The organism is Zunongwangia profunda SM-A87 (assembly GCF_000023465.1).
Taxonomy (GTDB): Bacteria; Bacteroidota; Bacteroidia; order Flavobacteriales; family Flavobacteriaceae; genus Zunongwangia; species Zunongwangia profunda.
Window position 1 is genome coordinate 57672 of record NC_014041.1, and the last position, 115343, is coordinate 173014.

Below are 115343 nucleotides of genomic sequence, written 5' to 3' on the forward strand. Positions count from 1 at the left end.
CATTCTATAATATTTTACCAGTTTTAATTTATGTGCCTTTTGCTGTGGTGGTAGCCGTAAAATCTAATCATAGCGTAATTTCCATGATTGCCTGGGCGTGTAGTGTATTGTTCTTTAGTTTTTCAGTCAATTATTTTAATTTCCTAATCAAAAAGAAGTTTGCAGAAGATTTAAAATCATTCTTACCAGCGATAATTTTTATTTTGGCTTTAGCAGGCTTAGAATATTTTAATGTTTTTCCGGTAAGTGAAAAATTTGGTATCTTCTTAAATTATGTGTTGGAAATGCCGTATTTGGCTGTTTTGCCACTAATTCTTGTAGTAATGTTTTTTGTTTGGGTACGAAATACTTTAAAAAAGAAATTTTATTTAGATACGGGATTAAAAACAAAACAAAGAGAGGTTAAATCCCAGGATTTTGAGTGGTTAAAAAGATTTGGTGATGTAGCGACTTTTCTACAGTTGGATATGAAGCTTATCTGGCGTAATAAACGACCCAAAACAACGGTGTATCTTTCATTTTTCTTTTTACTGTATGGCTTATTGTTTTTTACCAATTCAGTTTACGAAGGAATGCCTGTAATGTTTGTTTTTGCAGGTATTTTTATCACCGGAATATTTATGATCAATTTTGGCCAATTTGTACCCAGTTGGGATGCTTCTTATTATCAAATGATAATGTCGCAAAATATCCCAATGCGTAAATATCTGGCTTCTAAAGCTGCGTTGATAAGTTTTAGTATTATAATACTAAGTATTTTAAGTACGCCTTATGTTTATTTTGGCTGGAATATTTTACTCATCATTTTTGTTTGTGCATTGTATAATCTTGGAGTAAATGTGCCTTTATTAATGTTTACAGGTTCATTTAATAAAAAACGTATTGATTTAGAAAAAAGTCCGTTTATGAATTACCAGGGAACAGGCGCAGCACAATGGTTGGTGGCCATACCTTTATTGGCAGTTCCGCTGGGTATTTTCTACTTATTTTATAAAGTATTCAGTTTTAATATAGGTCTTTTAGCGATAGGAGTGTTAGGTATTATAGGTATCGTTCTTAGAAATTACCTAATGGACAGAATAACCATACAATATAAAAAGAATAAATATGCCATGATTCATGGTTATAAACAAACCGGGGATTAATCTCTAAGGGCCTGCCCAGATGTGCTTGATTCTATCCAGTAACCAAAAAAGACTAAAGCTTAAAATTCAATTCTAATTATTAAAATCTCGAATACCCCAATAAATAGCATATTATGATCACAGCAACCAATCTATCTAAAGTATATAATGGCACCAAGGTTTTAGATATCGACCATTTAGAAATTCCTCAGGGTCAAAATTTCGGACTCGTGGGAAATAACGGTGCCGGAAAAACAACCTTTTTCAGTTTATTATTAGATTTGATAAGACCTACCACAGGTAATATATTTAATCAGGATATCACCGTAAACGAGAGTGAAGACTGGAAAACATTTACCGCGTCTTTTATCGACGAGAGTTTTTTGATTGGATATCTTACGGCCGAAGAATATTTTTATTTTGTAGGCGAACTGCGTAATCAAAATCGTGCCGATATTGACAGTTTTTTGAAGCAATTTGAAGAATTTTTTAATGGCGAAATTATTGGACGGAAAAAATACCTTCGAGATTTATCGAAAGGTAATCAGAAAAAAGTGGGTATTGTTGCTGCGTTAATAGGCGAGCCCAAAGTGGTAATTTTAGATGAGCCATTTGCTAATCTGGATCCTACAACACAAATTAGGCTGAAGAAAATTATCAAAGATCTTTCTGAAATTTCGGGAACTACTGTTTTGGTTTCCAGTCATGATCTTATTCATGTTACTGAAGTTTGTGAGCGCATCGTAGTGTTGGATAAGGGGAATATTGTACGGGATATAAAAACTTCTGAAGCCACTTTAAAAGAACTGGAAACCTATTTTTCTGGAGAGCAAATTCCTGAAGAAATCAAATTATCTGCGGAAGAAGAAACAGGAGAAGCTAGAACTAATAATCCTGACTAATCACCATCTGATTTTTCTTATTTAAAGCGCAAACCTTTGTATTTGTAAAAAGAAACTTATTTTTACATACTAAATCCTGCGTAACTGAGTTATGATGGTAATAAGAAAGGGTTGATTTTGAGGAGATTTACACAAGCTTTTTTCATTTTCATCCTTCTGGGGGCAATAATTTCATGCTCCAGAAAGAAGGATACTTTTATTAGTCGAAGCTGGCATTCGGTTACTGCTGAATATAACACGCTTTATAACGGAAATCTTGCCCTGGAAACTGGACGTGAAGAACTAAACCAAAATTATCGGGATAATTATTGGGATGTATTGCCTATAGAGCGTATGCAAATCGATGAAGAAATCTTACTTCCCGATAGCATACGCAATCAAAATTTTGGTGTAGCCGAACAAAAAGCGGTAAAAGCAATACAACGACATTCGATGTTAATTGCCGGGGAAGAAAAAAATCCGCAAATCGATGAAGCTTATATGCTTTTAGGAAAAGCAAGATATTTTGATCAGCGTTTTATCCCGGCTTTAGAGGCTTTCAATTATATTTTACAAAGATATCCCGCCAGCAATAGTATTCGAAATGCGCAGATTTGGCGAGAGAAAACCAATATCAGGTTAGAGAATAACAGGGTTGCGATTAAAAATCTAAAAAGGATTATCGAAAATTCGCAATTCGAAGATCAGGAATATGCCGATGCAAAAGCAGCCATAGCACAAGCATATATTAATTTAAAGTATCCCGATAGTGCACTGGCACCCTTAACCACAGCGGCTAACTTCACTAAGAAAAACGAGGAGAAAGGACGTTACTTTTTTATTTTAGGCCAGTTGTATAACCAACTCAATCAACCTAAAAATGCCAATTTAGCTTTTGATGAGGTGATTGATTTAAACCGCAAATCACCGCGCATTTATATGATTAATGCGTATATCCAAAAGGCTAGAAATTTTAATGCCGAAGAAAACGACGATCAGCAATTAAAACAAATGCTTACTGATCTTGAAGAGGATCGTGAAAACCGCCCGTTCTTAGATAAAATTTATTTTCAAATTGGTGAATATTATTATCAGCGTGATTCTATAGATACCGCTATTGTTTATTATAATAAATCGCTTAGGAGCAGAGCTAACAGTGATCCTTATCTGCGATCTATAAATTACGAGATCCTGGCAAATATTAATTTTGACCAATCAGAATATCAAACTGCCGCAAAATATTTTGATAGTACGCTTTTTGAAATGCCCTCTAATTTAAGGGAATATCGTACTATAGAAAAGAAGCGTAAAAATTTAGATGATGTGATTTTCTATCAGGCTATCGCCGATAAAAACGATAGTATCTTAGATTTAGTAAAATTACCACGTGAAGAACAAATCGCTTTTTACACTGCTTATACCGATAAATTAAAAGAAGGCTACCAGAAGGAAATTGAAGCGGGGGAAGCCCAGGCAGCTTTAGCTTTAAACACAGCAGGTCCCGGCGTTCCCAATATAGGAGTACCAGTAGAAGAAAATGCAAGTAAGTTTTATTTTTATAGTGAAAACCGCATCAATAGGGGAGAACGCGAATTTTTAAGGATTTGGGGAAATCGGGAACTCGCGGATAATTGGCGATGGATGGCTACCGGAAATACCGGCATCAACACACAAGATGAAGATAGTATAGCCGAATTTGATTTTTCCAGCGATCCAAGGTTTGACCCTTTAACCTATGTAGAAAAGCTCCCTACAGATAATAAAGTTATCGATAGTTTGTATGAGGATCGTAACTATGCGTATTATCAATTAGGTTTAATCTACAATGAGAAATTTGGTGAATACCAGTTAGCTGTAGATCGTTTAGAACAAGTGCTGGCCAGTAATCCTGAAGATCGATTAATTCTACCTTCAAAATATAATCTTTATAAAGCCTACGGAAGATTAAACATGCTGAATCAACAGGACCGGATGAAAAACGATATTATTTCTAATTATCCCAATTCTCAGTATGCGGTTTTTATTCAGAATCCACAAAGCTTAGCCGATGGGGAAAGTCTGCCTAAAATGAGTTACGAAAAGACTTTCGAACTTTACGAAAATCAGCAATTTGTAGAGGTGATTTCTGAAAGCGATAAGTTTATAACCCGGTATACTGGAGAAGAAATCGTCCCGAAGTTTGAATTATTAAAAGCTATGGCTATAGGGCGTTTAAGAGGTTTGGCGGAATATCGAAAAGCCCTTGGGTATGTTTCTTTAACCTATCCGCAATCCCAAGAAGGACAAAAGGCCAAGGAAATGATTAGCCGTACGCTGCCCAGATTAAGCAGGCTCCAACTGAAGGAAGATAGTCTGGCAACTAATTATAAACTCATCTACGAATTTGAAGCTTCTAAAACAGAAGAAGCCCGGGAACTTCAGCAAAAAATAGATTCGGCTTTAGTAACATTGGGTTATTCGGGTCTTTCAACCTCTATAGATCCCTATACAGATGATCGCATCTTTGTAGTTGTACATGGTTTAGAAGATCGTCCCAGAGCTTTAGGCTTTGGTGAATTATTGCGTGAAAATGATGATTATAAGGTTAAAAATGATTTTCTTGCAATCTCAACAGACAATTATCGGGTAGTTCTTTTAAAAAAGAACCTAGATATTTATAAAACAGATTATTAACACTCACTCTTAATACGATGTTTTCAGAAAAAAAGAAAGGAATGTCCGGCAAAGAAATGTTTAACGAACAAAATAAAATTGCTGCAGGAACACAGATTACCGGAGATATAACAGCAAAAGGTGCTTTTAGAATTGAAGGCTTTTTAAAAGGATCTTTAATGACCACTGGGAAAGTGGTCATTAGCAAAAATGGAAGCATAGAAGGGACATTAGAATGTGAAAATGCCGATATTGAAGGTAATTTTAATGGGAAACTAACAGTAAGTGGGGTATTGAGTTTAAAATCATCTGCAATTGTAGATGGAGAAGTGGTTGCTGGTAAACTCGCTGTTGAACCTGGTGCAAATTTTAATGCTACTTGCCAAATGCGCGGCACAATGAAGTCGGTTAAGAATGAAAAACAATCAGCGTAATAAATATCTTGTATTTGTAAATGTAGGTTTCCAGATGGCAATTATCATTGCCGGTGCAGTCTTTTTGGGGATTTGGTTAGACAAAAAATTTCCTAATAAATTTTCTGCATACACAATTTCAGTATCACTATTAGGTGTTTTTATTGCTTTATTCCAGGTAATAAGAAGTGTTAAAAATATAAGTAAAGACGACGAATAGATGGGAAAACCATTATTAAATTTCCTTAAGGTATTCTTACCTTTTTCTTTAATATTATTTATAATTCAATTTCTGGTTATTTCAAATTTCATAGAAGCAAGCCTATATTACAGTACGCTTGCTAATTATGCCTTTCATATTTTCGCCACATTGCTTATTTATACCCTCTTGCTATATATAAACCTTAATTTTTCAGATAAAACGGGTTTTGCTTTTATGGGGTTGGGTTTGTTAAAAATGGTTTCGGCGGTTTTGTTTTTGTTGCCGGCATTGCTTGATGATGAGGTTTCAATTTTTGCTCAGGTTATCGCTTTTTTTGTGCCTTATTTTATTTTTTTGATTTTCGAAACCACTTTTGCCGTAAAATTGATTAATCATAATAAATGATTGAATATCAATAATTTTTAAGATTAATTGAAATCTAAATAAAAAATTAAAATGTGGACTTTCACATAAAAAATAAAAGTATACCTTTGCACCGAAATTTAGAGCCCATAATTTTATAAGTAGACCAGGTATTATGATAGCACAGAAATCGTTAAAGATTATAGTGACATTTGCACTAGCCTTACTTCCGGTTTTTTCTTTTGCATCAAAAGAGGACTCTTTAGTAGAAGCTGAAAAAGAATTTAATGCTACAGATATGATTCTTCACCATATTGGTGATGCACATGGCTGGCATTTTTATGGAGAAGGAGAGAATTCTTTCACACTACCACTTCCGGTGATTTTATATACCGATAATGGTCTTGTAACTTTTATGTCTAGTGAATTTCACCATGATACCGAAGGGCATCATGTAGTCGAAAAAAACGGAATGAGTTTCGTTAATCTTCACGAAAAGATTTATCAATTAGAAGAAGGTGCTCATGAGGTTGAGTTTGATAAGGAACACCATCCTTTAAATGCAGAGCGTCCTATCGATTTATCGATCACTAAAAACGTAGCGGCTATGTTTATCACCGTTATCATTATGTTGATCATTTTTAGTCGTTTAGCCTCCTTCCACAAAAAGAATAAACACGCTCCAAAGGGCTTTAACAACTTACTGGAGACTTTCGTTTTATTTGTAAGAGACGAAATTGCGAAGCCGCAAATAGGAGAGAAAAAATACATGAAGTTTATGCCATTTTTATTAACGGTATTTTTCTTCATATGGATTACAAACTTGATTGGCTTATTGCCAGGTGCAGCCAATGTTACCGGTAATATTGCCGTAACAGTATCCCTTGGGTTATTCACGTTGGTATTAATTGTAATTAACGGGAACAAAGATTTTTGGAAGCATACCTTATGGATGCCAGGAATCCCAACTTTTGTAAAACCTATTTTAACGATAGTAGAAGTTGTTGGATTGATTGTAAAACCTGTGGCCCTGATGATTCGTTTATTTGCAAATATTACGGCAGGGCATATTATCATATTGAGTTTAATCGGACTGATCTTTATATTAGAAAGTGCTGGCGTAGCTGGTATTTCAGTGCCTTTTGCATTGTTTATTTCAGTTCTGGAATTGCTTGTAGCATTTTTGCAGGCATTTATTTTTACTATGCTGTCGGCCTTATTTATAGGGATGGCAGTACAAGAACATGAGCATCATTAATTTTAATTTTAATTTTTTACTATGGAGTATTTACACATTGGACTTGCAGCTTTAGGTGCTGGTCTTGCAGTTATTGGAGCAGCGATTGGTGTTGGTAAAATCGGTGGTTCTGCTATGGACGCTATTGCCCGTCAGCCAGAAGCTTCCGGAAAAATCCAAACAGCTATGATTATTGCTGCCGCTCTTGTTGAAGGTGTTGCCCTTTTTGGAGTTGTTGCTGCATTACTAGGGGTACTTACCGTACCAGCATAGTCTAGGAAAATTAGAAATCGGTTTGTAACGGTTGGTTACAAACCGATTTTAAACCCATTAAAAATTGAAAGTTTTAATTTAAAAATATTATGGATTTAATCACTCCTGAAATTGGTTTACTTTTTTGGCAGACAATAGTTTTTCTTGTACTTATTTTAATTTTAGCAAAATTTGCATGGAGACCTATTCTTGGAGCTGTTAAAGAACGAGAAGACTCGATTAATAATGCGTTATCTTCAGCTGAAGAAGCTAGAAAAGAGATGCAAAATCTTAAGGCGGATAACGAGCAGTTAAGAAAAGAAGCCCGTGCTGAAAGAGATGCTATTCTTAAAGAAGCCCGTGAGTTAAAAGAAAAGGTATTGGCTAGTGCTACAGAAGAAGCACAAACCAAAGCAGATATGATTGTAGCACAGGCTAAGGAAAGTATAGAGATGGAGAAAAAGGCAGCTATGGCAGAAATCAAATCTCAGGTTGCTAATTTATCTATAGAAATTGCAGAAAAAGTAATTCGTAAGGAATTATCAAGTAAAGAAAAGCAACACCAGATGATCAACGAGATGCTAGGTGATGTTACTTTAAATTAATACTTTGTGATGAAGGGAACCAGAGCAGCACAGCGTTACGCAAAAGCCATTCTTGAATTAGCAAACGATAAGAAAGTAGCTAAAGATGTTAAGGAAGATATGCTTAGTATTTCTAAAACAATCGAGAATAGTGAAGATTTAAGGAGTACTTTAGCAAGTCCTGTAATAAAGCCCAGTCTTAAGAATCAAATTTTAAAAGCGATCTTTAAAGATGTAAATGGGTTAACTACAGGAGTTTTTAATTTGCTGGTAGAGAATAATCGTATCAATATCTTAGATGTTGTTGCTAAACAATATTTATCCTTATTTGATACTTCTATTTTGGTACAAAATGCTGTGGTAACTACTGTAGTTCCTTTAACAAAAGAGCTTGAGGTTAAAATTCAGGCCAAAATAAAAGAGCTTACCGGTAGGGAAGCAACGATCGAGAATAAGATTGATGAAATTTGAAACTGACTAATATTCTTTCCTTTCAGCGATTGGTCTCTTTTTCTGTTGGGCTACAACTTAAACAACTTAAAGACAGAATTTAAAACAGGCAACAACGCATACGTTTCTAAAATTTAATAAAAACCGCCCGTATTTAACGAGGCATTTTATCTTAAATAATTATGGCAGAAGTAAATCCTGCTGAAGTATCAGCAATATTAAAGCAACAACTTTCCGGATTCGAGGCAAAGGCTTCTTTAGACGAGGTTGGTACCGTACTTACAGTTGGTGACGGTATTGCAAACGTTTATGGGCTTTCTAATGCGCAGTACGGAGAATTAGTTCAATTTGACAGTGGTCTGGAAGGAATGGTACTTAACCTTGAAGAAGATAATGTTGGGGTAGTACTTTTGGGACCTTCAAAAGAAGTTAAAGAAGGTTCTACCGTAAAAAGAACACAACGAATTGCTTCGATCAATGTTGGTGAAGGTATTGTTGGAAGAGTAGTAAATACTTTAGGAGAACCAATCGATGGTAAGGGTACTATTGAAGGTGAAACTTTTGAAATGCCTTTAGAGCGTAAGGCGCCTGGTGTGGTTTTTCGTGAGCCAGTAACAGAGCCTATGCAAACTGGTATTAAGTCTATTGATGCCATGGTGCCGGTAGGAAGAGGCCAGCGTGAGCTGGTAATTGGTGACCGTCAAACAGGAAAAACAACTGTTTGTATCGATACCATTCTTAACCAGAAAGAATTTTATGATGCCGGTAAACCGGTATACTGTATATATGTAGCTGTAGGACAAAAGGCGTCTACAGTTGCTGGAATTGCTAAAGTTTTAGAAGATAAAGGAGCCTTAGCTTATACCACTATTGTAGCTGCAAATGCATCAGACCCTGCGCCTATGCAGGTTTATGCTCCGTTTGCCGGTGCTGCAATTGGTGAGTATTTTAGAGATACAGGACGTCCTGCATTAATAGTGTATGATGACCTTTCTAAGCAGGCAGTAGCCTATCGTGAGGTTTCTCTTTTATTACGTCGTCCACCAGGACGTGAAGCTTATCCAGGGGATGTTTTCTTCCTTCACTCAAGATTATTAGAGCGTGCTGCAAAAGTGATCAATGATGATGATATTGCAAAGACCATGAATGATCTTCCTGATTCGCTTAAAGACAAAGTAAAAGGAGGAGGTTCTTTAACAGCACTTCCAATTATCGAAACGCAGGCCGGTGACGTATCAGCATACATCCCAACTAACGTAATTTCGATTACTGATGGTCAGATTTTCTTAACATCAGATTTATTTAACTCGGGTGTACGTCCTGCAATTAACGTTGGTATTTCGGTATCTCGTGTAGGTGGTTCTGCTCAGATTAAATCGATGAAAAAAGTAGCGGGTACGCTTAAATTAGACCAGGCACAGTTCCGTGAACTTGAAGCTTTTGCTAAGTTTGGTTCAGACCTTGATGCAGCTACTATGAGTGTGATCGAAAAAGGTAAGCGTAACGTAGAGATTCTTAAGCAGGGACAAAATGATCCTTATCCGGTAGAAGATCAAATCGCGATTATCTTTGCAGGTTCTAAAAACTTACTTAGAGAAGTTCCTGTAGAAAAAGTAAGAGAATTTGAAAGAGATTATATCGAATTCTTAAATGCTAAGCATAGAGATGTTATGGATACGCTTAAAGCCGGTAAACTTACCGATGAAGTTACAGATACATTAGCTTCTGTAGCAAAAGAGCTATCTGAAAAATATAAAGGATAAAAGTTTATAAGCGAAGAGTGCAAAATAGCATTGCACTCTTTGTTCTATTTAGTATTTAGGCTAGTCCAATTTTAAAAATATGGCAAACTTAAAAGAATTACGTAGCAGAATTACCTCGGTTTCTTCAACCATGCAGATCACCAGTGCCATGAAAATGGTATCTGCGGCAAAGTTGAGTAAAGCGCAGGATGCTATCGAGTCTATGCGCCCTTATTCACAAAAGCTATCCCAGCTTTTACAGGATCTTAGCGCTACCTTAGATGATGATACTAGCAGTAAATATGCAGAGCAGCGTGAGGTTCAAAAAGTACTGGTAGTTGCGATTTCTTCTAACAGGGGTTTAGCAGGTGCTTTTAATGCCAATATCATTAAAGGCGTAAAAAATGCTGTGGCTAAAGAATATTCAAATAAGGATGTTCATTTATACAGTATTGGTAAAAAAGCCAACGATATATTAAAACGAAGCTTTAAGGTATATAAGACAAATACCGAGATCTTTGAAGATCTAAGTTTTGAGAACGTATCTGTTATTGCTGAGGATTTAATGGAGCAGTTCTTAGAAGGAAATTACGATAAGATTGTACTGGTGTACAACCACTTTAAGAATGCTGCTACACAGGCTGTTTTAACTGAACAGTTTTTACCTATTCCTAAGTTTGAAACTGAAGAAGAAAAACAACTTGATTATATTTTTGAGCCTTCTAAACTCGAAATCGTAAAAGATTTGATCCCAAAGTCGCTTAAAATGCAGTTGTATAAGGCCTTAAGGGATTCGTTTGCATCAGAGCATGGTGCCCGTATGACGGCTATGCATAAAGCAACTGAGAATGCCACAGAACTTAGAGATTCACTTAAATTATCTTATAATAAGGCTAGACAGGCTTCGATTACCAACGAAATTCTTGAGATTGTTGGTGGTGCGGAAGCGCTTAATAACTAATAAGTTTATTTTATATATTTAAAAGCCCGGTTTTTCCGGGCTTTTTTGTTGTAAAAATCTATGAGCCTTATTGGCTATTTTTTAAGCATATTCTTCTTTGGCACTCGTTTTGATTTTAGTAAGTAAACAATCAAACCATTACGATTATGAAACATACTTATGTTATGCTTAGCCTTTTTTTCTTTACGCTTTTTACGAATTGCGGAACAAACAAAAACCTGCAGGAAGAAGCACCTGCGGAATTTCAGCAGGCATTCTATACCACAGTTGATGGGCAGATGACCTTTTATCTTCCGGTGACTGCGATCCAAAAAAATCGTATAGAATTAAAAAACATTTATTTTAAGGGATTAAAATCCCCAATTGTTTATAACGAAGATGGGCAAAATCGATACACTGCTAGCTTCGGTATTCGCCAGTCTGATTATGTAATGAGCTCAGATCCTCGTGAGGAGTACGGGAATAAAATGCCGCAAAAACCAGAAAAAAGTCCGGTTAGTATCGCAAAAGATCAGGCCTTATTAGAATTTCAGGAAAATGGTGAAACCAAATATTATGTAATTAGTGATATCGAGGAACGCAAATAGGTATTGTTCTCCTAATTATTAGGATATTTGCAGGAAACCCAGAGCCTGTTGAGTACTTTAAAACGATTTTTTCAGGATACAATTATTTACGGTATTGCTACTGTAGTACCAAGGTTACTAAATTTTATTTTAGTGCCCTTACATACCGATGTACTGGATACTAAAGATTATTCTGTAAATACAACATTCTATATTTGGGCTGCCTTGTTCAATGTATTGCTCACTTACGGTATGGAGACTTCGTTTTTTCGTTTTTTTAGTAGAGCAGAGGATAAAAACAAAGTGTATTCAACATCTTTTATTGCCTTAACCATAACAACATTATTATTTTTTGGTTTAGGAATGCTCTTTCAGGATTCGTTTATAAGAGTAGTAGATTTAGATCCTTTCTTTTTTAATATCTTTTTTTCAGTCATAATTTTAGATACGCTGGTAGTCATTCCTTTTGCCTATCTACGAGCGACCAATAGGCCGGTTAGATTTGCCTTAGTTAAGCTGTTAAATGTATTTATCGTGTTTGCGATTAATATCTATTTTTTATGGCTCGTACCAAAGTTTCCGGCTTTTGCCCCTCAATATGTCTTAAATCATTTTACTCAAAAAGATATTTTAGGCTATATATTTATGGCCAACCTTGTCGCCAGTGGGATTACGTTTTTAATTTTGCTACCCTATTTCTTTAAGACAAAAATTCAGTTTAGTTTCTCACTTATAAAGCAAATGTGGAAGTACGGCTGGCCAATTATGCTAGCGGGAATATCATTTATCATTAACGAAAATCTTGATAAACTGCTGCTTAAAGATATTCTTTCCGAAGAAATTATGGGAGCTTATTCGGGGTGTTATAAACTGGCGGTTTTTATGATGATTTTTATCCAGGCCTTTAGAATGGGAGCCGAGCCTTTCTTTTTTAATCATGCTAAAGAGAAAAATGCGAAAATAACCTATGCCCGAATTTTAGAGTACTTTGTAATATGCGGGGGCATAATACTCTTGGTTTTGGTATGTTTTATAGATATTTTTAAACAGTTTATGATCCCTAACCAGGAATATTGGAAGGCGATGGCTATCGTACCCATTATCCTTTTGGCTAATTTATTTTTAGGAATTTATCATAATCTTTCTGTTTGGTATAAGCTTACCGATAAAACAAGAATGGGGATGTATATTTCTCTTTTTGGTGCTTTAGTCACCGTTATTTTAAATATTACCTTAATAGGCAAATTTGGATTTATGGTAGCTGCCTGGGCGACATTGGCCGCTTATGGGAGTATGATGTTGATTTCATATTTCTACGGAAGAAAATACTACCTGGTGCCTTATAACGTTAAGAAAATAGGATTGTATTTACTGCTTTCTGTGGGACTATCGGCCATTAGTTTTATATACTTCAGGCAAAATTATATAGTTGCAACCTTATTTGTTCTCATATTTGTGGGAATTACGTATTTTAAAGAACAAGAAGACATAAAGAAAATATTAAAGCGATCATGACGATTAAAATCATTAACAAAAGTTCACACGATTTACCAGGTTATGCTACAGAAGCTTCTGCAGGAATGGATCTAAGAGCCGAATTATCAGAGCCGGTTACTTTAAAACCATTAGAAAGAGCAATCGTAAAAACAGGCTTGTTTATAGAGCTACCAGTAGGGTACGAAGCACAGGTACGACCAAGAAGTGGTTTAGCCGCAAAAAAAGGAATTACCGTTTTAAATGCTCCCGGAACAATTGATGCTGATTATCGCGGCGAAATAGGGGTGATTTTGGTGAACTTATCGAATGACAACTTTATCATCGAAAATGGCGAGAGGATTGCGCAATTAGTAATCGCCAAACATGAACATATTAAATGGGAAGAAGTTGAAGTACTTACAGATAGCGTACGCGGAGCTGGCGGGTTTGGCAGTACGGGAACAAAGTAATTTCAATTTTTTCGAAAAACTATTCTAAAATCAAACAAACAAATGAAGATTATTGTACCCATGGCGGGAAGAGGTTCGCGCCTTAGGCCACATACACTTACCACTCCAAAACCATTAATTCCTATTGCCGGTAAACCTATTGTACACAGATTGGTACAGGATATAGCAAAAGTGTTGGACGAAGATATCGATGAAGTTGCTTTTGTAATAGGGGAAGATTTTGGAGAGAAAATAGAAAACGACCTTAAGGACATCGCTGAAAGTTTAGGAGCCAAAGCAAGCATTTATTATCAAGATAAACCATTGGGAACCGGCCACGCCATTATGTGCGCCAAAGAGTCTTTAGAAGGCCCTGCGGTAATTGCTTATGCCGATACCTTGTTTAAAGCCGATTTTACTTTAGATAAAGATGCCGATAGTGTTATTTGGGTAAAGCAGGTAGACAATCCTTCAGCTTATGGAGTAGTGAAACTTAACGATAGCAAACAAATAACCGAGCTTGTTGAAAAACCAGCTGAATTTGTTTCAGATCTGGCGGTGATCGGGATTTATTATTTTAAAGAGGTGGCTGTTTTAAAAGAAGAGCTTCAAAAGGTATTAGATAATAATATCGTTCATGGCGGCGAATATCAGATTAATGATGGGATTAAAGCCATGCAGGCCAATGGACTAAAATTCGTTCCGGGTAAAGTAGAGGAGTGGATGGACTGCGGAAACAAAAATGTAACCGTAGAAACCAATGGGCGTATGCTTAAATTTTTACACCAGGATGGTGAGAAACTCATCGCCGATAGTGTGAAAATAAAAGATGCTGAAATTACCGAACCTTGTTTTATCGGTGAAAATGTAGAACTGATCAATGCGAAGATCGGCCCAAATGTTTCTATTGGCAACGGAACAAAAATCGAGAATACCACTATAAGAAACAGTCTTATTCAATCTTTTGCTGAAGTGAAAAATGCAAACTTGAATAACGCTATGATTGGTAATTTTGCTAAATTCAATGGAGAGTTTACCGAAATCAGTATTGGTGATTATTCTGTATTGGAATAGTTATTGAACCCCAAATCTCAAAAACTTTGCTGAAACAGATCTTAATATTGGCCTTTTTTGGACACCTATATTTGGTGCCGGGAAAGGCCTTTGCTATAATTCAGCAACCCGAAGATAAAAATAGTGCCACTGTAAATAGTGATCTTGGAGAAGTAAACGATGATTTTCAAGAGTATTTTTTTGAAGCTTTAAAGCAACGCGGTATTGAAAATTACGAAAAAGCAAACGAAGCTTTGCAAAAATGCCTTGCTATAAACGACCAGAGCCCGGTGATATATTACGAAATCGCCAAAAATCATTATTCCTTAGAGGAATTTGAGCAGGCAAAAGCCTATTTTCAAAAAGCACTAGATTTAAAACCGAACGATGAAAACATTCTTAGGGAGTATTATGAGAACGAAATTGCTTCGGTAGATTATGAAAGTGCTATACAAATACTTCAGAAATTAATTAAAATCGATACTAAATACCGCGAAGACCTTGCTGATTTATATATCCTAAGTGATCGCTATGACAATGCTTTATCCCTTATTGATAGTTTAGATATCCAATATGGCGAAAATGAGTATCGCACCCATTTACGTCGCCAAATTTATGCCCGTACCAATAATACAGATGCCCAGATAGCCAATTTAGAGAAAGCCATTAAAGATGATCCTAAAGAAGAGGAAAACTATCTTAACCTTATTTATGTGCTTAGTGATGAGGGTATGGAAGAGGAAGCTTTTAAAACGGCTCAACAGCTCTTACAAGTTAGTCCCGGTTCGAGTCTGGCCCATTTGGCGCTGTATAAGTTTTATCTTAACAAAGATCAGCCAGAAGAGGCCATGCAGTCGATGCAGATGGTTTTTAAAAGCGAAGAGATCGATGCGGCTTCAAAATATAAGGTTTTAAATGATTTTTTATTATTTGTAAACCAAAATCCTCAATGGGAAAATGAGCTTATGGAAGTGAGTCAAATGCTTTCTAAGCAGGAAAACGAGCCCTCATTATATCGAAAATTGGGCGAATATTATCTTAAATCAAATAATAAAGCAGATGCCCTTCGTTATTTTGAAATGGGATTAAAAGAAGATCCGGCAAACTTCGAAATGATTAAAAACACGCTGATCCTCAGGATCGATTTAGAGCATTTTGAGAATGCGGAAAAATTAGCTTCAGAAGCTCGTGATATTTTCCCGGCACAGCCTATTTTTTATCTTTTAAATGGGGTTGCCTTAAATAAACTTAAAAATTATTCTGAAGCAGTCGAAATTCTTACTTTTGGATTGGATTTTTTAATTGAAAACCCACGGATGGAAGCCGATTTTTATCAGCAGATTTCGGTGTCTTACGCCGGGCTGGAAGATAAAGAGCGAGCGAATGAGTATAAAGCGAAAGCTATTAAAACCTTAAAAGAAGCAACTAAATGATCAAAAGAATAATATTTGCCCTTCTGTTAACGCTTAGTATTGCGGCCTGCGGAACCAAAAAAGCAGCATCTGGTTTCGAAAGAAGCAATGCAAAAGCAGCAGGTGTTATAAAGAATCATTACGATAAAGCCATACAGTTTAATACTTTGTCTGGAAAATTAAGAGCCACCTATCAGGATGCTGATAGGACCCAATCGGTAAATCTTAGTTTTAGAATGGAAAAAGACAAGGCCATTTGGATGAGTGCCAGTATTTTGGGATTCCCCATGGCCAAAGCCTATATCACTCCGCAAAAAGTGAGCTATTATGAAAAGGTAGGAAAAACCTATTTTGATGGCGATTTTAGTTTAGTAAGTCAGTGGTTAGGAACTCCTTTGGATTTTGAAAAACTTCAGAATTTGTTATTGGGTCAGGCTATTTATGATCTGCGAGAAGATGTGTATACTTTAAGTGAATCTCCAAGAGGTTTTCAATTACTTCCTAAGAAATCATCTGATGTAAAAAAGATGTTTATGTTAGATTCTGAAACCTTTAAAGCCAAAGCACAACAGTTAGCTCAGGATTCAAAAAATAGAAGTGTTACGGTAACTTACGGCGATTATCAGCGCGTTGCGGGCAGGCTTTTTCCTGAAACGATTACAATCATTGCAAATGAAGGTGGGGAAAGTACCAATATTACCCTGCAGTATCGTTCAATAGAGTTTGATGGAGAGGTAAGTTTTCCATTTAGTATTCCCTCCGGTTACGATGAAATTTCGGTAGAATGATATTAGGCTTTTTTAAATATATTTTTTGTATCGCTACTTTTTTAGTGGTGACCAGTTCTTTTGCTCAAAACACCCGGGAAGCTTTAGAGAAAAAAAGAATTGAACTTCGTAATGAAATCCGTCGAATTTCAGAATTAAGAACGAGTAACAAAAAGAAGGAAAAGTCGATTTTAAACGAAGTTCAGGATTTAAATCAACAAATAAAAAGTACAGAGAATTTAATAAAAGTCACTAATCAGCAGGCAAATCTTCTCACAAAGGAGATGAATGAAAATGAAGCTAAAATTGCCAAATTCAGAAAAGAGCTGGAAGAATTAAAAGCCGATTATGCCGAGATGATCAAAAAATCGTATCGTAGCAAATCGCAGCAAAGCCGAATAATGTTCTTACTTTCCTCTGAAAGCTTTTTACAGGCTTATAAACGGCTTCAATATTTAAAACAATACGCAGACTACCGTAAAGAGCAAGGTGAGCAAATAAAGACCCGTACGATGGATTTACAGCGTTTAAATAAGCGGCTTGCTTATCAAAAAGAAGAAAAGAATAAATTAATTGCCGAAAACAGGGCGACCAGGGCGCGACTGGAAGAAAATAAAAAGTCGCAACAGGAATTAATGAAAACCATTACGGCAAAAGAAAGCCAGTTCGCATCACAAATTAGAAAGACGCAACAAGAAATTGATGAAATAGAGCGTAAAATCGATGCCATGATTAAAGCTTCGATTGCAGAAACCAATAAAAAATCGGGTTCTTCCAAACGTGATGTATTCGAACTTACTCCTGAAGCAAAAGCCTTGGCGAAAGACTTTGCCAGTAATAAAGGAAAACTCCCCTGGCCAGTAGCGACGGGTACAGTAAGTATGAAGTTTGGTAAACAGCCCCATCCGGTAGTAAGTAATATTACTATAAACAATAGTGGAGTAAATATCGATACCGATAAAGGCGGAAAAGCCAGAGCCGTTTTTGAGGGGACCGTTAGTGAGGTACAGATTTTAAAAGGAGCTAACAAAGCCGTTATGCTTAGGCATGGTGATTATATCACCATTTACGATAATCTTGAAGAAGTTTATGTGCGTAAAGGTGACTATGTGAGTACAGGCCAGGATTTGGGAGTGGTGGCTACCAGTAAAAGTTCCGGAAAAACAACGCTTCATTTTTTAATCTTCCAAAATACCAAAAAGTATAATCCAGAAAGTTGGATTTTAAAACGCTAGTTTTTAGTTGTTAACGCAACCTTTTTAGTAAATTGCATCTTACTGTTGTAATTCATAGTTATGAAAAAGAAATACTCGGTAATCGCGATTAAATGCACCGAGGCTTGCCTTAAGGTCGTTTATTTTTTTGCGACGATTGCTTTTATTCATCTTTTTGGTTCGTGCAATAGCGACGATGTATTGGTTACCGAAAATAAACGAATGGCTGTTTTTGCCACTGTTTTAGATTCTAAGAATGTAGCTTTACCAGATATTCCAGTAAATGTTACGACCAATGCTTTTGAAGATTATAATATACTGGGAGCATCCCGCAGTAAAGCAGGCGGTAGCGTAGATTTTGTTTCTTTGGTTTCTTATAACCGGGGTGTAGCTATTAATTTTAATCCGGTTTCTTCAGCAGTTTATAATCCTAATTTTACCAACGTGAGTTATATCGATCCCAGAGAAATTGTGGATAGGGAACAACGTATTGATCTGGATGTGGTAAAGCTAAGTAGGGTACAGGATGTAAATGTTTCTATCAGCCTTTTATCACAGACCAGTAATCTAGTTGTAAAAATTCAATATTATAAAAGTATACAGTCTTTTGCCTTAAATCAAAACATCGATCCTTTACTAATTCCTGAAAATATCACTAGTAATTACCTAAAATTGGATGAAGAAAACCCAACTTTTGAAAATTCATGGAAATTACCGGTTGGTTCGCCCATCAAATTTTTTTATAAAAAAGAAGATGAGATTCAAAAAGATACTACAATAACAGTAAATGCCACAACCAATAGTATTGACTTAGAATTTTAAATCGAAGAGCTTATTTTTTATTGATTTCCATCATAAATTTTTCAGATGAAAAACATATTGCTTTTAGCCATAATATTAAGTTTCTCTTTAGCAAACGCACAGCAGGATCTGTATTTACCAAACCCGCATCGAAACTGGTACGAGCCTGAAGATCCCGAAACCGTATTTTTTGGATTATCAACTTATTTTCCTATTGGCTTAAGCCATTCTAGTTTAAGTAATGATTATGAATTAAATGCCGGGATTCAACTTGAAGTTAATGTTTTTATCACCCCTCAATTTGTAGCCGGAGTGTATGGAAAATGGCATGAAGGAGAAGTAAGTAATATTGAAAAAATTGGAAATATAAGTGAAACCAATTTTAGCGAATATGGGGTAAGCCTGGGATATTATCAGGCCATAAATCGAGAATTTAACTACCTTATTACAGCAAATATTGGAGGTGTTTCCCAAAGGAATAGTGTTCCCTTTTCTTCCGGTTCCTTTCGTGAAAACGGAACCAGTTATAAATTAGGAGGAGAATTAGGGTATAGGTTTAATCAAACTATAGCAGTTTTTGCTAGAGTTTCCCCATATTATTTAAATCTTGATATTAATAATGCAGCTTATATGGATTATTTAAATAAGCACTTTTTAGTAGATGTTGGTTTTGGCTTACGGGTTCACTTACATAATCCAAACGGATAATTTTAAATAGCGAAGCCTTACTTGGTAAATAAAGCTTTAAGTTCGGTAGCATCGTTGGGTTGCATTTTACCGGCAAGAACAAGGCTAAGTTGTTTTCTTCTTAAGGCAGCTGCATACCGTTCTTTTTCCAGGTCGGTTTCCGGTTCTAATGGAGGGACGGGAACCGGAGCTCCGGTTTCGTCTACGGCAACAAACGTGTATATTGCTTCATTTGCTTTACTTCTAAGCCCGCTTTCTCGATCTTCTACCCATACATCTATAAAAATTTCCATAGACGATTTAAATGCCCTTGAAACGACTGCTTCAACTGTCACTACACTTCCTAAAGGGATCGCTTTATTAAAAGCTACATGATTAACAGAAGCGGTCACTACAATACGTCGGCTATGTCTTCTGGCGGCGATACTGGCAGCACGATCCATACGAGCTAACAATTCCCCTCCAAATAAATTGTTTAAGGGATTAGTCTCGCTTGGTAAAACAAGATCGGTTAATGTAGTTCTAGAATCTTTTGGGTATTTAGAATTCATATTTGCCAATTTTTGGCAATAATAGTGAGCTTTTAGATAAATATCACTAAAAAAAGATTAAAGTTCCTCTACCAGTAACCAGGCGGCCTGGTTTTCTCGTTTTAATTTATTTAATGCGTTTACCGCATCGCGCCTTGTTTGATGACTGGAAAAAACCACTTGATGAAGTCCGTATTTATTGGCGCCTATAAGTCGGGCTTTATAACCTTCTTCTTTAAGCTCTTCTACTTTTTTCTCTGCATTCTCTTCCACTCTAAAGGCTCCCGCAACCAGGTGAAAATTACCAGGTTGTTTTTCAACCTTAAATGTGATAGCGGGTAACGGATTATCGATTACAAAAGTAGCTTCGTGAATTTGTTGCTGTAACTTATCTTCAGCTTCCTGTTGTTCAGCAATATTATGCTCGGCAACCTGATTGCTGTAGATATTTAAACCTGCAATACCCGATAAACCTAAAGCAAGAATTCCTACCGCAGCATATTTAAGAAATGCAGCTTTACGGTTTCTTCGTTCAGGAGTAAAGTGAATTGGTGCTTTCTCTTCGATTTTCTGAACCTGAGATTTGTAGACTTCACGCTGAATTTTTGTGGAATGAACCACATCCAGGCCAAAAGAATCGGCCAGGTAATTTACTTTGTTAAAAGGTTCAAACTGAAGGGTATAATCTTCAGAAACAGTAAAAGCACCAATATTGGCAATCTCGGCTTTTTGCTGCTCTTTCAAAGCATTCTCCAACTGATGTACAAAATCTGCAATTTTATTGAGCGCTGTAGTGTAGTTAATACTTTCAGCATCTGCGATATAATTAGCCAACAATCCGTCGTTTTTTACTAATTGACGGTTAAAGGATACAGTCTTCTTTGGCGGATAAAGATTATTAGTTGCTGCATCGATAAAAGCAGACTCTCTTTGAGATAGAAATGCACCAAATCCCGGTACGATAACACACTCGTAGCGGTAAAGTAAATCCTGTATGTAGTTAGCTATTTTCATAATTGCAAAAATAATACGAATGTGAAGTATATAAAAATAGCCAAACAATTTTTATTAACAAATCTTTTTTTGCGTAATTTTAGTTGAAAGTTTTGGCATGGATATTAACGATTTAAGATATGTGCTGGCATTGCAAAGAGCACCAAATCTGGGAGATAGGAGTGCAAAAAAACTTATTGCGAGACTGGGCAGTGCAGAGGCAATTTTTAAAGAAAAGAGACAAAGTTTATTGAAAATTGAAGGGATAGGCGAGCTTAAACTCCAGGCGTTGTTTGATCCGGCAAACTTTGAAGCGGCAGAGAAGGAAATTGAATTTATCAAAAATGAGCATTTAGAAACCCATTATTTCTTAGATGAGAACTATCCTGAAAAATTAAAACATTGCCATGATTCTCCTATTATATTGTTCTCCCGAGGAAATATTCAGCTTAATAATCGCCGAATTGTAAGTGTTGTTGGAACGCGAAAGATCACAAGTGCCGGGAAAACATTTGTGACGCAATTTATTGAGGAATTGAGTCCGCTTAATCCTATAATTGTTTCGGGGTTTGCTTATGGAGTGGATATTGCTGCGCATCGGGCAGCCATCGATTGTAACTTGCAAACCATAGGTTGTTTAGCACATGGTTTAGACCAGATTTATCCGAAACTACATGCTAAGTATGTAGATGATGTTTTGAAAAACGGTGGCTTTTTTAGTGATTTTTGGAGTAGTGATAAATTTGATCGGAATAACTTTTTAAAACGAAACCGAATTATCGCAGGTTTAAGTGAGGCTACCGTAGTTATTGAAAGCGCTGAAAAAGGCGGTAGTCTGGTCACTGCGGATATTGCAAATTCATATAACAGGGAAGTTTTTGCTGTGCCGGGTAGACCAGGTGATAAATATAGCAAAGGCTGTAATGAACTTATTAAATTGAATAAAGCTCATTTACTGAGTAGCGCAGCCGATTTGGTATATATGCTAGATTGGAAATTACATGAAGATGTTAAACCGGTACAGCAGCAATTATTTGTAGAATTGGATGAAGAAGAGCAGCAAATATATGACCTGCTAAAAGAAAAAGGCAAATCACAGTTAGACGCGATAGCACTTTATTGTGATTTTCCAACTTTTAAAACCGCTTCAATTTTATTAAATATGGAACTTAAAGGGGTGATTAGGCCTTTACCAGGTAAATTATTTGAAGCCATTTAGGATGTTTTCCCGATAATCGAGATGAAATTTTCCGATCCCATCGCGATGGGATCGGAAAATAATATTCTAAAAAGTACCTCATGAGCTTGCCCAGAGGTGTTTACTAATATCCTAATTTTTCGCGAACACGTTTTAAAACATCTTTAGCCACAGTTGTTGCTTTTTCTTTACCAATAGCTAAGGCTTTATCTACCTCTTCAAGATTATTGATATAGTATTCGTATTTTTCCCGTGGCTCAGCAAAAGTTTCTTTTACCAGTTCAAATAAGGCCTGCTTCGCGTGTCCGTAGCCAAAACCACCGGCTTCATATTTTTGGCGTAGTTCTGCTGTTTGCGCTTCAGATCCTAATAATTTATAAATGTTGAATACATTACAGGTATCCGGGTTTTTTGGTTCTTCAAGCGGCGTACTATCGGTTTGGATACCCATAATTTGCTTTCTGAGTTTTTTATCGGTCTGAAAGATATTAACGGTATTATCTTTTGATTTACTCATTTTAGAGCCATCAGTACCAGGGACATACAAAATATTCTCTTCTACTTTAGCTTCGGGTATTACAAAGGTTTCTCCCATTTTAGCGTGAAAACGAGAGGCTACATCTCTGGTAATTTCTAAGTGTTGCAACTGGTCTTTTCCCACCGGAACAATTTCAGCATCATATAAAAGAATATCAGCTGCCATAAGCATAGGATACGTGAAAAGTCCAGCATTAACGTCCTCTAAACGATCGGCCTTATCTTTAAATGAATGGGCTAACGTAAGGCGTTGATAAGGAAAAAAACAGCTTAAATACCAAGAAAGTTCACTGGCTTGCGGGATATCACTTTGTCTGTAGAAAACGGTTTTTTCGATATCAATACCGCAGGCAAGCCATGTTGCCGCCACAGAGTAGGTGTTGTTCCTTAACGTCTCAGCATCTTTAATTTGTGTTAGAGAATGCATATCCGCAATGAAAATGAATGAATCATTCTCTGGGCTGTTCGCCATTTTGATAGCAGGCATAATTGCCCCCAGTAAATTTCCTAAATGAGGAGTTCCTGTACTTTGTACTCCCGTTAGTATTCTAGACATGTACTTATTAAATTTTTATACAAAGGTACTTTTTTTGTGGAATTCACTTGATTGTATTTACTACTTTTGAAACCTATGCGATTTTTTAAAAATATTGCTATTGCGTTATGGAGAATATGGTTCTATGTATTACTCGTGGTACCTATTATCCTTATGCTTCCTATTCTAATTGTTTTTACCTCCTCAGAGCGATTTTATCCTCAGTTTTTCTTTTGTGCCAGGATGTGGGCAAAATTCATCATTTTTGGTATGGGTTTTTACCGGCGTACTCAGGGTAGCCACAAATTGGATAAAAATGGCAGTTATATGTTCGTAGCCAATCATTATTCGATGTTGGATATCATGTTAATGTTGGCCACCGTTAACCATCCTTTTGTATTCGTAGGTAAGAAAGAGCTGGCAAAAATTCCTATTTTCGGATTTTTCTACCGTAAAACTTGCATTTTGGTAGATCGTAAAAGTCAGCAAAGCCGCCAGGCGGTTTTTAACGAGGCCCAACGACGCTTAAAACAGGGGAATAGCATTTGTATTTTTCCTGAAGGTGGTGTACCCGACGATGAAAATATCATTTTAGATGAATTTAAAGAAGGGGCTTTTAAACTGGCTATCGATCATCAAATTCCTGTCGCACCGTTAACGTTTCATGATACCAAGAAGCGCTTTTCGTATACTTTCTTATCGGGTAGTCCCGGTAAATTACGTGTTACTATCCATGATTTTATTCCTACAAAAGGAAAAACTCAGCAGGATCGTAAAGAACTTAAAGATAAAACCCATGAGATTATTTATGAAGAGCTAAAAAGTCCTAGTCTATAATACCTAGTTTAAGCATTTAGTTGGCTTGAATTTTTCTCATTCAAATTCATTTCATAAAAGAGATTTTAAACCTTGATTATTGAGTTAAAATTCAAAACTAAAACCGGTATAAACTCCAAAGAAATAGGGATTAACTCCATTTGTATTGCTAAAACTGTTTAACTGGTATTTAAAAGTAGGTTCTAAATTCAGTCTAAATTTATCATTTAGCTGATAATCTATACCCATCCCGATATTAGTGGTGAAACTAAGGCTTTCCAAATTGTTGGATTCTCCAAGTTCTATAGTACCATTTTGGCCGTTAACGCTAACCGAGTTTTCATCTAAAAACAAGCTACTGGCACCCCCGATTAATTTTAAGCCAATTTTTTTATCGATTAGGTTGTATTCTATTTCTACCGGAACTTCAATATACCCAAAATTCTGACTCAAAGAACCGTTTTCTCTAGGCATATTTAAGCTGGGAACAAATCCATTTTCTTGACCGTCAAAAACTGGACTCGCAGGGGAGTTTTTAGAATTACTTGCAATTCTTATGTTCTCGCTTCCGGTATCGTAGTTAATGTTCGCCAGACTGCTGGAAGCTATAGCGTAATTATAAGCGATATCACGGGTTTGATAATTCATGCTTACCTTATTGATCCCAGATCGAATTTTTATTTTTTCTGACACTGCATAGGCCACCTTAACACCGTATGCCATGGTTACTTCGCTACTGGTCTGATTAGATGCAAAAGAAGGATCTATAGGGTTTCCACTTCCTAAATTATCGTAATAAACCGGCGCTGCAAAGGGAGAAATACTTACTTTACCTTTTTTAGAAGCTGTTTTTACTTCTTCTGAAGTTGCTTCCTGGTTTTTCTCTTTTTCGAAAAGCGCCACGGCATTTTCATAGTCCTCATCGGCTTTTGTTTTGACAGAATCAATAGCGGTAATCTGATCTTCCCCGGTTTTATTTACCAAGGAGATAACGTCAGTTGATTTACTTTGATTTTCGGTAGCTTTATCTTCATTTTTCTGATCAAGATGAGCTAAATCCTGTTCGTTTTTTGACTGATGAGAAGTGATATTCGATGACTTTATGTTCGTTTTTTCTGAAGCTGAATTATTAGAGGGTGTATCGCTACCAGAAATAGTTTTTGATGTCTGGTTGGCCACAGCACCTGAAGGTATTAAGGCATCCTGCCTCTGTTCAGCTTTTTTAGTTGTTTTACTAGAATTTTTAGACGTTTCAGTGATTTTTTCTAATGTTTTATTAGCCGTATTTAAAATAGAATCCGAAGGTGTTTTAATACTGGGGAGTTGGGATTCTTCGATATCAAATGTGATTTGGGGTTCAGTAAAATTTGCGGGACTGTTTTGTAAAAAATATACACCGGCCAGAATAATGGCCAAAACAGCTGCAACACCACCCAGTTTGTACCAGAGTGGTAGGATTACAGGTTTTTTCTCTTGTTTTTCCTGTAATTTTTCTGCGATATTTTTCCAGACGTCCTCTTTGGGAGTGTGTTCAAAATCTTTGAACTTCTCCTGAAAAAGTCGGTCTATATTCTTTTTCTCTTTCATAGGGTTTTTGCAGAAGAATTATGTTGATTACTTTCTATGCTTTCTTTTAATAAACTACGCGCTCTCGATAAATTTGATTTAGAAGTTCCTTCAGATATTTGTAGTATTCCGGCAATTTCTTTGTGGGAATAACCGTCTAAAACATACATATTAAAAACTTCGCGATAACGCTGTGGTAACTGTTGTACTATGCTAAGCAGAAAATCCAGCGGTAGTGAAGATTCTTCGTACTCTACCGTTGTTTCTTCTATTTGATCTTCGTTTGATATGCTATATAATTTTTCTTTTCTGTATTTCTGTAAAGTAGTATTTATCATTATGCGTTTCATCCAACCTTCAAAAGAACCCTGATGTTTGTATTGACCAATTTTATCAAAAATGGTCAAAAAGCCATCTTGCAGGTTATCTTCGGCCTGTGCATAGCTATCAGAATACTTTAGGCACAGGCCAAACATTTTACCGGCATATAAGCGGTACAGTTCTTCCTGTGCCTTAATATCATTTTGCTTACATCTTTTTATGAGCTTTTCTAGCGACAAAAAGTTATGTTTGGTTTAGTTGGTTTTACTCGATAATCGAGGTTAAGTGCTTCGATGCTTCAAAATTAAAAGCAATGTTTTAACGCAAGCCTTATGGTAATCTCTTATTAGACTCTATTCCTGTGTTGGTTCTTCGTTTTCTTCAGGTTTTCCAACAGGAACGGTGATATCCAGATACTTTGCTTCTTCGTTTTCTTCTCCGATCCAAAAATGAAAAATATATTCGGTATTCTCATTTCCGGTAATCACAATATCTTTTAATGTTCTTTCCTGCTCGGTGGCCTCATCACAATCTGTCCTGTCCAGGTATCTTGCGGTAACCGCAAAAACATAAATATCCCGTACATTACCATTAATCTCTCTATTTATGTCAAAGCCATAAAATTGCTCACATCCGTTTGCCGGCATGTAATTAATGGGGAAATTATAAATTTCACCGGTCTCAAAATAATCCGGCAATTGGGCATCTGTAATTTCAGCTAAGCTAAGTGATAGCGATGAACCATCATCATCTATCGAGCATCCGCTTAGGGTACAGATACATGCTAAAATTAATACTATTCTTTTCATTAAGCTAAACAATTATTTTTTAGTGTTTTGTACTATCTAGATACATTAGGATTTAAAAGGTTGCGTACCCTAAATAAAAAAAGCTGAAATTTTAAAACTTCAGCTTTTAATAAAAAAACTACTATTGTATTTCCATTAGCTTACTCTGTAGTTTCTTCGGGGGTGTCCTCTGGTTCACCAACTAATATATCTCTTGTTAAATATTTAGCAGTATGATCTGTATTTGTTCCACTCAAAAAGTTAAACCGAATCACCTCGTATTGATCAGAATTTAATTTAAAATTTTCTGTCCAATTGGTAGTTTTGATAAGTCCGGTGTCTGTACAATTTGCCACATTATTAGGATCGTAGGAAACGATGGCATTTACATAAAATTCGAATATAGAATCGTGCTCCTGGTGTGGTCTTCCATTATATTCAAAGCTGCTAAAAGTATTGCAATCGCTACCGATATCGTAAGTGATATCAATTTCGTATTCTTCATCAACGATAAAATATGCCGGTAATGTCGCATCCAGGATTTCAACATAGGTGTACGAAATACCTGGGCCATCATCATCGATATTACAGGCAGCAAAGCTAAAAGCTATGCTTAGGAATAGTATAATTTTCTTCATTTTAATTAAGGCTTTTATTATAGATGGTTATTTTTAAAAAGGTTGCGTGTTTAAAACAAAAAAGCTGAAATTTTTTAAAATTCCAGCTTTTTATAACTATTATTGGTTCTATTAATTTACTCTGCAGGTTCTTCAGGTGTTGCTTCTGGTTCTCCTACGGGTACATCTACCGTTAAAAATTCATATTTATTAGTTGCAGAATTAATTCCGTTTACAAAGCGAAATCTAACGCTCTTATAGCGATCCTCATTTGACGTAATTTTACTTAAGTTAAAATCATTCTGAAGAATGGATTTTGTTTGAGTTAAATCTCCTTCTTCGTTACATTCTGTAACATTAGGATCGTATGAAGTTAAGGCCACTATATCAACAACTAATGTGTCTTCAGCATCTTCCATTTCGTAAAATTGCCCATTAAAATCTACAAATTTATGGCAGGCATCTGGTAATTCAAAAGTAGCTTTTAAGTCGTAAGTTTCAGAATATTCAATAAAAGCCGGCAAATTATGTCCTGTGATTTTAGCATATTGATAAGCTATGCTTGGCCCATCATCATCATTACAACTAATTAAACTTACTGCAAGAGCCAGAAATAAAATTAAACTGGTTTTTTTCATTTTGTTTTTGGGTTTTGTTTTTTTGTAGATGAATCATTCTGTTAAAGGTTGCGTAGAAAATGCATAAAAAAATCCCCAGGTAGGGGATTTTTTATAACAAAATGGTTTATAATAACTTAAGCTTCTTCCTTGGCCACTTTAATGGCGTCTTTTATTTTAACTTCTAACTCATCCATTAAATCTGGATTGTCTTTTAAAATAGTTTTTACCGCATCACGACCCTGCCCAAGTTTAGTGTCTTCGTAGCTAAACCATGATCCACTTTTCTTAATGATTTCATAGTCTACGCCTATATCGATAATTTCACCAATTTTAGAAACTCCTTCCCCATACATAATATCGAACTCAGCGGTCTTAAACGGTGGAGCTACTTTATTCTTAACCACTTTAACTCTGGTTTTATTACCCATTACTTCACTACTGCTATTTTTAATTTGCGTAGAACGTCTAATATCTAAACGTACAGAAGCATAGAATTTTAGCGCATTACCACCTGTAGTCGTTTCTGGGTTTCCAAACATTACCCCAATTTTCTCACGAAGCTGGTTAATGAAGATAACGGTACAGTTGGTTTTACTGATCGTTGAGGTTAATTTTCTAAGTGCCTGAGACATTAAACGGGCATGAAGGCCCATTTTTGAATCGCCCATTTCTCCTTCGATCTCACTTTTTGGTGTTAATGCCGCGACCGAGTCGATTACAATAATATCAATAGCTCCAGATCTAATCAAATTATCTGTAATTTCTAAAGCCTGTTCTCCATTATCTGGCTGAGAAATAATTAAGTTTTCAATATCAATACCTAGTTTTTCAGCATAAAAACGATCAAAAGCATGTTCGGCATCAATAAAAGCGGCGATCCCGCCACTCTTTTGTGCTTCAGCAATAGCATGTAACGTAAGTGTAGTCTTACCAGAAGATTCTGGTCCGTAAATTTCAATAATTCGCCCTCTTGGATAACCACCTACGCCTAAAGCAAGGTCCAAACCTAAAGAACCGGTAGAAATCGAAGGGATATTTTCAATTGCCTGATCTCCCATTTTCATTACCGTTCCTTTCCCATAGGTTTTATCCATTTTATCAAGGGTAAGTTTCAGTGCTTTTAGTTTTGCGTCTTTTTCTTTATCGTTACTCATTTTTATTCTCCTTTTTTTGCAAGTTGCTAAATTACTATAAGTTTTACTAGGTCACAATTTTAAATGCTCAGGATTATCCACTCTGCGATTTTTCTTCAAAAAGACTTAAATAATTTATCGATTTTGAAGGCTAAACTTCGAAAGTTTGGAGGTGTTTAAATGTAACCAATAATTGAAAGATATGTATCTTTGCACCCCATAATTTTATTAAAAATGACGAGTACAGGAAAGATAGAACTTATGGCGCCGGCCGGGAATTTTGAGTCTTTGCAGGCGGCATTGGATAATGGCGCTGATTCCATTTATTTTGGAGTAGAACAGCTGAATATGCGAGCCAGGGCAAGTATAAATTTTACACTAAATGATTTGCCAGAGATCGCTAAGCGTTGTGAAGCTAAGCGAGTACGTACTTATCTAACACTAAACACAATTATTTATGATCACGATCTTTCGATTGTAAAAACCTTACTCGATAAAGCAAAAGCTGCAAACTTAACTGCAGTTATTGCTATGGACCAGGCGGTTATTGCTTATGCCAGACAGATAGGTATGGAGGTTCATATTTCTACCCAAATTAATATTACCAATATCGAAACGGTTAAATTTTATGCCCTTTTTGCCGATACGATGGTGTTAAGTAGGGAATTGAGCTTACGGCAGGTAAAGAAAATTTGTGATCAGATAGAAAAAGAACAAATAAAAGGGCCTTCTGGAAACTTAGTTGAAATCGAAATTTTTGGTCACGGAGCTTTATGTATGGCGGTTTCAGGAAAATGCTATTTAAGTTTGCACTCTCATAATTCTTCTGCTAATCGTGGTGCATGTAAGCAAAATTGCCGAAAAAAATATACGGTGATCGATCAGGAAAGTGGTTTTGAAGTAGAATTGGATAATGAGTATATGATGTCTCCAAAAGATCTTTGCACCTTAGATTTCTTGGATCAGGTAATAGATGCAGGAACAAAGGTTTTGAAAATTGAAGGTCGTGGACGAGCACCAGAATATGTTGCCAAAGTAATCAAAACTTATCGTGAAGCTATTGATGCCTATTATGAGGAAACCTACTCCAAAGAAAAAGTTGGCATCTGGATGGAAGAGCTAAAGAAAGTATATAATCGTGGATTTTGGAGTGGCTACTATTTAGGTCAAAAACTGGGGGAATGGAGTGATGGCTCAGGATCGCACGCCACTCAAAAGAAAGTATATGTAGGTAAAGGAATGCACTATTTTCCTAAAGCTAATATAGGTGAGTTTAAGATCGAAGCCTACGATATCAAATTGGGCGATACACTTTTAATCACCGGACCAACCACCGGTGCGCAGGAAGTAGAACTTTCTGAAATGCTGGTTAACGACGAGCAATTGGAGACAGCATCAAAAGGGGATTCCTGTACTATAAAATTACCTTTTAGAATAAGAAACTCAGACAAACTATATAAAATAGTTAAGGCCTAATGGTAGTAGTAACTTTACAGCGGGATAAATGTATAGGTTGTAATTATTGTGTAGAGATGGCACCTTCAGAATTTCAGATGTCTAAGAAAGATGGGAAGAGTGTTTTATTACATTCTAAAGAAAAAAAGAGCTTTTATACCCTTAAATCCCACGATGATAGTATCTTTGCCGAATGTTTGCAGGCTCAAAATGCCTGTCCGGTAAAAATAATTACCGCTAAAAAACTATAATATTTCTTTAATTCTTAAAATTAGTATAGCATGCAACTGTACAATAAACTAAGCGCTAAAGAAAGAGAAGCATTGATCGAGGAAGCCGGTGAAGACAGGCTTACGCTCTCTTTTTATGCCTACGCAAAAATAGGCAACCCTAAACTTTTTAGAGATCATCTTTTTGTTGCCTGGAATTCGATGGATGTGCTGGGAAGAATCTATGTAGCCCACGAGGGGATAAATGCCCAGCTTTCTGTTCCTGCTAAAAGATTCAATGAATTCAAAGAATTTATAGATAACATTTACTTTTTAGAAGGATGCCGACTTAACATTGCGATCGAGCAGGATTCAAAATCTTTCCTTAAACTAAAAGTGAAAGTTAGGGATAAAATTGTGGCCGATGGCTTAAATGATGCAAGTTTCGATGTTACCAATAAAGGCATTCACGTAGATGCCGCCACTTTTAACCAATTATTAGATGATCCCAATACGGTTTGTGTGGATATGAGAAACCACTATGAAAGTGAAATTGGTCATTTTCAGGGGGCGGTTACTCCAGATGTGGATACCTTTAGGGATTCTTTGCCAATTATAGAGAAAGATCTTGAAGAACACAAAGAAGATAAAAATCTGTTGATGTACTGTACCGGTGGAATTCGTTGTGAAAAAGCGAGTGCATATTATAAGCATCGCGGTTTTCAAAACGTTTATCAATTAGAAGGCGGAATCATAGAATATGCCCGCCAGGTGAAAAACCAACAGTTAGAGAACAAGTTTATTGGTAAAAACTTTGTGTTTGATCATCGTCGATCAGAGCGAATTAGCGACGATGTGATCGCCCATTGCCACCAATGCGGAAAAGCCTGTGATACTCACGTAAATTGTGCAAATGAAGCATGTCACTTACTTTTTATCCAATGTGAAGAATGTGCCATGGAAATGAATAATTGTTGTAGCGAAGATTGTATGAAGGTAAACGCCCTTCCCTATGAAGAGCAAAAAGAGCTTAGAAAGGGAAAGCGAAATAGTAATAAAATTTTTAAAAAAGGCCGCTCTGAAGTTTTAAAATATAAGAGTTAAGCCTGGGTTCTATCTGGTGATGCCAATTAATATTGGTATCTTTACTGTTTAAGAACTTATTTATGAACCTAAAGGAGCGTAATTATAAAGCCGAATTTTTGAAATAGACCTTTGAGGTGCCGGGATTTAGAAGTGAGATGATGGTCGGTATATCGGGTGATTTTTAAAAATAAGATTCGGTTTTTTAGTACTCCTTATCAAGATATAAAACATTTATGGCGTGTAGCAGTTGCTCTACCGATAAAGACGGTAAGCCTAAAGGATGTAAAAGTAATGGAACCTGCGGAACAGATAGTTGTAATAAACTTACGGTTTTTGACTGGCTCTCTAATATGTCCCTTCCAAACGGAGTAGAACCTTTTGACTGTGTTGAAGTACGTTTTAAAAACGGCAGAAAACATTTCTTTAAAAATACTGAGAATCTTAGCCTAAGTATGGGCGATGTGGTAGCTACCGAAGCTTCACCAGGCCACGATGTAGGTATGGTGAGTCTTACCGGAGAACTGGTAAGAATCCAGATGAAAAAGAAAAAAGTCACTCCAGATAGTGAGGAAGTTTTAAAAATTTATCGCAAGGCCACCCAGAAGGATATTGAAGTATGGGAAGAAGCCCGTGCTCGAGAAGAAAAGATTAAGACCCGTGCCAGGGAAATCGCTATTCGATTAAACCTTAGCATGAAGATTAGCGATATCGAATTTCAGGGTGATGCTTCAAAAGCAACCTTTTATTATACTGCAGATGATCGTGTAGATTTTAGGCAGCTGATCAAAGAATTTGCCCGAGAGTTTAATACCCGTATAGAAATGCGCCAGATAGGCCTTCGCCAGGAAGCAGCAAGACTTGGAGGTATAGGTTCTTGTGGGCGAGAATTATGTTGTTCTACCTGGTTAACAGATTTTAGATCTGTAAGTACCAGTGCGGCAAGATATCAGCAATTGTCTTTAAATCCGCAAAAACTTGCTGGCCAGTGTGGGAAGCTAAAATGTTGTCTTAATTACGAATTAGATACCTATCTGGAATCCCTTAAAACTTTTCCCAAGTCAGATATCAAACTTCATACAAAAAAAGGTACCGCGGTATGTCAGAAAATTGATATTTTTAAAGGCTTTTTATGGTATGCTTATGAAGGTGAATGGATGACGTGGCATAAGCTCACCGTAGATCAGGCAAATCAAATTATTGAAGCGAATAAAAAAAGGGAAAGTATCGGCAGCCTGGAAGAGTTTGAAGTGATGCTTCAAATGGAGGAAGAACAACCCGATTTTAACAATGTTGTTGGTCAGGATAGTCTAACAAGGTTCGATAATCCACATCCTAAAAAGAAACGTAGAAATAAAAAAAGAAGAAAGAAAAATAAACCATCTTCCTCGAGAAATGAGAAGTAATTTTATTTTGATTTTAGCTATTTCAAGCCTGTGTTTTTGGAGTTGTGATTCCAAAATGGTTTATGATGAATATAAATCTGTAAATCAATGGAATAAAGATTCGATTGTTTCGTTTGATATAGGAGAATTAGATTCTTTAAAAGCATACAATTTATTTATAAATATTAGGAATAACAGCGAGTTTAAATACAGTAACCTGTATTTGATTACTGAAATTCAGTTCCCAAAGGGAAAAGTAATTAGTGATACCTTAGAATACGAAATGGCTAGACCAGATGGAGAATGGCTTGGTACGGGATTTGGTGATGTAAAGGAAAATAAACTTTGGTATAAAGAACATGTCAGGTTTAAAGAACCCGGGGAATATCGGGTAAATATTAGGCACGCCATGAGAAAAAATGGTGAGGTAAATGGAATACAAAATTTAGACGGCATCACAGATGTTGGTTTCAGAATAGAAAAAACGACACAGAATAATTAGAGCAAATGGCTGAATCTCGTAAAAAGCAAACTAAACCTAAGCAAAGTAATCGTAAGTATATCATTGGTTTTTGGACCCTTTTTGGTGTTGGGGTTCTGGCGGTTATCTTTTTCTTTTTATTAGCAGGATGGGGTGTTTTTGGTAAAATGCCCACTTTTGAAGAATTAGAAAACCCGGAAACCAACCTTGCAACCGAGCTAATTTCTTCAGATGGGGAAACTTTAGGTAAATATTACAGGGAAAATCGTACACCAATAAAATATGACGACCTTCCTCAGCATTTAGTACAGGCGCTGGTAGCTACAGAAGATGAACGTTTTTATAAACACGCCGGTATCGATGCACGTGGTACGGTGCGTGCAGCAGTTTATCTTGGAGCCAAAGGTGGGGCAAGTACTATTACTCAGCAGTTATCAAAGCAGTTATTTACAGAGGACTTTTCTACCGATAATACTTTTGAGCGCGTACTTCAGAAAATGAAAGAATGGGTAATTGCTACTCGTTTAGAAAGACAATACACCAAGGAAGAGATTATTACCATGTATTTGAACAAATACGACTTCCTTTATCAGGCGGTAGGTGTTCGTTCAGCTTCCCGAATTTATTTCGATAAAGAACCCAAAGATCTGAAACCTGAAGAGTCTGCCGTGTTAGTAGCAATGCTTAAAAATTCGGCATTATATAATCCGGTACGTCGCCCCGATTTAGTAGAGAATCGAAGAAATCAGGTTTTTGTACAGATGTATAAAAATGGTTTTTTAACCGAGCAACAAAAGGATTCTTTGCAACAAACAGAGATGAAAATAACTTTTTCTCCTGAAGGTCACGACGATGGAATTGCTACTTATTTTAGAGAATATACGCGACAATTTTTAACAGATTGGATTGAAGAAAATCCCAAGCCAGATGGTGAAAAATATAACCTGTATCGCGATGGTTTAAAAGTATACACCAGTATCGACTCTAAAATGCAGGAATATGCCGAAGATGCGGTAACAAAGCATTTAGCTCATATTCAGCAGGAATTCGACCGTCAGAATAAAAATAATAGAACATCTCCTTTTAGGGATATCGATCAAAGTATGATCGATAATATCATTAACGGATCTATAAAAAGATCGGCCAGGTATAGCAAAATGAAAAGGGAAGGGAAGTCTGAAGAAGAAATTTTAGCTTCTTTTGATGAGCCTCGTGAAATGCGTATTTTTTCCTGGAAAGGTGATATTGATACTACAATGACACCAAGAGATTCTATTAGATATTATAAGTCCTTTCTACAGGCGGGCTTAATGTCTATGGATCCTACAACCGGTGAAGTAAAAGCATGGGTAGGGGGTACAAACTTTAAACACTTTAAGTACGATCACGTAAAGCAGGGGAAACGTCAGGTAGGTTCAACATTTAAACCTTTTGTATATGCTACCGCAATCGATCAGCTTAAAATGTCACCATGTGATACACTGCCATTAAACAGATTTACCATTCCGGCGGGTAAATACGGGAATATAAAAGACTGGTCTCCAAGAAATTCAGGAAGTGGTGACGATGTATATTCCGGCATGATGAGCTTAAAAGAAGCTTTGGCAAATTCAGTCAATACCGTTACCGCAAGGGTAATCGATAAAACAACTCCGGGTAACGTAATAAGTCTAATTTCAAAATTAGGAATAGATACTGAAGGTTTCCCAACCGGGCCTGCTATTGCTCTTGGAACCGCAGATATTAGCCTATATGAAATGGTATCGGCTTACAGCACTTTTGCAAATAAAGGTGTTCGTGTAAAACCAGTGCTTATTACTCGTATCGAAGATAAAAACGGAACTGTTTTATTCCAAAATGTACCAGAGACTTACGATGTAATGAGTGAAGAAGCGGCTTATGTTACTGTAAACCTTATGGAAGGAGTAACACGCTATGGTTCGGGAGCAAGGTTAAGAGGAACTGGAAGGGAAGTCCGTTTAGATTACCAAAGAGCAGTTACAGGATATCCTTATGATTTTAAAAATCCAATTGCAGGAAAAACGGGAACAACACAAAACCAAAGTGATGGTTGGTTTATGGGTATGGTACCTAATCTGGTAACCGGGGTTTGGGTTGGTGCCGAAGATCGTGCCGTGCATTTCCCGGGAATTACTTATGGACAGGGAGCAACAATGGCCTTACCTGTTTGGGGAATGTATATGAAAAGTGTCTATGCAAACGAGGATTTAAATATCTCTCAGGATGACTTTGAAAGACCAGAGAATTTATCGATCTCGGTAGATTGTGCTACTTACGGAAAATCTAATAATCCAGATAGTGGAGCAGTAGAAGAACTGGATTTCTAAAAATATCTACAGGGATTTTACCCTAGATTATTCACGACAACTAAAAGCTCAGATGGTGTATTCGATCTGGGCTTTTTTATGCTTTCTTCGGAAGAGAAAAATAGTTGTTTCCAATTTTAAATGTGTGGAATGAATCATAATAAGTTATATCTCCCCTAAACTTGATTCAGGGTTTCATCTTCAATATTTTATTTCTCAATAGAATATGAGATTCCGGATCAAGTCTGGAATGACAAAAACATCAAGGTATTACAAATTACAGATTAAAGATATTCAATTATGAATATCACATAATTTATTAAGGACTTTTTAAAATATTGTAATTATCTTGAAATTTCTCTATTTTTAAAGGAAAATAGCAATCAATGATTAGTAAAACAGTAAATAACGTTGCAGAAGCTTTAGAAGGGGTTCATGATGAGATGACGTTTATGCTTGGTGGTTTTGGGTTAAGCGGAATTCCGGAGAATGCCATTTCAGAATTAGTGCGGTTAAACATTAAGAATTTAACCTGTATTTCCAATAATGCGGGTGTTGATGATTTTGGATTGGGGCTTTTACTTCAGAAGAAACAGATTGATAAAATGGTGTCTTCTTATGTAGGCGAAAATGCTGAATTTGAACGACAAATGTTAAGCGAAGAGCTGGAAGTCGAGTTAATTCCGCAGGGAACATTAGCAGCGCGATGCCAGGCAGCACAACAGGGATTTCCGGCAATTTATACGCCTGCCGGTTATGGAACCGAGGTTGCCCTTGGAAAGGAAACCAGAGAGTTTGATGGTAAAATGTATGTTTTGGAGGAAGCCTTTAAGGCCGATTTTGCCTTTATCAAAGCATGGAAAGGCGATAGGGTGGGGAATCTGATTTTTAAGGGAACTGCCAGAAATTTTAATCCGGTGATGTGCGGTGCTGCAAAAGTTACAGTTGTTGAGGTAGAAGAACTGGTAGAGCCCGGCGAACTGGATCCTAATTTTATCCATATTCCCGGAATATTTGTACAACGTATTTTTGAAGGTAAAAATTACGAAAAACGAATCGAGAAAAGAACGGTAAGAGAAAGATAATATGATGATAAGATAATGCGAAAATGTGCTAATACGTTGATGAAATTGGAGTACAGAAAAGAAAATATTATTTTAAAAATATCCGTCGAGTTCGCTCTAGTGATAATCGATTACTCTGAACAACTAAAAGTGCATAAGCATTATGAGATTGCTTCTCAACTTATAAGAAGTGGTACTTCGATTGGAGCAAATATTTGGGAAGCACAATCTTCAGAAAGCCGAAAAGATTTTGGGCATAAGCTAAAAATAGCCGACAAGGAAGCAAAGGAAGTTGAATACTGGCTTTTACTTTGTAAGTCTTCAGAACATATTAAAAATTATGATGAAGAATTGGACGGAAAATTACTTTCAATTCAAAAACTTCTTAGTCGAATAATTTCAACAAATAAAAGTAGAGGATAATTTAATTATCACATTATCACATTATCACATTATCACATTATCACATTATCAAATTAACACATTAACACATTAAACTAATGTTGGACAAAAACGGAATAGCACAACGTATCGCAAAAGAGGTAAAAGACGGGTTTTATGTAAACCTGGGGATTGGAATCCCAACTTTGGTAGCCAATTTTGTGCGTGATGATATACAGGTAGAATTTCAGAGTGAAAATGGGATTTTGGGGATGGGCCCTTTTCCATTAGAAGGCGAAGAAGATGCCGATTTAATTAATGCAGGTAAACAAACCATTACCGCGCTACCGGGAGCAAGTTTCTTCGATTCAGCTTTAAGCTTTGGGATGATTCGGGGAAAGCATGTAGATCTTACAATTTTGGGTGCTATGGAAGTTGCTGAAAATGGAGATATTGCGAACTGGAAAATTCCCGGAAAAATGGTAAAAGGTATGGGAGGCGCGATGGATTTAGTAGCTTCTGCAGAGAATATCATTGTCGCTATGATGCATACGAATAGAGCCGGAGCATCGAAATTGCTTAAAAAATGTACACTTCCTTTAACCGGAGTAGGCTGTGTTACTAAAATTGTGACCAATCTGGCCGTGATTGAAGTAACCGAAGACGGCTTTAAACTTTTAGAAAGAGCTCCGGGAGTAAGTGTAGACGAAATTAAAGCCGCAACGGAAGGAGAACTTGTTGTTGATGGAGAAATCCCTGAGATGAAATTATAAGGGAACAGTACTGATTTCTGAATCTTTTAGAAGAGCTTCCTGTTTTAAACGCAAAAGGATTTGTGCAATTGCGACCACATCGCGTTCACAATACTTAATAATGCGTTGGACATCATTTTCAGTATAAAAAACCTCATAAACCTGTGAACCTTCAATATCGTTTTTAGGGGAAGGAATGCCAAGCACGTTGGTAAGTAATTTTAGTGAAGTGAAATGTTTATAATCCCCAAAACGCCAAAGTTCCATAGTGTCCAGATGCGGAATTTCCCAGGGTTTTCTACCTATACTGTTTAATTTTTCAGGAAGTTCGATATTATGGATAATCATTCGTCGGGCAATAAACGGGAAATCAAATTCTTTTCCGTTATGAGCGCAAAGCAAATGATAAGGCTTACTAAAATGTTCATTTAAAAGACTGCTGAAATCGATTAAAATCGACTTTTCTTCGCCCCAAAAAGTTTTAAGTCGGAAATTCCGTATCCCATCTTTCAGACTTAAAAATCCAACTGAAATACATACAATCTTACCAAACTCCGCCCAAATTCCAGCTCGAGGATAAAAATCAGCCGGAGAATGCTCATCTTTCCTAATATATTTTGTTTTTTCAGTCCATAGTTGCTGTTTAGTTTCATCCAAATCCTCAAAAGAAGCATATTCAGGAACGGTTTCAATATCCAGAAACAAAACATGTTCTATATTAAGTTTTTGAAGTTCCATGTATTCTGATTTTCAGTATTTTAAGTTATACTTTTGTTTTCTAAAATCAAAATCTACTTTTTTAATTATAATTGGTATTAATTATCTTTTTGCTAGCTAAGCCCTTATTTAAATCTTGATTATCCGATAAAATTAGGGATCTAAGGCTTAAATTTGTGGACAAATCATCTTTGTAAAAGAAAATAATGTATAAACCTATGAAGAAATTAATGCTGGTTATGAGCTTAGTGTTTAGTGGTACTTTTGTATTTGGGCAAAAAACAATGACACCCGAAAAATTATGGCAGGTAGAACGAATTAGTGTTTTAGGACTAGATAAAAATGGGGAACAGTTATTCTATAAAGTTTCGATCCCTAATATGGAAGAGAATGATTATACGTCTAAATATTATCAGATTCCTGCAGAGGGTGGCACCGCAAAGGAGATTAGCAAAGAAGAAGTTGCTGTAGCAAGTGATAGAAATATTTCTCCCAATGGGGAATACCAACTTTTTAATAAAGAAGTTCATATAGAGAATGTACAATCCAAAGATATTTATAAGAATTTAGACAAATCTGATGCGTATGTATATTCAGATTTAGATATTCGTCACTGGGACACCTGGCAAAACGGAAATTACTCGCATGTATTCTATAAAAAAGTTGGGGAAGAAGACAGTGAAGGAATAGATATTATGCCTGATGAGCCCTATTACACCCCACAGAAACCTTTTGGGGGTGAAGAGGATTATTGTTGGTCTCCAGACGGTAAAAGTATTTATTACGTATCTAAAAAGCTAAAAGGTAAAGATTACGCGATAAGCACAAATACCGATATTTATAAGTACAATCTGGAAACAAAAGAAACCGAAAATATCACTGAAGAGAATAAAGGATATGATACCAATCCTGCTTTTTCTTCTGGAGGTGCTTTAGCCTGGTTGCAAATGAAAGCAGATGGATATGAAGCTGATAAAAATGATATTGTTGTTTTAGAAAATGGAGTAAAACAAAACCTAACGGCCAATTGGGACGGGACGGTAAATAGCTTTTTATGGGCAAAAAACGGAGAGGAAATTTATTTTACCGCTCCGGTAGATGGAACTATTCAGTTGTTTAAAGTGAATTATCCTGGTAAAAAGCGCATTGCAGCTGTAGTAGAACAGCTTTCTGAAGGACAATTTGATGTTACCGGTATTGTTGCTGAAAAGAAAAAAGAGCTTTTGGTTACCCGTACGGATATGAATCATGCAGCAGAAGTGTTTCGCTTCAACTTAAAGAAGAAAACTTTTGAGCAGGTAACTAATGTAAATACCGAATTGTATGCTGCCTTAGATCTGCCGAAAGTAGAAAAACGTTACGTAAGTACTACCGATGGTAAGAAGATGCTGGTTTGGGTAATTTTACCTCCTGATTTTGATGCTTCCAAAAAATATCCAACATTATTATATGCGCAGGGTGGACCACAATCAGCTTTATCGCAGTTTTATTCTTTTCGCTGGAATTTTCAGCTAATGGCATCACAGGGTTATATTGTAGTGGCACCCAATCGTCGCGGTATGCCGGGCCACGGTGTAGCATGGAATGAAGATATTAGCAAAGACTGGGGTGGCCAGGTGATGGACGATTATTTATCGGCTATCGATGAGATCGCTAAAGAACATTATGTAGATAATGATCGCTTAGGTGCAGTAGGAGCAAGTTACGGTGGTTATTCGGTGTTTTATTTAGCCGGAATTCATAATAACCGATTTAAAACATTTATAGCCCATGATGGTGTTTTTGATACACGAAGCATGTACGGAACTACCGAAGAGCTATTTTTTGTAAACCATGATTTTGGTGGACCTTATTGGGAAAAAGAGAATGCCGATGCACAAAAGGCCTATAACGAGTTTAACCCGATTACGAAAGTAGCCAATTGGGATACGCCAATTTTAATCTATCAGGGCGGCAAAGATTATCGCGTTCCTATAGAGCAAGGTTTAGGTGCTTACCAAGCTGCACAATTGCTTGGTTTAAAAAGTAGATTAGTGTATTTTCCAGATGAAAACCACTGGGTATTGCAACCACAAAACGCTTTAGTTTGGCAAAACGAGTTTTTTAAATGGTTAAAAGAAACCCTTTAAAATTAAATAAAATCGATCTGAAAAAGCTTTGCAATTTTTATTGCAAGGCTTTTTTGCTTTGAATAGTGGTTCTAATCTGAATTAGAAATTTCAATGCAATTTTATGAGTATATAACCGTCAATGGTATTAAACGTAAACTCGTTATTTTTTATATTTCCGTTCATAGTATTAATGATCAGTTTAAAGTCCCCAAATTCGTTGATTATAGTATACTCAAAGCTTTCTGCAGGAGCTTCGTTTAATTGTTGATAAAGCTTAATTTTTCTTTTTAAATCTTGGGTGAGGTTGTATTTAAATAGTTGTTTATCAGAATCTTTTAGTATTATATACTCGTTTTCTACTTCCAATGAATAGTTTGATTTTGGATAATCAACTAAAGAAATATCTATAAATTTTTCATAACCATTGATATCAATAACCCTTGTTTTTCTAAAGTTTTGAAAGTAAAAATAGTTACTGTTTGAGTTTATAGATTTACTATAATTATTTTCTCCGTAAATAGAGTCTAATATCAAGCTGCCAGAATTGTAAGAAGAAGTAATGTAATCGGTGCTAAACCCTAATTCCTCATCGATGAGGAATAGTTTATTTCTATCTTTCAAATATCTTGAAATGTTTAAAAATCGATCGATTTCTTCCTTGGATAAATCCGTTTTTTTAGTTCTTTCAATTAAACGTGAAAGTTCTTTTCCTTGAGCATTTATGGAGACTTTGAAAGCATTCCATGGCCCGGAAATACTTAATAAACAAAGTGCGAAGAAACTAATAGCTATAATTGATAATCGTTTTTTCTTACTTGTTAGAACATAAACACTTATTCCTAAAATCCAAAGTGCAATAACCAGTAAAAAGTATCTCTTTTCTGTAAAATTATACTCCGATAACCTGGTGAAAATAGCTACAAATAATAAAATAAATAACGGAAATAAGGAGAGGTAGAAGAACGGATAAAACTTATTTACTACGAGATCTTGATGCTTCTCCCTAACAGGTTCGATAATTATATGAATAATAAAACCGGTGATTGAAAGTATCGTTATTAAATAAGAAACCCAACCTTCCGGAAGTTCCCAGGTAATTAAAATTTTTAAGGAATAAGCGTAAACAATTAGCAGATACAATAGAACAATAGGAATAAGAATGTATTTTATTAATACATCTAATGCTTTAGAGTAATTGAGTTGTTGTGTTTGATGTATAGTAGTAGGGAAATCGGATAAATAGATGAAGGTATTTATTATGCCAAGGCAAATCACAAGCAAATCTGCATAAATTTCATCTCTAATATTTATTGAAAATAAATTTTCAATAGCTAATAATGCAAGTGATAATCCAAGATAAATGATTCCTGAAAATAAAGCACTTCTAGAAATGGCAATTATTATTCTATGTAAATAATTCCAGTAATCTAATGTACTCCACTGTCTGGTAAAAGGAGCAAAAAAGATTAAAACATGGCCGGAAATGAATAAAATAAACCATCTGGTAAAAGTTATACTTGTCGAGTTTTCATAATCTGGAAAGCTAAGATAATAGAGTATTAATCCGGTTAGTGTCAATAACCTTATTACCCAAACGGTTAAGTTATTTGAAAAACCTTCATTAAAAAATTGAACTCCAATAAGCCAACTAACTCCTAAAATCAAAACTAAAGTTTCAGCATAAAAACCTCTAAATAGATTGGCATCAGTTTCTATTAAACCAATCATATAGATACTTCCAAAAAGTACCCAAACTAAGGTTAAAGGAAATCGCCTAAAGGCGATGGCCATTTTAGAAGGGAGTTCTTTTAAATAGTTCATTTTTGGATGTTTAACATCTTATAAGCCTCATCGATATATCGATAAAAATCGGGACTATGCTTGTCCTCTCCGTTGCGTTTTAAAAGCCCCTGGCCTAAGCGAACGATAATGACATCATCTTCAGGAATTACAATAACGTACTGCCCTAAAATTCCGCGCATATAGAAGATTTCTTTGTCTTTATAATCACTAAGCCAAAGTCCGTATCCATAATACGGAGTATCCTCGAATCTTGGATTTTTCATGGTTCGAACAAAAGAAGGGTTTATAAGTCGCTGCCCGTTCCATTGTCCATTTTGTTTAAAAAGCTTCCCAAATTTTGCAAAATCCCTGGCATTACTGGCGATACAGCAATAGGCTTTTTCCATACCGCTTTCTTCGCTATCTAATTGCCAAAGCGCATCGCTTTGCATTCCCAGCGGCTGCCAGAAACTTTCACTTAAATAGTCAGATAAGGTTTTATTGGTCGCTTCTTCTAAAACCATCGCTAAAAGCTCGGTATTTCCGCTTAGATACTTAAAGTTTTTGCCGGGAGTATCCACCACTTTAAGATCTAAAATTACTTTACGAATATTATCGTCGAAATAGGCTTTTGCCGTTTGTCCAAAGGGATTATAATAGCTTTCGTTCCAGTTGAGCCCTGAAGACATCGACGCTAAATCTCCCACGGTTAATCGAATATCATACTGCGGATAAAAATGACTCACCGGTTCATCAATACTGGTGATATAGCCATCCCGAATAGCTTTTCCTAAAAGCGCAACCACTACACTTTTGGCCATCGAAAAGGAATTGGTTTTACTTTTTGCTGAATATTGATGGTAATAGTCCTCAAACCAGATGCTATCATTTTTAATGATCAAAAATGCAGCAGTATTAAGCTTTTTATTGAGATTTTTTAAAGAGTCGGTTGCTTTAACCGAGTTATAATTTTTGCTTTCTGGCCATGGCTGTAGGCTTAAGCTGTCCGCTTTAACTAAGCGATTATCAAATTCAGGATAATCATCGATATATGCGGTTTTATGACCTTTAAGGTAGGTGACTTTTATTCCTTTTAAGATATAATCGTAATCGAAAATATAAAGCAATGCGATAAGCAGGATCAGAATACCGAGAAAGTACTTTAGAAAGCGTAAAAATTTTTTCATGCCTAAAATTAAGTATTCTGAAGCAATAAAACCTTTCCTAAACTTTAAATACTATTGAAAAATTGACTCGATAATCTGAGATTATACATTTCAATTCCGTCCCAGTAGTTATCGGTATGCTTAGAATTAAAAAGTATTCCTCTGCCCTGGGTAATTGGGATTTATTAAAATAAACTTTGCTGTGCTGCGGGGCTTTCTAATGCTAACAGCCATTTTTTACGATAAAGTCCGCCGGCATAACCGGTAAGCGAACCATCACTACCAATTACACGGTGACAGGGCACCACAATCCAAAGCGGATTTTTACCATTGGCAGAAGCTACGGCCCTAATAGCTTTAGGGTCGCCTAGTTTTTTAGAAAGCTCCATATAAGAACAGGTTTTTCCAAAAGGGATTTCCAGTAAAGCCATCCATACTTTTTGCTGAAATGGGGTGCCTTTTGGGTTTAGTTTAAAATCGAAGCTTTTTCGTTTTTGTAGAAAATAGTCCTGCAGTTGATTCTTAGCCTGAAATACGCAATCCGGCAGCTCTTTGCTTTCCTCAAAATCTATATTTTTCTCCTGAATTTTTATTTCAGAAACTCCGTCGTTGTCACCCTTTATTCTGGCGATCCCCAGAGGAGTCTTCAGATACGTTGTCTTCATTTTGTAATTCTTCAGGTTGTGCTTCTTCACGACGTTGGATCAATCCAAGTCGTTTTGCCCTGCGTTCCCAACTTTTACGGGCAAGCTTTTGCATATCTTCTATACTGTCGCTCTCGTCCATAATTTCAAGGCCTAAAAGGGTTTCAATAATATCTTCCATAGTGACCAAACCAACAACATTTCCAAATTCGTCGGTTACGATAGAGATATGGGTTCGTTTTCGAATAAAGATATCAAAAAGGTCTGGGATAGGAACCTCAGAGGTGGTTACAAAAATCTCACGTTTTAAAGTTTCCAGCTTTGACTGTCCGTTTTGCTTAATCATCTCTTCCAGTACATCATCCTTTAAAATAAATCCTGAAATATTATTGGATTTGTCTTTGTAAACCGGAATTCTGGAAAATTTCAAATTTTTATGGGAATGGTGAAAGTCTGCAATACTCATGGATTCATCCTCAGTAATCGCTACAGAAAATGGGGTCATGATGTCTTTTGCTACAACCGATTTAAAGACCAACATATTCTTAATAACCGTACTTTCATTTTCTTCAAAAACACCTTCTTCTTCAGCAGCTTCAGTAATTGCGGCAAACTCTTCCCGGCTCATAGTATTTACCTTGGCAGATTTGCCAATAAGTCGAGTAGTTAACATTAGTAGCCATAATAGGCCGGTGTATTTTAGCGGGGCAATCATTAACCGTAGGGTGTTCGCAGTAAATGCACCCATTTTATCCCAGTATGTTGCTCCCAGTGTTTTTGGGATAATTTCAGAAAGTATTAAGATACCTAATGTCAATATTCCAGAAACTATACCTACAGCGTTGCTACCGTCACCATAAGTTTTTTCGGCCTGTACACCTACCAATATCGAACCTACCGTGTGGGCTACGGTATTGATGGTTAGGATGGCAATTAAAGGCTTGTCGATATCTTTTTTGAAATTCGCTAAAACCTCGGCATAATGCTTACCCTCTTGTTTCTTTATCTTTATGTAAGATGGCGTAAAACTTAGAAGTGCAGCTTCTAAAATAGAGCACATAAAGGAAAAAAATATCGAACATGTGGCAAAAATCAGGAGTAAACCCATTAGCGTTCTTTGGTTTTTAAGAAATCTAAATTAAGTATTAAATATCTAATTTATTTGAAAGAAATTATAAAATAAGAAAGCTGTTGTCTAAAATTTTAGACAACAGCTTTCTGTAAACAACTCAACCAATTAAAGAAATTTTACAGACTTGTCTGTATTAGGCTATTCCAGCGGGAAGCTGCAAATAATTGGGTTTCCATATCATTATTATCTGCACCATCCTCATCATAAAACAAAATTTCAGTAATACGTTTATGATTAGATTTAGAGAGAAGTTCTATACTTACCTGTATTATTTTTGTTTTTCTTCTTTCTTTTTCGGTAAAAGTAACGCTGCGTTTTATCACACTGGTCTTATTAACCTCAGAGAGATCTATAATTTGATGTTGCATCGCATTTACCGGCTCTAGGATCAAAAGTTTATGTTGGGTTTTATCCAATCCTAAAACTAAAGAATTAGAAATCTCGGTATAATCCAGATTTATATTGTTTGTTTTTGCCAGGTTTTGAAGGGCTTTTTTATTTTTTCTTTCTTTTAAACCTTGTCTGTAAAGTGCATAAAATATGGGCCCCATAAATAAAACAAAAAGAGTAAGGCCTATTAGTGTTGAAGAAGTATCCATTTTAAAATTGATTTATAATTATAAATAGCGTGCTAATCCCAAATTGGGATTACGCGTTGATTTTTGCTGAAAATCAGCACCAAATAATTATAAAATCAATTAGGAGAAAAAGTGGAATGGAAATATTTGAGTCTCCAGTTTGCTTTTGTGATCCTGGATAAAATTCCAGGAAATTTGTAAAGTTTGCTGTGGAATCGTACGTACGTCCAGCTGTAAATAATTACTAAAGAATACGGGCGAAAATGCAGGATCTTCCTGATTGGACTGAACGTCGTAACTCCCAGGTTCTTCGAACACAAATGCCTTGGTAATATCAGATTGCTTAAAACTAGAGGTGTTTTTTGCTGAATCCTGATATACGTAAGCTGAAGTTTGGGGTTGTGAAATTCCTATGGTGCTTAATAAAGCAGTAAGCACCAAACAAAATGAGATATGTAGTTTGTTGAATTTCACGCAATAAATTTAATAAAAAACCGAATGTGAATTATTAAAATATTTATAAATAATAATAGCTAAAAGTCTTCAGCAATTAGCTTTTAGTATTTAAGACTGTTTGTGAAATGATCGTTGTTGAATTATCATAAGAAGTAGATTTATCCTTTACCCGTCTGGTTGGCAGCCAAATGTTCAATGTTATGAGTGAATTCAATATAATAAGAAAGCCTCACTGGTTTGAAAAACCAGTGAGGCTTAGTCTAGCTTCTAATATCGTAAAAAACGAAGCGATATAAATTCTACCGTTATCTCTGAAGCAGTTTTGCGGCATACTTTGCAAAATAAGTCGAGATAAAATCGGCACCCGCTCTTTTGATAGCGGTAAGCTGTTCCATTACTACCGCATCATGATCTAACCATCCTTTCTCAGCAGCAGCTTTAATCATGGAATATTCACCGCTTACCTGATAAACCGAAATAGGTACATTTACATTATTTTTTAAATCCCTAACAATATCCAGATAGCATAATCCTGGTTTTACCATGACGATATCGGCGCCTTCATCGATATCCATTAAGGTTTCCCGAATGGCTTCGTCACGATTAGAAGGATCCATTTGGTAGGTTTTTTTATCTTTTGGGATATCCTGAGCGTCTACCGGAGCCGAATCTAACGCATCTCTAAAGGGGCCATAAAATGCCGAAGCATATTTAGCGCTATAGCTCATAATACCCGTGTTAAAAAAGCTATTTTGTTCCAGGATATTTCGCATCGCTAAAATGCGCCCATCCATCATGTCGCTTGGTGCTACGAAATCGGCTCCCGCTTCGGCATGAGATAATGCCATTTTTGCTAAAACTTCAACAGAGGGATCATTTAAAACCTCTCCGTTTTCGATGATGCCATCGTGACCAAATTCGCTGTAAGGATCCAGGGCAACATCGGTCATTACGATCATCTCGGGAAGTGTTTCTTTTACAGCTTTAATGGCGCGTTGCATTAATCCGTTTGGATTTATAGCTTCAGTTCCCCGATTGTCTTTTAGTTTTGCTTCAACTTTTACGAAGAGTAAAACCGATTTAATCCCTAAACTCCATAATTCCTGTACTTCATTTTTTAATAGATCAAGGCTATACCGGTAATATCCCGGCATCGAGGCAATTTCCTGTTTAATTCCGCTGCCTTCCACCACAAATAACGGTGCCTGAAAATCATCAGGAGTTACCAGGCTTTCTCTCACTAAGCTACGTATAGCTTCATTTGTTCTTAATCTTCGGTTTCTTTTAAGCATAATGTTATTTTAAGCACAAAGCTTTCAGCGATTAGCTGTTAGCTTACATTTAAAGTTTTAATAAGAGCACTAAGCATTTTTCTTGATTTCTTGAGTTTGAATTTAAAGTATTTCAAATTCTTCAGGACTAATAAAATTAAGGTCTTTACTTAGTAAAATTTGATATTCTAATTCGTTTGCAGAGCCAAATGAAATGTATAGAAATCTGGCAAAATCTTTATCAGATTTTCTCCCACATCCTTCAGCTATGTGTGTTGCGATTGATCTTGATAACCGTTTTATTTGGCTAACAAGATTGAAAATTTCTTCTTTTGGATATTTTGCAGAGAGCTTGTATACATCCAAAGTTAACTGATGTGCTTTTTGCCAAACCAAATATTTATAGTCTTTCATCTTTTAAGCTGATTGCTGATAGCTAACTGCTAGTTATGAATTGCAAACTAATTAAACCCACTCCTTTGGTTTTTCCAGCACTTCCATAAGTTTTGCTTCTTCGCTACCGGATTGTGGGTGGTGATCGTAGACCCACTGTACATGTGGCGGTAAACTCATTAAAATACTTTCAATGCGGCCATTGGTTTTTAGTCCGAATAGCGTTCCTTTATCATGGACCAAATTGAATTCTACATATCGGCCTCGACGAACTTCCTGCCAGTCACGGTGATGTTGGTTGTATTCCAAATCTCTTCTCTTTTCAACAATAGGCACATAAGCTTCTAAAAAACTGTTTCCAACTTCAGTGACAAAGTTATACCAGTCGGTAATGCTATGGGATTCATTGTCTTTTAGGTAATCAAAGAATAATCCGCCGATTCCCCGTGCTTCATCCCGATGAGCATTCCAGAAATACTCGTCGCATTTTTTCTTGTATTCCGGGTAAAATTTAGGATCGTGCTTATCACAGGCATTTTTCGAAACTCGATGAAAATGAATAGCATCTTCTTCAAAAAGATAATATGGTGTAAGATCCTGTCCGCCACCAAACCACTGGTCTAGCGTATTTCCTTCTTTGTCATACATCTCGAAATAGCGCCAGTTGGCATGAACGGTTGGAACCATAGGACTTTTAGGATGAATCACTAAACTTAAACCACAGGCAAAAAAGTTTACATCACCCACCTTAAAGTATTGTTGCATGGCTGGATTTAAAGGACCGTGTACCGCCGAAATATTTACGCCCCCTTTTTCAAAAACATTACCGTTTTCGATCACCCGGGTGCGGCCACCGCCACCTTCTTTGCGTTTCCAAAGATCTTCTTTAAATGTTGCTTTTCCGTCGATTTCCTCCAGTTTAGACGTGATGGTATCCTGAAGGTTTTGTATATATTGATAAAATTGGTCTTTCATATTAATCATCTATCCAACTTCTAGCTTCATTAATTTTTTGGGTGAGACTAAATGAGAACGTACGACTTACCTCTTGTGCCGCTTTATAAATCAAAAGCGTTTTTTGCGCAAGATCGTTTTGTTTTTCTTCAGCTTCCAGTCCAATACTGTTTAGTAGAATATCGCCCAGTGCTTCGTAATGCGAAAACTCTAAGTCAAGATTCGCCAAGATCTCCATCAATTTTTCTTCAGGAAGATTTTCCATTTCATCTAAGCCTATACCTACAGCTTCTTTTAGCTTTCGATCCAGATCGAGCCTAATTTCTTCCCATTCGTCAGGAACATGGCCCATTTCCATGATCGATCGCAACTGTGCATCTATGCGTTCTTTTTCTTCGTCTCGGTAATTTTTGTTCAGCATAATCTAGCTATTTGTATGATCTGCTATTGGTAATTATTTCGATTTGCTTTTTTGCCACTTTTATCGATAGATTAACAATACTTAATCCTTTATAAAAACGAGTTGATTTTTATCTAATATCGATAGATTTGAAGCATTAATCTTTACTGCGGACTTCATCATATCTTGAAGGTGTTCAACGGCATTTCCTTTAGGATTATTGCTAAAGAGATTTCGTCCCACTTCGTTGTTATGTAAATCCATTGCCCGTACCAGTGCTTTATTGGGAGCTAGACGCTCGTGTAAATCGGTTATTTTCTTTGCCCAGATTAGTGAGGCTTCGACCGAGTTATTCTTGTGGAAAATTTTTTCTGCAATCAAAAAATTCCAGTATGCATGTCTAAAAGCATTTTCCCGATTATCCTGATAGTGTTTTCTTCCATACAGCCGGTCGCAAAGCTTCATTGTTTCTCTAGTGGCGTGATATGTTGGGAAAATATAAAATGGATTGGGCAGGAATAATTGCAGCAGAATAAAAATCTCTTTAAAATTAAGCCGTTGTATTCTTGCCCAAATAGCCATTATCTGGGTTTGTATTCTTTAACCGCGTCTACAAATGCCTGGGCATTTCTCACCGGAATATCCGGTAATATCCCATGTCCCAAATTGGCGATATAGCGATCTTTGCCAAATTCGTCGATCATTTGGGTCGTCATTTTCTTAATTTCCTGCGGACTAGAATACAGTCTTGAAGGATCAAAATTTCCCTGTAGCGTAATCTGCCCACCACTTAAATATCTGGCATTCATTGCAGAACATGTCCAATCTACACCCAAAGCAGCTGCGCCAGATTGTGACATTTCTTTAAGCGCAAACCAGCAACCTTTACCGTAAGCAATCACCGGAATTTCGTCTTTTAAAGCATCGATAATCTGCTGAATATATTTCCAGGAATAAGTTTGATAATCTGTTGGTGACAATAAGCCTCCCCAGGAATCAAAAATCTGAATTGCATCTACCCCGGCTTTTACTTTTCCTTTTAGATAAGAAATCGTGGTATCTGTAATCTTTTGAAGTAAAACCTGTGCAGCGTCCGGCCGTTTAAAACAAAATTCTTTGGCTTTATCGAAGTTTTTAGAACCCTGCCCCTGTACCAAATAACATAAAATCGTCCAGGGAGAACCGGCAAAACCAATTAAAGGAACTTCGTCATTAAGACGCTGTTTAGTTAATTTTATGGCATCGTAAACGTAACCTAATTCCTCGTAGACATCTGGAACGATAATATCATTAACATCAAGAGGGCTACGAACCGGATTTGGTAAAAATGGACCAACACCTGGTTTCATTTCGATTTCTACGTTCATCGCCTGTGGTACCACCAAAATATCACTAAACAAAATTGCAGCATCGGTACCTACCTGTTCGATAGGCATCGTGGTAATTTCTGCAGCCAATTCTGGTGTACGACAACGCGTAAAGAAATCGTATTTTTCCTTTAGCTTCATAAAATCGGGTAAATACCGTCCTGCCTGGCGCATCATCCAAACCGGAGGACGTTCTACCGTTTCTCCTTTTAAAGCTCTTAAGAAAAGATCGTTTTTAATCATGTTTCTATAATTTAACCCTTCTCTTTAGAAGGAAAGATTTTACCCTGATATTGGGAGTTTTATTTAAAATGTATTAACAGACCTAAAGATCTGAAATTGCGGTTAGAAGATAATGAATCCTATCTTCAACTTTTATTATATTTTTTAACCACCTGCACAATTACATTTTCAATGCTTGGCTGATTGGCTATTTTAATATTTTCGGTATGTTTTTTTACTGAATTTGCTGTGGTTGCACCAATGCAAAATGCAGTAGCTTCTACTATAGTATTTTTTCTGAAATAACTTTCTACGCCGCTTGGGCTAAAAAATAAAATGCCGTCGAACTCCTGCTTAAATTTGGCAAAATTCAGACTTGTTTTATACACCTGAATTTCTTCAAAAGATATCTTATGTTGTTTTAACTGAAGGGGCAGCTCTTCCCGGCGTTTATTTCCACAGAAAAAAATAAAATGCTTATCTCGATGATTTACGATAATTTTTTTAGCTAATGCCAAAGCATTGTCAGCAACTTCAACAACCTCAATATCATTTTTTTGAAGTAATGCAGCGGTTTTAGAGCCTACTACAAATGCCTTTTTGATCCTTATTTTTTCCTGAATAGCTTTAAATGCATTCTTACTCGTAATAATTGCATTTTCTGCAAGGTCGATATTTGATGATATTGGGAGGAATTCTATATTTATAGCGTTGTATTCCACCAAACCAATCTTAGCCCCAAGCAGTAAGTGCTTTTGTGTCGCAGTAAGTTTTTTTGTAGAAAGTACAGTGGCCATAAGCCTTAGTTTAAAACAGTCTTGATTTGCTTCATCAGTTTGGCACCGCCTTTGGCAAGAATTTCTTTAGCACAAAATTTACCAAATTCAGCAACATTATCAGCAGCGATTCTTTTTTCAACTTCTATTTTTTGCGAGCCGTCTAAACTAAAAAGGGCTCCCTTAAAGTGTAGAATATTATCGTTATCGATTTTAGCTAAAGCTCCAATCGGTGCGGTGCAACCTCCTTCTAATGTTCTTAAAAATTCACGTTCCACATGCACTTCAAGATCGGTTTGGTAATGATTTAAAGCACCAATTGCTGTTCTGGTAAATTCATCTTTTTCTAAGGCAACCACCAACATTGCTCCTTGTGCAGGTGCGGGAATCATCCAATCCAGATCGATAAAATTTTCAGGTTTTATTTCGATTCGTTCCAAACCGGCAGCGGCAAAAATAGCCCCATTCCAGTTACTGTCTTCCAACTTTTGCATGCGGGTATTTACATTGCCACGAAGATCTACCACTTCATGAGTTGGGTAGCGATGTAACCATTGCGATTTTCTTCGTAAGCTTCCGGTAGCAATTGTTCCTTGAGCATCTAAAAAATCTGTGCCTTTATGAATAAGGATATCTTTGGTATTGGCACGTTTTAAAACCGCAGCTTCTACAATGCCTTTGGGTAGTGCCGTAGGGACATCTTTCATAGAATGTACAGCGATATCTACTTTGCCGGTGAGCATGGCAATATCCAGGGTTTTGGTAAAAATTCCGGTAATTCCCATTTCGTAAAGCGGAACATCCAGATTGAGATCTCCGGTAGATTTTACGGGAACAAGTTCGGTTTGATGCCCTAGTTTTTCCAGTGCGGATTGTACGGTTTTTGCCTGCCACAAGGCCAGCTCGCTGTCTCGTGTTCCTATGCGTATCACTTTGTTCATCGTACTTGTTCTTCTAACTGAAAGACTTTTTGGATAAGCTCTAAGCTTTCGTCGGTAGTATTACTATCTTCTTTAAGATGATTGGCAAAGTGCTTCATGATCTTTTGAATAATCCTGTTGCTTACGATTTCTGCCTGCTCATCATTAAAGTCGGCTATTTTTTTACGCTGAAAATCAAGTTCAGCGTCTTTCATCATTCGTAGTTTTTTCTTCAGGGCTTTAATGGTTGGTGCAAATTTGCGGGTTTCAAGCCATTTGTTAAATTCACCTTCCACTTCAATAATAATCGCTTCAGCTTCGGGAATAAACTTTTTACGACGTTGAAGGGTACCATCGGTAATTTGAGAAAGATGATCTAAATGCACCAATCTTACATTATCCAGCTCTTCCACATCTTCAGCCACATTTTTTGGGATAGAAAGATCCAAGATCAACAAATCTTTCTTGCAGTATAAAAGTTCCTTACTAATTGTTGGATTTTGTGCGCCAGTGGCTACTATAAGCACATCGGTGTTTCTAATTTCTGCCTGTAAATCGGCATAATCTTTAACCGTTAAACTAAACTTTCCGGCAATTTTTTCAGCCTTATCTTTAGTTCGGTTAATTAAAGTGATGTGCTTATTTTGGGTGTGTTTTATTAGGTTTTCACAGGTATTTCGGCCAATTTTACCGGTTCCGAAGAGTAAAATATTTTTGTTAGAAATATCCGCTACATTTTTTAATATATACTGAACGGAAGCAAAAGATACAGAGGTTGCTCCTGAAGAGATCTCGGTTTCGTTTTTAATGCGTTTACTCGCCTGTATAACCGCATTTACCAAACGCTCTGTAAAGGCATTGGATAGGCCTATTTTTTTAGATTGTGCAAAAGCAATTCGAAGCTGACTTATAATCTCAAAATCACCAAGAATCTGGCTATCTAAACCGGTGCCCACTCTAAACATATGAGAGATAGCCTGCCTGTTTTTATAAACATAGGCTACTTTCTCAAATTCTTCAACAGTACCATGAGTGTGCTCACATAAGAGTTTAATAAGTTGAAAAGGATGTGCGGCAAAGCCATATACCTCTGTACGATTACAAGTTGAGGTGGCCAAAACTCCATCTATACCTTCATACTTCGCCTGCTCTAACAATTTGGTTTTAGCTTCTTCGGTAAGACTAAAATGTCCTCTAATTTCAGCATCTGCCTTCTTATAGCTTAAACCAATAATGTAAAAATGTCTTCCTTTAGAAATCGAACTTTCCATGAACTTTTAGGGATTGCGAGGCAAAATTAAATTATTGTTAACGTAAAAAATAACGCTGAAAGTACTATTTGTGTCGCTAACAGGGATTTTAGTATATTTATAGCTGTAAATGCTTGAAATAGCATAGTTTTGTAGTAATAACAAATGATTAGAATAGGTTAGTTTAGATTGTTTCTAAATAAATAACAGGGTTTTTAAAAGATGGAAGAGGTAAAAAATATCGCTGTAGGTATTACAGAAGAGACTAAAGTAGAAGACGGCTTTTATATTTTCAAGTTTCAGAACGAAACCTCTGATAAACAGATTGTTGAGCGGGAGGTGGATGTTAGTTTTATTCAGTTTCACTTTAATGTAAAAGGAGAAAGTAAATTCTTATTTAACAGGGGACGTTACGAACTGCCTTTAGCTGAAGAGAAATCACTTATTTTATATAATCCGCAGCTAAATTTGCCGCTAAACCTGGTTTTAGGACCTAAATCCTGGTTGATATCACTGGTGATTTCTATTAAAAAATTTCATGCCTTATTTTCTGAAGAGGCAAATTACATTTCCTTTTTAAGCACTGAGAATAAAGATAAAAAGTATTATAAGGATTCTCCAATTTCCCCTTCCATGGCCATTGCGTTGAATCAGGTGATGAATTTTAATCTTACCCCAACTATTAAAAACCTTTATTTTAAAGCCAAGGCCTACGAATTACTAAGCTTATATTTTAATAGAGCAGAAGATGCTAATATAGAGCAATGCCCATTTTTAAGTGATGAAGAAAATATCCTGAAAATTAGAAGAGCTAAAGATATTGTGATTGCAAGAATGGCTGAGCCGCCATCGCTGCAGGAGCTATCAGATGAAATTAATTTAAGTCTTAAAAAGTTAAAGGAAGGATTTAAGCAAATTTATGGAGATTCTGTTTATAGTTTTCTTTTTGATTATAAAATGGAATATGCACGAAAATTACTGGATAGCGGCGAGTACAATGTTAATGAAGTTGGTTTAAAAGTTGGCTACAGCACAGCAAGTCATTTTATTGCGGCATTTAAAAAGAAATTTGGAACAACACCTAAAAAATATCTGATGTCTTTACCGGCAACGCATTAATTTTAAATGTTTCAAGAAAGTAGACTTTTTTAATTTGAAAATGCGATGATGTGCAGATTTAAAGTCAAGATACAGGACACAAGAATCAAGATAAAAATGTTGAATTCTGATTTTTTATTTAATTTTAGCTGAAAGCTAATTGCTAAATGCTCTTTAAAAACCATCAACTATAAGTTTTTACTACCATATGAAACATCAAAAATTGTTACTTATACTGCTGTTTATCTTTTGTTTTAGCATGGCCAATGCGCAGCAAAACATATCTGTTTTCTATAAAACTGCGGGGTTTAAACATGAGTCAATTCCCACCGGTATTCAAGCTTTAAAAGAAATTGCAGCCGATAATGGCTGGAAGGTTATTGCGACTGATGATGCTGAAAAATTCGTTTCAGAATTATCAAATATCGATGCAGTGATTTTCTTAAGTACCACCGGTGATATTTTTACAGAGGATCAACAGGAAAAATTCACAAACTATATAGAAAATGGTGGGAATTTCTTCGGAATCCATGCTGCATCTGATACCGAATACGACTGGCCATGGTACGGAAAATTTATAGGGGCTTATTTTGAAAGTCATCCACGTACCCAGGAAGCTACCGTAATCGTAGAGAAACCTAAAAATCATATGGTCGCTCATCTTCCTAAAAGATGGACGCGTACTGATGAGTGGTATAATTTCAAAAATATAAACTCGAATATTCAGGTGTTGCTCACCCTCGACGAAACTTCATATGAAGGCGGTAAAAATGGCGATTTTCATCCACACGCCTGGTATCAGGAATTTGAGGGTGGCTCAAAAATGGTCTATACGGGCGGAGGACATACTAAAGAGTCTTATGCAGAACCTCTCTTTAGGGAACACTTAAAACGTTGCATTCAGTTTTTACTAGATAAACGGGATTAAATGCCCTTATCCCTATGGCACCTCTCTTAAAATATCAAGTATCGTTTAAAGGGCAGCGAATGAGAAAGTGCATTGAGAGTTCAACACTTTAGAACTGACTTTAGTAAGCAAAATTTTAGCTATTGTTTAATAAAAAAGTATAATACTAATTTATAGTTGAACAAATTTATAGGCTTAACTTTGTAGTTGTAAAAACAGAAAGACATGAGCAAAGGCGTACTTTTAGTAAATCTGGGATCTCCAGATAGTACAGATCCGAAAGACGTAAAAAAATATCTTGGTGAATTTTTAATGGACGGAAGGGTAATCGATTTACCGTATTTCTTCCGTGCGTTGTTGGTGAAGGGAATTATCCTAAATACCCGACCTAAAAAATCGGCCGAAGCTTATCAAAAAATTTGGTGGGAAGAAGGTTCACCATTAATTGTGCTTTCTGAACGCTTACAGGGAAAAGTAGACGAGACGACCTCGGTCCCTATCGCTCTGGCAATGCGTTACGGTACACCAAGTATCTATGATGGTTTAAAAGAACTTAAAGAACAGGGAGTTGATGAGGTTTTGCTTTTTCCATTGTATCCACAATTTGCAATGGCTACGACCGAGACCATTTTAGTATTAGCTGAAGAATTACGCCAAAAGCATTTTCCAGAGATGAAATTCACCTCGGTTCCCGCTTTTTATAATCACCCGGATTATATTCGTGTTTTAGGGAATAGTATTCAGGAACGTTTGCAAAATTTAGATTTTGAGCATTTATTATTTTCGTATCATGGAGTGCCCGAGCGGCATATCAGGAAAAGTGATATTACGAATTCACATTGTAAAATAGACGGTAGTTGTTGCCAAACGGCCTCTTCTGCTCATCAATTTTGTTACCGTCATCAATGCTATGAAACAACCAGGCTGGTGGCTGAATATCTGAATTTAAAAGAAGGAACTTATAGCGTAAGTTTTCAGTCCAGGTTAGGATTCGATCCATGGTTAAAACCATATACCGATAGAACGATAGAGCGTTTTGGAAAGCAAGGAATTAAAAAAATGGCTATTGTAACTCCTGCTTTTGTTTCCGATTGTTTAGAAACCCTGGAAGAAATTGCGATGGAAGGAGAAGAGATTTTTCATGAAGTTGGTGGTAAAGAATTTACTGTAGTTCCCTGCTTAAACGATCGTGAAGACTGGGTGAAAATGTTGTCTCGCTGGGTAGACGAGTGGGCGCATCAAAAACCTGTTGAAGCATAATGGCAAAAGTAAGCTCTGAAGCGCTTGGAAATGAATCGATAGGAAAACTTTTAATACGCCAGGCATTGCCAGCATCTGTAGGGATTCTGGTAATGTCGCTTAATATCCTTGTAGATACCATTTTTGTTGGAAACTGGATTGGTTCTACCGCAATAGCCGCAATTAATGTGGTGTTGCCTATTTCGTTTTTTATCGCCGCTTTAGGGATGAGCATCGGCATTGGGGGGTCTTCAATTATATCCCGTGCACTAGGTGCCGATAATCATAAAAAAGCACTTAAAACCTTCGGAAATCAAATCACCCTAACCCTGCTGCTATGCGTGACTTTGGTAATTTTAGGACTTGTTTTTATCAACGAGCTTATTCCGGCTTTTGGGGGAAAAGGAGATATTTTTGAGCCGGCCAAGATCTATTATCGTATTGTGTTGTACGGGGTGCCCATCCTCGCGCTTAATATGATGGGGAATAATGTGATAAGAGCTGAGGGCAAACCCACGTTTGCCATGGTCTCGATGATTATTCCATCTGTAGGAAATATTATTGGTGATTACCTTTTTATTAATGTAATGGATCTTGGAATGTACGGGGCTGCATGGGCAACCACAGGATCATATATGCTTTGCTTCCTTTACATTTTTTGGTTTTTTGTGTTCTCGGGTCATTCAGAACTCAAAATCGATTTCAGTCATTTTCGACTGGACTTACCTATTCTCCAGGAGATAGGTTCCTTAGGATTCGTAACATTGGCGCGACAGGCAGTGGTAAGTGTGATTTATTTATTAATGAATAATATTCTTTTTGATCTTGCCGGTGAAGATGGTGTCGCCGTTTACGCGATTATCGGGCGAATGTTGATGTTTGCATTGTTTCCGGTTTTAGGAATTACCCAAGGATTTTTGCCTATTGCCGGCTATAATTACGGAGCTGAAAAATATAAAAGAGTACAAAGCACTATCAATAAAGCTATTCTATATGCTTGTTTGATGGGCTGCGTTGTTTTTGGTTTGATAATGGGATTTTCTAAAGAAATTGCCATGGTTTTCACTCAAAATGAAGCGATCATTGAGCGTACACCTGGAGCCATGCGCTGGGTTTTTGCCGCAACACCAATAGTTGCTTTACAGCTTATTGGAGCTGCCTATTTTCAGGCGATAGGAAAAGCTGTTCCGGCTTTGTTATTAACACTCTCCAGACAGGGATTTTTCTTTATTCCGCTAATATTAATTTTACCAAATTATTACGGAGAGATCGGAGTTTGGATAAGTTTTCCAATTGCCGATGTGCTTTCAACAATGGTAACGGGATATTTCTTAAATCGCGAAATCAGGAAGAATTTGAAACAGGATTAAGAGAAATCCTTTTAATTTGCATTCTAAATAACACACTTTGGAATATTATAATTACATAAAATCCCTTCATCTTATTTTTGTGATCACCTGGTTTGCCGGGCTTTTTTATATTCCGCGTTTATTTGTGTATCAAATTGAGGCCTTCGATAAACCAGAACCAGATAAGTCGATTTTAGGTAATCAACTCAAACTTATGGCTAAGCGTCTATGGTTTATTATCACCTGGCCCTCTGCTATTTTAGCGACCTTATTCGCCATAATTTTATTAATCATGCAGCCCGTTTGGTTACAACAGGGATGGATGCATGTAAAGTTAGGTTTTGTGATCCTTTTAATTGCCTATCATTTAAAAACACATCATATTTTTAAACAATTACAGGTAGATAAGGTAAAATATACTTCAGGTCAAATGCGTCTTTGGAATGAAGGCTCTACCTTGATCCTTTTTTCGGTTATATTCCTGGTTATTGTTAGAAATGCGCTGGATTGGATCTATGGAGTGATTGGGATTTTTGCCCTCGGAATTCTCCTAATGCTTGGGATCAAACTGTATAAAAAGATACGTGCTAGAAATCCCGATGCGTGATTGGTGTGATAATTGATTCTTTTCCGGAAAATGTCTGAGTCTAAAATCATCGACTATTTATCCCAATGATTTTGATTAATTTGCGGTAATTAGCAATTTATGAAGCTTTTAAAATTATCCTTAAGAACGCGTATTTTTATTTCCATGATCCTTTTGGTATTGGGAGCTTCTATCTTGATCGCAGGGGTTACCATCTATCAATATAAACAAGAAGCAGAAGCTTATCATCGTGAGCGCCTGGAGCGTAAAGAACAAGCTATTAGGGAAAATATAAACTTTGTACTTGCCAGTACGACCTATATGGTGAATACCGAGAATATACCTTCTATTTTTAAACAAAACCAGAAGATTTATGAAATGTCTCAGGTACACGAGATGCAAATCAATATCTATGATCTGGAAGGAAAATTATTAATAAGTTCTAAAGAGAATTTTTTTAAAGATACCACAGACTATCAAATCGATAAGCCCATTTTAGCCAAATTGGATGCCTCTTCTAACCGAAGATATTTAATGAAGGGCGAAACCAACGGCGAGAAATTTCAGTCATCATATACCTATATTACCGATCAGCGCTTCAAACCTTTGGCGATCTTATATTTACCCTATCTTCAGGATGATAGTGTACTAAACCGTGACCTTAATGACTTTTTGATGCGCCTGGGAGAAGTTTATCTTTTTATGCTGGCGCTGGCGATAATTTTATCTTATTTCCTTTCAAAATATATTACCAAGTCTCTTAAGATTATTTCAGAAAAAATTAATCAAACCCGGTTGGATAAACGAAACCAGAAGATTGAGCTTAGCAATGCTTCTGAAGAAATTTATGCACTTATTTCGGCTTATAATTCGATGATCGATGAGTTAGAAGAAAGCGCGGTAAAACTAGCGACCGGTGAGCGAGAACAAGCCTGGCGAGAAATGGCAAAACAGGTTGCGCACGAAATTAAAAATCCGCTTACGCCAATGCGTTTAAGTGTCCAAAGTTTTGAGCGCAGGTTTGATAGAAATGATCCAGAAATTGAGCATAAAGTCAACGAATTTTGTGATACTTTAATTAATCAGATCGATACGATGAGCTCGATTGCCTCGGCGTTTTCAAACTTTGCTAAAATGCCAGCGCAGCAAAATGAAACCTTAAATGTGCCTAAAATCACCAAATTGGCACTCGATATTTTCAACGAAAATTACATCATTTTCAATTCAGAAAAAGAGGAAATTTTAGCCAAGTTCGATCGTACACAGCTTATACGAGTAGTGACCAATCTGGTAAAAAATGCCATTCAGGCTATGGACAACACAAAAGATCCAAAAATTGTGGTGAGTATTGATGAAGAGCCCGATAATGTGTGTATTAGTATTTGTGATAACGGGCATGGAATTTCAGCAGAAAACAGAGAAAAGATTTTTGAGCCTAAGTTTACTACAAAGAATAGCGGAATGGGATTAGGTCTTGCAATGGTTAAAAATATTGTAGAAACTTATAAAGGAAGTATAAATTTTACCTCAAAACCCGGCAAAGGCACTATCTTTAAAGTCCGTTTTCCTAAGTAACGATCACCAGGTTTTTGGGAAGACTGCAGTAAATATGCTAACTTTAATAAAAAACCAACACGATGAGTTATCAAAATATTTTAGTTGAAGAAGAAAACGAAATTCTTTACATTACCATAGATCGTCCTTCTAAGCTTAATGCTTTAAATAGAGATACGATACAGGAGCTTCATGAAGCTTTTTCTGAAGCAAAAGATGATAATGAGGTAAAAGTTATTATCCTTACTGGAAGTGGAGAAAAGGCCTTTGTTGCCGGTGCAGATATTAGTGAGTTTGCTGATTTTTCTCCGGAAGAAGGAAAGCAACTGGCTGCTGAAGGACATGCCAAATTGTTTGATTTCGTGGCTAATTTCCCAAAACCGGTAATTGCCGCCGTAAATGGGTTTGCTTTAGGTGGCGGACTAGAACTGGCAATGGCGGCACATTTTAGAGTTGCTTCTGAAAATGCTAAAATGGGATTGCCAGAAGTTTCTTTAGGAGTGATTCCCGGTTATGGCGGCACACAACGTTTATCCCAAATTGTTGGAAAGGGTCGTGCTATGGAAATGATTATGACAGCCGGAATGATAGATGCCAATCAGGCTTTGCAATATAATTTAGTAAACCACGTAACTACTCAGGAAGAACTTTTAGAATTTACGGAAAAATTAGCCGGTAAGATTCTTAACAATTCACTAGTGGCTATTGAGGGGGCGATTAAAGCCATTAATGCCAGCTACGAAAAAGGAGTAAACGGATTTGAAGTTGAAATGAATGAATTTGGAAAAGCTTTTGGAACTGAAGATTTTAAAGAAGGAACTTCTGCTTTTTTAAATAAACGAAAAGCAGAATTTCCCGGGAAGTGATACTTGATCCCTGTGAAAATGCAGGGATTTTTTATTTAAAATAAAGTGGAAAATTTCCTTATAACTGGATTAATTCCATAATTTTGTGAAATGTCCAAATCACAAGAATATATAAAAGGCAGAGGAGCACAGAGCAATGTGGCTAATCGATTTGATGCAAATACTCACGAGTTTCGAGATGATTTTTTAAATTACTGTGCTGCTGAAGGTGATGATTTTCAGGAAAGCAAAACCGTGACGATCGATACCTTTCCTAAAACGATTGTGAATAAAGTAGAAAGTCCAGATGTGGGTATGGCGTATTCTCTAAATCCATATCAGGGCTGTGAACACGGATGTATTTATTGCTATGCGCGGAATTCTCATGAATATTGGGGATTTAGCCCTGGACTGGATTTTGAGCAGAAAATTCTGGTGAAAAGAAATGCGGTAGAATTACTGGAAAAGAAACTCCGAAGCAAAAAATGGCAGGCTAGACCTATTGTTATGTCTGGCAATACCGATTGTTATCAACCGGTAGAAAAGCAATTGGAGATTACGCGAAAATTGCTCCAAACCTTTTTAAAATATCGGCATCCGGTGGGAATCATTACCAAAAATGCTTTAGTGCTGCGTGATCTTGATATTTTAGAAGAGCTGCATAACGATCGCTTAGTTCATGTAAATATTTCGATCACCAGTTTACAGGAAGAAACACGCCGAATTTTAGAACCTCGAACCGCAAGTATCAAAAAGCGATTGGAAACTGTCGAAAAACTCTCGGCAAAAGGAATTCCGGTAAATGTAATGATGGCGCCTATAATTCCGTCGGTAAACAGTCATGAAATTATGCCTTTGGTAAAAGAAATTGCCAATCGGGGAGCGCTGAGTGTTGGCTATACGATTGTACGATTAAACGGTGCGATTGGTGGAATTTTTACCGATTGGATAAAGAAAACAATGCCGAATAGGGCAGATAAGGTACTGCATCAAATTGAAAATATTCACGGCGGAAGTTTAAATGACAGCCGGTTCGGAACACGAATGAAGGGTGAAGGTGAATTTGCCGATCAGGTAAAACAACAGTTTAAAATTGCCAGAAATTTATATTTAAAAGATCGCCAACGCAGGGTAGTAAATTGCAATTTACATGAAGAATATAAAGATGGACAGATGAAACTATTTTGATAATAGCTTGAAAATAATTTAATTAGGGTTTCGTTCTGTAAATATTAGTTTTTTAAACAGGCATAATTCATCAATCAAAAATTATGAAACTCACGTCGATTAGCGAAGGATTACTTAGATACGTAATTCTTTTTTTCTTTATTTATTCGGTCATCTATATTTTCCCTTTTCCTCTAAATGGTTTCGTTCATATATATTTTTTCGAAGAATTTTTCAATCAAAATACATGGCATATTATAGTACCGTGGTTCTCAGATAATGTTTTGAATAATACAGATCCGGTTTATATACGACCTACCGGAAGCGGTGATACCTTATTCGATTTTGTTAGATGCTTACTGGTGGGTATCTTTAGTTTAGCACTTGCTACGCTTATTTTCCTTATTTTTCGTAGTAAATTAAATTATAGGAAACTCGTTTACATTGGCGGACAATACGTTCGATATTACCTGATTTTTGTGCTTCTTACTTATGGGACCATCAAGATTTTTAAACTACAGTTTGGAGAACCCTATTTAATAAGATTAGTAACACCTTTGGGAGAAATGTCGCCTATGGGGTTAGCCTGGAACTACATGGGATTTTCCAAAACTTACACGGTTTTTGCAGGATGGTCTGAGACTATTGCTGCTATTTTACTTATGTTTAAGCGAACCAGGACTCTTGGAGCTGTGGTAGGTTTTGGGGTAATGCTTAATGTTTTTATGATGAATATCTCTTATGATATTCCCGTAAAATTATTTTCCCTGCATTTGTGTGTTTTTTCAGCCTTTTTGATTTTGATAGACGGCAGGCGAATGCTTAATGTTTTTGTACTTAATCGTGATGTTTCTAAGTATAAATTTGTAAGCCCGTTTTCTAAAAAGTGGAAGAACTATACGCTTCAAATTGTGAAGTTCCTGGTATTAATTCTTATTGTTTATTTAAATCTTATTAATGCGATGAGGAGTCAATATCTATATGGAGATCTTGGCCCGAAGCATAAGTTATATGGAATTTATGAGTTGAACGAATTTGCGCTGAATCATACGAAAAGACCTGCTTTGCTAAACGATAGTGTTCGATTTAGACGCCTTATTTTTGATAGTCCAAATAGAGTGTATATTCAGAAAATGAATAATGAAGGGATTTATTATCAGACGGAAACCGATACGATAGCTCAAAAGATTTATTTAAAAGAACAGGACTCCACCAAAGTAGGGGTTCTACATTATAAAAATGAAGCTGAATCTGATGCTGATGTTTTTGAGTTTGAAGGTATTTTTAAAAATGATAGTGTTTATTTTAAAACTGAACGGAAAGGACGTGAAGATTTCTTACTGAACAATAGAGGATTTCATTGGATTTCAGAATATCCTTTTAATCGATAATGCCTTTAGCTTTTCTAAATTTTAGCAGGAATTTAGCGAATTCTGGGGTTAAGATTTTTAATTTTAGAGACAAGAGACAAGAGACAAGAGACAAGAGACAAGAGACAAGAGACAAGAGACAAGAGACAAGCCTTATTCTGAATTTTAAACTTTCAATTTTGAATGAGTTTTGGGCCTATCGGAAATTGATCGTAAAATTAGAAGTGAAAGAAGCGTTCAAATTTTAGGCTGTTTGAGCGGATCGAGTTTCTAAAATTTAGCTTCAGAACGAAGAATTTAGATCAACTTTCGTAAGCCTAAACTTTTTTGTTTCTTTTACTGCGTCCGACGACCACAGGGAGAGGAATGCATATGAAAAAAGAAAAGATTAGAATCAATGAGCTAAAAAGCTAATAGCTAAAACTATCGACTAAAGACTATTGAATTCTAAAAAATGCCGAGCTTAATCGGGGCTAAAAACCTTAAATCTTAAACTAAAGCACAATGCCAGAATTACCAGAAGTTGCTTACCAGAAAAAATACGCTGATGCTACCATTTTGCATAAAAAGATTGTTGAGATTGAAACCGGTGATAAAAAGATCTACCAGTCGGCTAAAGCCGATTTTGAAAAGATCCTCACAGACAATGCATTTGAATCCACGTCGCGAATAGGCAAATATTTATTTCTGAAATTAAAGAAAAACGGAGTGCTGGTAATGCATTTTGGAATGACGGGGAAACTTGATTATTATCAACACGATGATACTCCAAAATATACTCAATTAAAATTAATTTTTGAAGATCACTCCAAACTGGCCTTTACTTGTCCGCGTAAATTTGCTAAGCTCTATCTGGCAAAAAGCGTTGAAGAATTTCAACAATCTCACAATCTTGGAGCAGATGCCCTGGCTATAACCGAAAAGGAATTTCTAAAGATTTGTGATGGGAGAAGCGGAACGATAAAAGGCTTGTTGATGAATCAAAGTTTAATTGCCGGTATCGGGAATATGTATGCAGATGAGGTATTGTTCCAAACTAAAATTCATCCAAAAACAAAGGTAAATACCCTAAGCCAAAAACAGCTAAAATCAATTTTTGATAAAATTGAGGAGGTTTTAAAAGTAGTAAAAGAAGCCAGGATCGAAGGAAAGCGCGTGCCTGAATCTTATCTTACCCGGATACGAAAAGAAGGCGAAGGCGCAGATTGCCCCAGAAATAATGGTAAAATAGAACAAACTAAAGTCTCTGGGAGGACCACTTATTTTTGCCCTGTTTGCCAGAAGGAAATTCAATAAACTACCTAAGGGCGAACGCATCAGCATTTAAGCTTGATGATTGATTAAATAAAAAATCATTGCTTAAAAATAACTTTGAATGTAACAAATCCTGGTTTAAGTTACCAATAGTTTGAATCCACTTTATCTAAATCAGGAATAAGAAAGCATTAATTACAATCTTATTTTTATTCGTTAATATGCTTTCATACAAGCACAAAAACCAGATTTCTCTTTTAGCGGAGAACTCGAGGTGCAGGGCATGCAACTTGAACTTATTTTTAATATTACCCCAAGTGAGGATGGCTATACAGCCACCTTAGATGTTCCCGCCCAGGGTGCTTCGGGAATCGAATTAGATTCGGTAATTTTGCAGGATGATACGGTGACGATCAGGTCTGCAAAGATGCAAATGACTTATACCGGTAAAATAACCGGTGATAGCATCGAAGGAACTTATAAACAAAGGGTACAGGAGTATCCTTTAAAATTAAACAAAACTGTGAAGAAAAAACCAGGAAATACCGCATTGCCATCAAGTGAAGAAGAACTTAAGAAGCTTGCCGCCAAGGAAACCGGAGGCTATAATTATTCCGTAGAAGACTACTTTAGAACTCCGCAAACTTTTGCTTTTCAGTTATCGCCAAATGGTGACCATATCGCATACATGAAACGTCGGGACTCTGGCGAGCGCGATTTGTATTTAATGGATACTGAAACCAAAAAAGAAAGCCTGTTGAAGAAACAGGAACAGGATTTAATCCGCGGATTTTCCTGGGCTAATGATGAGCGTATTCTATATCTTCAGGATAAAGGTGGAGATGAAAATTACCATGTTTACGGAGTAGATATTAATGGCGCAAATGATAAAGAGCTCACTCCTTTTGAAGGTGTGCGTGTGAATATTATAGAATCGCTAAAAGAAGATAAGGAACATATAATTATCCAAATGAATAAGGATAATCCACAGCAGGAAGAGCCTTATCGACTTAATATCAACTCAGGAGAGATTACCAAATTATATACAGTTAAAGAAGGCGAACCGCCGGTGGCGGGTTATGATTTTGATCGCGAAGGAAATTTAAGAGCGATAAGCAGAATTGTAGATGGTGTAAATACTGAACTCCTATATAAAATCGATGGAGAATTTAAATTGGTAAAGTTGACCGAATTTGGAGATGAATTTGGTATTTCTTCTTTCAATCCGGGGAGTGCTAATCCAGATGATGCCTATGTGATATCTAATCTTGAAGGAGATAAGATAGAAATTCAGCTTTACGATTTAAAGAAAAATAAGAAGATAAACACAGTTTTTAGTAATGATACCTATGATGTATCGGGTATGGCGCTTTCTAAAAAGCGTAACTATGAGATCGATTATTTTTCTTATACCGGTGAGAAAACACAAATTATTCCTGTTAGCGATACTTATAAAAAAATCTATAATAGGTTAAAGCAGGAATTTGGAGATAAACAGTTTTTTACCGTAGGTAGAACAGATGACGAATCCAAATATATGATTGCGGTAACCAGCGATAAAATTGTAGGAGAGTACTACCTATATGATGTAGAAGCTGATGAGGTAAGTTTACTCTATAAATTATTACCGCATCTAAAAGAAGAAGATATGGCGAGTATGAAGCCTATCACTTTTAAAAGTCGGGATGGATTAACGCTACACGGTTATATTACTTTGCCGCATAACTATCAGGAAGGAATGCAAGTGCCATTAGTGGTAAATCCTCATGGCGGGCCACAGGGAATCCGTGATAGCTGGGGCTTTAATCCAGAAGCGCAATTATTCGCCAGCCGTGGCTATGCAACCTTACATGTAAACTTTAGAATTTCTGGAGGCTATGGAAAAGAATTTTTAAAGGCAGGCTTTGGAGAAATTGGTCGTAAAGCAATGGACGATGTGGAAGATGGCGTAGATTATGTAATCGAACAAGGTTGGGTAGATAAAGATCGCATAGCGATATATGGCGGCAGTCATGGTGGTTATGCCGTATTACGCGGAATGACAAAAACACCGGAGAAATATGCCTGCGGAGTAGATTATGTAGGTGTGAGTAACCTAAATACTTTTATGGAAACTATCCCGCCATACTGGGAAAAGTATCGGGAGTTATTATATAAGATATGGTATAATCCGGGTATTCCGGAAGAGAAAAAGATTATGGACGAGATTTCGCCCGCCTTACATGTCGATGAAATCAAAAATCCGTTGTTTGTGGTTCAGGGGGCTAATGATCCTAGAGTGAATATTAACGAAGCCGATCAAATCGTAGAGACCCTTAGATCTAAAGGAGTAGAAGTGCCTTATATGGTGAAATACGATGAGGGTCACGGTTTTGCTAAAGAAGAAAATCGATTAGATCTTTATAAAGCGATGATGGGTTTTTTTGCGGAACACTTGAAGAATTAGAATTGATCAATTTGATAATTTGCTAATTTGAAGATGTGGCGATGGGGATTAAGAATTTAGATCGCTGCGCTGCTAGAATATAGGTCAGATAAAAGAGATTTCGCAAATCAAGAGCCAGGAAGCTATTTTAAAAATTTTGAATTTTAAATGCTGAATGTTGAATTTTTTTTAAGCTGACTGTTTAGAGTTTTGTACAGGTTATTGTTAATGGTCAATGTAGATTGACTGCTATCATCCTGGGCACTTCGATACGATTTTTGAAATCACTCAGTTACCTAAATGCTAATGAGGGCCGAGTGATTTTTTCAAAAGCAAGATTAATTGAATCTATGATTTGAAGTGCTTTATACGGTGATAATCTAGAATATAGAGAAGAGAAAATAGACGAGATATTCAAGAATCAAGAGCCAGGAAGCAGGACAAGAAGTTGAATTTTAAATGTTGAATTTTGAATTATTCTGAAAGCTGATGCCTTTTTCCGTTTACTGTAAAATAATTCAAGCTTCCCCATTCCATTCTGCGTAAAACTGATCTAAAAAGCTTTCCATATATTGATGGCGTTTTTGTGCAATTTCAGTACCAGTTTTGGTGTTCATTCGATCTTTAAGCAATAACAACTTTTCGTAGAAATGATTGATCGTTGGAGTATTAGAGGCTTTATATTCTTCTTTTGTCATATTTAATTTTGGCGCTATTTCAGGGTCATAAAGCGGTCTTCCCTTAAAGCCACCATAATTAAAGGTTCTTGCGATCCCGATGGCACCAAGGGCATCTAAACGATCGGCATCCTGAACGATATCTAATTCGGTCGAATGAAATTGTTGCTCTACATTTCCGCCTTTAAAAGAGATATTCTGAATAATTTTTACCACATGCTCGATAACATCTGCATTTACCTGCTGAGATTGTAGAAATTCGGTAGCTACTTTTGGCCCAACCGTCTCATCTCCATTATGAAATTTAGAATCGGCAATATCATGAAGTAATGCGCCAAGCTGAATGATAAAATCATTGGCCTCTTCTGTCTTAGCGATAAGTTTAGCATTATTTAAAACACGTTCTATATGAAACCAGTCATGCCCACCTTCAGCGTTTTTAAGTGTATCTTTTACAAACTGAATGGTGTTTTCAATAATCAAATCTTTGTTAGTCATAGTTTATCGAATATCAGCAATTATTGTACGCTCTACCAGGGCTACCAGGCTTTCCGGATCGGTAGAATCGATTTCAATAGGTTTATGAACTTTCATTCGTAATTTTACCCCTATTGTTAAAGGGAAACTTCCATCCTTTAAAAGTTGCCAGCAGTTATTAATGGTTATTGGTACCACCAGCGCATGTGGCATCTGCTTAAAAAGCATCTGCATTCCACTGGCCGCAAATTTTTTAGGTTGGCCATCTCGACTTCTTGTACCCTCAGGAAAGATTACGGCAGAGCGATTGGTCTCTTTTAAATATTTGGCAAATTTTGCCATTTTTAATAAACTTTCTCTACGGTTTTTACGATCGATTAAAACCGATCCACCATGTCTTAAATTAAAAGAAATACTGGGAATCCCTTTGCCCAGTTCTTTTTTACTAACAAATTTGGGATGGTGTTTTCTTAAATACCAGATAATGGGTGGGATATCGTAAACGCCCTGATGGTTAGCAACAAATATACATGGACGCTCTACCGGGATATTATGTTTGTTTTCAACCACAAATCGTGTTCCTAATATGTTAAGGCAGCGCAGCAAGAAAAAATTAAAAATATCTACACTTTTTTTATGTGCAGAATAACCTCCCAATTTTAATGATATCCATTGGACTGGATGAAATATTAGTAAGGTAAGAAAGAAAAAAAAGTAAAAAATTACCGTTAATGGATATGATAGTATTTTCTTCATTATGCAGTTTAAAACTACAAAAATAAGTTTTTAAAGGAAATAGCCACAGATTTCTTATACGATCATTCCATGTCATTCTGGACAATATGGGAAAACAATGGTGATAAAAAAACCGACAAGCAATTTGTCGGTTTTTGATATTTTAAATGTGAATGCTGCTTAGCAGAATTCGTCGTAAGCACCGGTAAGGTTCTCTGCAATCATTTCAGCAGGACGTCCTTCAATATGGTGGCGCTCTAACATGTGTACCAGCTCACCATCTTTAAATAAGGCCATAGAAGGCGACGAAGGAGGGAACGGTACCATAAAACCACGAGCAACATCAGTAGCTTCACGATCTACACCGGCAAAAACGGTATATAAGTTATCTGGAGTTTTTGCATTTTGTAAAGACATTCTGGCACCAGGACGAGCATTTGCTGCAGCACATCCGCAAACCGAATTTACTACAACTAACGTAGTTCCTTCTTTTTTCATTGCCGCTTCTACATCTTCTACGGTATGTAATTCTTCAAAACCTATGCTAGTAAGATCTTCTCGCATTGGCTTTACTAAATCTGCTGGATACATATATTGTAATTTATTATTAGACTTTATTAGTTTACAAAGATATTAAATTAAGTTCAGCTTCATGAAAGTCAGCCGTTAAACCTAATTTCTTATAAAGTTGTCGTGCGTAAATCGCTGCCCTTACAATAAAAGCGGTTAGTTTTGTAAATGTTATCTTTGCTAAAAAATTTCGATCTATGATAAAGTGGCTTTTAGCTGTTTTAGGTTTTATGTACATGCGATATCCCGGGGCCATTATTGGTTTTATCATTGGGACACTTTTAGATAATTGGAATCGCAGCAGTGGTGGCTTTTTACAGTCGATGATGGCAGGGAAGCAGGCGTCGTCGGTAAGTCCGGGTGATTTTGAACTCAATTTATTGTCACTTTGCGCCCTGGTTATTAAAGCAGATGGTAAAGTTTCGCAAACCGAACTGGATTATGTGCGTTCCTATTTTGTTCGTGCTTACGGGAAAGAACGGGCCAATGCTACGTTTAGAACTTTTAATGATGTCATAAAAAACCGCGAATTATCGGCCTCCCGAATTTCACAATATTTGGCCAGCCGTACTCAGTATCCCACCCGATTGCAAATTACGCACTTTTTATTTGGGATTGCCCAGGCCGATGGCTCGGTAAGTACCTCAGAGGCTAATATGATCCAGCAAATCGCCAGTTATCTTAAGATTGGTGCTAAGGATTTTGAAAGTATTAAGGCCATGTTTCTTAAGCAAACGCCAGAGAGTGCTTATAAAATACTGGAGATTGATAAATCAGCCTCAGATGCCGATGTGAAAAAAGCCTATCGTAAAATGGTAAAGAAATACCACCCCGATAAGTTAGAACACATGGATGAGGCTTATAAAAAAGGGGCTCGTGAGAAATTTGATAAAGTACAGGAAGCCTACGAAACCATCCAGAAAGAACGTGGCTTCTAAGGCTCATCGAGCCATTTTTAATTGATGTAGTAAATGTTGGTTAATAGACGTTGCCTGCGCCGGGCTTTACGCTACAATCTTATGCTCGTTCCTCACAAAAGGATTTTCACTGCAATCCCTAACGCAAATTATTTTTGGATGGTTACGCAACTATTTAGTTGTTTAGGTATCTATTTATAAAACAGGGATTTATGAGAGCTACTTTACGATTTTTATTTTTACTGGTGTTTTTGGTAGGTTGTGCAGGTGATGATGAGGAGGAAATTGAATGTTCTTTGGAAAAAAATGCGCTTTTAGACTCTTATTATTCTCCACAATTTTTAATAAGACTGGTAGATGCTTCGGGGGAAAATCTTCTTGAAAACGGAAGTATTGATCCAGAGATTATTACGATACAATCAGCTTCGGGGAATTCTGATTTTGTTTATATACCCGAAATTGAAAATACAGCAACTAATACTATAGCTAGTGAAATTCAATATTCTTTGGGAGTATTTATGGCAGGCGGTAAGGAAACTTATAAATATCAAATAAGTGTAGAGGGATTTGAAACGACCGATTTGGTGATTCGGGCAGAACAAATTGAAGAACCTTGTTATTCTTATATTATTCCGATAAGTGCATCGATAAATGGGGAAGTTCTAGCGCAGATAGAGGTTTCTGAAACTGAGCTGCTTGTTATTCTGCCTTTAGTAGCGCAATAATGATATGCACTTAGCTTAGTGGATGCTTATCAACTCCATCATTTTTTTAGTCGTTAAATATTCAAATTCGCGGTTTTTAACCCTAAATTTTTCGTCTAAAATTAGGATCACTGGTAAGCTAAATTCAAAGTTTTCTCGACTAGCTAATAGAAGTGGAATCTGATGAATGCCATTTCGCATGCTTTCGGCTTGTTGATTATAGAATTTCTGGCCCTCAAAATTAATTGTATCAGTACTTTCGGCATTCATTTTAACCGCGTAGAAATCAGAGTTTAATTTTTCAATAATTTCAGCATTTTTAAATGCATTTTGCTCCATCTTTTTGCAGTACACACACCAATCGGCGTAGAAATAGATAAAAGTTTTTTTCGGTTTTCTGGCTAAAGAATCTTCTAATTGCTCAAAATTCAACCAGTTTATAGTATTGACTTTCTGGCTATAGCTGAGTATGGGCAAGGCTAAGAAAAGGATGAATATTTGAAGATTTTTAATCATTTTTTTAGCCATTACTATTTACTGTAAACTGTAACTTTCTATTTATCCTTCAGCTTTTTTAACTGCAAATCATTTCCGTCGAATTCGGCATAGGTATAATGTGTAATCCAGTCGCCGGTATTGATATATTTAGAATCTTCTTTCAGCTTAATTTCCATAGGTAAATGGCGGTGACCAAAAAGAAAATAATCATAATGTTTAGTTTCCAGTTTACGCCTACAATACTGGATTAACCATTCGTTATCTTCACCTAAGAATTCAGCATCTTCATCTCCTGAGATGAGCTTATTTTTTACTGAAAAATATTGGGCTAACGGAATGCCAATATCAGGATGCAGCCAACGATACAACCATTTTGCAAAGGGATTGGTAAATACCTTTTTCATCCGCTTATAGCCATAATCTCCCGGACCAAGTCCGTCCCCATGACCTATTAAAAAATTCTTTCCGTTAAATTCAAATTCCTGTGCTTTGCGATAGGTGGGGATATTTAGTTCTTCTTCAAAATAATTTTCCATCCATAGGTCGTGATTTCCGATGAAAAAATAGATGGGAATACCACTGTCTTTTAGTTCGGCCAGTTTTCCTAAAACTCTAACAAAGCCTTTAGGCACAGCATGTTTATATTCAAACCAAAAATCAAAAAGATCACCTAGCAAAAAAATAGCAGCGGCATCTTCTTTAATTTCATCCAACCATTTAACGAATATCGCCTCTCTGGGTTTACTGGCTTCTTTGGTGGGAGCACCTAAGTGATTATCACTACTAAAATATACTTTTTTTCCTTCGGGAATGATCATTGCTCGTTACTTAACTTTTACAAAGTTAACAGAAACTTGTAAAGCACGATTAGTTTCTGTTTTCAGAATACGCTATTAATTTCTGGAGGTCTTTTATCGAACCACCGTTAGTTACTTTAAAACCGTTTTCTTTTAAAATTTTGCTGGCTTTTACACTGCGTATTCCATGTGCGCAATAGGTGATATAATTAAGCTCTTTATTTAACTTTTTAAGGCTGTCTGAATTGATAATGCCCAGCGGAAAATTAATGGCATTTTTTATATGTCCCTGTTTAAATTCCCTTGGAGTGCGAACATCTAAAATTTGAAACTGACTAATATTCTTTCCTTTCAGCGATTGGTCTCTTTTTCTGTTGTTATAGTTTTTCAGCACAAAATAGGAGCCCAACAGTATTACGATGACAATGGCAGGAATAATCGGATTCATTTTTTAGTTTAATCAGTAAGATATCAAAAGTCTCGAAAATCAAGATTTCTAATTATCAATTGCATACCACTCTGCAAAGCTGCTTTCGGTTTCCTGAAGTTTTAAAGAATGTAGTTGAATATGATCCGGTAAATGTTTCTTTATTTTTTCAGCAAAATCAATTACCATATTCTCACTGGTGGGTTGATAGTCTACTAAAATTACATGATGACCACGGTTTTTTAATTCTTTGGCAAGCTCGATATGTGGGGTGTTTTGATTAAAAACTGTAGCATGATCAAATTGGTCTACAATTTCAGATTTCACGATCTTTTTTAGATCACCAAAATCGATTACCATTCCGTATTTTACATTTTCAGTATCTGTGATTGGCTCTCCAATAACAGTTACGCTAAGTTTATAACTGTGGCCGTGAACATTGCGGCACTTGCCATCATAGCCGTAAAGCGCGTGTCCTGTTTCAAAAGAAAATTGTTTGGTAATCCTGATTTTTGCCATACCGAAATTTTAAGTCTGCCTTGTGTAATTATTTTCCCTGTAAAATTTAAGCTGAAATTATATAAGATCGACTCTGGATTTTTCAGGGAATATTTAAAAGCAAAGGTATTAAAAGTGTATCCAATTTTGAAGATTATAGCTTCAGCATTTTTTTATCCCGGAAAATTTGAGTTAACTTTGAAGATGTAAACTTTAGGGGTGCCAATTAAATTTGGCTGAGATAACACCCTTTGAACCTGATCCAGATTAGCATCTGCGAAGGAAAAAGCACGAAAATTTTGAATCGAATATGGCCAATATCAGGCTGAAATCTTTTTGATTTGTTTAAAAACCAGACTTACTATTTATAATCTGGTTTAAGAGTAAAAATTAAATTTCGGTTCATAGCTCGTGGATTTACCACGAAATTACTCACTTTTCTTCAGGGACAATTCCCCTTGGTTTACAGCTATTAAAAATCTAAGGATATGATAACTGTAAACGTAAACAACCAAAATCATTCTTTTAAAGAACCGGTAAAGCTTGATGAACTGCTGGAGCAGCTGAATATTCAGCCTTTAGGAATTGCCATCGCTATTAACAACGAGATTATTTCTAAACCCCAATGGGAGCATACCCTGTTGGAAGAAGGGAATAACGTACTGGTGATTCGTGCTACGCAGGGTGGTTGATTGATTTACAATAGTAATCGAATTTTAAAAATCAATCTAAACCTTTTTAGTATGAAACCTAACCAGTTACCACGGGGAGAAGCCATAAGCAGAACGCCTTTTCCCAACTCAGAAAAAATTTACGTAAGAGGGCAGCTTCACGAAAATGTGAATGTGCCGATGCGTAAGATCAATCTAGATGATACCGTCGATAAATTTAACGGTATCCGAACGCCAAATGAGCCTGTTTTGGTGTACGATACCAGCGGTGCTTACACCGATCCTAATGTAGAGATCGATGTTCGCCGGGGTTTAAAACCTATTCGTCAGCAATGGATTGCTGCCAGGGAAGATGTGCAGCAGTTAAGCAGACTTTCCTCGGAATACGGCCGGCAACGAGAGGAAAATAAAAAGCTGGAGAAACTTCGGTTTCAACGAATCAGGAAACCTTTAAAAGCAAAGCCGGGACAAAATGTTACCCAAATGCATTATGCACGTAAAGGAATAATTACTCCTGAAATGGAATTTATTGCTATTCGTGAAAATCAGAAACTTCAAGAAATAAATCAAATTACTCAGCAACATCCGGGAGAGAGTTTTGGAGCTAGTATTCCCAAAGTGATCACTCCTGAATTTGTTCGGGATGAGGTAGCGAAAGGACGTGCAATTATCCCTAGTAATATTAACCATCCTGAAAGTGAACCTATGATTGTAGGGCGAAACTTTTTGGTAAAGATCAATGCCAATATTGGGAATTCTGCCGTAAGTTCTTCGATTGAAGAGGAAGTAGAAAAAGCGGTTTGGGCATGTCGTTGGGGTGCCGATACGATCATGGATCTTTCTACCGGAAAGAATATTCACGAAACCCGTGAATGGATTCTTCGGAATTCTCCGGTACCCATCGGAACAGTACCTATTTATCAGGCTTTGGAAAAAGTAAATGGAAAAGCTGAAAATCTTACCTGGGAGATCTTTAGAGACACTTTAATTGAACAAGCCGAACAGGGTGTCGATTATTTTACCATTCATGCCGGAGTTCGTTTAAAATATATCCCGCATACTGCAAAACGGCTCACCGGTATCGTGTCTCGGGGAGGTTCGATCATGGCAAAATGGTGTTTGGCGCATCACCAGGAAAGTTTTTTATACACGCATTTTGAGGACATCTGCGAAATCATGAAAGCTTACGATGTAGCTTTTTCACTGGGCGATGGTTTGCGTCCTGGTTGTATTGCAGATGCGAACGATTATGCGCAGTTTGCCGAATTAGAAACGCTTGGCGAATTAACCAAAATTGCCTGGAAGCACGATGTACAATGTTTTATTGAAGGTCCCGGGCATATCCCCATGCACATGATTAAAGAAAATATGGACAAGCAGTTGGCAGAATGCGGGGAAGCGCCTTTTTATACACTAGGGCCATTAACAACCGATATTGCACCGGGTTATGATCATATCACTAGCGGAATTGGTGCCGCAATGATCGGCTGGTACGGTTGTGCGATGTTGTGTTATGTGACGCCAAAAGAGCATTTGGGTTTACCCAATAAAGAAGATGTAAAGGAAGGTGTGATTACCTATAAAATTGCAGCACATGCGGCCGATTTGGCAAAAGGTCATCCAGGAGCACAGCATCGCGATGATGCCATGAGTAAGGCGAGGTTCGAATTTCGATGGGAAGATCAGTTTAATTTAGCTTTAGATCCCGATACGGCGAGAGCTTATCACGATGAGACCTTACCTTCTGAAAACGCGAAAGTGGCTCATTTTTGTTCGATGTGCGGCCCTAATTTCTGTTCGATGAAGATCACACAGGATGTACGGAATTATGCTAAAGAAAACGGACTCGACAGTGAAGAAGCAATCAAAAAAGGCATGGAAGAGAAATCAGAAGAGTTTAAAAAGAAAGGCAGCGAAGTATATCTGTAGAGGTGTAAGTTTTTAAAGTTTGAAAGTTAGAAAGGTGAAAGTGTGAAGTTTGCGAGCTTCAAGTAATAACAAAGCTTAAAATTATGCTGATTGTAATTTCTGCGGAAAAGTTGATCGAGAATGAAGAATCTCAGCTGAAATCGATGTTCGATGCAGGTTTAGAAACACTTCATATTCGTAAACCTGAAGTTTCTTTTGAAGAGCTGAAAACCTGGTTAGAAAACTTTGAGCCGGGATATCGTTCTAAAATGGTGCTGCATCAGCATCACGAATTAGCACGAGAATTTGGGTTGAAAGGGGTCCATCTTCCGGAATATTTCAGAACAAGTCTGAAGGAAACTTTAGAAGATTATGTCAACACATTTCAGCATTTAAAATTTACAGTGAGTACCTCGTTTCATCAAAAAGAAGAGATCTCGAGAACATCGATTTTCGATTACTGTTTTTTGAGTCCGATTTTTAATTCCATCTCTAAAACCGGGTATGTGGGAAAAACGTTTCAAGTCCTGGACATCCAGCAAAAAGTGATCGCGCTTGGCGGGATAGATGCAGCGAAAATTCCACTTGCCTATAATATGGGGTTTTATGGTGTGGCTGTTTTGGGAGCGGTTTGGCTACAGGAAGATCCAATACATAGTTTTATTAAAATTCAGCAACAATATGAGTCAGTTTTCAACTAAACATTCGGTGAATTTACCAAAAGAAATCTCCTGTTTGCATTATATCTCGCAGGGTAAAGATCGCGAGGAACACTTAGCAAATATAACACGTGTTTTAAAGGCAGGTGCAAACTGGATTCAGTTACGAATCAAAGAGATGCCGCAAAAAGAAATACTGAAAACGGCGATTTTGGCAAGGGAATTATGCGCCAAATACAAAGCAAAGCTAATTGTAAATGATCATGTAAAAGTGGCGAAAACCTGTAATGCTGACGGAGTTCATTTGGGACAAGAAGATACAGATGTTTTAGAGGCTAGAAAGATTTTAGGAAAGGATAAAATCATTGGCGGAACGGCGAATACGCTTCAGCATTGTTTGGAGCATCTGGAAAACGGAGTTGATTATATTGGTTTGGGGCCTTTACGATTTACTTCCACCAAAAAGGAACTGAGTCCTGTTCTTGGTTTTTCAGGTTATCAGGAATTGATAGAGAAATATTCGCAGCAGGAGAATACAGTTCCCATAATTGCCATTGGCGGAATTAAAGTAAACGACATTGAAGAACTCCGTAAAATTGGTTTAAGTGGAGTGGCTATTTCCAGCTTACTAACACATTCAAAAGATCCCAAAAATGAAATTCAGCAGATTTTAGATCGCTTTGCTGTGAGAGTTTAGATTTGAGAAAATAGTCAATTTGATGATGTGGTAATGAGCTGATTTGAAAATGAATTGAAGCAAGATTCAGGACTAATTTATTTTGAATGTTAAATGTTGAATTTTAAATGAAGATCTGAAGTCACTTTTGAGAAACGCTTGTCACTTCGAGTGCTTGCGAGGTAAGGAGCAATTTTATCGAGAAGTGGATTTAAGTTCGTATTTAGATTTGAGAAAATAGCCAATTTGATGATGTGGTAATGTGCTGATTTGAAAATGAATTGAATCAAGAGTCAAGAAGCAAGATTCAGGACTAATTTATTTTGAATGCAAAATGTTGAATTTTAAATGAAGAAATGAATTCACTTTTGAGAAAACGCTTGTCACTTCGAGTGCTTGCGAGGTAAGGAGCAATTGTATCGAGAAGTGAATTTAAGTTCGTATTTAGATTTGAGAAAATAGCCAATTTGATGATGTGGTAATGTACTGATTTGAAAATGAATTGATTTCAGAATTAAAAATCAAAATATAAAATTCCCTTTTTGGTTGGGGGCTAGGGCGATAAAAAAATACAAAATGAAAAAACTAAAAATAGCAGATAAAAGCTTTGATTCCCGATTATTTACGGGAACGGGAAAATTCAGTAATTCAGGTTTAATGCGCGAAGCAGTTTTGGCTTCAGAAAGTGAGTTGGTTACGGTGGCTCTTAAAAGGGTTGAGGCTGGCAATACAGAGGATGATATGATTAGTAGCCTGGCGCACGAAAAATTAAGTTTGTTACCCAATACCTCAGGAGTTCGGGATGCCAAAGAGGCTGTTTTTGCTGCCCAGATGGCCAGGGAAGCGCTTGGAACAAACTGGGTGAAAGTCGAAATTCATCCTGATCCTAAATACTTATTGCCCGATGCGATAGAAACCCTAAAAGCCTGTGAAGAACTGGTGAAATTGGGCTTTGTAGTCATGCCGTATATTCATGCCGATCCGGTGCTGTGTAAGCGTTTGGAAGATGTAGGTGCGCAATGTGTAATGCCTTTAGGTGCTCCTATTGGTACTAATAAAGGCTTAAAAACCTTCGATTTTTTAGAAATTATTATCGAACAAAGTAATGTTCCGGTGATTATAGATGCCGGAATTGGTGCTCCTTCGCACGCGGCTTTTGCGATGGAAATGGGAGCCGATGCCGTTTTGGTAAACACCGCAATTGCCGTTTCTAAGAATCCGGTACAAATGGCAAGAGCCTTTAAAATGGCCGTAGAATCCGGGCGAATGGCTTACGAAGCAAAACTTGCCGGAACCGGTAAGATTGCCCAAGCCAGTAGCCCACTAACACAATTTTTATATGAGTAGTTTTAAAACCCTATTAGCAAAGTATGATTGGGATGAGGTTTTGGAAAGTATTCAACACAAAAATGCACAAGATGTAGAGTGTGCTTTAAGTGCTGTAAAACCCGATCTTGAAGATTTTAAAGCCTTAATTTCTCCAGCAGCCAAGCCTTATTTAGAGCCAATGGCTACCAAAAGTAAACTGATTACCAAAAAGCGTTTTGGCAATACCATGCAAATGTACGCGCCAATGTATTTAAGTAATGAATGTCAGAATATTTGTACGTATTGCGGATTTAGTTTAACGAATAAGATTCCGCGGCGCACCTTAACCGATGCTGAAATTTTAAAAGAAGCTGAATTTCTGAAAAAGAAAGGCTACCAGCATATTTTACTGGTTACAGGGGAAGCGAATAGAACGGTGGGCATTGATTATTTGAGTAATGCTGTTCGTCTTTTAACGCCACATTTTGCAAATATTTCTATTGAAGTGCAACCGCTGGATCTGGAAGAATACGAACGATTGGTTGACGATGGTTTATATGCCACTCTGGTGTACCAGGAAACTTATCACCGCGAGACCTATAAAATTCATCATCCTAAAGGGAAAAAATCGAATTTTGATTATCGTTTAGAAACACCAGACCGTTTGGGGAAAGCCGGAATTCACAAAATAGGAATTGGGGCTTTATTTGGATTAGAAGATTGGCGTGCCGATAGTTTTTTTACGGCTTTGCACCTTAAATATTTGCAGAAGACTTATTGGAAAACAAAGTATTCGATTTCTTTCCCAAGATTGCGACCTTTTAGCGGCGGTTTAGAACCCAAAGTTGAAATGACCGATCCCGATTTGCTACAATTAATCTGTGCGTACCGAATTTTAGATGAGGATGTAGAATTATCGATTTCTACCCGCGAACAGGAAAAATTTCGCGATCATATTGCGCATTTAGGGATCACCTCGATGAGTGCCGAATCAAAAACCAATCCTGGTGGTTATGTGGTAGAACCACAATCGTTGGAGCAGTTTGAAATTTCAGATGAGCGTAGCACCGAAAGGATCGCTACCATGTTAAGGAAAAACGGAATCGAACCGGTTTGGAAAGACTGGGAGAAGTTTTAGTTTAGTATTGTTAGTATTTAGAATGGAGTGGAATTAGTTGGGAGCTTTTAGCTTGAAACTGTCTGCTTTTAGGCGTTGGCTTTTCTTCGATGTTCCCTTGCAGGTTGTTGAACATTCCTGTTCATTCCTTTATTTTAATTACTATTTTCCATTTCAAATAAAAACACCTAAATTGTAAATTATTCGGGGGAAATAAAATATTTTTTTTAAAAAACGTATACTATGAGTGAAAATAAAATCAGTTTGAATACTATTCTTACGCTAGGATTTATCGCTATTTTTAGTGTATTGCTTGCGATTAATTTGATATTTAAAGATATACTTGGTGATAACTTAACCCCAATCTTAATGATGGGTCTGGGGTATTTCGTAGGATATTATGCTTTTAGAGGCTTACGTATTCTAGGGAATAAATAATTCTAATCTCCGGACTACGATTCAGCATCGCATTTCGATTTACGAAATTTTATAATCCTTTTTTAAATCCAACTTTTCCTTAAACGGCACCTTAAAATTCGGCGCTAAGTCTTGTCTCCTAATTCTTTTCTCTTAACTTTTAACAGCGAGGAGGCTACGCATAATTTTATCAAACTACTACTTAACTGGAGACTTCGATATAAAATCTTTTTCAAAGATTTCAGTCTGTCTCCGATTATCCTCTACACCCTATCAGGAAACATAAACTTTTCAATTTCTTCAGCAGAAAATTTAGGATTTGCTCCTTCTTGCGAGGCCACCAGGGCGCCAATCGCGCAGGCATAATTCAACGCTTTTTGAGGTGTTTCTTGTTGTAATAATTTTGAAATCAATGATCCTAAAAAGCTATCACCGGCTCCCACGGTATCTGCTACTTTTATTTTATAACCGCTGTTGTAGTATAATTTTCCTTCAGTAAAAAGAACGGCACCATGGCTGCCTTTGGTTACACAGATGGTTTTGGCATTAGTGATTTTAGCCATGTAGCTGAGGTTTTGCTCCAGCGAGTGGAAAGGCGAGTCAAACATCGCCGCGATCTCATATAATTCGTCGTCATTAAATTTAATGAAATCAGCTTTTAAAATAAGGTCTTCTAAAACTTCTTTTTTGTAATGCGGTGGTCTTAGATTGATGTCGAAAACAGAGAATTTTGCATATTGGAGTAATTCATTTAAGGTCTCTCTGCTTTTTTGATCGCGACAAACCAAACTTCCGAAGATAAAAGCATCTGAAGTATTTACTTTTTCGATCATATTTTCAGAAATATCGATTTTATCCCATGCAGCAGGATATTCGATAGTATAAGAAGCTGAACCATTTTTATCGAGCTCTACATTTACTACACCGGTAGGGAAATCTGGAGTTTTAGCAACTAAAGAATGATCTATTTTTCTGGATTTTAGGTATTCCAATAAATTTTTTCCCTTTTCATCCTGGCCAACACTACTAATCATCGTGGTGTCAATTCCGTTGGCGCTTAGGCGGGAAGCAACATTTAAAGGTGCTCCCCCAATTTTTTCTGAATTAGGGAAAATATCATATAAAATTTCTCCAAAAGAGACTGCTTTTAGCTTTTGTGTCATTTTAGTTCCAAATTTCGTTAGCTGCAGTTAATATTAAAGGAAGACCATCGGTGACCATAATAGTATGTTCATGTTGTGTTACATAACCACCTTTGTTTCCAATAAGTGTCCAGCCATCATTTTGCTCTACTGCTATGGTCGATTTTGTAGCGATAAAAGTTTCTATGGCTACAGTGGTATTTTTTTTGAAGCGTTCCCTATTGCTTTTAATTCTATAGTTTAGAATGTTTTCGGGCTTTTCGTGTAAACTTCTACCAACCCCGTGTCCTGCTAAATTTCTAATGACCTTAAATCCAGACTTTTTCGCTTCAGTTTCCATTAAATAGCCTATATCCGCGATTTTCACTCCGCCTTTAATTTGACTTATCGCTTTTTGCAGAATATTCTTCGAAGCATCTACCAGAGGTTGGTGGTTATTGAGATCTTTTCCAATAATAAAAGAACCTCCATTATCTGCCCAGAATCCATTTAATTCTGCGGACACGTCGATATTTATTAAATCGCCTTCCTTTAGAATTTTATTTTCTGACGGAATACCGTGGGCAGCTTCGTTATTTACACTAATGCAGGTATAACCGGGAAACCCATAAGTTTCGAAAGGTGCCGATTTTGCACCATAACTTTTAAGAATTTCACCGCCATAATCGTCCAGTTCTTTGGTAGAAATTCCAGGTTTTGTAAATGCTCTCATTAGTTTAAGTGTAATTGCAACAACTTCACTAATCTTTTTCATTCCGTTTAATTCTGCTTCAGTGCTTATGGACATGGATTTTAATTCGAATAGTTATTAATTAAAATTGAATTCGTTGGCTTCAATATCGATTACAGGAACACCTTCATTAATCTTTAAACTGGTATAAGGCTGCTTGGGAAAGAAGATCTCGGTCATTACTGTTTCTCCATCATCATAAAAAACTTCGATGCTCATATTATCTAAAATCATGTTTACTTGTAAGGAATCTGAAGTCGATATTCTTCTTCCGGTAGATATGGTAGAAGCAAATTCCTTTCCGAAGTCAGTAATTCCAGATTCAGATCGATCAATATAAAACTCGTTTTCTGCTTTTTTAAATCCAAATTTAAAATGATCGCCACTATCATTACTTAAAGATAAATGAACGTCTTTGGTGATCTTGGGAATTAAAAAAGAAACCTGTGCTTTGGTAAGATCAAGCTCGTTGGTATCGATTATTGCATGATCCTCGTCGGTTACCTTCCATTTGGTGATCGTTTCACCAATATATTTTTCAAGTTCTTTAACCGGGGTAGATGTGATAATATACTTATCATCTTCTTTTTTCAGCGTTAATTTTCGTGCAATTGTCATGGCGCTTCTCCATGTTTCAGTAGGAACTTCCTGAGCATAAAGCCAGTTAGACATCCAGCCCATAAATAAAGTCCGGCCATCTTCTTTTGGAATATTAGACCATGTAACTCCGGCATAATTATCTTTTCCAAAATCCAGCCAGTAAGGATGGTCTATGTTTTTTCCATGAAGATCGGCTTCAGGAGTAAAGTTCTTACCATCCCAATTACCCACAAAATATTGCGTGGCCGAGCCGCCATTGTATCCGCCGGGATTAGTACTTTGAATAAGCACCCATTTGGTTTCTTCGCTGTTTTCTACTTTCATAGGGAAGAAATCGGGGCATTCCCAAACGCCGTCCTGTGCTGCGTAATTTTCACCAAATTCCGATACCTTTTTCCAGTCTTTTAAATTTTCTGAAGTATAAAAATAGGCACGGTCTTTAGCCGAAAGCGCCATTAACCATTGATTGTTTGCTTCATCCCAGTTCATTTTAGGGTCCCTGAAATCTTGTAATTCGGGATTCTTAATTACCGGGTTTTCTTTGTATTTTGTCCAGGTTTTTCCTTCATCCAGGCTATAAGCAATAGCCTGCGATTGATAATCGATTCGGCCTTCTTCAGCAGCCTTCGCATCATGATAGGTAAACATGGCTACAACTGGCGGAGTGGTTCCATCTCCAAAGCCAGAAGTGTTATTGTGATCTACAACCGCACTCCCGCTAAAAATATAGCCTTTTTCATCGGGAAAAAGAGCGATGTCCTGTTCTTTCCAGGTAATCATGTCTTTACTGGTAGCGTGTCCCCAGTGCATTGGGCCCCATTTATTATCTTCTGGATAATACTGAAAGAATAAATGATACGTACCGTTTAAGTAAAACATTCCATTAGGATCATTCATCCAGTTTTCCTTTGGGGAGAAATGGAAAGCAGGTCTAAAATCCTCATCGGTTTGAATCGATGCTGTTTTATTTTCATCGGTTTGTGAATCCTTAGTATCGTGTTTACAGGATATCATTAATAAAAAAGCAATAAGCGCTGCAGGTCTCAAAATTTTCATAGCATCTCAAAATTAATAATCAACAATAAAAAGCAGCTAGAGGTTAAGATTTTATAAAAATAGTGAAAATTTCAGCGATTTTCCTAATGTTATTCATCTGAGTTTGATTCCATAAAATGCAGGAGGATGAGTGAAATCTTTATTGGCACCGCCAAAAGGTTTAGTACCCCGTAACGATAGCAATCGGGAGGCCTCGGAATTGAAATTTAGTCTCTATCGAATGCCTGGTGGGCTTGCCCTGAGGTAGTTTACTGAAAAATTTTAATGGAGCTTCCATTTTTGGGACATTGAGTGAATTTTCAAGGAAAATTTGTATCGAAATGCCCCAAAATGTCTACCATAATCGACATCGGTTATAAATGATTACAAATTGGTAAATAGCAAAACTTTGGTACTAAAAAGAGGATGGCTTTTAAAAAACTGATTTTAGAAAAGGTGTATATCACTAATCATAACAATTTCTGGAAAGTCGAGGTACTCCTATTTTGTATTAACGGCCTTTTTTAAACGGTGAACAAAAACATAATAAGTAAGCAGTAAAATTACAATCCATCCACAGCTAATGACCAGTATTCCTGTAGATGACGTATGGTAACGGGACACCAGTTGTATATACATGCTTATGATTAGAAGGATATATATACCCCAATTTACAAACTTCCATTTACCCAATATTGAGATTTGCTTCTTTTTTCTTTGTAACGCCTTGCGTTTTAGGGTAATCCATATTCCGGTTAATATCAATGAAGAAATGCCTAAACCTATAAAAAACCAGATAATCTTTGTGGTTAGTCCTCCCCAGTATCCAAAATGAAGTGGATCGGCAATATCATTTATCCACATGATATTACTTATATTTTTAGCATTTTGGATCTTTACTACTTTGTAGTTGTATGGGTTTATATAAACCCTATTAGCACGTTGACGAACCAACGGAACATCAGAGTTGCCCCTAACATACACAGGCTCATTCTTTGTATTGGGGATGTTTATACCTTCTGGCTTAAAATAAGGAATTGCTTTTTGGGCTACCTGGGTGATACGGTCATAGTCAATAGTATAGGTAAGATTAATACTATCGTTATTTGCATTGCTATATTCCAGCTTTGGAGGTTTAGGGTTTACTGCGGTGCGTACATCGGCAATATTGGTGCGTTCTATAAAATACCATATTCCGGTAGCTGAAAACAGAATGGAAAACGGAATAGACCATAATCCCACGAGCCGGTGAAGACTTCTGAAAAACACCAATGGGCCTTTTGTTGTTTCGAGTTTAAATAATTTTCTCCACCATTTTTTATAAAAGCATAAAGCCGTTAAAAAGGAAATCAGCAACAAAAAAGCAAAGCTCAATACTACTAAATAGCCAAATTGATAAAAAGGCATAAATAAAAAATAGTGAAGATCCCTGAAAAAGCGTTGAAAGGTAAGATTGGCATTTCCCTGTATTTTTCCAGTATATGGGTTGGCGAAGACATAGGTTTGCCTGCCATCCACCTTTGTATAGATGATATCACATAAATAAGGTTCTTCTGCCCGCATCCAATAGGAAATCTGAGCATTGGGATATTGCTTTTTGAGATTACTGATAATGGTATTTCTCGAGGCAAATTCTTTTTGGGGTTTAGCCCTGATCTCAGAAATAAACAACCAGTCCATCTCGTGGCTAAGGGTTGCCATAGTACCTGAAAAGCATACTATAAAAAATAGTATGCTTAACTTGGTACCAATCCAACTATGAATTTTAAATAACTTTTTCTTTGATAATTTCAATGCTAGAAAGTATATGAAACGGTTGACATAATGTTTCGAGGTCTACCCGGGAAGGCACGCAAGAAATCGTAACCACCTACCCAATGTGTTTTGTCAAATACATTATTAATATTTAATTGTATCTGGAATTTATTCACTTTATAATAGATAGCGGCATTAAACAATCCATAACTAGGAAAAACCGGGATCAACTCTGGGTCTCTCACAATAGATCCGTTTCGTTCGCCTACATAATCGTAACCAAGTCCAAATCCTAATCCATTTAAATCTCCATGATCAATGATATATTTTGACCAAAAATTGAAGGTATTTCTGGGGGCATTGGGTTTTTGATTACCAAAAGTGGCGAGTGTAGATTCATCGGCTTCGGTAAAATAAGCGTGGTTATATGCATAATTCATAATCACACTCCAGTTGGGCATAATCTGACCGTAAATGTCAACTTCAACACCTTCTGATTTTTCTTCCCCAATTTGCTTTAGTAAATCAGAGTTACTGGCATCATTAGCATTGTATAAAGCGCCTTTCTGGCTTAGGGAATAAACAGCTAAAGTAGCGCTTAGGCGTTTATTGAACCACTCTGTTTTTATCCCAGCTTCAAACAATTCACTGGTCAAAGGATCAAAAGGCCCTCCGGCTTCAGGATTATTGATAGTGGTGGCCGTTTGCGGTTGGTAACCCTTTACCCAGGTGCCGTAAAAGTTAACATTTGGTTTAAGCTTGTATACCATTCCGATTCGTGGTATAAATTTATCCTGACTAATTTTTTCTTCTTCAGCAGTTTCATAGTTTAGATAATCGGTAAAGTCATCGTAGCGTAGCCCCACCAAAAGATTAAACTTTTTGTATTGAAATTGGTTTTGTAGATAAATACCATTTCCGGTTTGTTTGTACCGGTCATAATTTCTAATACCATACACATAATTGCTCATGTTGCGCATAGCGTTTCCGTTGGTAGAAGTCAGATCAAAAGGCGCTACATTCGCTACAGGGTTGCCATTTTCGTCAAGTACATAATTATCTTTTTTGGCAACACTGAAGGAATTTGTTGCCTTACCATTTTTTAAAAGATAAGCGTTCGCCTCTAGTTGAGATCCTCCCGGCTCCAGCTCCTGTTGAAAATAATCATAGCCCACCAAAAACTTGTTCTCTATGGCTCCAAGGTTAAAATCAACGTTAAGGTAATTGGTAAAGTTTTGGTTGTTCCATGAGCGCTTACGATTAAATACGCGCATAGCTACTTTCGTAATATCATAAGAACCGTCACCAAGAGCCAAAAAATTGTTGGCCGTTCTATGCTCTAACAAATCTTCATCGTAACCAGAATTCATATACGAACTATTAAAACTGATGTGTTCATTGAATTTATGCTGAAATGATAAAGTTACATTTAGGTTTTGTTCGTTCAGGTAATCATTTTCTGCACTTAAGGAAGTAGTTATTGGTGTAGAGTAGAGGTCACCATCACCAAAAACGGCTTGTCCACGATCCAGTCGTCCTTTATTGTCCTGGTAGACTACATCTAAATTTAAACGTGTTTTTTCGTTAGGGATAAAAGAGAATGAAGGTGCCACAACAATATTTTTGTTGAATTGCAAATCCCTGAAACCATCGGTATTTTGGTATCCTAAGTTTAGACGGTATAAAAGCTTTTTGTCTTTGCTCATTGGGCCGGTAAAGTCGCTTAACAACCTAAACGTATTAAAACTACCCATACTGGCACTTATAGATTGTTTAGTGGTTTGTAGCGGTTTTTTTGTAACGGTATTTATTGTTCCGCCTGGGGATGCATTTCCAAACAAGGCAGAAGCAGGCCCTTTAATAACTTCTACTCGTTCGACATGGGGAATAATCTGCTGACTCCAAAAACTGGTCATCATTCGGGAGCCGTTTAAAAGCATACTACTATTTCGTTGTCCCTGAACTCTAAATCCTCTAATTGTTAAGTCGTTATAAAAAGAAAACTGGTTAACACCACTAACATTCTTCACCACATCGTTTACGGTAAAGGCTGCCTGATCTAAGATAACCTCTTTAGTGACGTAGCTTACGGCCTGCGGTACGTCGATAAGCGGCGTAGCTGATTTAGTACCAATAAAAGAGGTGGTGTTCTTGTAGTTACGTTCTTTCCTACCGATAATCTCTACCCCTTGCAACTGGGTGGCCGATTCATTTAATAGGAAGTCTAGTTCAGCTTTTGTTCCTTCCTTTACAGTGATTGATTTATTTATAGATTCATATCCCAGATAGGAAGCTTTTATAGTGTATTTGCCGGGGGCAAGATTCTTAAGTTCGTAGTGTCCGTTCTTATTGGTCATAGCACCTGTGCTGGAGTTTAGTACAAATACATTGGCATTATGAATTGGAGTTCCCGAATCGGAAAAAACTTTTCCGTGAATGGAAATATTCTGACCATAGGCCGTGTTAAATAGTGCTAGTAAAAAGAAGTAGAGAAAGTAATTTTTTTTCATTTTGAATTTTATTTAAAACAATTCTAAATAATCGATTGCGAATTTAAAACGAACTAGCTTTTATCGCAAATTTTAATTAGATTAATTTTAAATAAAGTTTAGGTATGCTCCAATCTCTGCTCGATGAGTTTGAGAAATAACAGGAAAATAGAGGTCACAGCTATGTAAGATATGAAGATAACTTTAGTATTTATATTGGGAAGTAAACTCTTCGCGAAAAGAGTAGGTAAGATTATCTAAGATTTTTGTGTAGTGGATTCAGGGCTTCCAATCAATAGAATGAAAAGCGGAATACGCAGACCTTCAATCTTTCTGGTGGTGTGAGGGATGCACTCCGTCATTTGATTTCGGAGCCGTCCACTCGATTGGGGCATTGTGTTATTATTATTGTTATTCAGTTCTACTTTTAGTTTTGATATATCCTACAACGAATGATTCCTTGTCTTCAATTTGAAAATCTAAAGTTGACCAGTGGTCAATAATTACTGATGTTTTTATTAAGGTTAAAGCATCCTCATCACTTAATTCAATTCCATCTTCTGTTTTCTTCCATTTATCAGGATGTTCTTCTAATCTTCTTTTCGCCTCTTCTTCGGTAACCTCCTTAACGTCAACGATGAGCTCATTTTCATACCAATTAGGATTGGTCTTATACCTCATTTTGAACGTTACTAAACTTACAAACTAGAAATCTATTTTTGAGGAACTCGCTGAAGGATGTGTATATCGGTACACCTTGATTAAATTATATTCTTAAAATCGTAAAAACCCAGATTTTAGAATTGATCCCTATTTTCAATATCTTCGGTTTCTCCGATATAGTATTGGTCAACTTTCTGCGAATAAATAATATAAACAAAATGCATAATGGAAGATAACAAAAAAGCCACACTAAAACTAGCGTGGCTTTTTGCTCCCCTCCCGATGGCTATCGGGATTGGCTCGAACTGTTTTAATATTTTAAAAGCAGTTTTTTGGAAATATTGGGATGTTTTTCAGGTTTTGAATGTATTTCCTGCTTTTCATTTTTTTTAATATGTTTTTCTATCTTTTGTGCTTGCGTTCGATTATAGCATGAGATGGAAAAGAAAAGTTTCCAATCATTTGTTTTGGCGGTAAATGAATTTTTAAAGAAACCAGTATTGTGTTTTAATAACCTATTTTCAATATCCTCGGTTTCTCCTATATAGTATTGGTCAACTTTCTGCGAATAAATAATATAAACAAAATGCATAATGGAAGATAACAAAAAAGCCACACTAAAACTAGCGTGGCTTTTTGCTCCCCTCCCGATGGCTATCGGGATTGGCTCGAACTGTTTTAATATTTTAAAAGCAGTTTTTTGGAAATATTGGGATGTTTTTTCAGGTTTTGAATGTATTTCCTGCTTTTCATTTTTTTAATATGTTTTTCTATCTTTTGTGCTTGCGTTCGATTATAGCATGAGATGGAAAAGAAAAGTTTCCAATCATTTGTTTTGGCGGTAAATGAATTTTTAAAGAAACCAGTATTGTGTTTTAATAACCTATTTTCAATATCCTCGGTTTCTCCGATATAGAATTGGTCAACTTTCTGCGAATAAATGATGTACACAAAATGCATAATGGAAGATAACAAAAAAGCCACACTAAAACTAGTGTGGCTTTTTGCTCCCCCTCTTGGGCTCGAACCAAGGACCCTCTGATTAACAGTCAGATGCTCTAACCAACTGAGCTAAGGAGGAATATATCAATATGTCTTCAGCATTCCCGGCAGCTGAATTTGCCCTTAAAATTTTTTGCTCCCCCTCTTGGGCTCGAACCAAGGACCCTCTGATTAACAGTCAGATGCTCTAACCAACTGAGCTAAGGAGGAATTTGCAATCAATTTTGCGGATGCAAATATAACGGAATTTTTAATTATCACTAAATAATATTCAAAAAAATAAAGCAGTATTTTAAATAAAATTGAATTTGGAAAAAATAATTGTGCTATGAGTCTGAAAATCCATGGTTTATATATTTATATCAAAAATGTAAATATTGCAAGTCAACCAGATGTTGATGCTATAGTAAATGCCGCAAATGCTAAACTCCCTCCGGGGTCATCAATGCGATTTACAAATCGGGAAATAAACTTTAGGAAAACGACAAACCTGAAGATAAAATATTCTATAAGTATATTATAAAACTCACTGAAACATAAAATCAAGTAGGTGGTTATACCTGAAATTTCAACAGGAATTTTCTGTTATTCCAAAATTAATGCCGTTGAATTGGTTTTTAATACAATTTTGACGGAAGCAGAAGGGTTAAAACACTTGCAAAGGCTTAAATTTGTATTGTTCAGGACTGAAGATTTAGAATTTTATAAAAATCGATTGGCTGAAATTTAATTAACGATGTGGATAAACTGCATAGTTCATTAAAAAAATAAATCTTGATTATCGATTTACAAAACCAACCTCTTATGTTTGATTTTACGGCAACCTATACCGATCAATACCAACTTGCGATGTCGCAGGTTTATTTTAAAAATGGAAAACGAAACACCAAAGCCGTTTTTGATTATTATTTCAGAAAAATCCCGTACGGAAGTGGTTTTGCCATTTTTGCAGGGTTAGAAGATTTACTGGAAATTATTACAAATCTTCGGTTTAGTAAGGAAGATATTCAATTTTTAAAGCAATACGATTTTGAGGATGATTTTTTAGAATATCTCGAGAATTTTAAATTTTCAGGAAATATTTACTCGGTACAGGAAGGGGATGTAGTTTTTCCAACCCGACCTGTTTTACAGGTGGAAGCCAATTTAATCGAAGCTCAGATTATCGAAACGATTTTATTGAATTTATTAAACTTTCAAACCCTTATAGCAACCAAAGCCAGTAGAATGCGATTGGTGTCTCGAGAGCGGACTTTGCTTGATTTTGGGTTGCGACGTGCACAGGGTCCTGGCGGTTATTACGCCACGCGAGCGGCCATGATTGGCGGTTTTAACGGGACCAGTAATGTCATTGCCGGTCGGGATTTGGATATTCCGGTTTCTGGAACGATGGCGCATTCGTTTGTGCAGAGTTATGATGATGAGCTTACCGCTTTTAGGGAATTCGCCAGAGGCCGGCCTAAAGCTTGTGTGCTTTTGGTGGATACTTATGATACTTTAAAAAGTGGTGTCCCCAATGCGATTACAGTGGCAAAGGAAATGGAAGAACAAGGCCAAAAATTAATGGCTATTCGTTTAGATAGCGGAGATTTGGCATATTTGGGTAAAAGAGCGCGACAACTTTTAGATGCTGCTGGTCTCGAATATGTGAAAATTGCGGCTTCAAATCAATTAGATGAATTTGTGATTAAAAGTTTACAGGAACAGGATGCGCCAATCGATATTTACGGAGTGGGAACAAATCTTGTGATTGGCAAACCTGATGCAGCTTTAGATGGTGTGTATAAGCTCACATTTTCAGACGGAAAGCCAAGAATCAAGATTTCAGAAAGTTTGATTAAAACCACTTTGCCGCATCGAAAGCAGGTATACCGAATGAAAGATAAAAACGGAGAGTGTGCAGGGGTCGATGTAATTGTGATGGAAAACGAAAACGATACTGAACTGTCTAAAGTTTTTCATCCGTCAGAACCTTACAAGTTTTTAGATGTTTCCGCTTACCAAAAAGAAGCATTATTGCAACCAGTAATGGAAAATGGCATAATGAAAATCAAAAAAAGAACACTTTCTGAAATTGCGGCATACAGCAAATCTAGATTGGCAGAATTACCACTTGAGTATAAACGCTTTAACAATCCGCATATTTATAAAGTCAGTATCTCAGAAAAATTAAAGGCAGAGAGGGATCGATTAATTAGCGAACATAAAATGTAAAATGGCATGAAGGCTTTACTTCTTATAGACGTACAAAACGATTTTATGCCTGGCGGCGCCTTAGCCGTTCCCGATGGCGATAAGATTGTACCAATAATTAATAAAATTCAGCATCAATTCGATTTAGTGCTTGCTACCCAGGACTGGCATCCGGAGGGTCATGCAAGTTTTGCCAGCACCCATCATAAAAACCTTTACGAGGTAATTGATTTAAACGGAATCGATCAGGTCATGTGGCCGGATCATTGTGTGCAGGGTAGTAGGGGTGCCGATTTTCATCCTAAGCTGAAATTGAATAAAATCGAAGCGATTTTTAGAAAAGGTACCGATCCTGAAATTGATAGTTACAGTGGGTTTTATGATAATGCTCATTTAAAATCTACTGGTTTAAGTGGCTATTTAAAAGAAAAAGGAATAAACGAGCTATATTTTGCCGGTCTGGCCGGTGATTTTTGTGTAGCTTTTAGTGTTAAGGATGCTTTAGCTGAAGGTTTTGCAGCTTTTTTAATTGAAGATGCCACACGCGCTATAGATGCTGCAGGTTTTGAAAAAGCAAAAGCTGAAATTGTTGAAAAAGGAGGGAAGATATTATATGCAGATGAGGTATAGGATATTTTTTATATTCATTGTTTTTTTGAGCTTTTTCAGTTGTAAAAATGATACTTCTACCAAAGTTGAAACTGAAGTAACATCTATGGATCCTTATATGGCTCCACCAGACAGCATTCCCGAGCGCACCTCTGCTGCGGCATTAGATTTAAAAAAGTATCAACTTTTTATAGATACTACAAAGACTTCGGTTTTTTATCAGCAATTAGATTCGGTGATCACTTCCGAAGTAAGAAAACATGAAAATTCTATATTTAAACTGGTTGAGATTAAAAAATATAACGATCAGTTTTTACTTTACGAGCCTTGCGACGGTACTATTCCGCGTTATTACATTTCTAAAGGGGCTATAGATATTTACGGCCAGAACGAAAATATTCATTTTAAATTAAAGGATTTTATGCTGAGTGCAGGAAATCAGGTGTTGTTTAAAGATGAAAGGGACCGTAGCTTAAGTCTTAAGGAAGTAAATGAAAAGGTGATCCGGTTAAAGTACGGTGATTCACGTGCGGTGTATGTCACTAAAATCGAAAATATTCCGCAATTTGAAATGATGGTAAATAACTGTTTTGGCCAAAAAATAAAGGAGTTCGATAAATTTCAGGAATGAATTGCCTAAGGATGGTTTTATTCATTCTGTAAGAAGCTTTCTAAAAATTGAGATAGTGAATATATCCAAAGTTTAGCCAAATGGTCCAGTCGTTCGATTTATTTTGCGGCCCTTGTACATTTAAGCCTTCAATGTAATCACTGCCATAATACTGCCATTTAATTTCAGCCACTAAATCACTATTTCTTCCCAGTCGATAGCGCGTGCCTCCCCCAAACACGAAATTATAGGTGAACCCGCTATCTAAATTAAGTCCTCCCTGAAAAGCAGGGAATAAGACTCTAGGATTATCGATGGGTCCAAGATCACTGTACGCATCAGGGATGTAGTAAACTGCATGTATGCCTGCGGTGATATATGGAGAAAAGCGTTCTGAAAAAATCAGAAACTCCCTAATTTGGGTAAAGTGCCATTCCAGTTGTGTACCTATTTCGAATATATTGGTTTCACCGTGCATAGCTCTTAGCATTTCTCCCCTGGGGTTGTTTTGGTAAGAAATAGGGCCGTAATGGTTTAAGTAAGAATGAAAATAATCTATTTCTGTTCTTACCCTAAAAAAGTCTTTAAAATAGCTTGTGCGGTAATTATTGCCGGTGTATACAAAATTCATGTAATGCTGAAATCCTACCCCAAAACCGGTGTTGTAATAAAAGTTTCTAAATTCACCGCGTTGTCCATAATCGGAAGTAATAGCTGCCGGCCCGGCAGTAACTCCTATTTCGTGCAATACCTGCCCAAAAGAATAAGGAGATGAAATGCATAAAAAACCGATTAAAAATATGATACGAATCCGCTTCAATACAGGGGTTTAAAGGATTTATAGGCAAATATATAAAAAGAAGATTAGGTATTTTTAAATTGAGTTTTTCTTTTTTTTAATGAAATTCAATAGAAAGTTAATATTGTATGAAAAACTAAAATTTTATCGATAATTTTTATATATCTCATATATTTGCACCTCGAAAAAACATTTTTTTTAAACAAACTTAAGCGACGCCTTATGGAAAAAAATATACAGGATTTCTTGGATAAAGTGTCTAAAAGAAATCAAAATGAACCCGAATTTTTACAAGCGGTTCATGAAGTTGCTGAAACCATAATACCTTTTATTGAACAAAATAAAAAATATCAAAACGCTAAATTATTAGAGCGTATGGTAGAGCCAGAGCGTGTAATCATGTTCAGAGTATCTTGGTTGGACGATGAAGGTAACATTCAGATTAATCGCGGTTATCGTGTACAAATGAATTCGGCCATCGGACCATACAAAGGAGGTCTGCGTTTTCATCCATCGGTAAATTTAAGTATTCTTAAGTTTTTGGCTTTTGAGCAAACCTTTAAGAATAGTCTTACAACCTTACCTATGGGTGGAGGTAAAGGAGGTTCAGATTTTGATCCAAAAGGAAAGTCGGATAATGAAGTAATGCGTTTTTGCCAAAGTTTTATGCTAGAGCTTAGCAAGCACATAGGGCATAACACTGATGTTCCTGCCGGAGATATTGGAGTGGGAGCACGTGAAGTTGGGTATATGTTTGGCCAGTATAAAAGATTACGAAACGAATTCACCGGCATTTTAACCGGAAAAGGATTGTCTTATGGTGGATCTTTAATTCGTCCAGAAGCAACTGGTTACGGTAACGTATATTTTACCCAGAATATGCTAAAGACCAAAGGAGAAAAACTGCAAGGTAAGACGGTGGTTATTTCTGGTTCTGGTAACGTGGCCCAGTACGCTGCAGAAAAAGCAATAGAGCTTGGCGCTAAAGTGGTAACCATGTCTGATTCTGGTGGATATATTTATGATGAAGAAGGAATTGATGCAGACAAACTTCAATTTATCATGGAGCTTAAGAACGAAAAACGAGGCAGGATCAATGAGTATACCCAGAAATATACCAATGCTAAGTTTTACGCAGATAAATCTCCGTGGGAAGTGAAATGCGATGTTGCATTGCCATGTGCTACACAAAACGAATTAGAAGAAGCTGATGCTAAGAAATTAGTAGAGAACGGTTGTATGTGTGTTGGGGAAGGAGCAAACATGCCATGTACACCAGAGGCAGTAGAAGTCTTTCGTGGTGCTAAAATTTTATTCTCTCCTGGTAAAGCATCTAACGCGGGTGGGGTGGCCACTTCTGGACTGGAAATGACACAAAATTCATTGCGTTATAATTGGACCTCTGAAGAGGTTGATAATAAACTTCACGAAATCATGAACGATATTCATGAAAAATGTGTGGAATACGGTTGTGATGAAGATGGTTATGTAGATTACGTAAAAGGCGCAAATATAGCCGGCTTTGTTAAAGTTGCCGATGCCATGTTAGCTCAAGGTGTGGTATAAATCCTGATCTACATAAATAAGATAAAGCCGCTTGTAAAAGCGGCTTTTTTTATACCTTCCGTCACCAAAATCATACTTTAAGTTCGATGATAGTTAATTCTAAAGCAATTGTAATTAGTGCGCTGAAATACGGAGAGGCAGATCTAATCGTTAATTTGTACTCTTTAGAAAGTGGTTTGCGTACTTATATGTTACGTGGAATTCTAAAATCGAAGAAAGGAAAGTTTAAGGTAAGTCAGTTTCAATTATTAACGCAGCTTGAGATTGTCGCAAGTCATAAAAACAAGGGCACACTGGAATACCTAAAAGATGCCAAGGTGATCAATACCTATACCTCCTTGCATACCAATATGATCAAAACCAGCCTGGTGATGTTTATTGCAGAAGTTTTAAAAAGCGCGATTAGGGAAGAAGAAGCCAATCCCGCGCTGTATCACTTTTTAGAAACCGCTTTTAGCTGGTTGGATTTACATGATAAAACTGCTAATTTTCATATCATGTTTTTGCTGAAATTATCTGGTTTTTTAGGATTTCAGCCCGATGACCTAAATACCGAGCAGCCATTCTTTAATTTATTGGAAGGAACTTTTGAGCCTGTTAAAACGAACGATTATTGCGTAGAAGGAGAAAATCTTGATATTTTGCGGGCATTTTTAAATGTGAATTTCAATGATATGCAGCGGGTAAAATTGAGTGGTGAACAACGTGCTGACTTTTTAAGAATGTTGTTGCAGTACTACGAATTACATATCGAAGGTTTTAGAAAACCAAAATCCCTAACCGTCCTTAACGAAATTTTTAATTAATGCGAATTTTTGTATTTCTCTCTTGTGTTCTTTTCAACATAAATTTGTTTTCACAACATATTATTGTGCTGGATAGCGCTACTGAAGAACCTTTAAGCAATGTCATGATTTTTAATGCTGAAAAGACTAAAACTAGCCTGAGCAATTTTGAAGGTCGTGCGGATATATCTAAATTCGATAGTACTGAAGAACTTTTTTTTCAACATATCTCGCACGAGGTATTAAAAATTAAGAAGTCAGCTATTAAAAACCAGATTGTTTATCTTCAGGAAGACCAGAATAAGCTGGATCAGGTGGTGCTTTCTGTAGCAAAATTTCAGCTTCAGAAAGATGAAATTCCGCAGAAAATAGTAAGTATTGATAAAGAAGACGTACTGCTGAATAGTCCGCAAACCTCCGCTGATCTGTTAGAAAGTACCGGTAAGGTATTTGTGCAGAAAAGTCAGTTAGGAGGGGGAAGTCCTATGATCCGCGGTTTTGCAACCAATCGTGTGCTAATTTCTGTTGACGGCGTAAGGATGAACACCGCAATTTTTAGAAGTGGCAACCTGCAAAATGTGATTAATATAGACCCTTTGACGATTGAAAGAGCAGAAGTGATTTTAGGTCCCGGTTCCATGGTTTATGGGAGTGATGCTATTGGCGGGGTGATGAATTTTTATACGCTAAAACCCCGATTTTCGTTTGGTGCAGAAACTTCGGTTAGTGGTAATTTCTACGGAAGGTATTCATCGGCAAATAACGAACAGACGTTGCATGCCGATGTGAATTTAGGAAGACGAAATTGGGCATTTCAGACCTCGATTTCTTATTCAGATTTTGACGATTTAAAAATGGGAAAGCACGGTTCTGATTCTTATTTAAGAACCGAATATGCTGCACGAGAAAATGGTGAAGACGTGATTTTGAAAAATGAAGATCCGTTAATTCAAAAACCAACCGGTTATACGCAGCTTAGTTTACTGGAAAAAGTAAAATATATGCCCAATGAAACATGGAATTTTAGTTTAGGGCTAATTTATAGTGAGACTTCAGATGTTCCCAGGTACGATCGTCTTTATCGTCGTAGAAACGATCAGTTAAGGTCAGCCGAATGGTATTATGGGCCGCAAAGATGGTTTTTAGGCGATTTCAAAATTAATAAAAAAGGGAATGGCGATGTGTATGATAAAGCGCAATTTACTTTAGCTTATCAGTTTTTTGAAGAAAGCCGGCATGATCGTGATTTTGGCAAAGAAATTTTATTTAACACGAAAGAAAATGTAGGTGCTTATTCCGCAAATTTGGATTTCGAAAAGACATTTGGGGGCAGTAAGTTATTTTACGGAGTAGAATATGTGAACAATCAGGTAAATTCTGAAGGTTATCAGGAAAATATAAATTCAGGTTCCAGACAACAGACGGTTTCTCGCTATCCCGATAATTCCAGCTGGCAGTCTTTAGCAGCCTATGCAACCTATCAGTTGCAAATTCAAGAAGCCTTGAATTTCCAGTCGGGTTTGCGCTATAATCATATTTTGTTAGACGCCCAATTCGAGGAAAACCTGTATGATTTTCCGTTTCGAGATGCTGATATTAATACCGGAGCGCTAACCGCAAGTGCGGGAATCAACTGGAAACAAAACCGGTTTTTACAATGGCGTGTAAATGCATCTACTGCCTTTAGAGCACCAAATATCGATGATGTGGGTAAAATTTTTGATTCTGAACCAGGATCGGTGGTCGTGCCTAATCCCGATTTAAAACCGGAGTATGCTTACAATGCTGAAGTTGGAGTGAATTGGACACCAGCTGAAAATATCCGATTTGGTCTAACAGGTTTTTATACCTGGTTAGAAGAGGCTATGGTGCGCCGCGATTTTAACCTGAATGGTAAAACTGAAATCGATTATCAAGGCGAAGCAAGTAATGTGCAGGCGATACAAAATGCATCTAATGCGCATGTTTATGGAGTTGAGGGAAGTGTTGAGGTCGATTTTTCAGTGGCTTTACGTATGGCTTCAAAAATTTCATTTACCGATGGTGAAGAAGAATTAGATGATGGGTCCAGTGCTCCTTTGCGTCATGCTGCGCCAATTTTTGGAAATACTCATTTAATCTGGCATAAAAAGAAACTAAAGCTAGATCTTTTTGCGGAATATAATGGTGAAATTAGTTATACTGATTTAGCAACATCAGAGCAGGGAAAGGCATATTTATATGCCATTGATGCGAACGGAAATCCATATTCGCCCTCCTGGTACACATTAAATCTTACCGGCCAGTACGATCTGGATGAAAACTGGTTACTTAGCGTTTCTTTAGAAAATATAACCGATCAACGTTATCGTACTTATAGTTCTGGCATTGCCGCAGCAGGCAGAAATTTGATTATTTCAGCTAGGTTTAGGTTTTAGGGGGATTTATACCCGAAGTTGTTAGCAAAACATTGGCTATATTTAAGTAGAATGAAAATTCTTTTGTTCTGTAAACCTTACTTTCCATGAAAAAGCTACTGATTTTAATGATTTGCGTTTTAGGAGCGCTATCAGTAAACGCCCAAGTTAAACATGTAAAATTGGCCAGGGATACTTCAGAAAAGCCGGTCTTTATCATCAATGATCAGATCATTGCCGGGAATAGTATATTAAAAAGTATTCCAGAGGAATATTTTCTGAAATGAAGGTTTTTAAGTATAAAGCTATAGGTTCTAAAGTTTTATTTGTAGATCAACAAAACCCGGGAATTGTGACTTTAGAGATTCAAAAGAAATTTGGAACAAAGTCGCAATCTGAAATAAATAAATTCTTTGGCCTGGATAACGAAACAGATATTTATGTAAACGGCTATTTAGTTGAAGATAAAAGCTTAAAATTATACAGCAGCAGTATTGCTAAGGTTGAAGTTTTAGAAAAAGACCATTTAAGACTTAAAACTGCGGTATTGAATATTTCGCTAAATTGAGTTTGATAAGCTTTTTTAAATTTCAGTAGCAGGGGATTTTCACCCTATTTTAGTGATGTGCTGAATTTGAATATAATATCATTAATTTAAAAGCTAATTTCACGATCATGAAAAGAGTACTTTTGATTTCTATTATTTTCAATTTATGCTTTTGTGCGACTGCGCAAAATCTAAAAATCATTTATAAAATGGATTATTCAGCAGAGCAGAAAGATCTTTCTAAAATCGAAAATATGATGGTACGTAAATACAGAAAGAATGAAATTGCAGCTCTTCCTTATGTAGAATTAATTTTGCTGATACAAGGCAAAACTTCAAAGTTCTACACAGAATCTATAATGCCATTTGAAAATAGGGATATGCAAAGTGGTTATAATGCAGCTTTAGTGTCTGCCAATGGTAGAAGAGTTTTTTATAAAGAAAACAACGCAAAATTTATTTTTGAGGATATTGATGGTAAGAATTATAAAATTTTAGCTAATACAGAGAAATATAACAGTTGGGAGATTACTAAAGAGTATAAAATGATCTTAGGCTATAAATGTTTTAAAGCTAAAATGGAGTATAAAACTTACGATAGGTATATGGAGCCTTTATGGGTGCCTGTTGAAGCCTGGTTTACTCCAGAAATTTCTGTTTCTACCGGTCCATTAGATTTTGATGGGCTGCCGGGTTTAATTCTAGAAGCAACTAAAGACGATAGAATTACGTATGTTGTCACAGAAATAAAGCGCAGAGAGGATGTGATTATAGAAATTCCAACGGCAAAGAAAACAATAACTTATCAGGAGAAAGATACTATTGTCAAGAAACAACTCTTAGAAATTAAAAAGCGAAGTGAAATGTACGGTACAGAATTTTAGTTTATACCGTTATGATCTGTTTTTTAACTGAGTTTTTTAGGTTAATTGATTATATTAGATATACACCAATAAAAATCTATGTTTTACCCTTTGTCTTTCATTTTCTTGGTTTTTATAGTTTTTCCTACTTATGGGCAGATCAATTTCGGTGAAGTTGAGTATGCGATAGTTCTTGGTGAGTTGCCAGAGCCAGAGCCAGAGCCGGATAAAAAAGATGTTATACATAGAATGTTTGAAGTGAGTCAGCAATATGTAGAGCGGATGACGGCAATATTAAAATTCGATAGATCTAAGGCGCTTTTTAAGTTGAAAGATGGAATGGCAGTAGATCGAAAACCATATTATAATTTCTCCAAAGTCATGGTAGGGCTCGATAAGGTGTACCTAACAGAAGCTGACAGTAATAAATTAGTTATTCGAAAGGAGGCTTTTAATGAATGGTACATAATTAAAGAAAAAACCAAAGGCACAGGGGAGTGGAAGATTTCTTCAGCATATAAAATGATCGACGGTTTTAAGGTTTTTAAAGCCACTACAACTGAAGTTACTGAAAATTCTAAAGGAAAATTTAAATATGAGGTTGTCGCCTGGTTTGCTCCAGAGATTCCTTTTTTTGGTTATGGGCCTGTTGGATACGGCGGTTTGCCGGGTTTAATTTTAGAATTACAGATCAATAGATCTTATCTTCCAATGACCTATAAATTGAAAAGCATTAAGTTTAGTAATAAAGCTTTGGAAATTAAGTATTTAGAAGGTAAAGAAATTTCTCGTGAAGCCTTAGACGCCTTGTATAAAAAAGCAACAGCTAATATAATAAAGTCAAAATGATAAGAATACTGAAGTTTTGGAGTATATTACTGCTTTCGTTTAGTGCTTTTTCCCAAAAAGGCACAATCTGTCATTATAAGATTGTAGACTTTAAGGAGTTTGAAATTAAAAAGCCAGATGATGAAACTCATCGGTATGCGGTAAATACATTAAATCAAGCAGTGGAGGCTACATTAAAGTTTGATTTTGTTTTACAATTTAACGATTCGGTTTCTTCGTTTCAGTTAGTAAATCAAATGGATAATGATGCGAATAAACCTGGTGCTGCTGCTATAGGTCATGCAGTAATCGGGAAAGGTGAATTTTACCAGAATTCAAAAAAAGGAATTTGGCTAAAAACTTCAGAAACTACCGGAAAAAAATATACGGTTCAGGATTCAATAGATTTCGATTGGGTAGTGACAAAAGAAACTAAGACTATCAATGGATTTACCTGTTTTAAAGCTGAACTTCCAGAAAATAAACAGATTAAAGAAGTTTGGTTTACGCCGCAGATCCCTACATCTTTTGGGCCTTTGGGTTTTGGTGGTTTGCCGGGTTTAATTGTTGAGGTGAAAAGAGGAACCTTTGTACTTTCTTTAGTCGAGATCAGTACCAATCAACCTGTAAACATTAAAAAACCGGATTTTGGTACATTAATTTCCGCAGAAAAATATAGCAAAATGATGGATAAAATGCGAGGTACTATTTTTAAAAAGAATTAAAATGAAAAATGTTTTCAGTTTACTTTTTATGTTTAGTGTTTTAACTGGTTACGCACAGGATTCTGGAATCGCCACCTACAAAAAAGAATGGATCAATTTATATTCTGAATCAGCAGCAGGGCGACAGGATAAAATAGCGAATCCGCAGAAATATAGAGAATACCGTGAGTTGGAAAAACTTCAGAAAGAACTTACAAAGCAGTTAGCTTATAAACTGAAATTCGATAAAAATCGAAGCTTTTTTTATTTGGAAGACTTGCTGAATATTGGAAATGAAGCCGACTTAGCCTTAGCTAAAGGGCCTTATCAGGGAGAATATTATTTTAACCGAAAGACAGACTCCGTGATTTGGGCGATTAAAGCTCTGGGAGAAAAATTTCTTGTGAATTTGGATAAAATCGATTGGAAGCTGGAAAAAGAACGAAAAACAATTAGCGGCTATTCCTGTTTTAAGGCTTCGGCAAAGATTCCATTAGAAAGCGGTAAACTTCAAAGCGTAGTTGCATGGTATACTAGAGAAATTCCGCTTAATTACGGTCCGTTACAATACAATGGTCTGCCGGGATTGGTAGTGCAGTTAGAAACTGGCAGTGAACTTTATACACTCACCAAAATTCAGCAAAAAAAGATAACAATTAATGTGCCCGGAAAAGGAACATCTATTAGTGAATCTGATTTTTTTAAGCAATTTGAAAATTTTAAATTATGAAGAAATGCTATATCTGTCTTATCTTTCTATGTTTTACGTTTACTGTAATAGCACAAAGTGGAATCGCTACTTATAAAAAGGAATGGACTTCTTTTGGATCTGAAGAAGGAATGAAGGAATTAAAAAAGACCAATTCACAGCGATATAGAGAATATTCAAAAATGAAACTAGCCAGAGATCGACTCGCTAAGCGACTAAAATATGAGTTGAAATTCGACAAAAACGAAGCAGAATTTAAACTTCCTGAATTGATGAGTGTCGATGATGATCCATACATGGCCTTAGCCACAGGCCCATCAGATGGAATCTATTATAGCAATTTAAAAACTGGAAACTCTTTTTTCTTTACCGATTCTTTTAACAATAGTACCTATTTAATTGAGTATCCACCTTATAAATGGGAAATTACCAACGAGCAAAGAATGATTAATGGATTTTCCTGTTTTAAAGCTAAAGGAACTTTAAAAACCTGGGATGGAAGCTTAGAGGTTTGGTTTGCACCACAGCTAAATATCCCATTAGGTCCAAGAGGAGTTACAGGCTTGCCGGGCTTGGTGGTTCAGGTGGAATATGGAGCTGAATTGTTCACTTTAATCGACATAGATTTAGAAGAAAAGCCTGCTGAAATTAAAAAGCCTGAAGCTGCTCATGAAGTTACACTTGCTGAATGGAAAGAAATACAGGCTAAAGCAAACAATAAAATTAAAAGTTTAATAAAAAGTGATAAGGAATAATATAGAAAACTATGAAAGAGAATTTAACTATTTTAATATGCTTTTTAGGCTTTTCAATGGGCATAAATGCGCAATCTTCGATAGAAAATAATAATATTTTTTACCTGAATGTCTTTATAAATGCGAACAAAACTATTTATGTAGAAGAAGAAAAAACTTCGTTTCAAGATGTACAAAATCAGGTTACAAAGATGCTGCGCAAGCAGCCTTTTAAACTAGATCAACAAATTATATTCAGAATTTTTGGCGATAAAGATCTTGATATGGGCTATATCATCGATGTTAATGCTGAAATGAGAAAAGCAATTCAAGAAAATATAAAAACCGAGCGCTATCTTTTAGAAACAAAAAAGTTAAATATCGATGGACAAAACTGGTTTCAGAAAATCGATCTAAAAGCACTAAAACAATGAAGGATTTAAGGTGTTTTTTATTGATCTGTTTTTTTGGATTTTCTTTAAATGCACAAAGTCTGGATGTGGTTTACGGGGTAAGTACAGAACTTGCGTTAACAAAAGAACAACTCGAAAAAATACCGGCGCAAATAAGAGAGAATTATAAACAATTATTTAAGAATCTAAAGTATATAAAATTCAGACTCCAAATAAATGATCAAGAAAGCTTATTTAAAATGCAGGAATCCATGAAAAATGAGGCGCTTAGTGGATTTGCGTTTACCAGGATCATGGCAGTTTTTAGTGGAACTTATTATAGCAACTCTCAGGAAGATATATGCTTAAATCAGGTAAATGCTTTTGGGAGGGGTTTTATAATAAGTTCTAAAATGAGTAGTATCAAATGGCAACTCAGTAAAGAGAAAAAATCCATAAAAGGTTTTAAAGTATATAAAGCTACAGGGTTTGAAATCATTAAAAATAGTGCGAGAGAGCATGAAATATCAATTATCGCATGGTACGCACCAGAAATAAATTTAGCCTTTGGACCGGCCAATTATGTAAATTTACCGGGGCTTATTTTGGAATTGAAAAGAAATAGGAATACCTATACTGTTGAAAGTATAGAAGAAAAAGAAGTTATCGAAATTGAAAAACCAAGCAAAGGCAAGCAGGTTACGCAGGCAGAGTTTGAAGAGATTGGTGCTAAAGTGATGAAGAATTTTGGGAGTAATTAAATAGGGATGCTGAAAAATTACAGGGCGTTTTTCATCTATTTTAGACTAAGTGAATATGAAGTAAGAATAGATTGATGAAATTACAATATCTACTAATTATAGTTATTTTTTATTTCAATTCAGTTGCTTCTCAAGAGAAGAATATAACTGTTAAATTCAATGTTTCATTGAAGGAACAGTATATAAATCCGAAAGCATCTGATGATTATAAATATTTTCAAAAAGTAATGCAAAAAGAGGTAAAGGAAATTTTACCTCATTTGAACTTTTTTGTTTTATCTAATCGACAATCGTTTCAATTTACTTTTGAAAGACCTATGTCCTTAGACAATAAGCCAGATGCTTTTATTAACTACGCAACAACATTAGTTTTTAATGGTAAAAGTATATATGGGAATGTTTTAGAAAAGAAGTCCTACTATATACCTAGAGTTCTGGAAAAAACGAGAATGGTTGATCAAAACGCATTAAACTGGAAAATAACTGATGAAAAAAAAGATATCTTAGGACAAGAATGCTTTAAAGCTTACGTAATTCCTAGCGAAAGTTATGAGGATTATGATAAATATATACCAATTTATGCATGGTTTGCTCCAAATTTAAATTATCAAGCTGGTCCGACGGCATATGCAAATCTTCCTGGATTGATATTAGAATTGGAAACAAATCTTTTAAAATATACTGCAGTTGATTTATCACTTACTAAAAAAAAAGTAGAAGTAATTAATAAGGAAAATTTAGATATATTAAGCCATAAAATGTTTGTTCAATTTTATGATGAGTGGAATAAAAACAATAGGCCTTCAAAATTCAATTAAAAATAGTTTAAAATCTTTATTTACTTTAATATAACTATTTGGCGTTTGTGCGATTATTTTTTAAATTTTACTATTATTCATTTTCTTATTGTTATACTAAAATATTTTCGTTGCTAAGACTGCTGTTTTTAATAGGCATTATTACCGCTATTAGTTCACTTAAAAGCGATGCTCAAACAATCCATTCCGGTACCGTTAAAGACTCGGCCAATGCACCACTTCATGGCGCTAACCTTATTGCGATCCCGGATAGTGATGATCTTAATATGGCCTTTTCCATTTCTGATGAAAAAGGACGCTATCGCCTTAATCTGGAAAAAGACAGTAGCTATGTGATCGAGATTAGTTATTTGGGTTATCAAAAAATCATCGATTCGATTATTGCCAGTCGTGATATTCAGAAAGATTATACCATGCAGGCCAGTAACGAAAGCCTGGAAGAAGTCCTTATCAAAAAGAAAATGGCGGTGGTCGTAAAAGAAGATACTACAATTTATCGTACCGATGTTTTTAAAACCGGGGAAGAGCGTAAGCTACGTGAAGTTTTAAATAAGTTACCGGGTGTGGAAGTAGACCGTGAAGGGACCATCACCGTAAATGGCAAAAAGGTGGATAAATTAATGGTCGATGGGAAAACATTTTTTACCGGAGACTCTAAACTTGCCGTAGAAAACATTCCTGCTGATGCTGTAGATGAAGTCGAAGTGTTGGATAATTACAGCGAAATCCCGTTTTTAAAAGGTCTGGAAGACAGTGATAAAATGGCGATGAACATTAAACTTTCTGAAGGTAAAAAGAAATTTGCTTTTGGTGATATCGAAGTTGGCGGTGGCGTAGAAGATCGCTATTCTCTGCATCCTACCTTGTTTTATTACAGCCCGAAAACTTCAGTAAATGTTATAGGTGATTTTAATAATACCGGGCAAAAGTCTTTTTCCATGCAGGATTATATAAATTTTGAAGGCGGTTATTTATCGCTTATGGATCGGCCGAATGCGAGTAGTATTTATAACGATGATTTTGCGCAATTTCTGCGGAATGAAGATTTTACCTATAACAAAAATGAATTTGGCGCTTTTAACATCGCCCAGGAAATTACCAGCGCTCTCGATCTAAATGCCTACACTATTATTTCCAATAATAAACTGGAAACACTGGAAGAATATAACATTACCTATATCGATGAAGAGCGCGGGTTGGATGAATTTCGCGAAACCCGGCAAAACAACGATCTGTTTTTTACACTAAATAAATTGCAATTGCGCTATCGCCCAAATGCCGATGAAGATCTTACGTACGATGCCTATGTAAAAACATCTTCGGCTACAGCCAACGGAATTTTAAATTCGTTTACTCCGGTAGATTCTACGTTTATCAATACCATGGCAAAGCCCGATGGGATCGATTTTACACAACATGTAAACTACAGCAAACAGTTTTCTTTCGAGCATACCACTACACTAAATGTCGATTATAAATATTCTAAGAACGAAAATGACAAGGATTGGTTATTTAACGAGCCGATTTTTAATACGATTATTCCTTTTGTAGAAGAAGACAGTCTGCATTTATTTCAGCAGGTAAATACCACGCTCAACCAGGCCAGTTTGGATCTCAAGCATTATTGGGTGCTCAACAATACCAATCATATTTATCCGGCATTGGGGGTCAGTTTTTCAGATCAGCGTTTTAGTACTCTCGACGAGCAACAATTGGATTCCGGAGAAATTAATAGTTTTACTGAAGTCGATTTTAATAATGATGTTCATTACCGGTTGGTCGATCAATATGTAGGTTTTCAATATAAAACCATGTTTGGCGATCTTATTTTAAAACCCGGTCTTTTTTATCATTACTACCTGTGGCAGGTGACCCAGTTTGCTGATGAAATTACCAATGAAACAAAACCGGTTTTGTTGCCTGAATTTGAAAGTGAATATAAACTTGGCGGTTCAGAAAAATTACGATTAAATTACAGCATGCGTTCCAGTTTTGCCAATGCATCAAGTTATGCCAATCGCTATCGCTTAAGTAGTTTTAATAGGATTTACCGCGGAAATGAAGATTTAGAGAATCAATTGTATCATCGACTTTCTTTGAGCTATTATAAGTTTAGCCTTTTTAAAGGCATTAATTATAATTTCTTTTTTAATTATTCGAACAGGGTACGATCCATTTTGAATACAACCATTTTAGAAGGAATTAATCAGATCTCGAGTCCGGTGTATACCGATTTACCCAATGAAACCTATAGCTTTCGTGGCTCTTTTACCAAGCGACTCAATGATTTTCGATTGACGGTAGATGGGAATGCCTCGCTGTCCAGTTATAGCCGAATCGTAAACCAGAATACCATAGCTTATGATTCTGAACATTATGGTTACGGCCTGCGAATACGAACTACTTTTGATGACTTCCCAAATTTAGATGTGGGCTACGAACATGATTTTAGTGCTTTTGGATCGGATAATTTTCAGAATAGATTTGTACAATTTCAACCTTTTGCCCGTTTAGAATATGATTTTTTAAACGGATTTATTCTGAAAGCCGATTACGAATATAATTATTACCAAAATCAGGAAAACGACCAGGTGAACCGTTTTCAGATAGGAAATGCTTCCCTGTTTTATAATAAATTAGATAGTGCCTGGAGTTTTGAGGTTGAAGTCAATAATATGCTGGATGCCAATTTTAGAAGAGAAAATTCCTTTTCAGAATTCATTGTCACCGATAGCCGCATATACCTACAACCAAGAACCGTTCTTTTGAAAATAGCTTATAAGCTGTAGGTAGTAATTATAAGTTAGACCGCTTCGTTGTTAGATTTTAGAATCTACACTAAAATTTCTTGTCATCCGGATCAAGCCTCGCCGCAGGCAGGCGTAGTGGAGAACCTATATCATAATTAAGATCTCTCCACTCCGGTCGAGATGACATTTTTTTTCAGGCTAAAATTATGCTGAAAGCTACTTAATAATCTTCACAACTGTCACTTCGATTTCTATGACAATTCCAAGCGGTTTTTATAATTTGTTTGGTTTTTAATTAGTGCCATAGCAATGTGTAACAATTTGTTCCTGACCGCATTTAGAACACTCATTTTATTTTTGCCCTCTTCGACTTTTCTTAGGTAATATACCTGCAGATCATTTTGCATCCTTACCGCCCTCATAGCGGCCATCTGAAGTACGGACTTCAAGGCCATATCTGCCATTTTCGATACCCTGGGCCTGGTTTTTAGGCTGGTGCCGCTCTGTTGCTCAAAGGGTACCACCCCTGCAAAGCAGGCGAGCTTCCTTGGATCGGTCAAACGTTGGAAGCCTTCGGTTTTGATGGCGATCATCCAAGCGGTAACATCCCCTATGCCCGGTACGGTCTTGATCCTTTTGAGCTGTTCCTGTAAAACCGGGTCCGATTTGATTTCGGCACGGATCAAGGTTTCTATTTCGTGGATGTGCCTATCCAGTTCTTTGATGGCCTTTTGATTGATCTTGATCAGTTTTCTGGTACTGCCATTAAATACAATATCCTTTAAATCGGCCATTTGCTGTTTGATCCCTTTGCGCTGCTTGATTTTTGATCTACGTTGGCCCATCAATATCTTTAAAGACCTGATGGCTTCACTGCAAGGTTCCCAGCATTCAAAATCCTGATGGTTCCTTTCAATGAATATGGCAATCCTCTTGGCATCTACCTTATCGTTCTTACCGCGCACCAGGCCGATACTCCTTTTGATATGCTTGGGGTCTATCACATAGACGTTAAAATCAAAGCCTTTCAGGGTTTGGTAAAGGTTATAGTTATAATACCCCGTGTTTTCCATGGCTATAAAAGCCTTGGAATCTATTTTGGCTATGCTTTTCAAAAGCTTGCGGATGCTTTTGGTTTTGTTGCCGATCTTGTGAAAGCTTGCCACACCGGAAGATCTAACACAAAAATCCAACGTGTTTTTACTAATGTCGATACCTACATAAATACTTTTCATAACTTTGTAATGCTTTGTAGATAAGAGGGATTTCATCAATAACTCAACTCCTTGATAATGGGCTTATATCCCGAATTTCTATTAGAGATTGTTGATGAAAGTCTGAACTTGGGTCTGAATCGAACGATGAACTTTATGTTCTGAGCGATATTAGTGTACCCGAGTTCAGCTCTCTTTTCTTTGTTAATACTGCTATAAAAATAACAATACAAGTCTAAAGGAGTGATTGCGAGTTTATGAGCAATTGTATCGAGAAGTGGATTTTAGTCCGAATTTTGAATTCCAAAAAGCATAAAACTCAAGATTCGATAATTCCAAGCTTAAATTTTAACAATTCAGGCTAATAGCTGAAGGCTATATCTAAAAAAAAGTAATTGTGTTGTCATTTCGACTGAAGCGCAGCGGAATGGAGAAATCTATTTTGAAAGCTAATTATAATTAAGCTCTCTCCACTCCGGTCGAGATGACATTTTTTTCAGGCTAAAATTATGCTGAAAGCTACTTAATAATCTTCACAACTGTCACTTCGAGTGATTGCGAGTTTATGAGCAATTGTATCGAGAAGTGGATCTTAGTCAGAATTCAGAATTTTAACAAGTAACTATACATTTTAAAGCTGTGCAATTAAAATTTGGTCATGCTGAATTTGATTCAGCATCCCATACATCTGAAAGCTAACAGCTGAAATCGCTGTAAATTGTTAACAGTCAACTGTAAACTATATTCAAAACAAAAGAAAAAACCGGTATAAATATTACGTTTTCTTTAATTCGGTTTTACCAATAGATTAATATTTATAAGAATGGGTAATTTAAGCAGATAGCAACCGCTGTTTTAGCAAAATTCCTTATTTTCGCACATCATTAGAAATTTTGAGGAAATGAGCACAAAGTTCCCTGAATATAAAGGACTTGACTTACCAAAAGTTGCAGAGGAGACATTAAAATATTGGAAAGAAAACCAAATATTTGAAAAGAGCATAACTTCACGTGATGGTGAAAAGCCATTCATATTTTTTGAAGGACCGCCATCAGCTAACGGATTGCCGGGTATTCACCACGTAATGGCAAGATCGATTAAGGATATTTTTTGTCGCTATAAAACTCAAAAAGGATTTCAGGTAAAACGTAAAGCAGGTTGGGATACTCACGGTCTTCCGGTAGAGCTTGGTGTGGAAAAGGAACTTGGGATCACCAAAGAAGATATTGGCACTAAAATTAGTGTTGAGCAATACAACGAGGCTTGTAAAAATGCGGTAATGCGTTATACAGATATCTGGAACGATCTTACCGAGAAGATGGGATATTGGGTAGATATGGATGATCCCTATATCACCTATAAGCCCAAGTATATGGAAACGGTTTGGTATCTCTTAAAACAGATCTACAACAAAGGTCTTATTTACAAGGGCTATACCATTCAGCCATATTCTCCAAAAGCAGGTACGGGTTTAAGTTCACATGAACTTAACCAACCAGGGACGTATCAGGATGTGTCAGATACTACGGTCACGGCAATGTTTAAAACCAAAAAGGAGACATTGCCAGCAGGTTTAAAAGAGCATGAAGAAGATGTATTCTTAATCGCCTGGACCACCACTCCGTGGACGCTTCCTAGTAACACTGCGCTTACTGTTGGGCCAAAAATCGAATATGTAACCGTAAAAACGTATAACCAATATACCTTTGAGCCGATTACGATAGTTGTTGCTAAAGAACTTGCTCTTAAACAGTTTGATAAGAAGTTTAAACAGGTAGAAAGCGAAGAAGAACTAAAAGCGTATAAAGAAGGTGATAACCTGCCTGCCGGCAAGGCAGGAAAAATCCCTTTCCTAATTGGTGAAAATTACAAGGGGAAAGATCTGGTAGGTATAGCGTATGAGCAATTATTACCTTATACTTTGCCTTTCGAAAATCCTGAAAATGCCTTTAGAGTAATTTCCGGAGATTTTGTGACTACCGAGGATGGTACGGGTATCGTGCATACCGCGCCTACTTTTGGTGCAGATGATGCTCTGGTTGCAAAACAGGCAACGCCACCAGTACCTCCAATGTTGGTGAAAGATGAGAATGACAATTTAGTTCCTTTAGTAGACCTTCAGGGTAAATTCAGACCAGAAATGGGCGAATTTGCCGGTAAGTATGTGAAGAACGAATATTATGATGATGCTGAAGTTCCTGAAAAATCTGTAGATGTAGAGATCGCTATTAAGCTGAAAGAAGAAAACAGGGCTTTTAAGGTAGAAAAATATGTACACAGTTATCCAAACTGCTGGCGTACCGATAAGCCCATTTTATATTATCCGTTAGATTCCTGGTTTATCAAAGTAACCGAGGTTAAAGATCGTATGCACGAGCTGAACACCGGGATTAACTGGAAACCAAAATCTACCGGAGAAGGTCGTTTTGGAAACTGGCTTGCAAATGCAAATGACTGGAACCTGTCCAGAAGCCGATATTGGGGAATTCCGCTACCAATTTGGAGAACTGAAGACGGTAGGGAAGAAAAAATTATCGGTTCTGTAGAAGAATTAAAAATAGAAATCACCAAAGCTGTTGAAGCGGGAGTGATGGACAAGGATATTTTCGCTGATTTTAAAATCGGCGATATGAGTGAAGAAAACTACGCCAATGTAGATCTCCATAAAAATGTGGTAGATACAATTACTTTGGTTTCTGATTCTGGGAAAGCAATGAAGCGCGAAGCCGATCTTATCGACGTATGGTTTGATTCGGGTTCTATGCCTTATGCGCAGTGGCACTATCCTTTTGAAAATAAAGAGAAAGTAGAGAAAGACTGGCGTAAAGCCGATTTTATTGCGGAGGGTGTCGATCAAACCCGTGGCTGGTTCTATACACTTCATGCTATAGCCACCATGACTTTTGACGATGTAGCGTATAAAAATGTAGTTTCCAACGGACTTGTTTTAGATAAAAATGGACAAAAAATGTCCAAACGTCTTGGAAACGCGGTAGATCCTTTTGAAACCTTATCGGTTTACGGGCCGGATGCGACGCGTTGGTACATGATTTCTAACGCGAATCCTTGGGATAATTTAAAATTTGATATTGAAGGAATTGGAGAAATAAGCCGTAAGTTCTTCGGAACACTTTATAATACCTATTCTTTCTTTACCCTATATGCTAACATCGATAATTTTACGTATGCTGAAGCCGATGTTAAATTAGAAGAACGTCCGGAAATCGATCGTTGGATTCTTTCAGAATTACATACGTTAATTGAGAAAGTAGATAAATTCTATGCAGATTACGAGCCTACAAAGGCTACTAGGGTTATTTCAGAATTTGTTCAGGAAAATCTGAGTAACTGGTTTGTGCGATTAAGTCGAAGAAGGTTCTGGAAAGGCGATTACCAGCAGGATAAAATTTCAGCATATCAAACTTTATATACCTGCCTGGAAACCGTAGCGAAACTTAGTGCACCTGTGGCACCATTCTTTATGGATGCTTTATATAAAGATCTGAATCAAACTACGAAGAAAGAGAATTATGAATCGGTTCACACGGCTTTATTCCCGGTTTTCGATGAGAAATTTGTAGATAAATCTTTAGAACGTAAAATGGAAAAAGCACAAACAATTTCCAGTTTGGTACTTTCATTACGTAAAAAAGAAATGATTAAGGTGAGACAGCCGCTACAACGAATCATGATTCCGGTATTGGATAAAAAACAGGGAGAGGAAATTTTAGCGGTGCAGGATCTTATAAAATCTGAAGTGAATGTAAAGGAAGTCGAGTTAATCGATGATGCTTCAGGAATTCTGGTAAAACAAATAAAACCGAATTTTCGCGTTTTAGGGCCTCGTTTTGGAAAGGAAATGAAGCACGTGGTAGCTAAAATTAATCAACTTCAAGCCGAAGATATTGCAACGATCGAAAAAGAAGGCAAAATTGAGATTGAAGTAAATGGAGAAATGATTATTTTGGACGCCAGTGAAGTAGAAATAAGTTCGCAAGATATCGAAGGATGGCTTGTGGCTAGCAGTGGCAATATAACTGTAGCGCTAGACGTTAATATCTCGCCAGAACTCAAAAAAGAAGGAGTTGCGAGAGAATTGGTAAACCGAATTCAGAATATGAGAAAAGACAGTGGATTCGAGGTGACCGATACTATTAACGTACAGCTGCAAAAAGATGGCATTATCGAGGATGCTGTTGCAGATAATATAACCTATATCAAAACTGAAACTTTAACTGCAGCGCTCGAACTTGCAGAAGTAGTAAAAGATGGAGTAGATGTTGAATTTGACGATGTAACTACAAAATTATTAATCACAAAAAACTAAGCAGCTTATGTCAACCGAAGTAAAAGAGCGTTTTAGCGATGCGGAATTGGCCGAATTTAAAGAGCTAATCCAAGGTAAAATCGCCAAAGCCAAAGAACAACTAGAAATTTATCAAAATGCTTATAAAAACGACGGGAACAACGGTACAGATGATACATCCCCAACGTTTAAGGCTTTTGAAGAAGGTAGCGAAACTATGAGTAAAGAAGCGAATTCTCAATTGGCGATTCGTCAGGAGAAATTTATTCGTGATCTTAAAAATGCTTTAATGCGTATCGAGAATAAAACCTATGGTGTATGTCGTGTTACCGGAAAATTAATCAATAAAGAGCGTCTAAAGCTGGTTCCGCATGCCACTTTAAGTATCGAGGCTAAAAATATGCAACGATAAGAGAAAAGCTTTACTCGATAATCGAGAATAAATACTCCGATCCTTTCCTGATAGCTATCTGGAAGGGAGGGATGACTATAAATAAAAAATGGTTTTCTAGAAGCTATCTCATGGGCTTGCTCAAGGTAGTTTGGAATTTCACCGCAGCTAATATTTTATTAAAATATTTGCGCGGTTGGCCATTAGGTATTTGATCAAAAAATAAACGCTCCCGTTTTAAGGAGCGTTTATTGTTCTATAAATGATATGAAAATAGCTAATCGATATTGGATGTTTTTATTGTGTTTTTTTACAGGCACAGTTATAGTAGTTGCTCAAAAAGATACACAGAATATCCTAAATTCAGATTTTAAAGAAGTGATTATCGATGCCAATGAGGTTTTTAAAATCAATATCTTTAGCGAAAAAAGAAAGACCTTAAAGTATAGAAGTCACTCTGAAGGAGAATATTTGAATGATATCAGGCTAACAACAAGTTTAAAAAATGGGAAGCTTTATATCGAAACTCAATATCCAGAACAACTGGTAGGTGGTTTTGATAAGTTGAGTGCACATAAAGTCTTTTCTTTAGAAGTAGATCTTTATTTGCCAGAATATAAAATACTTATGATTAGTTCTAATTCTGCTTCTTTGATTGTTTCAGGGAAATTTGAAAGTTTCTCGGCCAATCTTCAACGAGGTTATTGTAACTTAAAAGATTTTGAGGGAAATGCAACGATAAATACCTACAAAGGTGATATTGATGCAGAAGTAGTTTCTGGAGAAGTAATGGCAAAAAGCAGGCACGGTAAAGTTTTGGTCGATCAAAAGCTTTATGGAATGCATCAAATTAAATTAACTTCAATTAATGGTGACATAAGCGTGC

General features: G+C 36.5%; 117 protein-coding genes, 2 tRNA genes and 1 riboswitch (2 of these 120 cut by a window edge). Of the genes, 74 read left to right on the forward strand and 45 right to left on the reverse strand.

Going from position 1 to position 115343, the window contains the following annotated elements; all coding sequences use genetic code 11:
* The 21 genes from ZPR_RS00270 to ZPR_RS00370 all read left to right on the forward strand — a co-directional run.
* Positions 1 to 1145, forward strand: partial view of a DUF5687 family protein gene (locus ZPR_RS00270; protein ID WP_041578429.1) — the 3' portion only. The gene continues 340 nt to the left of window position 1, outside the view; only the last 1145 of its 1485 coding nucleotides appear in the window; its start codon lies off the left edge, out of view; its stop codon occupies positions 1143 to 1145.
* 113 nt (positions 1146 to 1258) lie between these two features.
* Complete coding sequence (locus tag ZPR_RS00275; protein WP_013069572.1) at positions 1259 to 2026, forward strand: ABC transporter ATP-binding protein; 768 nt, start codon at positions 1259 to 1261, stop codon at positions 2024 to 2026.
* A gap of 117 nt (positions 2027 to 2143) precedes the next feature.
* Complete coding sequence (porW, locus tag ZPR_RS00280; protein WP_013069573.1) at positions 2144 to 4678, forward strand: type IX secretion system periplasmic lipoprotein PorW/SprE; 2535 nt, start codon at positions 2144 to 2146, stop codon at positions 4676 to 4678.
* A gap of 17 nt (positions 4679 to 4695) precedes the next feature.
* Positions 4696 to 5091 (forward strand): bactofilin family protein, encoded by a 396-nt coding sequence (locus ZPR_RS00285; RefSeq protein WP_013069574.1) that lies wholly within the window; start codon positions 4696 to 4698, stop codon positions 5089 to 5091.
* The gene (locus tag ZPR_RS00290) at positions 5072 to 5290 is read left to right on the forward strand and encodes an AtpZ/AtpI family protein (RefSeq protein WP_013069575.1); all 219 of its coding nucleotides are present in this window, start codon (positions 5072 to 5074) and stop codon (positions 5288 to 5290) included. The genes ZPR_RS00285 and ZPR_RS00290 overlap by 20 nt, the downstream gene beginning before the upstream one ends.
* Positions 5291 to 5677, forward strand: a complete 387-nt coding sequence (locus tag ZPR_RS00295) for a hypothetical protein (RefSeq protein WP_013069576.1) — start codon at positions 5291 to 5293, stop codon at positions 5675 to 5677. It abuts the gene before it with no gap.
* 133 nt (positions 5678 to 5810) lie between these two features.
* Positions 5811 to 6893, forward strand: a complete 1083-nt coding sequence (gene atpB, locus ZPR_RS00300) for a F0F1 ATP synthase subunit A (protein WP_041578430.1) — start codon at positions 5811 to 5813, stop codon at positions 6891 to 6893.
* 21 nt (positions 6894 to 6914) lie between these two features.
* Entirely contained in the window at positions 6915 to 7145 is a 231-nt protein-coding gene (atpE, locus tag ZPR_RS00305) for an ATP synthase F0 subunit C (protein ID WP_013069578.1), read from the forward strand.
* An 89-nt stretch (positions 7146 to 7234) separates the two neighbouring features.
* Positions 7235 to 7729 (forward strand): F0F1 ATP synthase subunit B, encoded by a 495-nt coding sequence (locus ZPR_RS00310; RefSeq protein ID WP_013069579.1) that lies wholly within the window; start codon positions 7235 to 7237, stop codon positions 7727 to 7729.
* Positions 7730 to 7738: 9 nt separating this feature from the next.
* Positions 7739 to 8179, forward strand: coding sequence for an ATP synthase F1 subunit delta (gene atpH, locus ZPR_RS00315; RefSeq protein WP_013069580.1), 441 nt, complete (start codon positions 7739 to 7741; stop codon positions 8177 to 8179).
* A gap of 161 nt (positions 8180 to 8340) precedes the next feature.
* Positions 8341 to 9921 (forward strand): F0F1 ATP synthase subunit alpha, encoded by a 1581-nt coding sequence (atpA, locus tag ZPR_RS00320; protein WP_013069581.1) that lies wholly within the window; start codon positions 8341 to 8343, stop codon positions 9919 to 9921.
* A gap of 79 nt (positions 9922 to 10000) precedes the next feature.
* Positions 10001 to 10861, forward strand: a complete 861-nt coding sequence (gene atpG / locus ZPR_RS00325) for an ATP synthase F1 subunit gamma (RefSeq protein WP_013069582.1) — start codon at positions 10001 to 10003, stop codon at positions 10859 to 10861.
* A gap of 146 nt (positions 10862 to 11007) precedes the next feature.
* Complete coding sequence (locus ZPR_RS00330) at positions 11008 to 11448, forward strand: hypothetical protein (protein WP_041578432.1); 441 nt, start codon at positions 11008 to 11010, stop codon at positions 11446 to 11448.
* Positions 11449 to 11475: 27 nt separating this feature from the next.
* Complete coding sequence (locus ZPR_RS00335) at positions 11476 to 12942, forward strand: oligosaccharide flippase family protein (protein WP_013069584.1); 1467 nt, start codon at positions 11476 to 11478, stop codon at positions 12940 to 12942.
* Positions 12939 to 13373 (forward strand): dUTP diphosphatase, encoded by a 435-nt coding sequence (gene dut / locus ZPR_RS00340; protein WP_013069585.1) that lies wholly within the window; start codon positions 12939 to 12941, stop codon positions 13371 to 13373. The genes ZPR_RS00335 and dut overlap by 4 nt, the downstream gene beginning before the upstream one ends.
* A gap of 42 nt (positions 13374 to 13415) precedes the next feature.
* Positions 13416 to 14426: a sugar phosphate nucleotidyltransferase gene (locus ZPR_RS00345; protein ID WP_013069586.1), complete on the forward strand. Its 1011-nt coding sequence runs from the start codon at positions 13416 to 13418 to the stop codon at positions 14424 to 14426.
* Between the two features lie 26 nt (positions 14427 to 14452).
* Entirely contained in the window at positions 14453 to 15838 is a 1386-nt protein-coding gene (locus ZPR_RS00350) for a tetratricopeptide repeat protein (RefSeq protein WP_187288249.1), read from the forward strand.
* Positions 15835 to 16605, forward strand: coding sequence for a lipoprotein insertase outer membrane protein LolB1 (locus ZPR_RS00355; RefSeq protein ID WP_013069588.1), 771 nt, complete (start codon positions 15835 to 15837; stop codon positions 16603 to 16605). Before ZPR_RS00350 ends, ZPR_RS00355 begins: the two co-directional genes overlap by 4 nt.
* Entirely contained in the window at positions 16602 to 17819 is a 1218-nt protein-coding gene (locus tag ZPR_RS00360; protein WP_013069589.1) for a murein hydrolase activator EnvC family protein, read from the forward strand. The genes ZPR_RS00355 and ZPR_RS00360 overlap by 4 nt, the downstream gene beginning before the upstream one ends.
* Before the next feature lie 60 nt (positions 17820 to 17879).
* Positions 17880 to 18620 (forward strand): hypothetical protein, encoded by a 741-nt coding sequence (locus tag ZPR_RS00365; protein WP_013069590.1) that lies wholly within the window; start codon positions 17880 to 17882, stop codon positions 18618 to 18620.
* A 45-nt stretch (positions 18621 to 18665) separates the two neighbouring features.
* Positions 18666 to 19307, forward strand: a complete 642-nt coding sequence (locus tag ZPR_RS00370; protein WP_013069591.1) for an outer membrane beta-barrel protein — start codon at positions 18666 to 18668, stop codon at positions 19305 to 19307.
* A gap of 17 nt (positions 19308 to 19324) precedes the next feature.
* Here the strand turns inward: ZPR_RS00370 and ZPR_RS00375 are convergent, their stop codons facing one another.
* Both ZPR_RS00375 and ZPR_RS00380 read right to left on the reverse strand, forming a co-directional pair.
* On the reverse strand, positions 19325 to 19837 hold the full coding sequence (locus ZPR_RS00375; RefSeq protein WP_013069592.1) for an acyl-CoA thioesterase: 513 nt from the start codon (positions 19835 to 19837) through the stop codon (positions 19325 to 19327).
* Between the two features lie 57 nt (positions 19838 to 19894).
* A complete protein-coding gene (locus ZPR_RS00380) occupies positions 19895 to 20830 on the reverse strand; it encodes an HU domain-containing protein (protein WP_013069593.1) in 936 nt (311 codons plus the stop codon).
* Between the two features lie 97 nt (positions 20831 to 20927).
* Here ZPR_RS00380 and dprA point away from each other — a divergent pair, with 97 nt between their 5' ends.
* Positions 20928 to 22028: a DNA-processing protein DprA gene (dprA, locus tag ZPR_RS00385; protein WP_013069594.1), complete on the forward strand. Its 1101-nt coding sequence runs from the start codon at positions 20928 to 20930 to the stop codon at positions 22026 to 22028.
* A gap of 103 nt (positions 22029 to 22131) precedes the next feature.
* Here the strand turns inward: dprA and trpS are convergent, their stop codons facing one another.
* Positions 22132 to 23100, reverse strand: coding sequence for a tryptophan--tRNA ligase (gene trpS / locus ZPR_RS00390; protein WP_013069595.1), 969 nt, complete (start codon positions 23098 to 23100; stop codon positions 22132 to 22134).
* A gap of 75 nt (positions 23101 to 23175) precedes the next feature.
* Between trpS and ZPR_RS00395 the strand changes: the two genes are divergently transcribed.
* On the forward strand, positions 23176 to 23916 hold the full coding sequence (locus tag ZPR_RS00395; RefSeq protein WP_041578433.1) for a lysophospholipid acyltransferase family protein: 741 nt from the start codon (positions 23176 to 23178) through the stop codon (positions 23914 to 23916).
* Between the two features lie 84 nt (positions 23917 to 24000).
* Here ZPR_RS00395 and ZPR_RS00400 read toward each other — a convergent pair whose 3' ends face one another.
* The 6 genes from ZPR_RS00400 to recA form a co-directional block, all read right to left on the reverse strand.
* A complete protein-coding gene (locus ZPR_RS00400) occupies positions 24001 to 25482 on the reverse strand; it encodes a porin family protein (protein ID WP_013069597.1) in 1482 nt (493 codons plus the stop codon).
* Positions 25479 to 26021 carry an RNA polymerase sigma factor gene (locus ZPR_RS00405; RefSeq protein ID WP_013069598.1) on the reverse strand — a complete coding sequence of 181 codons (543 nt, stop codon included), beginning with the start codon at positions 26019 to 26021 and terminating at the stop codon, positions 25479 to 25481. Before ZPR_RS00405 ends, ZPR_RS00400 begins: the two co-directional genes overlap by 4 nt.
* Before the next feature lie 114 nt (positions 26022 to 26135).
* Positions 26136 to 26591 (reverse strand): hypothetical protein, encoded by a 456-nt coding sequence (locus tag ZPR_RS00410; protein WP_013069599.1) that lies wholly within the window; start codon positions 26589 to 26591, stop codon positions 26136 to 26138.
* Between the two features lie 140 nt (positions 26592 to 26731).
* Positions 26732 to 27208, reverse strand: coding sequence for a hypothetical protein (locus ZPR_RS00415; RefSeq protein ID WP_013069600.1), 477 nt, complete (start codon positions 27206 to 27208; stop codon positions 26732 to 26734).
* A gap of 116 nt (positions 27209 to 27324) precedes the next feature.
* Positions 27325 to 27825 (reverse strand): hypothetical protein, encoded by a 501-nt coding sequence (locus ZPR_RS00420; RefSeq protein ID WP_013069601.1) that lies wholly within the window; start codon positions 27823 to 27825, stop codon positions 27325 to 27327.
* Positions 27826 to 27941: 116 nt separating this feature from the next.
* A complete protein-coding gene (gene recA, locus ZPR_RS00425; RefSeq protein WP_013069602.1) occupies positions 27942 to 28961 on the reverse strand; it encodes a recombinase RecA in 1020 nt (339 codons plus the stop codon).
* 213 nt (positions 28962 to 29174) lie between these two features.
* On the opposite strand from recA, the gene ZPR_RS00430 reads away from it, so the two are divergent.
* The 9 genes from ZPR_RS00430 (at position 29175) to ZPR_RS00470 (ending at position 38098) form a co-directional block, all read left to right on the forward strand.
* Positions 29175 to 30416, forward strand: coding sequence for a peptidase U32 family protein (locus ZPR_RS00430; protein ID WP_013069603.1), 1242 nt, complete (start codon positions 29175 to 29177; stop codon positions 30414 to 30416).
* A complete protein-coding gene (locus tag ZPR_RS00435; protein ID WP_041578434.1) occupies positions 30416 to 30646 on the forward strand; it encodes a ferredoxin in 231 nt (76 codons plus the stop codon). The genes ZPR_RS00430 and ZPR_RS00435 overlap by 1 nt, the downstream gene beginning before the upstream one ends.
* Before the next feature lie 30 nt (positions 30647 to 30676).
* Positions 30677 to 31708, forward strand: a complete 1032-nt coding sequence (gene trhO, locus ZPR_RS00440) for an oxygen-dependent tRNA uridine(34) hydroxylase TrhO (protein WP_013069605.1) — start codon at positions 30677 to 30679, stop codon at positions 31706 to 31708.
* A 215-nt stretch (positions 31709 to 31923) separates the two neighbouring features.
* On the forward strand, positions 31924 to 33093 hold the full coding sequence (locus ZPR_RS00445; protein ID WP_013069606.1) for a PSP1 domain-containing protein: 1170 nt from the start codon (positions 31924 to 31926) through the stop codon (positions 33091 to 33093).
* Positions 33083 to 33574: a gliding motility lipoprotein GldH gene (locus tag ZPR_RS00450; RefSeq protein WP_013069607.1), complete on the forward strand. Its 492-nt coding sequence runs from the start codon at positions 33083 to 33085 to the stop codon at positions 33572 to 33574. Before ZPR_RS00445 ends, ZPR_RS00450 begins: the two co-directional genes overlap by 11 nt.
* A gap of 5 nt (positions 33575 to 33579) precedes the next feature.
* Complete coding sequence (locus ZPR_RS00455) at positions 33580 to 35901, forward strand: penicillin-binding protein 1A (protein WP_013069608.1); 2322 nt, start codon at positions 33580 to 33582, stop codon at positions 35899 to 35901.
* 365 nt (positions 35902 to 36266) lie between these two features.
* On the forward strand, positions 36267 to 36965 hold the full coding sequence (locus ZPR_RS00460; RefSeq protein ID WP_013069609.1) for a CoA transferase subunit A: 699 nt from the start codon (positions 36267 to 36269) through the stop codon (positions 36963 to 36965).
* A 39-nt stretch (positions 36966 to 37004) separates the two neighbouring features.
* Positions 37005 to 37367, forward strand: a complete 363-nt coding sequence (locus ZPR_RS00465; RefSeq protein WP_041578441.1) for a four helix bundle protein — start codon at positions 37005 to 37007, stop codon at positions 37365 to 37367.
* A gap of 77 nt (positions 37368 to 37444) precedes the next feature.
* Complete coding sequence (locus ZPR_RS00470) at positions 37445 to 38098, forward strand: CoA transferase subunit B (protein ID WP_013069611.1); 654 nt, start codon at positions 37445 to 37447, stop codon at positions 38096 to 38098.
* On the opposite strand, the gene ZPR_RS00475 is transcribed toward ZPR_RS00470, so the two are convergent.
* A complete protein-coding gene (locus ZPR_RS00475; RefSeq protein ID WP_013069612.1) occupies positions 38093 to 38815 on the reverse strand; it encodes a 3'-5' exonuclease in 723 nt (240 codons plus the stop codon). The genes ZPR_RS00470 and ZPR_RS00475 overlap by 6 nt on opposite strands.
* Positions 38816 to 39012: 197 nt before the next feature.
* On the opposite strand from ZPR_RS00475, the gene ZPR_RS00480 reads away from it, so the two are divergent.
* Positions 39013 to 40923 (forward strand): S9 family peptidase, encoded by a 1911-nt coding sequence (locus tag ZPR_RS00480; RefSeq protein WP_041579415.1) that lies wholly within the window; start codon positions 39013 to 39015, stop codon positions 40921 to 40923.
* A gap of 90 nt (positions 40924 to 41013) precedes the next feature.
* On the opposite strand, the gene ZPR_RS00485 is transcribed toward ZPR_RS00480, so the two are convergent.
* The 15 genes from ZPR_RS00485 to hemA all read right to left on the reverse strand — a co-directional run bounded on the left by ZPR_RS00485 (position 41014) and on the right by hemA (position 54237).
* Positions 41014 to 42726, reverse strand: a complete 1713-nt coding sequence (locus ZPR_RS00485; protein WP_013069615.1) for a DUF4153 domain-containing protein — start codon at positions 42724 to 42726, stop codon at positions 41014 to 41016.
* Positions 42723 to 43874, reverse strand: a complete 1152-nt coding sequence (locus ZPR_RS00490; RefSeq protein WP_013069616.1) for a serine hydrolase domain-containing protein — start codon at positions 43872 to 43874, stop codon at positions 42723 to 42725. Before ZPR_RS00490 ends, ZPR_RS00485 begins: the two co-directional genes overlap by 4 nt.
* Before the next feature lie 164 nt (positions 43875 to 44038).
* Complete coding sequence (locus ZPR_RS00495) at positions 44039 to 44518, reverse strand: methylated-DNA--[protein]-cysteine S-methyltransferase (protein ID WP_041578443.1); 480 nt, start codon at positions 44516 to 44518, stop codon at positions 44039 to 44041.
* Positions 44466 to 45605: a CNNM domain-containing protein gene (locus tag ZPR_RS00500; RefSeq protein WP_041578444.1), complete on the reverse strand. Its 1140-nt coding sequence runs from the start codon at positions 45603 to 45605 to the stop codon at positions 44466 to 44468. The genes ZPR_RS00495 and ZPR_RS00500 overlap by 53 nt, the downstream gene beginning before the upstream one ends.
* Positions 45606 to 45745: 140 nt before the next feature.
* On the reverse strand, positions 45746 to 46228 hold the full coding sequence (locus tag ZPR_RS00505) for a hypothetical protein (protein ID WP_013069619.1): 483 nt from the start codon (positions 46226 to 46228) through the stop codon (positions 45746 to 45748).
* A 99-nt stretch (positions 46229 to 46327) separates the two neighbouring features.
* Entirely contained in the window at positions 46328 to 46681 is a 354-nt protein-coding gene (locus ZPR_RS00510) for a hypothetical protein (protein ID WP_148211637.1), read from the reverse strand.
* A gap of 287 nt (positions 46682 to 46968) precedes the next feature.
* Positions 46969 to 47955, reverse strand: coding sequence for a porphobilinogen synthase (hemB, locus tag ZPR_RS00515; protein ID WP_013069621.1), 987 nt, complete (start codon positions 47953 to 47955; stop codon positions 46969 to 46971).
* Between the two features lie 102 nt (positions 47956 to 48057).
* Complete coding sequence (locus tag ZPR_RS00520) at positions 48058 to 48348, reverse strand: four helix bundle protein (RefSeq protein WP_013069622.1); 291 nt, start codon at positions 48346 to 48348, stop codon at positions 48058 to 48060.
* 51 nt (positions 48349 to 48399) lie between these two features.
* Positions 48400 to 49302: an oxygen-dependent coproporphyrinogen oxidase gene (hemF, locus tag ZPR_RS00525; RefSeq protein WP_013069623.1), complete on the reverse strand. Its 903-nt coding sequence runs from the start codon at positions 49300 to 49302 to the stop codon at positions 48400 to 48402.
* 1 nt (position 49303) lies between these two features.
* Positions 49304 to 49702: a hypothetical protein gene (locus tag ZPR_RS00530; RefSeq protein ID WP_013069624.1), complete on the reverse strand. Its 399-nt coding sequence runs from the start codon at positions 49700 to 49702 to the stop codon at positions 49304 to 49306.
* A gap of 81 nt (positions 49703 to 49783) precedes the next feature.
* Positions 49784 to 50263 (reverse strand): DUF6973 domain-containing protein, encoded by a 480-nt coding sequence (locus ZPR_RS00535; RefSeq protein WP_013069625.1) that lies wholly within the window; start codon positions 50261 to 50263, stop codon positions 49784 to 49786.
* The gene (gene hemE / locus ZPR_RS00540) at positions 50263 to 51291 is read right to left on the reverse strand and encodes a uroporphyrinogen decarboxylase (RefSeq protein WP_013069626.1); all 1029 of its coding nucleotides are present in this window, start codon (positions 51289 to 51291) and stop codon (positions 50263 to 50265) included. Before hemE ends, ZPR_RS00535 begins: the two co-directional genes overlap by 1 nt.
* Before the next feature lie 125 nt (positions 51292 to 51416).
* Entirely contained in the window at positions 51417 to 52067 is a 651-nt protein-coding gene (locus ZPR_RS00545; protein ID WP_013069627.1) for a uroporphyrinogen-III synthase, read from the reverse strand.
* 5 nt (positions 52068 to 52072) lie between these two features.
* The gene (hemC, locus tag ZPR_RS00550) at positions 52073 to 52987 is read right to left on the reverse strand and encodes a hydroxymethylbilane synthase (RefSeq protein ID WP_013069628.1); all 915 of its coding nucleotides are present in this window, start codon (positions 52985 to 52987) and stop codon (positions 52073 to 52075) included.
* Positions 52984 to 54237 (reverse strand): glutamyl-tRNA reductase, encoded by a 1254-nt coding sequence (gene hemA, locus ZPR_RS00555; RefSeq protein WP_013069629.1) that lies wholly within the window; start codon positions 54235 to 54237, stop codon positions 52984 to 52986. The genes hemC and hemA overlap by 4 nt, the downstream gene beginning before the upstream one ends.
* A gap of 201 nt (positions 54238 to 54438) precedes the next feature.
* Here hemA and ZPR_RS00560 point away from each other — a divergent pair, with 201 nt between their 5' ends.
* The 11 genes from ZPR_RS00560 (at position 54439) to ZPR_RS00615 (ending at position 68031) form a co-directional block, all read left to right on the forward strand.
* A complete protein-coding gene (locus ZPR_RS00560) occupies positions 54439 to 55335 on the forward strand; it encodes a helix-turn-helix domain-containing protein (protein WP_013069630.1) in 897 nt (298 codons plus the stop codon).
* Positions 55336 to 55522: 187 nt separating this feature from the next.
* On the forward strand, positions 55523 to 56242 hold the full coding sequence (locus ZPR_RS00565; RefSeq protein ID WP_041578447.1) for a ThuA domain-containing protein: 720 nt from the start codon (positions 55523 to 55525) through the stop codon (positions 56240 to 56242).
* A 204-nt stretch (positions 56243 to 56446) separates the two neighbouring features.
* The gene (gene hemH / locus ZPR_RS00570) at positions 56447 to 57481 is read left to right on the forward strand and encodes a ferrochelatase (RefSeq protein WP_013069632.1); all 1035 of its coding nucleotides are present in this window, start codon (positions 56447 to 56449) and stop codon (positions 57479 to 57481) included.
* Positions 57481 to 58830: an MATE family efflux transporter gene (locus tag ZPR_RS00575; protein WP_013069633.1), complete on the forward strand. Its 1350-nt coding sequence runs from the start codon at positions 57481 to 57483 to the stop codon at positions 58828 to 58830. The genes hemH and ZPR_RS00575 overlap by 1 nt, the downstream gene beginning before the upstream one ends.
* A gap of 37 nt (positions 58831 to 58867) precedes the next feature.
* Complete coding sequence (locus ZPR_RS00580; protein WP_013069634.1) at positions 58868 to 59416, forward strand: CopD family protein; 549 nt, start codon at positions 58868 to 58870, stop codon at positions 59414 to 59416.
* 99 nt (positions 59417 to 59515) lie between these two features.
* On the forward strand, positions 59516 to 60970 hold the full coding sequence (locus ZPR_RS00585; protein WP_013069635.1) for a sensor histidine kinase: 1455 nt from the start codon (positions 59516 to 59518) through the stop codon (positions 60968 to 60970).
* Positions 60971 to 61032: 62 nt separating this feature from the next.
* Entirely contained in the window at positions 61033 to 61815 is a 783-nt protein-coding gene (locus tag ZPR_RS00590) for an enoyl-CoA hydratase/isomerase family protein (protein WP_013069636.1), read from the forward strand.
* 90 nt (positions 61816 to 61905) lie between these two features.
* A complete protein-coding gene (locus tag ZPR_RS00595) occupies positions 61906 to 62982 on the forward strand; it encodes a PA0069 family radical SAM protein (RefSeq protein WP_013069637.1) in 1077 nt (358 codons plus the stop codon).
* Between the two features lie 83 nt (positions 62983 to 63065).
* Positions 63066 to 64352, forward strand: coding sequence for a hypothetical protein (locus ZPR_RS00600; RefSeq protein WP_041578449.1), 1287 nt, complete (start codon positions 63066 to 63068; stop codon positions 64350 to 64352).
* A 483-nt stretch (positions 64353 to 64835) separates the two neighbouring features.
* Positions 64836 to 65627: an Fpg/Nei family DNA glycosylase gene (locus ZPR_RS00610; protein ID WP_013069639.1), complete on the forward strand. Its 792-nt coding sequence runs from the start codon at positions 64836 to 64838 to the stop codon at positions 65625 to 65627.
* A gap of 241 nt (positions 65628 to 65868) precedes the next feature.
* The gene (locus ZPR_RS00615; RefSeq protein WP_013069640.1) at positions 65869 to 68031 is read left to right on the forward strand and encodes a S9 family peptidase; all 2163 of its coding nucleotides are present in this window, start codon (positions 65869 to 65871) and stop codon (positions 68029 to 68031) included.
* A 497-nt stretch (positions 68032 to 68528) separates the two neighbouring features.
* Here the strand turns inward: ZPR_RS00615 and ZPR_RS00620 are convergent, their stop codons facing one another.
* From ZPR_RS00620 to ZPR_RS00630, 3 genes are all read right to left on the reverse strand, one after another.
* Positions 68529 to 69185: an HD domain-containing protein gene (locus ZPR_RS00620; protein ID WP_013069641.1), complete on the reverse strand. Its 657-nt coding sequence runs from the start codon at positions 69183 to 69185 to the stop codon at positions 68529 to 68531.
* Positions 69186 to 69188: 3 nt separating this feature from the next.
* Positions 69189 to 69920, reverse strand: a complete 732-nt coding sequence (locus tag ZPR_RS00625; RefSeq protein WP_041578453.1) for a lysophospholipid acyltransferase family protein — start codon at positions 69918 to 69920, stop codon at positions 69189 to 69191.
* Positions 69921 to 70079: 159 nt separating this feature from the next.
* On the reverse strand, positions 70080 to 70490 hold the full coding sequence (locus tag ZPR_RS00630; RefSeq protein ID WP_013069643.1) for a BrxA/BrxB family bacilliredoxin: 411 nt from the start codon (positions 70488 to 70490) through the stop codon (positions 70080 to 70082).
* Between the two features lie 176 nt (positions 70491 to 70666).
* Here ZPR_RS00630 and ZPR_RS00635 point away from each other — a divergent pair, with 176 nt between their 5' ends.
* Together ZPR_RS00635 and ZPR_RS00640 are read left to right on the forward strand one after the other, a co-directional pair.
* Positions 70667 to 71407, forward strand: a complete 741-nt coding sequence (locus ZPR_RS00635; protein ID WP_041578454.1) for a TerB family tellurite resistance protein — start codon at positions 70667 to 70669, stop codon at positions 71405 to 71407.
* A 191-nt stretch (positions 71408 to 71598) separates the two neighbouring features.
* Positions 71599 to 72111, forward strand: coding sequence for a hypothetical protein (locus ZPR_RS00640; protein WP_013069646.1), 513 nt, complete (start codon positions 71599 to 71601; stop codon positions 72109 to 72111).
* Positions 72112 to 72126: 15 nt separating this feature from the next.
* On the opposite strand, the gene ZPR_RS00645 is transcribed toward ZPR_RS00640, so the two are convergent.
* Genes ZPR_RS00645 through ZPR_RS00660 form a run of 4 tightly spaced genes read right to left on the reverse strand, consistent with a single transcriptional unit; the run spans position 72127 to position 74331 of the window.
* Positions 72127 to 72606, reverse strand: coding sequence for a thioredoxin family protein (locus ZPR_RS00645; protein WP_148211638.1), 480 nt, complete (start codon positions 72604 to 72606; stop codon positions 72127 to 72129).
* A gap of 38 nt (positions 72607 to 72644) precedes the next feature.
* Entirely contained in the window at positions 72645 to 73406 is a 762-nt protein-coding gene (locus tag ZPR_RS00650) for a UDP-2,3-diacylglucosamine diphosphatase (RefSeq protein WP_013069648.1), read from the reverse strand.
* 49 nt (positions 73407 to 73455) lie between these two features.
* Positions 73456 to 73833 (reverse strand): rhodanese-like domain-containing protein, encoded by a 378-nt coding sequence (locus ZPR_RS00655; protein WP_013069649.1) that lies wholly within the window; start codon positions 73831 to 73833, stop codon positions 73456 to 73458.
* Between the two features lie 48 nt (positions 73834 to 73881).
* Positions 73882 to 74331 (reverse strand): 6-pyruvoyl trahydropterin synthase family protein, encoded by a 450-nt coding sequence (locus ZPR_RS00660; protein WP_013069650.1) that lies wholly within the window; start codon positions 74329 to 74331, stop codon positions 73882 to 73884.
* 184 nt (positions 74332 to 74515) lie between these two features.
* Positions 74516 to 74612: riboswitch (TPP riboswitch) on the forward strand.
* A 186-nt stretch (positions 74613 to 74798) separates the two neighbouring features.
* On the opposite strand from ZPR_RS00660, the gene thiS reads away from it, so the two are divergent.
* The 7 genes from thiS to ZPR_RS00700 all read left to right on the forward strand — a co-directional run bounded on the left by thiS (position 74799) and on the right by ZPR_RS00700 (position 81087).
* Positions 74799 to 75002, forward strand: coding sequence for a sulfur carrier protein ThiS (thiS, locus tag ZPR_RS00670; RefSeq protein ID WP_013069652.1), 204 nt, complete (start codon positions 74799 to 74801; stop codon positions 75000 to 75002).
* Between the two features lie 51 nt (positions 75003 to 75053).
* The gene (gene thiC, locus ZPR_RS00675) at positions 75054 to 76910 is read left to right on the forward strand and encodes a phosphomethylpyrimidine synthase ThiC (protein WP_013069653.1); all 1857 of its coding nucleotides are present in this window, start codon (positions 75054 to 75056) and stop codon (positions 76908 to 76910) included.
* Between the two features lie 83 nt (positions 76911 to 76993).
* Positions 76994 to 77590: a thiamine phosphate synthase gene (locus tag ZPR_RS00680; RefSeq protein WP_013069654.1), complete on the forward strand. Its 597-nt coding sequence runs from the start codon at positions 76994 to 76996 to the stop codon at positions 77588 to 77590.
* On the forward strand, positions 77571 to 78245 hold the full coding sequence (locus ZPR_RS00685; protein ID WP_049771399.1) for a thiamine phosphate synthase: 675 nt from the start codon (positions 77571 to 77573) through the stop codon (positions 78243 to 78245). The genes ZPR_RS00680 and ZPR_RS00685 overlap by 20 nt, the downstream gene beginning before the upstream one ends.
* A gap of 555 nt (positions 78246 to 78800) precedes the next feature.
* Positions 78801 to 79571 (forward strand): thiazole synthase, encoded by a 771-nt coding sequence (locus ZPR_RS00690; protein WP_041578456.1) that lies wholly within the window; start codon positions 78801 to 78803, stop codon positions 79569 to 79571.
* Complete coding sequence (gene thiH, locus ZPR_RS00695; RefSeq protein WP_013069657.1) at positions 79564 to 80670, forward strand: 2-iminoacetate synthase ThiH; 1107 nt, start codon at positions 79564 to 79566, stop codon at positions 80668 to 80670. Before ZPR_RS00690 ends, thiH begins: the two co-directional genes overlap by 8 nt.
* Positions 80671 to 80892: 222 nt before the next feature.
* Positions 80893 to 81087: a hypothetical protein gene (locus tag ZPR_RS00700; RefSeq protein WP_013069658.1), complete on the forward strand. Its 195-nt coding sequence runs from the start codon at positions 80893 to 80895 to the stop codon at positions 81085 to 81087.
* Positions 81088 to 81329: 242 nt separating this feature from the next.
* Here ZPR_RS00700 and ZPR_RS00705 read toward each other — a convergent pair whose 3' ends face one another.
* The 11 genes from ZPR_RS00705 to ZPR_RS00750 form a co-directional block, all read right to left on the reverse strand.
* Positions 81330 to 82229 carry a carbohydrate kinase family protein gene (locus ZPR_RS00705; protein WP_013069659.1) on the reverse strand — a complete coding sequence of 300 codons (900 nt, stop codon included), beginning with the start codon at positions 82227 to 82229 and terminating at the stop codon, positions 81330 to 81332.
* 1 nt (position 82230) lies between these two features.
* The gene (gene map / locus ZPR_RS00710) at positions 82231 to 82995 is read right to left on the reverse strand and encodes a type I methionyl aminopeptidase (RefSeq protein ID WP_013069660.1); all 765 of its coding nucleotides are present in this window, start codon (positions 82993 to 82995) and stop codon (positions 82231 to 82233) included.
* Between the two features lie 21 nt (positions 82996 to 83016).
* Entirely contained in the window at positions 83017 to 84594 is a 1578-nt protein-coding gene (locus ZPR_RS00715; protein ID WP_013069661.1) for a glycoside hydrolase family 32 protein, read from the reverse strand.
* A 480-nt stretch (positions 84595 to 85074) separates the two neighbouring features.
* Positions 85075 to 86367, reverse strand: a complete 1293-nt coding sequence (locus tag ZPR_RS00720) for a PepSY-associated TM helix domain-containing protein (RefSeq protein WP_013069663.1) — start codon at positions 86365 to 86367, stop codon at positions 85075 to 85077.
* 2 nt (positions 86368 to 86369) lie between these two features.
* Positions 86370 to 88838, reverse strand: a complete 2469-nt coding sequence (locus tag ZPR_RS00725) for a TonB-dependent receptor (protein ID WP_013069664.1) — start codon at positions 88836 to 88838, stop codon at positions 86370 to 86372.
* Positions 88839 to 89228: 390 nt separating this feature from the next.
* The gene (locus tag ZPR_RS00730) at positions 89229 to 89498 is read right to left on the reverse strand and encodes a hypothetical protein (protein WP_013069665.1); all 270 of its coding nucleotides are present in this window, start codon (positions 89496 to 89498) and stop codon (positions 89229 to 89231) included.
* A 116-nt stretch (positions 89499 to 89614) separates the two neighbouring features.
* Positions 89615 to 89704: a GIY-YIG nuclease family protein gene (locus ZPR_RS23970; protein ID WP_394329735.1), complete on the reverse strand. Its 90-nt coding sequence runs from the start codon at positions 89702 to 89704 to the stop codon at positions 89615 to 89617.
* A gap of 86 nt (positions 89705 to 89790) precedes the next feature.
* A complete protein-coding gene (locus tag ZPR_RS00735) occupies positions 89791 to 90072 on the reverse strand; it encodes a GIY-YIG nuclease family protein (RefSeq protein ID WP_041578464.1) in 282 nt (93 codons plus the stop codon).
* 86 nt (positions 90073 to 90158) lie between these two features.
* Positions 90159 to 90440 (reverse strand): GIY-YIG nuclease family protein, encoded by a 282-nt coding sequence (locus tag ZPR_RS23975; protein WP_013069667.1) that lies wholly within the window; start codon positions 90438 to 90440, stop codon positions 90159 to 90161.
* Between the two features lie 47 nt (positions 90441 to 90487).
* Positions 90488 to 90561 (reverse strand) — tRNA-Asn (locus ZPR_RS00745).
* A 57-nt stretch (positions 90562 to 90618) separates the two neighbouring features.
* Positions 90619 to 90692, reverse strand: a tRNA-Asn gene (locus ZPR_RS00750).
* A 118-nt stretch (positions 90693 to 90810) separates the two neighbouring features.
* Between ZPR_RS00750 and ZPR_RS00755 the strand changes: the two genes are divergently transcribed.
* From ZPR_RS00755 to ZPR_RS00775, 4 genes are all read left to right on the forward strand, one after another.
* A complete protein-coding gene (locus tag ZPR_RS00755) occupies positions 90811 to 91005 on the forward strand; it encodes a hypothetical protein (RefSeq protein ID WP_013069668.1) in 195 nt (64 codons plus the stop codon).
* A 281-nt stretch (positions 91006 to 91286) separates the two neighbouring features.
* Positions 91287 to 92696 (forward strand): nicotinate phosphoribosyltransferase, encoded by a 1410-nt coding sequence (locus ZPR_RS00765; RefSeq protein ID WP_013069670.1) that lies wholly within the window; start codon positions 91287 to 91289, stop codon positions 92694 to 92696.
* 6 nt (positions 92697 to 92702) lie between these two features.
* On the forward strand, positions 92703 to 93305 hold the full coding sequence (pncA, locus tag ZPR_RS00770) for a bifunctional nicotinamidase/pyrazinamidase (protein ID WP_013069671.1): 603 nt from the start codon (positions 92703 to 92705) through the stop codon (positions 93303 to 93305).
* 25 nt (positions 93306 to 93330) lie between these two features.
* Positions 93331 to 93915, forward strand: a complete 585-nt coding sequence (locus tag ZPR_RS00775; protein WP_013069672.1) for a hypothetical protein — start codon at positions 93331 to 93333, stop codon at positions 93913 to 93915.
* A gap of 40 nt (positions 93916 to 93955) precedes the next feature.
* Here the strand turns inward: ZPR_RS00775 and ZPR_RS00780 are convergent, their stop codons facing one another.
* A complete protein-coding gene (locus tag ZPR_RS00780) occupies positions 93956 to 94714 on the reverse strand; it encodes a THC0290_0291 family protein (protein ID WP_013069673.1) in 759 nt (252 codons plus the stop codon).
* A 201-nt stretch (positions 94715 to 94915) separates the two neighbouring features.
* Between ZPR_RS00780 and gdhA the strand changes: the two genes are divergently transcribed.
* From gdhA to ZPR_RS00850, 14 genes are all read left to right on the forward strand, one after another.
* Positions 94916 to 96259 carry an NADP-specific glutamate dehydrogenase gene (gdhA, locus tag ZPR_RS00785; protein WP_013069674.1) on the forward strand — a complete coding sequence of 448 codons (1344 nt, stop codon included), beginning with the start codon at positions 94916 to 94918 and terminating at the stop codon, positions 96257 to 96259.
* An 86-nt stretch (positions 96260 to 96345) separates the two neighbouring features.
* Positions 96346 to 97065, forward strand: a complete 720-nt coding sequence (gene recO / locus ZPR_RS00790) for a DNA repair protein RecO (protein ID WP_013069675.1) — start codon at positions 96346 to 96348, stop codon at positions 97063 to 97065.
* Complete coding sequence (locus ZPR_RS00795) at positions 97065 to 99461, forward strand: TonB-dependent receptor plug domain-containing protein (RefSeq protein WP_041578466.1); 2397 nt, start codon at positions 97065 to 97067, stop codon at positions 99459 to 99461. Before recO ends, ZPR_RS00795 begins: the two co-directional genes overlap by 1 nt.
* Positions 99462 to 99547: 86 nt before the next feature.
* Complete coding sequence (locus ZPR_RS00800) at positions 99548 to 99727, forward strand: hypothetical protein (RefSeq protein WP_013069677.1); 180 nt, start codon at positions 99548 to 99550, stop codon at positions 99725 to 99727.
* Positions 99724 to 100008, forward strand: coding sequence for a hypothetical protein (locus ZPR_RS00805; protein WP_013069678.1), 285 nt, complete (start codon positions 99724 to 99726; stop codon positions 100006 to 100008). The genes ZPR_RS00800 and ZPR_RS00805 overlap by 4 nt, the downstream gene beginning before the upstream one ends.
* Positions 100009 to 100115: 107 nt before the next feature.
* Entirely contained in the window at positions 100116 to 100871 is a 756-nt protein-coding gene (locus ZPR_RS22360) for a GLPGLI family protein (protein WP_013069679.1), read from the forward strand.
* A 78-nt stretch (positions 100872 to 100949) separates the two neighbouring features.
* Entirely contained in the window at positions 100950 to 101699 is a 750-nt protein-coding gene (locus ZPR_RS00815) for a GLPGLI family protein (protein ID WP_041578468.1), read from the forward strand.
* Entirely contained in the window at positions 101696 to 102403 is a 708-nt protein-coding gene (locus tag ZPR_RS00820) for a GLPGLI family protein (RefSeq protein ID WP_013069681.1), read from the forward strand. The genes ZPR_RS00815 and ZPR_RS00820 overlap by 4 nt, the downstream gene beginning before the upstream one ends.
* A gap of 1 nt (position 102404) precedes the next feature.
* Positions 102405 to 103112, forward strand: coding sequence for a GLPGLI family protein (locus ZPR_RS00825; RefSeq protein WP_013069682.1), 708 nt, complete (start codon positions 102405 to 102407; stop codon positions 103110 to 103112).
* A complete protein-coding gene (locus tag ZPR_RS22365; protein WP_013069683.1) occupies positions 103109 to 103846 on the forward strand; it encodes a GLPGLI family protein in 738 nt (245 codons plus the stop codon). The genes ZPR_RS00825 and ZPR_RS22365 overlap by 4 nt, the downstream gene beginning before the upstream one ends.
* Before the next feature lie 11 nt (positions 103847 to 103857).
* Complete coding sequence (locus tag ZPR_RS00835; protein WP_013069684.1) at positions 103858 to 104259, forward strand: ExbD/TolR family protein; 402 nt, start codon at positions 103858 to 103860, stop codon at positions 104257 to 104259.
* Positions 104256 to 104978: a GLPGLI family protein gene (locus tag ZPR_RS00840; protein ID WP_013069685.1), complete on the forward strand. Its 723-nt coding sequence runs from the start codon at positions 104256 to 104258 to the stop codon at positions 104976 to 104978. The genes ZPR_RS00835 and ZPR_RS00840 overlap by 4 nt, the downstream gene beginning before the upstream one ends.
* Positions 104979 to 105052: 74 nt before the next feature.
* Positions 105053 to 105796 (forward strand): GLPGLI family protein, encoded by a 744-nt coding sequence (locus ZPR_RS00845; RefSeq protein WP_041578471.1) that lies wholly within the window; start codon positions 105053 to 105055, stop codon positions 105794 to 105796.
* A gap of 110 nt (positions 105797 to 105906) precedes the next feature.
* Positions 105907 to 108585: a TonB-dependent receptor gene (locus ZPR_RS00850; RefSeq protein WP_013069687.1), complete on the forward strand. Its 2679-nt coding sequence runs from the start codon at positions 105907 to 105909 to the stop codon at positions 108583 to 108585.
* Positions 108586 to 108797: 212 nt separating this feature from the next.
* On the opposite strand, the gene ZPR_RS00855 is transcribed toward ZPR_RS00850, so the two are convergent.
* On the reverse strand, positions 108798 to 109817 hold the full coding sequence (locus ZPR_RS00855) for an IS110 family RNA-guided transposase (protein WP_013069688.1): 1020 nt from the start codon (positions 109815 to 109817) through the stop codon (positions 108798 to 108800).
* Between the two features lie 844 nt (positions 109818 to 110661).
* Here ZPR_RS00855 and ileS point away from each other — a divergent pair.
* The 3 genes from ileS to ZPR_RS00870 all read left to right on the forward strand — a co-directional run.
* The gene (gene ileS / locus ZPR_RS00860) at positions 110662 to 114087 is read left to right on the forward strand and encodes an isoleucine--tRNA ligase (protein WP_013069689.1); all 3426 of its coding nucleotides are present in this window, start codon (positions 110662 to 110664) and stop codon (positions 114085 to 114087) included.
* Positions 114088 to 114094: 7 nt separating this feature from the next.
* Entirely contained in the window at positions 114095 to 114478 is a 384-nt protein-coding gene (locus ZPR_RS00865; RefSeq protein ID WP_013069690.1) for a TraR/DksA family transcriptional regulator, read from the forward strand.
* Between the two features lie 246 nt (positions 114479 to 114724).
* Positions 114725 to 115343, forward strand: partial view of a DUF4097 family beta strand repeat-containing protein gene (locus ZPR_RS00870; protein WP_013069691.1) — the 5' portion only. The gene runs 14 nt beyond the window's last position; 619 of the gene's 633 nt are visible here — the first part of the coding sequence; the start codon lies at positions 114725 to 114727; its stop codon lies off the right edge, out of view.

Excerpts from the sequence above, each read along its gene's own strand:
- ZPR_RS00275 (WP_013069572.1), top strand. The coding sequence starts at position 1,259 with ATGATCACAGCAACCAATCTATCTAAAGTATATAATGGCACCAAGGTT.
- ZPR_RS00285 (WP_013069574.1), top strand. The coding sequence starts at position 4,696 with ATGTTTTCAGAAAAAAAGAAAGGAATGTCCGGCAAAGAAATGTTTAAC.
- ZPR_RS00290 (WP_013069575.1), top strand. The coding sequence starts at position 5,072 with ATGAAAAACAATCAGCGTAATAAATATCTTGTATTTGTAAATGTAGGT.
- ZPR_RS00295 (WP_013069576.1), top strand. The coding sequence starts at position 5,291 with ATGGGAAAACCATTATTAAATTTCCTTAAGGTATTCTTACCTTTTTCT.
- atpB (WP_041578430.1), top strand. The coding sequence starts at position 5,811 with ATGATAGCACAGAAATCGTTAAAGATTATAGTGACATTTGCACTAGCC.
- atpE (WP_013069578.1), top strand. The coding sequence starts at position 6,915 with ATGGAGTATTTACACATTGGACTTGCAGCTTTAGGTGCTGGTCTTGCA.
- ZPR_RS00310 (WP_013069579.1), top strand. The coding sequence starts at position 7,235 with ATGGATTTAATCACTCCTGAAATTGGTTTACTTTTTTGGCAGACAATA.
- atpH (WP_013069580.1), top strand. The coding sequence starts at position 7,739 with ATGAAGGGAACCAGAGCAGCACAGCGTTACGCAAAAGCCATTCTTGAA.
- atpA (WP_013069581.1), top strand. The coding sequence starts at position 8,341 with ATGGCAGAAGTAAATCCTGCTGAAGTATCAGCAATATTAAAGCAACAA.
- atpG (WP_013069582.1), top strand. The coding sequence starts at position 10,001 with ATGGCAAACTTAAAAGAATTACGTAGCAGAATTACCTCGGTTTCTTCA.
- ZPR_RS00330 (WP_041578432.1), top strand. The coding sequence starts at position 11,008 with ATGAAACATACTTATGTTATGCTTAGCCTTTTTTTCTTTACGCTTTTT.
- dut (WP_013069585.1), top strand. The coding sequence starts at position 12,939 with ATGACGATTAAAATCATTAACAAAAGTTCACACGATTTACCAGGTTAT.
- ZPR_RS00345 (WP_013069586.1), top strand. The coding sequence starts at position 13,416 with ATGAAGATTATTGTACCCATGGCGGGAAGAGGTTCGCGCCTTAGGCCA.
- ZPR_RS00355 (WP_013069588.1), top strand. The coding sequence starts at position 15,835 with ATGATCAAAAGAATAATATTTGCCCTTCTGTTAACGCTTAGTATTGCG.
- ZPR_RS00360 (WP_013069589.1), top strand. The coding sequence starts at position 16,602 with ATGATATTAGGCTTTTTTAAATATATTTTTTGTATCGCTACTTTTTTA.
- ZPR_RS00365 (WP_013069590.1), top strand. The coding sequence starts at position 17,880 with ATGAAAAAGAAATACTCGGTAATCGCGATTAAATGCACCGAGGCTTGC.
- ZPR_RS00370 (WP_013069591.1), top strand. The coding sequence starts at position 18,666 with ATGAAAAACATATTGCTTTTAGCCATAATATTAAGTTTCTCTTTAGCA.
- ZPR_RS00375 (WP_013069592.1), bottom strand. The coding sequence starts at position 19,837 with ATGAATTCTAAATACCCAAAAGATTCTAGAACTACATTAACCGATCTT.
- ZPR_RS00380 (WP_013069593.1), bottom strand. The coding sequence starts at position 20,830 with ATGAAAATAGCTAACTACATACAGGATTTACTTTACCGCTACGAGTGT.
- dprA (WP_013069594.1), top strand. The coding sequence starts at position 20,928 with ATGGATATTAACGATTTAAGATATGTGCTGGCATTGCAAAGAGCACCA.
- trpS (WP_013069595.1), bottom strand. The coding sequence starts at position 23,100 with ATGTCTAGAATACTAACGGGAGTACAAAGTACAGGAACTCCTCATTTA.
- ZPR_RS00395 (WP_041578433.1), top strand. The coding sequence starts at position 23,176 with ATGCGATTTTTTAAAAATATTGCTATTGCGTTATGGAGAATATGGTTC.
- ZPR_RS00400 (WP_013069597.1), bottom strand. The coding sequence starts at position 25,482 with ATGAAAGAGAAAAAGAATATAGACCGACTTTTTCAGGAGAAGTTCAAA.
- ZPR_RS00410 (WP_013069599.1), bottom strand. The coding sequence starts at position 26,591 with ATGAAAAGAATAGTATTAATTTTAGCATGTATCTGTACCCTAAGCGGA.
- ZPR_RS00415 (WP_013069600.1), bottom strand. The coding sequence starts at position 27,208 with ATGAAGAAAATTATACTATTCCTAAGCATAGCTTTTAGCTTTGCTGCC.
- ZPR_RS00420 (WP_013069601.1), bottom strand. The coding sequence starts at position 27,825 with ATGAAAAAAACCAGTTTAATTTTATTTCTGGCTCTTGCAGTAAGTTTA.
- recA (WP_013069602.1), bottom strand. The coding sequence starts at position 28,961 with ATGAGTAACGATAAAGAAAAAGACGCAAAACTAAAAGCACTGAAACTT.
- ZPR_RS00430 (WP_013069603.1), top strand. The coding sequence starts at position 29,175 with ATGACGAGTACAGGAAAGATAGAACTTATGGCGCCGGCCGGGAATTTT.
- ZPR_RS00435 (WP_041578434.1), top strand. The coding sequence starts at position 30,416 with ATGGTAGTAGTAACTTTACAGCGGGATAAATGTATAGGTTGTAATTAT.
- trhO (WP_013069605.1), top strand. The coding sequence starts at position 30,677 with ATGCAACTGTACAATAAACTAAGCGCTAAAGAAAGAGAAGCATTGATC.
- ZPR_RS00445 (WP_013069606.1), top strand. The coding sequence starts at position 31,924 with ATGGCGTGTAGCAGTTGCTCTACCGATAAAGACGGTAAGCCTAAAGGA.
- ZPR_RS00450 (WP_013069607.1), top strand. The coding sequence starts at position 33,083 with ATGAGAAGTAATTTTATTTTGATTTTAGCTATTTCAAGCCTGTGTTTT.
- ZPR_RS00455 (WP_013069608.1), top strand. The coding sequence starts at position 33,580 with ATGGCTGAATCTCGTAAAAAGCAAACTAAACCTAAGCAAAGTAATCGT.
- ZPR_RS00460 (WP_013069609.1), top strand. The coding sequence starts at position 36,267 with ATGATTAGTAAAACAGTAAATAACGTTGCAGAAGCTTTAGAAGGGGTT.
- ZPR_RS00465 (WP_041578441.1), top strand. The coding sequence starts at position 37,005 with ATGAAATTGGAGTACAGAAAAGAAAATATTATTTTAAAAATATCCGTC.
- ZPR_RS00470 (WP_013069611.1), top strand. The coding sequence starts at position 37,445 with ATGTTGGACAAAAACGGAATAGCACAACGTATCGCAAAAGAGGTAAAA.
- ZPR_RS00475 (WP_013069612.1), bottom strand. The coding sequence starts at position 38,815 with ATGGAACTTCAAAAACTTAATATAGAACATGTTTTGTTTCTGGATATT.
- ZPR_RS00480 (WP_041579415.1), top strand. The coding sequence starts at position 39,013 with ATGAAGAAATTAATGCTGGTTATGAGCTTAGTGTTTAGTGGTACTTTT.
- ZPR_RS00485 (WP_013069615.1), bottom strand. The coding sequence starts at position 42,726 with ATGAACTATTTAAAAGAACTCCCTTCTAAAATGGCCATCGCCTTTAGG.
- ZPR_RS00490 (WP_013069616.1), bottom strand. The coding sequence starts at position 43,874 with ATGAAAAAATTTTTACGCTTTCTAAAGTACTTTCTCGGTATTCTGATC.
- ZPR_RS00495 (WP_041578443.1), bottom strand. The coding sequence starts at position 44,518 with ATGAAGACAACGTATCTGAAGACTCCTCTGGGGATCGCCAGAATAAAG.
- ZPR_RS00500 (WP_041578444.1), bottom strand. The coding sequence starts at position 45,605 with ATGGGTTTACTCCTGATTTTTGCCACATGTTCGATATTTTTTTCCTTT.
- ZPR_RS00505 (WP_013069619.1), bottom strand. The coding sequence starts at position 46,228 with ATGGATACTTCTTCAACACTAATAGGCCTTACTCTTTTTGTTTTATTT.
- hemB (WP_013069621.1), bottom strand. The coding sequence starts at position 47,955 with ATGCTTAAAAGAAACCGAAGATTAAGAACAAATGAAGCTATACGTAGC.
- ZPR_RS00520 (WP_013069622.1), bottom strand. The coding sequence starts at position 48,348 with ATGAAAGACTATAAATATTTGGTTTGGCAAAAAGCACATCAGTTAACT.
- hemF (WP_013069623.1), bottom strand. The coding sequence starts at position 49,302 with ATGAAAGACCAATTTTATCAATATATACAAAACCTTCAGGATACCATC.
- ZPR_RS00530 (WP_013069624.1), bottom strand. The coding sequence starts at position 49,702 with ATGCTGAACAAAAATTACCGAGACGAAGAAAAAGAACGCATAGATGCA.
- ZPR_RS00535 (WP_013069625.1), bottom strand. The coding sequence starts at position 50,263 with ATGGCTATTTGGGCAAGAATACAACGGCTTAATTTTAAAGAGATTTTT.
- hemE (WP_013069626.1), bottom strand. The coding sequence starts at position 51,291 with ATGATTAAAAACGATCTTTTCTTAAGAGCTTTAAAAGGAGAAACGGTA.
- ZPR_RS00545 (WP_013069627.1), bottom strand. The coding sequence starts at position 52,067 with ATGGCCACTGTACTTTCTACAAAAAAACTTACTGCGACACAAAAGCAC.
- hemC (WP_013069628.1), bottom strand. The coding sequence starts at position 52,987 with ATGAACAAAGTGATACGCATAGGAACACGAGACAGCGAGCTGGCCTTG.
- hemA (WP_013069629.1), bottom strand. The coding sequence starts at position 54,237 with ATGGAAAGTTCGATTTCTAAAGGAAGACATTTTTACATTATTGGTTTA.
- ZPR_RS00560 (WP_013069630.1), top strand. The coding sequence starts at position 54,439 with ATGGAAGAGGTAAAAAATATCGCTGTAGGTATTACAGAAGAGACTAAA.
- ZPR_RS00565 (WP_041578447.1), top strand. The coding sequence starts at position 55,523 with ATGAAACATCAAAAATTGTTACTTATACTGCTGTTTATCTTTTGTTTT.
- hemH (WP_013069632.1), top strand. The coding sequence starts at position 56,447 with ATGAGCAAAGGCGTACTTTTAGTAAATCTGGGATCTCCAGATAGTACA.
- ZPR_RS00575 (WP_013069633.1), top strand. The coding sequence starts at position 57,481 with ATGGCAAAAGTAAGCTCTGAAGCGCTTGGAAATGAATCGATAGGAAAA.
- ZPR_RS00585 (WP_013069635.1), top strand. The coding sequence starts at position 59,516 with ATGAAGCTTTTAAAATTATCCTTAAGAACGCGTATTTTTATTTCCATG.
- ZPR_RS00590 (WP_013069636.1), top strand. The coding sequence starts at position 61,033 with ATGAGTTATCAAAATATTTTAGTTGAAGAAGAAAACGAAATTCTTTAC.
- ZPR_RS00595 (WP_013069637.1), top strand. The coding sequence starts at position 61,906 with ATGTCCAAATCACAAGAATATATAAAAGGCAGAGGAGCACAGAGCAAT.
- ZPR_RS00600 (WP_041578449.1), top strand. The coding sequence starts at position 63,066 with ATGAAACTCACGTCGATTAGCGAAGGATTACTTAGATACGTAATTCTT.
- ZPR_RS00610 (WP_013069639.1), top strand. The coding sequence starts at position 64,836 with ATGCCAGAATTACCAGAAGTTGCTTACCAGAAAAAATACGCTGATGCT.
- ZPR_RS00615 (WP_013069640.1), top strand. The coding sequence starts at position 65,869 with ATGCAACTTGAACTTATTTTTAATATTACCCCAAGTGAGGATGGCTAT.
- ZPR_RS00620 (WP_013069641.1), bottom strand. The coding sequence starts at position 69,185 with ATGACTAACAAAGATTTGATTATTGAAAACACCATTCAGTTTGTAAAA.
- ZPR_RS00625 (WP_041578453.1), bottom strand. The coding sequence starts at position 69,920 with ATGAAGAAAATACTATCATATCCATTAACGGTAATTTTTTACTTTTTT.
- ZPR_RS00630 (WP_013069643.1), bottom strand. The coding sequence starts at position 70,490 with ATGTATCCAGCAGATTTAGTAAAGCCAATGCGAGAAGATCTTACTAGC.
- ZPR_RS00635 (WP_041578454.1), top strand. The coding sequence starts at position 70,667 with ATGATAAAGTGGCTTTTAGCTGTTTTAGGTTTTATGTACATGCGATAT.
- ZPR_RS00640 (WP_013069646.1), top strand. The coding sequence starts at position 71,599 with ATGAGAGCTACTTTACGATTTTTATTTTTACTGGTGTTTTTGGTAGGT.
- ZPR_RS00645 (WP_148211638.1), bottom strand. The coding sequence starts at position 72,606 with ATGATTAAAAATCTTCAAATATTCATCCTTTTCTTAGCCTTGCCCATA.
- ZPR_RS00650 (WP_013069648.1), bottom strand. The coding sequence starts at position 73,406 with ATGATCATTCCCGAAGGAAAAAAAGTATATTTTAGTAGTGATAATCAC.
- ZPR_RS00655 (WP_013069649.1), bottom strand. The coding sequence starts at position 73,833 with ATGAATCCGATTATTCCTGCCATTGTCATCGTAATACTGTTGGGCTCC.
- ZPR_RS00660 (WP_013069650.1), bottom strand. The coding sequence starts at position 74,331 with ATGGCAAAAATCAGGATTACCAAACAATTTTCTTTTGAAACAGGACAC.
- thiS (WP_013069652.1), top strand. The coding sequence starts at position 74,799 with ATGATAACTGTAAACGTAAACAACCAAAATCATTCTTTTAAAGAACCG.
- thiC (WP_013069653.1), top strand. The coding sequence starts at position 75,054 with ATGAAACCTAACCAGTTACCACGGGGAGAAGCCATAAGCAGAACGCCT.
- ZPR_RS00680 (WP_013069654.1), top strand. The coding sequence starts at position 76,994 with ATGCTGATTGTAATTTCTGCGGAAAAGTTGATCGAGAATGAAGAATCT.
- ZPR_RS00685 (WP_049771399.1), top strand. The coding sequence starts at position 77,571 with ATGAGTCAGTTTTCAACTAAACATTCGGTGAATTTACCAAAAGAAATC.
- ZPR_RS00690 (WP_041578456.1), top strand. The coding sequence starts at position 78,801 with ATGAAAAAACTAAAAATAGCAGATAAAAGCTTTGATTCCCGATTATTT.
- thiH (WP_013069657.1), top strand. The coding sequence starts at position 79,564 with ATGAGTAGTTTTAAAACCCTATTAGCAAAGTATGATTGGGATGAGGTT.
- ZPR_RS00700 (WP_013069658.1), top strand. The coding sequence starts at position 80,893 with ATGAGTGAAAATAAAATCAGTTTGAATACTATTCTTACGCTAGGATTT.
- ZPR_RS00705 (WP_013069659.1), bottom strand. The coding sequence starts at position 82,229 with ATGACACAAAAGCTAAAAGCAGTCTCTTTTGGAGAAATTTTATATGAT.
- map (WP_013069660.1), bottom strand. The coding sequence starts at position 82,995 with ATGTCCATAAGCACTGAAGCAGAATTAAACGGAATGAAAAAGATTAGT.
- ZPR_RS00715 (WP_013069661.1), bottom strand. The coding sequence starts at position 84,594 with ATGAAAATTTTGAGACCTGCAGCGCTTATTGCTTTTTTATTAATGATA.
- ZPR_RS00725 (WP_013069664.1), bottom strand. The coding sequence starts at position 88,838 with ATGAAAAAAAATTACTTTCTCTACTTCTTTTTACTAGCACTATTTAAC.
- ZPR_RS00730 (WP_013069665.1), bottom strand. The coding sequence starts at position 89,498 with ATGAGGTATAAGACCAATCCTAATTGGTATGAAAATGAGCTCATCGTT.
- ZPR_RS23970 (WP_394329735.1), bottom strand. The coding sequence starts at position 89,704 with ATGCATTTTGTTTATATTATTTATTCGCAGAAAGTTGACCAATACTAT.
- ZPR_RS00735 (WP_041578464.1), bottom strand. The coding sequence starts at position 90,072 with ATGCATTTTGTTTATATTATTTATTCGCAGAAAGTTGACCAATACTAT.
- ZPR_RS23975 (WP_013069667.1), bottom strand. The coding sequence starts at position 90,440 with ATGCATTTTGTGTACATCATTTATTCGCAGAAAGTTGACCAATTCTAT.
- ZPR_RS00755 (WP_013069668.1), top strand. The coding sequence starts at position 90,811 with ATGAGTCTGAAAATCCATGGTTTATATATTTATATCAAAAATGTAAAT.
- ZPR_RS00765 (WP_013069670.1), top strand. The coding sequence starts at position 91,287 with ATGTTTGATTTTACGGCAACCTATACCGATCAATACCAACTTGCGATG.
- pncA (WP_013069671.1), top strand. The coding sequence starts at position 92,703 with ATGAAGGCTTTACTTCTTATAGACGTACAAAACGATTTTATGCCTGGC.
- gdhA (WP_013069674.1), top strand. The coding sequence starts at position 94,916 with ATGGAAAAAAATATACAGGATTTCTTGGATAAAGTGTCTAAAAGAAAT.
- recO (WP_013069675.1), top strand. The coding sequence starts at position 96,346 with ATGATAGTTAATTCTAAAGCAATTGTAATTAGTGCGCTGAAATACGGA.
- ZPR_RS00795 (WP_041578466.1), top strand. The coding sequence starts at position 97,065 with ATGCGAATTTTTGTATTTCTCTCTTGTGTTCTTTTCAACATAAATTTG.
- ZPR_RS00800 (WP_013069677.1), top strand. The coding sequence starts at position 99,548 with ATGAAAAAGCTACTGATTTTAATGATTTGCGTTTTAGGAGCGCTATCA.
- ZPR_RS00805 (WP_013069678.1), top strand. The coding sequence starts at position 99,724 with ATGAAGGTTTTTAAGTATAAAGCTATAGGTTCTAAAGTTTTATTTGTA.
- ZPR_RS22360 (WP_013069679.1), top strand. The coding sequence starts at position 100,116 with ATGAAAAGAGTACTTTTGATTTCTATTATTTTCAATTTATGCTTTTGT.
- ZPR_RS00815 (WP_041578468.1), top strand. The coding sequence starts at position 100,950 with ATGTTTTACCCTTTGTCTTTCATTTTCTTGGTTTTTATAGTTTTTCCT.
- ZPR_RS00820 (WP_013069681.1), top strand. The coding sequence starts at position 101,696 with ATGATAAGAATACTGAAGTTTTGGAGTATATTACTGCTTTCGTTTAGT.
- ZPR_RS00825 (WP_013069682.1), top strand. The coding sequence starts at position 102,405 with ATGAAAAATGTTTTCAGTTTACTTTTTATGTTTAGTGTTTTAACTGGT.
- ZPR_RS22365 (WP_013069683.1), top strand. The coding sequence starts at position 103,109 with ATGAAGAAATGCTATATCTGTCTTATCTTTCTATGTTTTACGTTTACT.
- ZPR_RS00835 (WP_013069684.1), top strand. The coding sequence starts at position 103,858 with ATGAAAGAGAATTTAACTATTTTAATATGCTTTTTAGGCTTTTCAATG.
- ZPR_RS00840 (WP_013069685.1), top strand. The coding sequence starts at position 104,256 with ATGAAGGATTTAAGGTGTTTTTTATTGATCTGTTTTTTTGGATTTTCT.
- ZPR_RS00845 (WP_041578471.1), top strand. The coding sequence starts at position 105,053 with ATGAAATTACAATATCTACTAATTATAGTTATTTTTTATTTCAATTCA.
- ZPR_RS00855 (WP_013069688.1), bottom strand. The coding sequence starts at position 109,817 with ATGAAATCCCTCTTATCTACAAAGCATTACAAAGTTATGAAAAGTATT.
- ileS (WP_013069689.1), top strand. The coding sequence starts at position 110,662 with ATGAGCACAAAGTTCCCTGAATATAAAGGACTTGACTTACCAAAAGTT.
- ZPR_RS00865 (WP_013069690.1), top strand. The coding sequence starts at position 114,095 with ATGTCAACCGAAGTAAAAGAGCGTTTTAGCGATGCGGAATTGGCCGAA.